Genomic DNA, 115,343 nt, shown 5'->3' on the forward strand with positions numbered 1-115,343 from the left:
GCAGGGCTGCTGTCGACCTTTATCGGTGCGCCGTATTTTATCTATTTGTTGAGAAAGCAAAGCCGGTAGAGGAAGGCCCCCTCACCCTAACCCTCTCCCCATAGGGGAGAGGGAACCGTTCGATGCAGCATTGACCTACAGCACCGATCTGTTTTTCTCCCTCGCCCCTTTGGGGAGAGGGCCGGGGTGAGGGGGAACTTCGCCAATATCCCTTACAGCTTCGCAAACACCAGACGCGCCGCGTCAACGGTGTTGTTGATATCTTCTTCGCTGTGGGCGATAGACATAAAGCCTGCTTCAAACGCCGACGGCGCCAGATACACGCCTTCATCCAGCATCAGATGGAAGAAACGTTTAAAGCGCTCAACGTCGCACTTCAGCACGTCCTGATAGCAGGTCACTTCTTTGGCATCGGTGAAGAAGATCCCGAACATGCCGCCCACGTTGTTCACCACCAGCGGAATACCGGTTTCCTGCGCGGCATCCAGCAGACCCTGCGCCAGCTGATTGGTCAGGTCGGTCAGGGTTTCGTGAACGCCAGGCTGTGCCACTTCGGTCAGACAGGCGAAGCCCGCTGCCATGGCAATTGGGTTACCGGAGAGGGTACCCGCCTGATAAACCGGACCGGTTGGTGCCAGCGCGTCCATCACGTCGCGACGACCGCCGAAGGCGCCTACCGGCATACCGCCGCCGATGATTTTGCCAAGGCAGGTCAGATCCGGCACCACGTCGTAGTAGGACTGCGCGCCAGCCAGCGCCACGCGGAAGCCGGTCATCACTTCATCGATAATCAGCAGTGCGCCGAACTCATCGCACAGCGCGCGCAGGCCCGGCAGGAAATCAGCCTGCGGTGGGATGCAGTTCATGTTGCCGGCAACCGGTTCAACGATGATGCAGGCGATATCCTGCGGGAACTGCTCGAACGCCGCGCGTACGGACGCGAGATCGTTATAGGTGCAGGTGAGGGTGTGCTTAGCGAAATCGGCCGGTACGCCCGGTGAGTTTGGCTGACCGAGGGTCAGCGCGCCGGAGCCTGCTTTAACCAGCAGGCAGTCGGCGTGGCCGTGGTAGCAGCCTTCGAATTTGATGATTTTGTCACGGCCGGTAAAGCCGCGCGCCAGGCGAATGGCGCTCATGGTCGCTTCGGTACCGGAGTTCACCATACGCACCATGTCCATGGTTGGCACCAGTTCGGTAACCAGCTTCGCCATAGTGACTTCCATCTCGGTTGGCGCACCGAAGCTCAGACCACGCTCGGCCGCTTCAATCACCGCATTACGAATGGCAGGGTGGTTATGGCCCAGCACCATCGGCCCCCAGGAACCGACATAGTCGATATAGGCTTTGCCATCCACGTCGTACAGATACGCGCCGTCCGCACGCTCGATAAACAGCGGCGTACCGCCCACGCCGGTGAAGGCACGTACCGGCGAGTTCACCCCGCCTGGGATAAGTTCACGCGCAGCGCTATACAGGTTTTCAGATTTGCTCATTGCCAGGATCCTGGTTCGTGGAAAATGTTTTGCCCGCTATTCTAAATTATTCCATAGAGGTTATGAAATTTTTGACCATTGTGGCGTGAATGTTGGGTAACAGAAATGATAGTGGCTGCCTTGTTATCAGCAGCGGTGAGGTCGGCTGAAAATGACCCGCCTTATGAGCGGGTTGAGTTTTGTCTCAGGGGGAAAATACGCGTGTTGATGATGGCGATATTGACTTCGCAGGGGGTGCCGTCATCGAGATAAACGGTTTCATCAAGTTCGAGAACGGAGTCATTCTCTTTGAGATTCAATAGATTAAGGATATCTTCGTCAACCAGGTTGATTGCGGTTAAATTCTGATCGCGGCGCTGGACCTTTTTACCGGTGATGCTTTCGATATAGCTATATTTTGATATTTCGAGCTGGCTTAATTCCATGCTGGTAAACATATTGACCGGCAGATGGATATGCTCAAGGGCGACGGGAATATCGTCAAAACACATCAGGCGTAAAATTTTATAGATCTGATCGCTATTTTTTATCCGCAACGACTGTGCGATTTCTGGCGAAGGCACTTTCATTATGCTGAATTTAATGACTTTTCTGACGCCTTTATGGCCACTCTTCTGCGCCTGGAAATCAAAAGGTGACAGGGCGTGGAATCTGCCGGAATGGTTGCTTTTACCGATGGCGCCAACGAACAAACCCGAGCCTTTCACGCGGTAAATTCGCTGCTGCTCGATCAACAGGCGCGTGGCCTCGCGCACCGTGGCTCGCGTGATGCCGATATTTTTGGCAATAGCAATCTCTGTGTCCAGTTTATCCCCTGGCAAAAGACCATCGGTCTTTATCTTCCTGAGAATGTAATCGACCACCTCTTTTTGCTTCTCTGTAATGCCATCAACCATCGACTTTCTTCCTAACCAATGTGGGCGATAACGCCGCTGGATCCTGTTTACATGTATGCCTGACTTTGTTTTCTGTCGACCAGACCGTTAACGTCATATTGTGAGCAAGTTAACGAATTTGAGTGAACAAACGCCGCATCGCGATAAAATGCATTTTTGCATATTGTATCTGGACACGTCTATGTGCATCATCAAGATGACTAGACAAGTGAAACATGTATAGACGTATATTGAAAGGCGTAAGGATGCAGTAATAGCGTAAGAATATAAAGTAATTCATTGTATTTTAATGTTTATTTTATTGCTGGTTGCCGAAAGAGAATTCAAGTCGCGTTGAACCGTATGGCGGCGTGATACAACGATAAAAACTAAGGTTTCTTTCGACATGTCTATTCATGCTGGCGTGGGGAAAACCCCGCAAACGTTATTGTTGAACGTAAAATCCAGGTAAAAAGAGAGACGTATGAGCAACAGAAAATTAGCGAATGCCATTCGAATTCTGAGCGTCGACGCGATTCAGAAAGCCAACTCTGGCCATCCGGGCGCACCGATGGGTATGGCTGATATTGCCGAGGTTGTCTGGCGTCATCACCTTCGCCATAACCCAAAAAATCCGCAGTGGTTTAACCGCGATCGCTATGTGCAGTCGAATGGTCATGGCTCGATGCTGCTTTATTCTCTGTTGCACCTCACAGGTTATGACCTGAGCATGAATGACATCCGTGAATTCCGTCAGCTTCACTCGCGTACGCCTGGTCACCCGGAGTATGGCTATACGCCGGGCGTTGAGACCACCACCGGCCCGCTGGGGCAAGGGGTAGCGAACGCCGTCGGTATGGCCATTGCCGAGAAAGCGCTGGCCGCTGAATTCAATAAGCCTGGGTTTGATATCGTCGATCATCACACCTGGCTGTTCCTGGGCGATGGTTGCCTGATGGAAGGCATCTCCCATGAAGCATGCAGCCTGGCCGGAACTTTAGGGTTGGGGAACCTGATTGCCGTCTGGGACGATAATGGCATCTCTATCGACGGGCACGTTGAAGGCTGGTTTGCTGAAGATACCGCCGCCCGCTTCCGCGCCTATGGCTGGCACGTGATTGAAGGTATTGATGGTCACGACCCGCAGGCGATTGACGCGGCCGTTCGCGAAGCCAAACTGGTCAGCGATAAACCGAGCCTGCTGTGTTGTAAAACCATTATCGGTTTCGGCTCGCCGAATAAAGCGGACAGCCATGAATGCCATGGCTCTGCGCTGGGGGCCGATGAAGTTGCCTTGGTACGTGAACGCCTTGAATGGCCGTATCCGCCGTTTGAAATTCCTGCTGATATCTATGCCGCCTGGGATGCGACCGAAAAAGGGGCGCAGGACGAGCAGGCATGGGAGGCACTGTTTGCCGACTATGCGCTGCAATGGCCTGAACTGGCCGCCGAGTTTGTACGCCGTATGAAGGGCGAACTGCCTGTGCAGTGGGCGGAGAATATCCAGCACTATATCGACGATTTGCAGGCCAACCCGGCATCGCTGGCCACGCGTCAGGTGAGCCAGAACTGCTTAAATTTTTTCGCCGATATGATGCCTGAGTTGATGGGTGGGTCTGCGGATCTTTCGCCGTCTAACCTGACCAGGCATCAGAAGTCCGTCGATTTTACCGCCGAGCACGGGGCGGGGAACTACCTTTCTTATGGCGTTCGTGAATTTGGCATGTCTGCCATCATGAATGGTCTGGCGCTGCACGGCGGGTTTATCCCTTACGGCGGCACCTTCCTGATGTTTATGGAATATGCCCGCAATGCGCTGCGCATGGCGGCGCTGATGAAAATTCGCGCCATCTTTGTCTATACCCACGACACCATTGGTTTGGGCGAAGATGGCCCGACGCACCAGCCGGTTGAGCAACTGGCCTCGCTGCGCCTGACGCCGAATATGGAAACCTGGCGCGGATGCGATCAGGTGGAAGTGGCGGTCTCCTGGCAGCAGGCGATTGAACGTCAGGACGGGCCTTCGGCCTTAGTGCTGACTCGTCAGCCGCTTGAACAGCAGGCTCGCAGCGCGGAACAGCTCAACAATATTGCGCGTGGCGGTTATGTGCTGGTCGACTGCGACGGTGAACCTGAGCTGATCCTGATATCCGCAGGTTCTGAGGTGGCGCTGGCGGTTGCCGCCGCCCGTACGCTGCAACAGGAAGGCCACCAGATTCGCGTCGTTTCCATGCCGTGCACCGAGCGCTTTGATAAGCAGGATGAGGCTTACAAAGAGTCCGTATTGCCGAAGAGTGTGCGTAACCGTCTGGCGATAGAAGCCAGTATTGAAGGGTTCTGGCAGCGCTATACCGGGCTGGATGGGAAGGTTATCGGCATGGACTCCTTTGGGGAATCTGCGCCAGCGAGCGTTCTGTTTAAATACTTTGGCTTTACGAAAGAGAATGTGACGGAAACGGCCCGTCGCATGCTGTAGTCACCCATTTTTATCATTAAGAACGATAGGTAATATCCATGCCAACATTATCCAACTGGCTGAATAAAAACAAAGTTCAGTATGTTCAATCGGTAAGTGACTGGAAAGAGGCGATTCAGATTGCAGGCCGCCCGCTGCTGGATGAAGGAGCGATTTCACCGGCCTATATCGATTCGATTATCAAACAGAAAGAAGAGATCGGTCCCTATTTCGTGATTGCTCCGCGCATCGCGATGCCGCATACGCGACCCGAGCAGGGCGCAATGGCGCTGGGGCTCTCTATCGTCAAACTGGGCCAGGCGGTTGAGTTCAATTCAGAAGAGAACGATCCGGTGGATGCGATTTTTATGTTCTCCGCCCCGGACAGCAATAGTCACATTGAAATGATTTCGCAGCTCGCCGAAGTGCTGTCAGATGATGAGGTGATGCAGCAGATTTTTGATACGCAAAGTACTGAAGAATTGCAGGCGATTTTGCTCGGTGAAACGTCGGCGTCTTGTTAATGACACCCCAATCGTAAAAATATGAGGTCTACTATGAAAATTATGGCGGTATGTGGTTCAGGTCTGGGTAGCAGCTTTATGATGGAAATGAACATCAAAAAGGTGCTCAAAAAAATTAATATCACCGCGGACGTTGAACACTCTGACTTGGGTTCCGTCACGCCCGACGTGGCCGATGTTTTCGTGATGGCGAAAGATATCGCCTTCAGCGCTAACTTACCGGCAGATAAAGTTATTGTGATTAATAACATTATCGACCTGAACGAAGTTGAACAAAAAATAAAAGACTACTTTGACCAGCAATAATTAAGTCGGGCAAGAAAAATACCCTGCGACAGAGGTTAATATGTTTGTTCAAAACGTTTTACAGCTTATTGTTGATATCCTGAAGGTGCCATCAATCCTTGTCGGACTGGTGGCGCTATTCGGCCTGGTGGCACAAAAAAAATCCTTCCCTGACGTCATTAAAGGGACCGTTAAAACGATTCTGGGCTTCCTGGTGTTATCCGGAGGGGCTTTAGTTCTGGTCGGCTCGCTATCGCCGTTAGGTGATATCTTCAAGCAGGCCTTTGATGTGCAGGGTATTATTCCGAACAATGAGGCGATGGTCTCTATTGCGCTGGAAAAATATGGCGCACCAACCACGCTTATCATGGCGTTCGGTATGGTGGCGAATATCGTGGTGGCGAGATTCACCCGTTTAAAATATATCTACCTGTCCGGGCATGTGACCTTCTACATGGCCTGTATGGTGGCCATTATTCTGTCGGTAGCCGGCTTCGAAGGCGTTCAGCTTATTTATACCGGCTCATTGGCGCTCGGCATGTTAATGGGCTTCTTCCCGGCCATTGCACAACCTTATATGCGTAAAATTATCGGTAATGACCAGGTAGCTCTGGCGCATACCGGTACGGTTGGCTACGTGCTTTCTGGGTGGATCGGTTCTGTCGTCGGTAAAGGTTCTAAATCTACCGAAGAGATGAACATGCCGAAGAACCTGAGCTTCCTGCGCGATAGCACGATCTCTATCTCTCTGACGATGATGATCATTTATCTGGTCCTGTCGATTTCCGCAGGTAAAGAGTACGTCGAGAGCAACTTTAGCCACGGTCAGAACTACCTGGTCTACTCCTTTATCCAGGCCATCACCTTTGCGGCTGGGGTATTTATTATCCTGCAGGGTGTGCGTTTAATTCTGGCGGAGATCGTTCCGGCATTTACCGGCTTCTCCGAGCGCCTGGTGCCTAACGCACGTCCGGCGCTGGACTGCCCAATCGTCTTCCCGTATGCGCCGAACGCGGTGTTAGTCGGCTTTATCTCAAGCTTTGTCGGTGGTCTGGTGGGTCTGTTCATCCTTGGGCAGCTCAAGTGGGTACTGATTCTGCCGGGCGTCGTACCTCACTTCTTCTGTGGGGCAACGGCAGGGGTATTCGGTAATGCGACCGGAGGTAAACGCGGTGCGATTCTCGGTGCCTTCGCCCACGGTATTCTGATTACCTTCTTACCGGTGGCGCTGATTCCGGTACTGGGTGCGCTGGGCTTAACCAACACCACCTTCTCCGATACCGACTTCGGCGTGGTGGGGATTATTCTTGGCAACATGGCGCGCTTTATGACGCCAGGCACCATCACCATGACGATTACCGGTATTTTCGCTCTGCTGGTGGCTTACAACCTGTTGGCGAAAAAGAAGCCTGAGCCAGTAGAAGAGTAAGGTATTACACAACATAAAACATGCCTCCGCCTGGAGGCATGTTGACGATAGCCCTTTCTTATCAGGCGCAGAGATCCCAACACCAGGGACGTCAACCGGTCAGGTCCGTTCAAACGATCTTCTGCGCCACTTTCTCTCTATTCATACTAACCTGTGATGAACTACGTCTTTACCCTGCTGTAACAAAGCATTCGCCGCGCAATTTTTTCGCGACGTCGCGCACATGACTGGGTAAAATGCCTTCCCTTCGTATTTGTATTACCAATTAGTGATGACGGTATGAGAGCAGAAATACCCCCTTTAGAGGCACAGCGGATGGTGCGTTTACGCCGCCGCGACGTAGTGCGTAAATTATTGAACCGCGATAAAACCCCGCTGATGGTGCTGCTGATGTCCGCCATCGTTGGCTCGCTCGTGGGGCTGGTCGGCGTGGCGTTTGAGCATGCGGTGAACTGGGTGCTGAACCTGCGTATTGGCACGCTGGCGCAGGTTGCCGACCGCTGGTATCTGGTCTGGCCGCTGGCGTTTGTGCTGTCGGCGCTGCTGGCGATGTTTGGCTACTGGCTGATGAGACGCTTTGCGCCGGAAGCGGGCGGTTCGGGGATCCCGGAGATTGAAGGCGCGCTGGAAGACCTGCGCCCGGTTCGCTGGTGGCGCGTGCTGCCGGTGAAATTCTTCGGTGGGATGGGCACGCTGGGTTCGGGCATGGTGCTTGGTCGTGAAGGGCCGACGGTGCAAATCGGCGGCAATATCGGCCGTATGGTCGGCGATATTTTCCGTCAGCGTGACGAAGAGTCGCGCCACACGCTGCTGGCAACCGGCGCGGCGGCGGGTCTGTCTGCAGCGTTCAATGCGCCGCTGGCGGGCATTCTGTTTATCATCGAAGAGATGCGCCCGCAGTTCCGCTACAGCCTGATCTCGATTAAAGCGGTATTCACCGGCGTTATCATGTCGAGCATCATGTTCCGCATCTTCAACGGCGAAACGCCGGTGATTGAAGTGGGCAAACTGACCAACGCGCCGGTCAACACGCTGTGGCTGTATCTGGTGCTGGGTGTGATTTTCGGCTGTGTTGGTCCGCTGTTTAATACTCTGGTGCTGAAAACCCAGGATATGTTTTTCCGTATCCACGGCGGTAACACGACAAAATGGGTGCTGATTGGTGGCCTGATTGGCGGCGGCTGCGGCGTGCTGGGGCTGTTTCAATCGGCAGCGGCGGGCGGCGGGTTTAACCTGATCCCGATTGCGGCGGCGGGGAACTTTACCGTCGGTTCGCTGCTGTTCCTGTTTGTTGCCCGCGTTATCACCACGCTGCTGTGCTTCTCCTCCGGCGCGCCGGGCGGGATTTTTGCGCCAATGCTGGCGCTGGGCACGCTACTGGGAACGGCCTTCGGTATGGCGGCGATGCATCTGTTCCCGGCCTACAATCTGGAGGCGGGGACCTTCGCGATTGCCGGAATGGGCGCGCTGCTGGCGGCCTCCGTGCGTGCACCGCTCACCGGCATTGTGCTGGTGCTGGAGATGACCGACAATTATCAGCTCATTTTGCCAATGATTATTACCGGTCTCGGTGCCACGCTATTGGCGCAGTTCCTCGGCGGGCAGCCGCTCTACGCCACGATTCTGGCGCGAACCCTGGCGAAACAGGAGGCCGAGCAAGAGGCTAAGGCCAGGCAGTCGGCCCCGGAGAATACTTGAACGATTTACCAGGGTATTAGATAATGACCAAAAGAGTCGGGTTATTATTTGCCCAGACCCGCTGTATTAATGGGAGCAAAAAATGAGTGATGACGTAGTGCTGCCGCTGGAGTTTACCGACGCCGCAGCCAAAAAAGTAAAAGTCCTGATTGCGGATGAAGAGAATCCAAACCTGAAGCTGCGCGTGTATATCACCGGCGGCGGCTGCAGCGGCTTCCAGTATGGCTTTACCTTTGATGACCAGATCAACGAAGGCGACATGACCATCGAAAAACAGGGCGTAGGCCTGGTGGTTGACCCGATGAGCCTGCAGTATCTGGTCGGCGGTTCGGTGGACTATACCGAAGGTCTGGAAGGTTCACGCTTTATCGTGACCAACCCGAACGCAACCAGCACCTGCGGCTGCGGTTCTTCCTTCAGCATCTAAGCTTGCTGACCAGATAAATAAAAAAACCACCGAAAGGTGGTTTTTTTGTGTGCATCTTTTGTAGCCCGGACGAGGTGCGTTAGCGCCGACTCCGGGGCATCCCCGGCGGCGCTGCGCTTGGCCGGGCTACGCAGGTTTAACGACCGTTATCATCCAGCGCAAAGGTCGGCAGCTTCAGATGCCAGCGAATCGCCGCCAGGCGAATGGCCAGCGTCACCACCATACCCATCATACTGGCGTTCTCCAGCGGTATCTGGAAGGTGTAATAGGCCGTAGCGTGCACAATCCCGCCGATAATACAGGCCGTGGCGTAGATTTCTGTTCGCAGGATCATCGGCACTTCGCGCGCCAGTACATCACGGATAATCCCGCCTCCGACGCCGGTGACGACACCCATACAGACGGCAACCAGCGGCCCGGAGTGGGCGATAAACGCCTTGTTCACGCCAATCCCCACGAACACCGCCAGCCCCACGGCATCGAGCACTGGCAGCACCCATTTTGGCAGGCGACGCGGTTGACGAACCAGCACGATAGTCAGCATTGAGGTGACCATCGCCACCACCAGATCCGTGGGGTCTTTCACCCAGAAGACCGGGCCGTTGGCGAGCGCCATATCACGAATGGTTCCGCCGCCCACGGCGGTCACCACGCCAAGAACCAGAACGCCAAAGGGGTCCATACGCAGTTTCCCCGCCAGCAAGACGCCGGAGACAGCGAAGACGATGGTGCCAACAATATCCAGCCAGTAGACAAGCATGACCTATTACCTGATTAATTAACCTGCGATAGTGCAGTACAGAGTTGTTTTGCGGCGAGGATAATACGTGGGCTTGCGCGTTCAAACCAGTCACTATTAAGGGGAATAATGGGGATTGTGAGCTGACTAGCCCAGTAGTGCTGAATTTTCGGAATCTGACCCGCATCGCCCGCGGCAACAATCACCTGCGGCTGGCGCATCAGCACCTGTTCACGGCTGACCTGAGGCCAGGCCACGCGGCTGTCGGCAAAGATATTTTGGCCACCGCACACTTCCAGTATCTGGTTCTGGATGGCGCTTTTGTTGCTGGTGAAAATGGGGTTAAAGCCGAACTGCATAAACACCCTTTTTTTCGGTGCTTTTGCATACTGCTCCTTTAGCTGCGCATAGTCATGCAGCAGTGTGGCAGCGGCCTGTTCGGCTTTTTCGGGCTGCGGGCTCCATTTCGCCAACTGGCGAAGCGTTGCGGCGATCTCTTCAATGCTGTGCGAATCGACCCACAGCACGGTAATGCCCAGTGAACGCAGCTGGTTCACCTGACGCTCGGCGTTACCTTCTTTCCACGCCAGCACGACGTCCGGGTGCAGGGCGACAATACGCTCGAGGTTAATGCCCTGCCAGGAGGCAACCTGTTCGATCTCTTTTGCCGCAGCGGGATAATCAGACCATGCGCTGACGCCAACGGGGGTGATGCCGGCTGCAAAGGCTAGTTCGGTATTGGCGGGGGAGAGGGTAATGACCCGCGGCGCGGCGACAAGCCACGCCGGGGCGCTAAGCAGCAGGGCGAGCAGCCCTGTCAGGAGTCGCTTAGTCACGTGCCAGTTTCTGCACCAGCGTTTCGACCATCAGGGTCGACTGCTTCGCAGCAACGGCCAGGAACTCTTCGAAGCTCAGGTGAGACTGCTGGTCGGCCACGTCGGAAATCGCGCGGACGACCACGAACGGCACGGCAAAGCTGTGGCAAACGTGGGCAATCGCTGTCGCTTCCATCTCTACCGCAATCGCCTGCGGGAAGTTGGTGCGGATTTTTGCCAGCGCTTCGGAACCGTTAATAAAGGCATCGCCGCTGACAATCAGGCCGCGTACGGCATTCAGGTCGAGGGATTTGATGCACGCTTCAGCGGCGGCAACCAGTTTGTCGTCGGCTTTGAACGCCGCCGGGCAACCTGCCATCTGGCCAATTTCATAGCCAAAAGCGGTGACGTCGGCATCGTGGTAGCGCGCTTCGTCAGAAACCACGATATCGCCCACTTTCAGCGTTGGTGCCAGGCCACCCGCGGAACCGGTGTTGATAATCACGTCCGGCTGGCAGCGCTCCAGCAGCAGCGTGGCGCCCATTGCGGCGGCCACTTTGCCAATACCGGATTTCAGTAACGCCACATCCACGCCGTTAAGCTGGCCGGTGTAGATTTCGCTACCGCCGATGGTGATAGTCTGACGATTTTCGATTTTGTCACGCAGCAGCGTAACTTCTTCTTCCATTGCGCCAATAATGCCGATTTTCATAGATTTACTCGCGATGTGCCAGGTTTAAAGGCATAGTTTATCATGTGGTTCAGGGGAAGCGCATTTCTTGTAATAGGAAGCTCGCGACGGAGAGGCTATGGCTAAGATTGATTTTCGCAACAAAATTAACTGGCGTCGGCGCTATCGCTCGCCGCAGGGTGTCAGCTCCGAGCATGAGATTCTGCGTATTTTTGAAAGCGATCGCGGGCGCATTATCAACTCACCGGCCATCCGCCGCCTGCAGCAAAAAACGCAGGTATTCCCGCTAGAGCGCAACGCCGCGGTGCGAACCCGCCTGACGCACTCGATGGAAGTACAGCAGGTGGGGCGCTATATCGCCAAAGAGGTGTTAAGTCGCTTAAAGGAAAAACATCTGCTGGTGGCCTATGGCCTGGACGAACTGACCGGGCCGTTTGAAAGCATCGTTGAGATGGCCTGCCTGATGCACGATATCGGCAACCCGCCGTTTGGTCATTTTGGTGAAGCGGCAATCAACGACTGGTTCAGCCAGCGGCTGGCGCCAAAAGACGCGCTTCGTCAACCGCTGAGCCACGACCGCTGCGAGGTTATCGACCTTCGACTCCGTGAGGGCGAAGAGACGCTCAATACGCTGCGCAGCAAAGTGCGTCAGGATCTTTGTCATTTTGAAGGCAACGCGCAGGGGATCCGCCTGGTGCATACCCTGATGCGTATGAACCTGACCTGGGCGCAGGTTGGCTGTATTTTAAAATATACACGCCCGGCGTGGTGGTCGACAGAGACCCCGGCGACGCACAGCTATTTAATGAAAAAACCGGGCTACTACCTGGCGGAAGAGCACTATATTGAGCGCTTACGTAAAGAACTGGATTTAGCGCCTTACAATCGATTCCCATTAACATGGATTATGGAAGCCGCTGATGATATCTCTTATTGCGTGGCTGACCTCGAAGATGCGGTAGAAAAAAGGATCTTCAGCGTTGAGCAACTGTACCAGCATTTATATGATGCCTGGCCTGAACACACCAAAGGCTCGCTGTTCGCTCAGGTGGTGGAAAATGCCTGGGATAAATCCCGGGCGAATTCATTAAGCCGCAGTACGGAAGATCAGTTCTTTATGTATTTGCGGGTGAATACGTTAAATAAGCTGGTGCCCTACGCGGCGCAGCGATTTATTGAAAACCTGCCGCAGATCTACCAGGGTGATTTTAATCATGCACTACTGGAAGATGACAGTAGCTATAGCCAGTTGTTGAAGCTATATAAAAATGTGGCTAGAAAACATGTCTTTAGTCATCCTGAAGTCGAGCAGTTAGAATTACAAGGCTATCGGGTGATTGGCGGGTTATTAGATATTTACGCGCCTTTGCTTAAATTATCCTTAAGCGACTTCAGCGAATTGGTTGAGCAAGAACGCGTGCGTTACTTGCCTATCGAATCACGGTTGTTTTGTAAACTCTCAACGCGTCATCGTTTAGCTTACGTTGAGGCAGTAAATAAACTCTCCCGTGATTCCGTTGAGTTCCCGGTGATGGAATATTATTATCGTTGCCGCCTGCTGCAGGATTATATCAGCGGGATGACTGACCTCTATGCCTGGGATGAATATCGGCGGTTGATGGCGGTAGAATAATCAGAAGTTTTGTAAAGACGCTCAATAAATTTTTACTTTTAGCAGATGCAGTTGTACGGAACTTAGTGCCATAAAGTGAATCTGATAGTCACGAACACAGCAATTTTGCGTAATCTGATATTGAGATTGAAACACATGAAAAAAACCACGTTAGCAATGAGTGCACTGGCTCTTAGTTTAAGTCTGGCTCTGTCTCCGTTGTCCGCTAGCGCGGCCGAGACGGCATCTTCTTCCGCATCCGCCGCACAGCCAATGCCAAGTCTGGCACCGATGCTGGAAAAGGTGATGCCGTCTGTCGTCAGCATTAATGTTGAGGGCAGCACAACGGTAAACACGCCGCGTATGGGACGTAACTTCCAGCAGTTCTTTGGCGACAACTCGCCGTTCTGCCAGGACGGTTCTCCGTTCCAGAGCTCTCCGTTCTGCCAGGGCGGTGCAGGCCCGGATGGCGGTAATGGTGGCAATCAGCCACAGCAGCAGCAGAAATTTATGGCCCTCGGCTCCGGGGTGGTGATTGACGCGGCGAAAGGTTACGTCGTGACCAACAACCACGTGGTGGATAACGCCAATACCATTAAGGTTCAGCTGAGCGACGGCCGTAAGTTTGACGCGAAAGTGGTCGGTAAAGACCCGCGTTCTGACATTGCGCTGATTCAGATTCAGGATCCGAAAAACCTGACGGCGATTAAGCTGGCGGACTCTGACGCTCTGCGCGTCGGCGACTACACCGTGGCTATCGGTAACCCGTTCGGCCTGGGTGAAACCGTGACCTCCGGTATCGTCTCCGCGCTGGGTCGTAGCGGCCTGAACGTTGAAAACTACGAAAACTTTATCCAGACCGATGCGGCAATTAACCGCGGTAACTCCGGCGGCGCGCTGGTGAACCTGAACGGCGAGCTTATCGGTATCAACACCGCGATCCTCGCACCGGACGGCGGTAACATCGGTATCGGCTTCGCCATCCCGAGCAACATGGTGAAAAACCTGACCGACCAGATGGTGAAATTCGGCCAGGTGAAACGCGGTGAGCTGGGTATCATGGGTACCGAGCTGAACTCCGAACTGGCGAAAGCGATGAAAGTCGACGCCCAGCGCGGTGCCTTCGTAAGCCAGGTGATGCCGAACTCTTCGGCGGCGAAAGCCGGGATCAAAGCCGGTGACGTGATCACCTCACTGAACGGCAAGGCGATCAGCAGCTTCGCTGCACTGCGTGCGCAGGTTGGCACCATGCCGGTAGGCAGCAAAATCAGCCTCGGCCTGCTGCGTGACGGTAAGCCGGTAACGGTGGATCTGGAACTGCAGCAGAGCAGCCAGACTCAGGTTGACTCCAGCTCAATCTTCAGCGGTATTGAAGGGGCTGAAATGAGCAACAAAGGTCAGGACAAAGGTGTCGTGGTGAATACCGTGAAAGCGGGTTCTCCGGCGGCGCAGATTGGCCTGAAGAAAGGGGATATTATCGTCGGCGCCAACCAGCAGGCGGTTAAAAACATCGCTGAGCTGCGTAAAATCCTCGATAGCAAACCTTCGGTACTGGCGCTGAATATCCAGCGTGGCGATAGCTCCATCTATCTGCTGATGCAGTAATCGAGACCTCAACCCTTTCCCCGCCCGGGGAAAGGGTTTTTCCCTTCGTAATGTGAAGCACCCCACAACTCCATAGATCTCAACCGTGCTTTGTGCATTTGCACAGTGCGGCGCTTTTGCATCTTTCCTATCATGTAACCTGCTCACAGGAGGGGTTCATGGCTAGCTGGCATCTTGATACTAAAATGGCGCAGGATATCGTGGCGCGCACGATGCGCATTATCGATACCAATATCAACGTAATGGATGCCCGCGGGCGCATTATCGGCAGCGGCGATCGTGAACGTATTGGGGAATTGCACGAAGGCGCGCTGCTGGTACTCTCACAAGGGCGCGTGGTGGATATCGACGATGCCGTAGCCCGCCATCTGCACGGGGTGCGTCAGGGGATCAACCTGCCATTGCGCCTGGAAGGTGAGATCGTTGGTGTTATCGGCCTGACCGGTGAGCCGGAAACGCTGCGCAAATATGGCGAACTGGTGTGCATGACCGCAGAGATGATGCTTGAGCAATCGCGCCTGATGCATCTGTTGGCGCAGGATAGCCGACTGCGTGAAGAGCTGGTGATGAACCTGATTCAGGCCGAGGAGAACACGCCGGCGCTGACTGAATGGGCGCAGCGGCTGGGCATTGACCTTAATCAGCCACGCGTCGCGGCGGTGGTGGAGGTCGACAGCGGACAACTGGGCGTTGATAGTGCGATGGCGGAGCTTCAGCAGCTGCAAAATGCGCTGACGACGCCGGAGCGTAACAACCTGATTGCGATAGTCTCGCTGACCGAGATGGTAGTGCTGAAACCGGCGCTTAATCAGTTTGGCCGTTGGGACGCGGAAGATCACCAGAAGCGCGTGGAACAGCTGATCTCCCGCATGAAAGAGAACGGGCATCTGCGTTTTCGCGTGGCGCTGGGCAACTATTTTACCGGGCCGGGCAGCATCGCCCGTTCCTACCGTACGGCGCGCACCACCATGATGGTGGGTAAGCAGCGTATGCCGGAGAGCCGCAGCTATTTTTACCAGGATTTGATGCTGCCGGTGCTGCTCGACAGCCTGCGTGGTGGCTGGCAGGCCAATGAGCTGTCGCGCCCGCTGATGCGTCTGAAGGCGATGGATAACAACGGCCTGCTGCGTCGTACGTTGACGGCCTGGTTTCGCCATAACGTGCAGCCACTGGCAACCTCAAAGGCGCTGTTTATTCACCGCAATACGCTGGAGTATCGGCTCAATCGAATCTCAGAATTGACCGGGCTGGATTTGGGCAATTTTGACGATCGTTTACTGCTGTATATTGCGTTGCAGTTGGATGAACAACGGTAGGTAAAAGCAAAACGGCAACGTTAAGTTGCCGTTTTTAGGGTTTGCTCCCTCTCCTGTGGGAGAGGGCCGGGGTGAGGGTATCAGGCCGCACCGGGAAGACAAACCGCACAAAATCTACTTATTGCGCGTTAACTTCTCCAGATCGGCTTCAATCTCGCTGATCTTGTTGGTCACGACGCTTTCGAGATGGCGCAGATCGTCGAGGATCTTACGCTTAAGATCGACTTCGGTGCGATCGCGCTGGCAAATCTGGTCCAGCTCATCAATCACGTAGCGCAGGTTTGGGCTGATCTCCTGCACCTCTTTGAAGCCCTGACCATCGCCGGCAATGGTTTTACGCTGGCGTGGGTATTTGAACTTCACGCTCTTGGCGAAAAACTCACCCTTATCCTTCTGGAAATAGATTTTCAGGATATCGTTGTTGGCTTCCTGCCGGAGGCTGTAACGATCGATTTCATCGGGATTGGTAATCCCCAGGCTTTTCAAATTATCGTACATAGCGGTACCCCTGATCTAAATTAACTATTGAATAATTAACGAAAAAATCTATTTCCGCCAGCTTACGAATAAAAAAAAGCGGGGTTGCCCCCGCTTTTTCGCATCTTATTAATCGATAGTACGCAGTAGCTCGTTGATGCCCACTTTACCACGGGTTTTGGCGTCTACTTTCTTCACAATCACCGCACAGTACAGGCTGTACTTGCCATCTTTGGATGGCAGGTTGCCGGAAACGACAACGGAGCCTGCCGGTACGCGGCCATAGAATACTTCACCGGTTTCGCGGTCGTAGATTTTGGTGCTCTGGCCCAGGTATACGCCCATGGAGATAACAGAGCCTTCTTCCACGATAACGCCTTCAACCACTTCGGAGCGTGCGCCGATGAAGCAGTTGTCTTCGATGATGGTTGGGTTCGCCTGCAGTGGCTCCAGTACGCCACCGATGCCGACGCCGCCGGACAGGTGAACGTTTTTACCGATCTGCGCGCAAGAACCCACGGTTGCCCAGGTATCTACCATGGAGCCTTCGTCAACGTAAGCACCGATGTTCACGTAGGATGGCATCAGCACGGTGTTGCGAGCGATGAATGCGCCCTGACGAACGGCTGCCGGTGGCACCACGCGGAAACCTTCTTTCTGGAAACGCGCTTCGTCGTAGTCAGCGAATTTCATCGGTACTTTATCGAAGTAGCGGCTTTCCGCACCGTCGATAACCTGGTTATCGTTAATACGGAAAGAGAGCAGAACCGCTTTCTTCAGCCATTGGTGAGTCACCCACTGACCGTCAATCTTTTCAGCGACACGCAGCGCGCCGGAATCCAGCAGGGAAATCACCTGGTTAACCGCTTCGCGGGTTACGGTATCCACATTTGCCGGCGTGATGTCGGCGCGACGCTCAAAAGCGGACTCAATAACGTTCTGTAATTGCTGCATTGTTTACTCTTTCCATTTACTTAAAAAAAATACGTCACCCTTTATCGTTTGGATTGAGGGCTGCTGTCAACCGTTGTTGCACTTCTTGCTGGAGCACATTATTAAGTGCACGCCGGTCGGCGGTGGCGATTATAAATAAATCTTCTACTCGTTCACCAATTGTCGTAATTCTCGCCCCGTGGAGCGAGATCCCGAGGTCGGCAAACACCTGGCCGACGCGAGCAAGCAGGCCGGGTTGGTCGAGCGCGATAAGCTCGAGGAACGATTTCCGGTCGGTATGGGTCGGCAGGAAATTGACCTCGGTATCGACCGAGAAGTGGCGCAATTTTGCTGCCTGACGACGTGGCTGCGGTGGCTGCCAGCTGCGCTGGGTGATCGCCTGCTCCAGTCCAAAGCGGATGGCTTCGTGGCGATCGCCGGAGAGCGGGCTGCCGTCTGGTTCAAGGACGATAAAGGAGTCCATCGCCATGCCGTCGCGAGTGGTGAAAATCTGTGCGTCATGGACGCTGAGGTTACGGCGGTCAAGCTCGGCGCACACGGCGGCAAACAGATAGGGGCGGTCCGGGCTCCAGATAAAGATCTCCGTACCGCCGCGGGTGGCCTGCGGGCTGAGCAGGATCATCGGTTGCGTCAGGTCGTGCTTGAGCAAATGGCGGGCATGCCACGCAAGCTGGTTCGGCGTATGGCGCACAAAGTAGTTGGCGCGGCAGCGGTTCCAGATTTGGTGCAGCGCCTCTTCGTTGATGTTGTCCATGCGCAGCAGCGCCAGCGCCTGCATCTGATGGTGACGAACGCGCTCGCGCATATCCGGCGTGTTCTGCATCCCACGACGTAGCTGTTTTTCGGTGGCGAAGTAAAGCTCGCGCAGCAGGCTCTGCTTCCAGCTGTTCCACAGGGTTTCGTTGGTGGCGCAGATATCGGCAACCGTCAGGCACACCAGGAAGCGCAGGCGATGCTCGGTCTGCACCTCTTCGGCAAACTGTTTAATGACTTCTGGGTCCTGAATATCGCGGCGCTGTGCGGTGACCGACATCAGCAGATGCTGGCGCACCAGCCAGGCGACCAGTTGGGTTTCCCGCGAGTTCAGGCCGTGCAGCTCGGCGAACTTCAGGACATCCTGTGCGCCGAGAATGGAGTGGTCGCCGCCGCGCCCTTTGGCGATATCGTGGAACAGGGCGGCAATCAGGATAAGTTCCGGATGATTCAGCCGCGGCCAGAGGTCGACGCACAGCGGATGGCGCGGGCGCGTCTCTTCGTGGGCAAAGCTCTCAAGCTTCAGCATCACGCGAATCGTATGTTCATCCACGGTGTAGGCATGGAACAGGTCAAACTGCATCTGACCGACGATATAGGACCACTGTGGCATGTAGGCCCACAGCACACTGTGACGGTGCATCGGCAGCAGGCCACGGCTGACGGCGCCCTGGTGGCGAAGCATGCTCAGGAACAGCTCACGCGCTTCCGGGATATAGCACAGTGGCTGGCTGAGGTGGCGACGCGCATGACGTAGATGGCGTAGCGTGGTCGAGTAAATACCGGTAATGCTGCTGTTACGCACCATGATGTGGAACATGCGCAGAATGGCCTGCGGCTCGCGGATGAACAGGGTATCGTCGCGCAGATCGATAAGCGTGCCGCGCAGCTGGAAGTCATCGTCAATCGCCCGCGGCTTTTCATCTTCGGTGAGCGCGAGGATCGCCTCATCGAACAGCTGTAGCAACATGTGATTCAGCTCGCCGACGCGGCGAGTGACGCGATAGAAGTCCTTCATCATGTGTTCGATTGGCTGGTTGCCTTCGCCTTCGTACTTCAGACGATGGGCCACGCTAAGCTGGCGGTCGAACAGCAGACGGTTATCATAGCGGTTGAGTTCAAGATGCAGGGCGAAACGGATGCGCCATAGCAGGTGCAAGCACTCGTTCAGCTCATTACGCTCCGCTTCGGTCAGGAAGCCAAAGCTCACCATTTCGTCGAGCGAGGTGGCGCCAAAGTGACGGCGGGCGACCCACTGAATGGTGTGGATGTCGCGTAGGCCGCCGGGGCTGCTTTTAATGTCCGGTTCGAGGTTGTAACTGGTGCCGTGATAGCGCTGGTGGCGCGTTTCCTGCTCGGCGACTTTGGCCGGGAAGAAGTTCTCTGACGGCCAGAAGCCCTCGCTGAAGATATGTTTCTGCAGCTCAAGGAACAGCGCCACGTCGCCAATCAGCAGGCGTGATTCAATCAGGTTGGTGGCGACAGTTAAGTCTGATAAGCCTTCCAGCAGGCACTCTTCCAGCGTACGTACGCTGTGGCCCACTTCCAGCTTGATGTCCCACAGCAGCGTCAGCAGTTCGCCAATTTTTTGCGCCTGCTCATCGGGCAGCTTTTTACGGCTCAGAATCAGCAGGTCAACGTCGGAAAGCGGGTGCAGCTCGCCGCGACCGTAGCCGCCAACGGCAACCAGCGCAGCGTCATCCACTTCGCCAAAGCCGTACAGCAGCCACAGCCGCTGCAGCAGTTGGTCGATAAACTCGGTGCGCGCTTCAATCAACACCTCGGCAGAGATGCCTTCATCAAAAGCGACCCCCAGCCAGCGCTGGAATTCATCGAGACGCATTTTGATATCGGCGCAGTTCAGGCTGCTTTCGGGCCAACTGACGGGGTTCTCCGGCTGACCGGGCAGAGCAGGGAGAATGGTACAAGCCAGTTCAGGTATGGAATTACTCATCGCGCGCCGCCCATAAGAAAAAACTATCACCCATAAAAAAAGCCGGCATTCGCCGGCTCTTCGTTATTCGTTGTGCGAGATTATCGCCGGGATGGTGTCATCCTTGCGTAACGTCAGTATTTCGCAGCCGTTGTCTGTCACCACAATAGTATGCTCGTACTGCGCAGACAAGCTTCGGTCTTTGGTTTTTACCGTCCAGCCGTCTTTCATGGTGCGGATCTCTTTCTTACCCGCGTTCACCATCGGTTCGATGGTGAAGGTCATGCCCTGCTTCAGCACCACGTCGGTTTCGCGAGAATCATAGTGCAGTACCTGCGGCTCTTCATGGAAGCCGCGGCCAATGCCGTGACCGCAGTATTCACGCACAACGGAGAAACCTTCCGCTTCCACAAACTTCTGGATAGCCGCGCCGATTTCGCGCAGGTTCACGCCCGGTTTCACCATTTTCAGCGCGACGTACAGGCTTTCCTGAGTTACGCGGCACAGACGCTCGCCCAGAATGGTGGGTTTACCGACGATAAACATTTTTGAGGTGTCACCGTGGAATTCGTCTTTGATGACCGTGACGTCGATGTTGACGATATCGCCGTCTTTCAGGTGTTTTTCGTCATCCGGAATACCGTGGCATACCACTTCATTAATGGAGATGCAGACGGATTTCGGGAAACCGTGGTAGTTCAGGCAGGCAGAGATCGCTTTCTGCTCGTTGACGATATAGTCATTGCAGATGCGGTCCAGTTCGCCGGTAGTCACGCCAGGCTTCACGTACGGTTCGATCATTTCCAGCACTTCGGCGGCCAGACGGCCGGCAACGCGCATTTTTTCAATATCTTCAGGGGTCTTAATAGAAATCGCCATGGAATATGTCCATCAGTGTCGATTTTTTCGACAATAATTGAGTGTTAGTAATGTCAATGTTAACAGCCAGAAGTGCCCTGTGCCAAATTGAGAATCATTCTGAACTTCGCCTTTCGTGCCCTGCGTGATGATAACAACTGTTGGTGTCGGCATCGATTTTATGGTATAAAGCGCGCCGAACTTCCGTTCATTGTTTTGTCCGGAAGCGACAAATCTCACTTTGTGTAAATAACACACACGTATCGACACATATTCCGGGGTGCCCTTTGGGGTCGGTAATATGGGATACGTGGAGGCATAACCCCAACTTTATCTATAGAGGTTTTAACCATGGCAACTGTTTCCATGCGCGACATGCTCAAGGCTGGTGTTCACTTCGGTCACCAGACCCGTTACTGGAACCCGAAAATGAAGCCTTTCATCTTCGGCGCTCGTAACAAAGTTCACATCATCAACCTTGAGAAAACTGTACCAATGTTCAACGAAGCTCTGGCTGAACTGAACAAGATCTCCGCTCGTAAAGGTAAAATCCTTTTCGTTGGTACTAAGCGCGCTGCAAGCGAAGCTGTGAAAGAAGCTGCTAACAGCTGCGACCAGTTCTTCGTGAACCATCGCTGGCTGGGCGGTATGCTGACTAACTGGAAAACCGTTCGTCAGTCCATCAAACGTCTGAAAGATCTGGAAACTCAGTCTCAGGACGGTACTTTCGACAAGCTGACCAAGAAAGAAGCGCTGATGCGTACTCGTGAGCTGGCGAAACTGGAAAACAGCCTGGGCGGTATCAAAGACATGGGCGGCCTGCCGGACGCACTGTTCGTAATCGATGCTGACCATGAACACATTGCTATCAAAGAAGCGAACAACCTGGGTATCCCAGTATTCTCTATCGTTGATACCAACTCTGATCCAGATGGCGTTGACTTCGTTATCCCTGGTAACGACGATGCAATCCGTGCTGTGACCCTGTACCTGAGCGCAGTTGCTGCTACCGTTCGTGAAGGCCGTTCTTCTGATCTGGCTTCCCAGGCGGAAGAAAGCTTCGTAGAAGCTGAGTAATAAGGCACGCTCGAAAGAGCCCTTATAAACCAGGTAGTAACACGTTTGGTTAGGGGGCCTGTTTATGGCCCCCTTTTTCACTTTTAAATCTGTGCGGTTTATCGCCGGGCAGATCAAATCTTCCGAGGATTTTAGAATGGCTGAAATTACCGCTTCCCTGGTAAAAGAGCTGCGTGAGCGTACTGGCGCAGGCATGATGGATTGCAAAAAAGCCCTGACTGAAGCTAATGGCGACATCGAGCTGGCAATCGAAAACATGCGTAAATCCGGTGCTATCAAAGCAGCGAAAAAAGCAGGCAACGTTGCTGCTGACGGCGTGATCAAAACCAAAATCAATGGCAACATCGCCTTCATTCTGGAAGTTAACTGCCAGACTGACTTCGTTGCTAAAGACTCCGGTTTCCAGGCATTTGCTGACAAAGTTCTGGACGCAGCTGTTGCTGGTAACATCACCGACGTTGACGTTCTGAAAGCACAGTTCGAAGAAGAACGCGTTGCGCTGGTTGCTAAAATCGGTGAAAACATCAACATTCGTCGCGTTGCTTCCCTGGAAGGCGAAGTTCTGGGCAACTACCAGCACGGCGCACGTATCGGTGTTCTGGTTGCTGCTAAAGGCGCTGACGAAGAGCTGGTTAAACAGCTGGCAATGCACGTTGCTGCAAGCAAGCCAGAATTCGTTAAACCAGAAGACGTATCCGCTGAAGTGGTAGAGAAAGAATACCAGGTACAGCTGGACATCGCGATGCAGTCTGGTAAGCCAAAAGAAATCGCAGAGAAAATGGTTGAAGGCCGCATGAAGAAATTCACCGGCGAAGTTTCTCTGACTGGCCAGCCATTCGTTATGGATCCAAGCAAGTCTGTTGGTCAGCTGCTGAAAGAGCACAACGCTGACGTAACTGGCTTCATCCGCTTCGAAGTGGGCGAAGGCATCGAGAAAGTTGAGACTGACTTCGCAGCAGAAGTTGCTGCAATGTCTAAGCAGTCTTAATTGCTGTAAAGGAGCCGCCTGAGGGCGGCTCTCTTTTGTGCGCTAAAGGTTAACGCACAAAATCGTCATGTGAGAATCAGCCAGCTCCTATAGGGACGCTCTGGCAAGGAACGCATGATGTCACCAGAATTTTTACCATCCCAATCGTGACACTCCAGGAAAGAAAATGGCTACCAACGCAAAACCTGTCTACAAACGTATTCTGCTCAAGCTTAGCGGTGAAGCATTGCAGGGGACTGAAGGCTTCGGTATTGACGCAAGTATTCTTGACCGCATGGCGCAAGAGATTAAAGAACTTGTTGAGCTGGGCATCCAGGTGGGTGTCGTCATTGGTGGTGGCAACCTGTTCCGTGGTGCGGGTCTTGCGAAAGCGGGTATGAACCGCGTTGTGGGCGACCACATGGGCATGCTGGCAACGGTAATGAACGGCCTGGCAATGCGTGACGCACTGCATCGCGCCTATGTGAACGCCCGCCTGATGTCAGCGATTCCGCTGAATGGCGTTTGCGACAACTACAGCTGGGCAGAGGCTATCAGCCTGCTGCGTAACAACCGCGTCGTGATTCTGTCCGCCGGTACCGGCAACCCGTTCTTTACCACTGACTCTGCAGCCTGCCTGCGCGGCATCGAAATTGAAGCCGACGTGGTACTGAAAGCAACCAAAGTTGACGGCGTGTTCACCGCTGACCCAGCAAAAGATCCGTCTGCCACCATGTATGAGCAGCTGACCTACACCGAAGTGCTGGATAAAGAACTGAAAGTCATGGATCTGGCGGCCTTTACGCTGGCTCGTGACCACAAATTGCCAATTCGCGTCTTCAACATGAATAAACCAGGCGCACTGCGTCGCGTGGTGATGGGCGAAAAAGAAGGCACTTTAATTACGGAATAATTTCCGTTGCGGCCATTTCCGGGTAAGATTCGCGTTTATCCGGCAGAATTGATTCATACTCTATGGATTTCGAGCTGCGGGAAGGCGGCAAGTGAGGGAATCCCGATGAGCTTACTCTAGTAAGTGATTCGGGTGAGCGAATGCAGCCAACGCCCCCGCAGCTTGAAAGACGACGAGTATATTCTGTGGCATGATTTAAACGAGACTATACTTAGCGCATTCATAGCAATGTGTCATTGTCTGGTCGACTGAGACTAGTTTTCAAGGATTCGTAACGTGATTAGCGATATCAGAAAAGATGCTGAAGTACGCATGGACAAATGCGTAGAAGCATTCAAAAACCAAATCAGCAAAATTCGCACGGGTCGTGCTTCTCCTAGCCTGCTGGACGGCATTGTCGTTGAGTATTACGGCACCGCTACCCCGCTGCGTCAGCTGGCAAGCGTCACCGTAGAAGATACCCGTACCCTGAAAATCAACGTATTCGACCGCTCTATGGGTCCTGCTGTTGAGAAAGCGATTATGGCGTCTGACCTCGGTCTGAACCCAAGCTCCGCGGGCACCGACATTCGCGTTCCGCTGCCTCCGCTGACCGAAGAGCGTCGTAAAGACCTGACTAAAATCGTCCGTGGCGAAGCTGAACAGGCGCGCGTTTCCGTGCGTAACGTTCGTCGTGATGCGAACGATAAAGTGAAGGCGCTGCTGAAAGACAAAGAGATCAGCGAAGATGACGATCGCCGTTCTCAGGAAGACGTACAAAAACTGACTGACGTTGCTATCAAGAAAATTGAAGCGGCGCTGGCTGAGAAAGAAGCGGAACTGATGCAGTTCTAAGCTGTGTAAGTTGTGCGATGAACGCCGTACAGGAAGCATTAGTGCTTTGCTGGCGGCGTTTTGCTTTTTACTCGTCGTCTTTCAAGCCGCAGGTGCGTTGGCTGCGCTCACTTACCGCATTCCCGCAGCTTGAAATCCATAGAGTAAATCTATCTATCCGGAATATCTCATGAAGCAATTAACTGTCCTGGGCTCAACGGGCTCTATTGGTTGCAACACGCTGGACGTGGTGCGTCACAACCGTGAACGTTTTGCGGTAACGGCGCTGGTGGCAGGTAAAAACGTCGAGCGGATGGTTGAACAGTGCCTGGAGTTTGCCCCTCGCTATGCGGTAATGGATGACGCGAAGAGCGCCGATGCGGTGAAGCTGGCGCTGCGTGAGCACGGCAGCCGTACGGAAGTGCTTTGTGGGCAGCAGGCGGCGTGTGATGTTGCGGCGCTTGATGAGGTCGATCAGGTGATGGCTGCCATCGTTGGTGCGGCGGGACTGCTGCCGACGCTCTCGGCTATTCGTGCAGGCAAAACCATCCTGCTGGCGAACAAAGAGTCACTGGTGACCTGCGGACGTCTGTTCCTGGAGGCGGTAAAAGCGCATCGCGCGCAGCTCCTGCCGGTTGATAGCGAGCATAACGCCATCTTTCAGAGTTTACCGCAAAGTTTTCAGTCCGACTTAGGGTACGCTGACCTTGAGCAGCATGGGGTGTCATCCATTCTGCTGACCGGGTCAGGTGGCCCGTTCCGTGAAACGCCAATCAGCGATCTCGGCGCAATGACGCCGGATCAGGCTTGCCGTCATCCGAACTGGTCGATGGGACGTAAAATCTCCGTCGACTCGGCCACTATGATGAATAAAGGTCTGGAATACATCGAAGCCCGCTGGCTGTTTAATGCTTCAGCTGAGCAGATGGAAGTACTGATTCATCCTCAGTCGGTGATTCACTCAATGGTGCGGTACCAGGACGGCAGCGTACTGGCGCAGCTGGGTGAGCCTGATATGCGGACGCCGATTGCCAATACTATGGCGTGGCCTCATCGCGTCGTTTCCGGCGCGAAGCCGTTAGATTTCTGCAAGATGGGCGCATTAAGCTTCTCCGAGCCGGATTATGCTCGCTACCCTTGTCTGAAGCTGGCGATGGAGGCTTTCGAGCAGGGGCAGGCGGCAACAACGGCGCTGAACGCGGCGAACGAAGTCTCAGTGGCGGCGTTCCTTGACGGCCAAATCCGCTTTACCGATATTGCCAACGTCAATCTGGCGGTGCTCAATCATCTTAACCACCGGGAACCGCAAAGTGTGGAAGAGGTGCTGGCGATTGATGCCAGGGCACGCGAAGAGGCGGCTACCCAGACGAAACTTTTCGTCAGGTAATGAGAGCCGAATCAGCATACAACCCGTCACGGCATTTGTTAGCATCTGGCTTCAGTGATATAGTCTGCGCCACCCAATTGCCGTGCGTTTTCGCCGGGGGGTTGGGAGAGCCGTGATTTAGCACGGCTTTTTTGCGAGACAAAGATACGTAAAATCATTCGGGCTTGCCTGGTGGATGGAGTGTATAGCTGTATTCCGGGGTACCACTCATCCCTTTTCATGGATTAAAAACGCGTTATGTTGTCTGCTAATCAACCAACCAGTGAGAATCAACCATCGCACGGTTGCCGTCATGTGGCGATCATTATGGACGGCAATGGTCGCTGGGCGAAAAAGCAAGGTAAGATTCGCGCCTTCGGCCATAAAGCCGGGGCGAAATCCGTGCGCCGTGCCGTATCCTACGCGGCTAGCAACGGTATAGAAGCATTAACGCTATACGCATTCAGCAGTGAAAACTGGAATCGCCCTGAGCAAGAGGTGAGTGCGTTGATGGAGCTGTTCGTCTGGGCGCTGGACAGCGAAGTGAAAAGTCTGCACCGTCATAACGTTCGGTTGCGGATCATTGGCGATACCCGTCGGTTTAATTCGCGCCTGCAGGAGCGAATCCGCAAAGCCGAAGCGCTGACGGAAAATAATACGGGGTTAACATTGAACATCGCGGCTAACTATGGCGGCCGATGGGATATTGTTCAGGGAGTTCAGCGCTTAGCCGAACAGGTTCAGGAAGGGGAGCTCCGCCCCGATCAAATTAGTGAAGAACTGCTGTCTCAGCAGATCTGCATGCATGAACTGGCTCCCGTTGATTTAGTGATTAGGACCGGGGGAGAGCATCGAATCAGTAATTTTCTTATCTGGCAAATCGCCTATGCTGAACTTTACTTTACTGATGTTCTTTGGCCCGATTTCGATGAACAAGACTTTGAAGGTGCGCTGCATGCTTTCGCCAATCGCGAACGACGTTTCGGTGGCACCGAGCCTGGTGGCGACAAGGCCTGATGGGGGTAGCTTTTGCTGAAGTATCGCCTGATTTCTGCATTAATCTTAATACCGGTTGTTATTGCAGCCCTATTTCTGCTGCCGCCCGGCGGCTTCGCTATTGTCACGCTGGTGGTTTGTATGCTGGCGGCATGGGAATGGGGGCAATTAAGCGGTTTCACCTCGCGGACACAACGCGTGTGGCTGGCGGTACTCTGTGGCCTGTTGCTAGCGGTGATGCTCTTCTTAATTCCGGAATATCACCATAATATCCATCAGCCGGTGGTAGAAACCTCGCTGTGGGCCTCCCTGATTTGGTGGGTGGTGGCCTTACTGCTGGTGCTTTCTTATCCTGGTTCCGCCGCTATCTGGCGCCAATCCAAAGCGCTGCGCCTGATTTTCGGCATCGTCACTATCGTTCCTTTCTTCTGGGGCATGCTGGCACTGCGTTCCTGGCATTATGATGAAAACCACTACAGCGGCGCGCTGTGGTTGCTTTACGTCATGATTCTGGTTTGGGGCGCGGACTCTGGCGCCTATATGTTTGGCAAGCTGTTTGGCAAGCATAAGCTGGCACCGAAAGTTTCTCCGGGGAAAACCTGGCAAGGATTCTTCGGCGGCCTGGTCACGGCGGCAATCATTTCCTGGGCCTATGGCCTGTGGGCAAATCTGGACGTCGCCCCATCCACACTGTTAACCTGTTCCATCGTGGCAGCGCTGGCCTCCGTTTTGGGCGATCTCACTGAGAGCATGTTCAAACGTGAAGCTGGTATCAAAGATAGCGGTCATCTGATCCCCGGTCACGGTGGCATCCTTGATCGCATTGACAGCCTGACGGCGGCGGTTCCGGTCTTCGCCTGCTTGCTGCTGCTAGTTTTCAGGACGATTTAACGGATGGACTTATGCTGAGCATTCTCTGGAACCTTGCCGCGTTTATTATCGCGCTAGGGATATTGATCACCGTACATGAATTTGGTCATTTCTGGGTCGCTCGGCGCTGTGGTATCCGTGTAGAGCGCTTTTCCATAGGCTTTGGTAAAGCGCTCTGGCGCCGCGTGGACAAACGCGGCACCGAATTTGTTATCGCCCTTATCCCGCTGGGCGGCTACGTCAAAATGCTTGATGAGCGCGTTGACGCGGTGGCACCCGAGATGCGCCATATGGCGTTTAATCACAAAACGGTCGGCCAGCGTGCCGCCGTTATTGCTGCCGGGCCTATCGCCAACTTCCTCTTTGCTATCTTCGCCTATTGGCTGGTGTTTATCATCGGCGTCCCGGCTGTTCGTCCGGTAGTTGGCGAAATAACCGCCAACTCCATCGCCGCAGAAGCACAAATTGCACCAGGCACGGAACTAAAAGCCGTCGACGGTATCGAAACGCCTGACTGGGATGCTGTGCGCATGGCGTTAGTGGCGAAAATTGGTGATGACAGCACCACCCTCACCGTAGCCCCTTTCGGCAGCGACCAGCGGCAGGATAAAATCCTTAATCTGCGTCATTGGGCGTTCGAGCCGGATAAGCAAGACCCGGTCACGACGCTCGGTATTCATCCTCGTGGTGCGCAAATTGAACCGGTGCTGTCGGAAGTGCAATCTGACTCTGCGGCGCGTAAAGCCGGTTTACAAGCAGGGGATCGGATCGTTACAGTCAACGGTCAACCGCTGACGCAGTGGATGACGTTTGTCACGCTGGTGCGCGACAATCCAGGCAAGGCATTACCGCTAGAGATCGAAAGGCAGGGGAGTCTCTTGTCTTTAACTCTGATACCGGATACAAAACACGGTAGCGGAAAAACAGAAGGGTTTGCAGGGGTAGTACCAAAGGTTATCCCGCTGCCTGAGGAATATAAAACAGTGCGCCAGTATGGGCCGTTCAGCGCTATCGTCGAAGCCACGGAAAAAACCGGGCAGTTGATGAAGCTGACCGTCAGTATGCTGGGAAAATTGATCACCGGTGACGTCAAACTGAACAACCTCAGTGGGCCGATTTCGATCGCCCAGGGGGCTGGGATGTCTGCGGAGTATGGGCTGATTTACTACCTGATGTTTCTTGCACTCATCAGCGTGAATTTAGGCATAATCAACCTGTTCCCGCTCCCTGTATTAGATGGGGGACACTTGCTGTTTTTAGCGATTGAGAAGCTGAAAGGCGGCCCGGTATCCGAGCGAGTTCAAGACTTTAGTTACCGCATCGGCTCGATCCTGCTGATGATGTTAATGGGGCTTGCACTTTTCAATGATTTCTCTCGGTTGTAAGAGAGTTAGTTAGGAAGAACGCATAATAACGATGGCGATGAAAAAGTTGCTTATAGCGTCGCTGCTGTTTAGCAGCGCAACCGTATACGGTGCTGACGGGTTCGTAGTGAAGGACATTCATTTCGAAGGCTTGCAGCGTGTCGCTGTTGGTGCGGCCCTTCTCAGTATGCCAGTACGTCCTGGCGATACCGTCTCTGATGATGATATCAGTAACACTATTCGCGCCCTGTTTGCCACGGGCAACTTTGAGGACGTTCGCGTTCTGAGAGACGGCGATGTGTTACTGGTGCAGGTCAAAGAACGCCCAACGATCGCCAGCATCACCTTCTCCGGCAACAAGTCGGTGAAAGATGACATGCTGAAGCAGAACCTTGAGGCTTCAGGTGTCCGTGTTGGTGAATCTCTCGACCGTACAACCCTGTCCGATATCGAAAAAGGACTGGAAGATTTCTACTACAGCGTCGGTAAGTACAGCGCGAGCGTGAAGGCGGTTGTTACGCCACTGCCGCGTAACCGTGTCGACCTGAAGCTGGTCTTCCAGGAAGGGGTTTCCGCCCAGATTCAACAGATCAACATCGTCGGTAACCATGCGTTCAGTACCGAAGATCTGATCTCAACCTTCCAGCTGCGCGACGAAGTGCCGTGGTGGAACGTGGTCGGCGATCGTAAATACCAGAAACAGAAGCTGGCGGGTGACCTTGAAACCCTGCGTAGCTACTACCTGGATCGCGGTTACGCCCGTTTCAACATCGATTCCACGCAGGTGAGCCTGACGCCGGACAAAAAAGGCATCTACATCACCGTTAACATCACCGAAGGCGACCAGTACAAACTGTCTGGCGTGCAGGTGACGGGTAACCTGGCGGGGCATTCGGCTGAAATTGAAGGCCTGACCAAGATTGAACCAGGCGAGCTCTATAACGGCGCGAAAGTGACCAAAATGGAAGATAACATTAAGAAACTTCTTGGTCGCTACGGCTACGCGTATCCACGCGTACAGTCTCAGCCTGAAATCAACGACACGGATAAAACCGTTAAGCTGCATATCAACGTTGATGCGGGTAACCGTTTCTACGTGCGTAACATTCGCTTTGAAGGCAACGACACCTCGAAAGATTCCGTTCTGCGTCGCGAAATGCGCCAGATGGAAGGGGCGTGGCTGGGCGGTGATTTAGTAGACCAGGGTAAAGATCGTCTGAACCGTCTGGGCTACTTTGAAACCGTCGACACCGAAACCCAACGCGTGCCGGGCAGCCCGGATCAGGTGGATGTGGTTTACAAGGTGAAAGAGCGTAACACCGGTAGCTTCAACTTCGGTGTGGGCTACGGTACGGAAAGCGGCGTGAGCTTCCAGGCAGGCGTTCAGCAGGATAACTGGTTAGGTACCGGTTACTCTGTTGGTATCAACGGTACCAAGAACGACTACCAGACCTATACCGAGCTTTCTGTGACCAACCCGTACTTTACGGTGGATGGTGTTAGCCTTGGTGGCCGTCTCTTCTACAATGACTTTAAAGCGGATGATGCTGACCTGTCGTCCTATACCAACAAAAGTTATGGTGTAGACGGTACGCTGGGCTTCCCGATTAACGAATACAACTCACTGCGTGCGGGCCTGGGCTACGTCCACAACGACCTGTCCAATATGGAACCGCAGGTGGCGATGTGGCGTTATCTGAATTCAATCGGTCAGAACCCGGGTACGACTAGCGACAATAACGGGTTTACGGCAGATGACTTCACCTTTAACTACGGTTGGACCTATAACCGACTCGACCGCGGCTACTTCCCGACGGACGGCTCGCGCGTCAACCTGAACGGTAAAGTCACTATTCCGGGCTCCGATAACGAGTTCTATAAAGTTACGCTGGATACGGCATCCTATTTCCCGCTGGATGACGATCACAAGTGGGTGGTTCTGGGTCGTACCAAGTGGGGCTACGGTGACGGTTTAGGCGGTAAAGAGCTGCCGTTCTATGAGAACTTCTATGCCGGTGGTTCCAGTACCGTGCGTGGTTTCCAGTCCAACACCATTGGTCCGAAAGCGGTCTATAACGGTGGCCCAGGATTGGATAACTGCGATCAGAAGAGTGGCACCTACTGCCAGTCCGACGATGCGGTCGGTGGTAACGCCATGGGTGTGGCCAGCCTTGAGCTGATCGTCCCAACGCCGTTTATCAGCGATAAATACGCGAACTCGGTGCGTACTTCATTCTTCTGGGATGCGGGTACCGTTTGGGATACAAACTGGAATCCTTCAGGACTTCCAAGCAGTATTCCTGACTACAGCGATCCGAGTAATATCCGTATGTCCGCGGGTATCGCATTACAATGGATGTCCCCATTAGGGCCGTTGGTCTTCTCCTACGCCCAGCCGTATAAGAAATACGAAGGAGACAAATCCGAGCAGTTCCAGTTTAACATTGGTAAAACCTGGTAATTGCTCTTTGCAAAGGAATGCAAGTTCAGTGTAGTTTTGCTGGCATTAGGCGATAGCGTCAAGGTGGCTTCGGCCACCAAAAGAACAGTACCCTCGGGTACATATGGGATGGTAAGGAGTATTATTGTGAAAAAGTGGTTAGTCGCTGCAGGTCTGGGTTTAGCAATGGCTGCATCTGCTCAAGCAGCAGACAAAATTGCAATTGTTAATATGGGTAGCCTGTTCCAGCAAGTTGCACAGAAAACTGGCGTTTCCAGCACCCTGGAAAACGAATTCAAAGGCCGTGCTGGCGAACTTCAGCGCATGGAAGGTGACCTGCAGTCTAAAATGCAGCGTCTGCAGTCTATGAAAGCAGGTGCCGATCGCACCAAGCTGGAAAAAGACATCACTTCCCAGCGTCAGACTTTCTCCCAGAAAGCACAGTCCTTTGAACAGGACCGTCAGCGTCGCACCAACGAAGAACGTGGCAAACTGGTTACTCGTATCCAGACTGCTGTGAAATCCGTTGCTGCCAGCCAGAGCATTGACCTGGTTGTTGATGCTAACGCCGTTGCATTCAACAGCAGCGATGTGAAAGACATCACCGCTGATGTACTGAAACAGGTTAAATAAGTAATGCCTTCAATTCGACTGGCTGACTTAGCTCAGCAGTTGGATGCGGAATTACACGGTGATGGCGATATCGTCATCACCGCTGTCGCGTCCATGCAATCCGCTAAAGCGGGTCAAATCACGTTTCTGGTTAACCCTAAGTACCGTGATCACCTGTCTGCGTGCGAAGCGTCGGCGATTGTCCTGACGCAAGATTTACTGCCTTTTGCCAAAGGCGCTGCGCTGGTAGTGAAGAATCCCTACCTGACTTACGCACGCATGGCTCAAATTTTAGATACCACGCCACAACCGGCGCAGGATATCGCCCCGAGCGCGGTGATTAGCCCGTCTGCGGTACTCGGTAACAACGTCTCCATCGGCGCGAATGCGGTGATTGAGTCTGACGTTGTGCTGGGCGATAACGTTGTGATTGGGGCGGGGTGTTTCGTTGGTAAAAAAACGAAAATTGGCGCGGGTTCACGTCTGTGGGCTAACGTCACCATTTACCATGAAGTCGAGATCGGTGAGAATTGCCTGATCCAATCCAGCACCGTGATCGGCGCGGATGGTTTCGGCTATGCCAACGATCGTGGCAACTGGGTGAAGATCCCTCAGCTTGGTCGCGTCATTATTGGCGATCGCGTAGAGATCGGCGCCTGTACGACGATTGACCGCGGTGCGCTTGATGACACGCAGATCGGCAACGGTGTTATCATTGATAACCAGTGCCAGATTGCGCACAACGTGGTGATTGGCGACAATACCGCGGTTGCAGGCGGTGTTATCATGGCCGGTAGCCTGAAAATTGGTCGTTATTGCATGATTGGCGGTGCCAGCGTCATCAACGGCCATATGGAAATTTGCGACAAAGTGACAGTAACCGGTATGGGCATGGTCATGCGTCCTATTACCGAACCAGGCGTTTACTCGTCGGGTATTCCGCTCCAGCCTAATAAGGCATGGCGCAAAACTGCCGCACTGGTGATGAATATTGATGAAATGAGCAAGCGTCTCAAAGCAGTAGAACGCAAGCTTGATAATCAAGACTAATTTTCATCTGTATCGCATGATACTTTCCGGCCTGTCGGCATTCTTGTAATCCGGCAGGCCGTGTTATTATTGCCCCTTAGTATATTTTGACAGGAAGAGTATTTTGACAACTGACACTCATACTCTGCACATTGAAGAGATTTTAGAACTTCTGCCACACCGTTACCCGTTCTTACTGGTAGACCGCGTGCTGGATTTTGAAGAAGGTCGTTTTCTGCGCGCAGTGAAAAATGTTTCCGTAAATGAGCCGTTTTTCCAGGGCCACTTCCCTGGCAAACCGATTTTACCGGGCGTGCTGATTCTGGAAGCAATGGCGCAGGCAACAGGTATTCTGGCGTTTAAAAGCGTTGGTAAACTGGAGCCGGGCGAGCTGTACTACTTTGCTGGCATCGACGAAGCGCGCTTCAAGCGTCCTGTTGTGCCTGGCGATCAGATGATTATGGAAGTCACCTTCGAGAAAACTCGCCGTGGCCTGACTCGCTTTAAAGGCGTTGCGCTGGTAGACGGTAAAGTGGTTTGCGAAGCGACGATGATGTGTGCGCGTAGCCGGGAGGCCTGATCCGTGATTGATAAAACCGCCTTTATCCATCCTACCGCCATTGTGGAAGACGGTGCCGTTATCGGCGCTAACGCCCACATTGGCCCGTTTTGTATTGTGGGGCCAAACGTCGTTATCGGCGAAGGCACCGTACTGAAGTCTCACGTTGTTGTTAACGGCCATACCACTATTGGGCGTGATAACGAGATCTATCAGTTCGCCTCTATCGGGGAAGTTAACCAGGATCTGAAATATGCTGGTGAACCAACTCGCGTGGAAATTGGCGATCGCAACCGCATTCGCGAAAGCGTCACCATTCACCGTGGCACGGTACAGGGCGGTGGATTGACGAAGGTGGGCAGCGATAACCTGCTGATGATCAACGCCCACGTGGCGCACGATTGCACCGTAGGTAACCGCTGCATCCTGGCCAATAACGCGACCCTCGCAGGCCACGTATCGCTTGATGATTTCGTTATCATCGGCGGCATGACCGCCGTGCACCAGTTCTGCATTATCGGTGCGCACGTGATGGTTGGCGGCTGTTCTGGCGTTGCTCAGGACGTTCCTCCGTACGTTATTGCTCAGGGCAACCACGCGACGCCGTTTGGCGTCAACATCGAAGGCCTGAAGCGCCGCGGCTTTAGCCGAGAAGCGATCACCGCGATCCGCAACGCCTATAAAGCGTTGTACCGCAGTGGCAAAACGTTGGACGAAGCTAAACCGGAAATCGCCGAACTGGCGAAGCAGTATCCGGAAGTTCAGCCATTTAGCGATTTCTTCGCCCGCTCTACGCGTGGCCTGATTCGTTAATGACTGAGCAGCGTCCGCTAACGATTGCCCTGGTCGCCGGAGAAACCTCCGGCGATATTCTTGGTGCAGGTCTGATTCGCGCCCTCAAGGCGCGAGTTCCCAACGCCCGTTTTGTTGGCGTTGCGGGCCCACGTATGCAGGCTGAAGGTTGCGAAGCCTGGTACGAAATGGAAGAGCTGGCGGTGATGGGCATCGTTGAAGTGCTGGGGCGACTGCGTCGTCTGCTGCACATCCGCGCCGATCTGACCAAACGCTTTACCGATCTCAAGCCCGACGTCTTTGTCGGCATTGATGCCCCCGATTTCAATATCACTCTTGAGGGCAACCTTAAGAAGCAGGGAATCAAAACCATTCACTACGTCAGCCCGTCTGTCTGGGCCTGGCGACAGAAACGCGTCTTCAAAATTGGCAGAGCCACCGACCTGGTGCTCGCATTTCTGCCTTTTGAAAAAGCGTTTTATGACAAATTTAACGTCCCGTGCCGCTTTATCGGTCATACCATGGCGGATGCCATGCCGCTCGATCCGGATAAAAATGCCGCGCGGGATACGCTGGGCATTGCCCACGACGTGCACTGCCTGGCGCTGTTACCCGGTAGCCGCGGTGCTGAAGTGGAAATGCTCAGCGCTGACTTTTTAAAAACCGCGCAGCTTTTGCGTCAGCAGTATCCTGACCTTGAGGTTGTGGTCCCGCTGGTGAATGCAAAGCGTCGCGAACAGTTTGAACGTATCAAGGCCGAAGTGGCACCGGATCTCTCCATCCATATGCTGGACGGCATGGCGCGTGAAGCGATGATCGCCAGCGATGCCGCGCTGCTGGCCTCCGGGACGGCGGCGCTGGAGTGCATGCTGGCGAAATGCCCGATGGTCGTCGGCTATCGTATGAAGCCGTTCACCTTCTGGCTGGCTCAGCGTCTGGTGAAAACAGACTATGTTTCCCTGCCAAACCTGCTCGCCGGCCGTGAACTGGTGAAAGAACTGTTGCAGGACGAATGTCAGCCGCAGGCGTTAGCCGACGCGCTGCAACCACTGCTGGCAAACGGTAAGACCAGCCACGCGATGCACGATACGTTCCGCGACCTGCACCTGCAAATTCGCTGCAATGCGGATGAACAGGCGGCAGATGCGGTGCTGGAGCTTGCACAATGATTGAATTTGAATATCCCCACACCCATTTAGTGGCGGGTGTGGATGAAGTGGGCCGTGGCCCGCTGATTGGCGCGGTGGTGACGGCAGCGGTCATCCTCGACCCTGCGCGTCCGATTGTTGGCCTGAACGACTCCAAAAAGCTGAGCGAAAAACGTCGCCTGGCGCTGTTTGATGAAATCAAAGAGAAAGCGCTGTGCTGGAGTCTTGGTCGCGCGGAGCCGCATGAAATCGACGAACTGAATATCCTGCATGCCACCATGCTGGCGATGCAGCGCGCCGTTGCTGGGCTCGCTATCCCGCCGGAATATGTGCTGATCGACGGCAACCGCTGCCCGGCGCTGCCAATGCCGTCTATGGCGGTAGTGAAAGGCGATAGCCGAGTGGCGGAAATCAGCGCCGCGTCTATTCTCGCTAAAGTCACGCGAGACGCCGAAATGACCGCGCTGGATAAAGTGTTCCCGCAGTACGGTTTTGCCCAGCATAAGGGCTATCCAACCGCCTTCCATCTGGAAGCGCTGGCGCAATATGGCGCTACCGAGCATCATCGACGCAGCTTCGCTCCCGTCAAACGTGCACTGGGACTTGCGTCCTGATTCGTGTGTCGTGAATAAGTAAACCGGAATCTAAAGATGGCTGAACCACGTTTCGTGCACCTGCGGGTGCATAGCGACTACTCCATGATCGATGGGCTGGCAAAAACCGGGCCGCTGGTGAAAAAGGCGGCCGCGCTTGGCATGCCTGCGCTGGCGATCACCGATTTTACTAACCTGTGCGGCCTGGTGAAGTTCTACGGAGCGGGCCACGGTGCCGGGATCAAGCCGATCGTTGGCGCGGATTTTAACGTGCAGAGCGAGCTGTTCGGCGACGAACTTACCCATTTAACGGTGCTGGCGGCCAATAATACTGGCTACCAGAACCTGACGCTGCTGATCTCCAAAGCCTACCAGCGCGGCTACGGTGCGGCGGGTCCGATCATCGATCGTGACTGGCTGGTTGAGCTGAAAGAGGGGCTGATTTTGCTCTCTGGCGGCCGTATGGGCGACGTCGGACGCGGCCTGCTGCGCGGTAATATGGCGTTGGTGGATCAGTGCGTTGATTTTTATGAAGAACATTTCCCAAACTGCTATTTCCTCGAGCTGATTCGTACCGGCCGCCAGGATGAAGAATCTTACCTGCATGCGGCGGTAGAGCTGGCGGAAACGCGCGGCCTGCCGGTGGTGGCGACCAACGATGTGCGCTTCCTCGAGCCGGGCGACTTCGATGCGCACGAAATCCGCGTCGCCATCCACGATGGTTTTACCCTCGACGATCCGAAACGTCCGCGTAACTACTCTGCGCAACAGTATATGCGCAGCGAAGACGAGATGTGCGAGCTGTTCTCAGACATCCCAGAAGCGCTGGAAAACACCGTTGAAATCGCCAAACGTTGTAACGTCACGGTGCGTCTGGGCGAGTACTTCCTGCCGCAGTTCCCGACCGGCGATATGACCACTGAGGACTTCCTCGTCGTCAAATCACGCGAGGGCCTGGAAGAGCGTCTGGCATTTCTGTTCCCCGATCCGAAAGTGCGCGAAGAGAAGCGCCCGCCGTACGATGAACGTCTGGAGATAGAACTTAAAGTTATCAACCAGATGGGCTTCCCCGGCTACTTCCTGATCGTGATGGAATTTATCCAGTGGTCGAAAGATAACGGCGTGCCGGTTGGGCCGGGGCGTGGTTCCGGTGCCGGTTCTTTAGTGGCCTATGCGCTGAAAATTACCGACCTCGATCCGCTGGAGTTTGACCTGCTGTTCGAACGCTTCCTTAACCCGGAGCGTGTCTCGATGCCCGACTTCGACGTCGACTTCTGTATGGAGAAACGTGACCAGGTTATCGAACACGTGGCGGAAATGTACGGCCGTGATGCGGTATCGCAGATCATCACCTTCGGTACTATGGCGGCGAAAGCGGTTATCCGCGACGTAGGCCGCGTTCTGGGCCACCCGTACGGCTTTGTTGACCGTATCTCGAAGCTGGTGCCGCCCGATCCGGGAATGACGCTGGCGAAAGCTTTTGAAGCTGAACCGCAGCTGCCGGAAATTTACGAGGCGGATGAAGAGGTTCGCGCGCTGATTGATATGGCGCGTAAGCTGGAAGGTGTCACCCGAAACGCCGGTAAACACGCCGGTGGCGTGGTGATCGCACCGACCAAAATTACCGACTTTGCGCCGCTGTACTGCGATGAGCAGGGTCTGCACCCGGTTACCCAGTTTGATAAGAACGACGTCGAATACGCCGGGCTGGTGAAGTTCGACTTCCTCGGCCTGCGTACGCTCACCATCATCAACTGGGCGCTGGAGATGATCAACGCCCGGCGTGAGCGTAACGGCGAGCCGCCGCTGGATATCGCGGCTATTCCGCTCGACGATAAGAAAAGCTTTGATATGCTGCAGCGCTCGGAGACCACCGCGGTCTTCCAGCTTGAATCCCGCGGCATGAAAGACCTGATTAAACGTCTGCAGCCTGACTGCTTCGAAGATATGATCGCACTGGTGGCCCTGTTCCGCCCGGGTCCGCTGCAGTCGGGGATGGTAGATAACTTTATCGACCGTAAACACGGGCGTGAAGAGATCTCTTACCCGGACGTGCAGTGGCAGCATGAATGCCTGAAGCCGGTGCTGGAACCCACGTATGGCATCATCCTGTATCAGGAACAGGTCATGCAGATTGCCCAGGAGCTTTCCGGCTATACCCTCGGCGGCGCGGATATGCTGCGTCGTGCAATGGGTAAGAAAAAGCCGGAAGAGATGGCCAAGCAGCGCGGCACCTTTGAAGAAGGGGCGAAAAGTCGCGGCGTTGACGGCGAACTGGCGATGAAAATCTTCGACCTGGTAGAGAAATTCGCCGGTTACGGGTTTAACAAATCGCACTCCGCTGCGTATGCTTTAGTCTCCTATCAGACGCTGTGGCTGAAAGCGCACTATCCCGCTGAGTTTATGGCAGCGGTAATGACCGCCGATATGGATAACACCGAGAAGGTGGTTGGTCTGGTGGATGAATGCTGGCGAATGGGGCTAAAAATCCTGCCGCCGGATATCAATTCCGGTTTATATCATTTCCACGTTAATCATGACGGGGAAATCGTGTATGGTATCGGCGCGATTAAGGGCGTGGGTGAAGGCCCAATTGAAGCGATCATCGAAGCGCGTAATAACGGCGGCTACTTCCGCGAGCTGTTTGACCTTTGTGCGCGCACCGATACCAAAAAGCTCAACCGCCGGGTGCTGGAAAAATTGATTATGTCCGGGGCGTTCGACCGCCTTGGCCCACACCGCGCCGCGCTGATGAATTCGCTGGGCGATGCGTTAAAAGCAGCTGACCAGCACGCGAAAGCGGAAGCCATTGGTCAGGCGGATATGTTCGGCGTGTTGGCCGAAGAGCCAGAGCAAATTGAGCAGTCCTATGCGAACTGCCAACCTTGGCCTGAACACACGGTACTGGAAGGTGAGCGGGAAACGTTAGGCTTATACTTAACGGGTCATCCGATTAACCAGTATCTCAAAGAAATTGAGCGCTATGTCGGCGGCTATCGCCTGAAAGACATGCATCCGACAGAACGTGGTAAAGTGACCACGGCTGCGGGGCTCGTGATTGCTTCAAGGGTTATGGTCACCAAGAGAGGCAATCGTATCGGTATCTGCACCCTGGATGACCGATCCGGACGGCTAGAAGTGATGTTATTCACCGAAGCCCTGGAAAAATACCAGCATCTGCTGGAAAACGACCGCATACTTATCGTCAGCGGACAGGTCAGCTTTGATGACTTCAGCGGCGGCCTTAAAATGATGGCCCGCGAAGTGATGGACATTGACGAAGCCCGGGAAAAATACGCTCGCGGGCTTGCTATCTCGCTGACGGACAGGCAAATTGATGACCAGCTTTTAAACCGACTCCGTCAGTCTCTGGAACCCCATCGTTCGGGAACCATTCCAGTACATCTCTACTATCAGAGGGCGGATGCACGTGCGCGGTTGCGTTTCGGTGCAACCTGGCGTGTCTCTCCGAGCGATCGTTTACTCAACGATCTGCGTGGCCTCATCGGTTCGGAGCAGGTGGAACTGGAGTTTGACTAATACAGGAATACTATGAGTCTGAATTTCCTTGATTTTGAACAGCCGATTGCAGAGCTGGAAGCGAAAATCGATTCTCTGACTGCGGTTAGCCGTCAGGATGAGAAACTGGATATTAATATCGACGAAGAAGTGCATCGTCTGCGTGAAAAAAGCGTAGAGCTGACGCGCAAAATCTTTGCCGATCTCGGCGCATGGCAGGTAGCCCAACTGGCGCGCCATCCGCAGCGCCCGTACACCCTGGATTATGTCCGCCTGGCGTTTGATGAATTTGACGAACTGGCGGGCGATCGCGCCTATGCTGACGATAAAGCTATCGTTGGCGGTATCGCACGTCTGGACGGTCGTCCGGTGATGATTATTGGTCATCAGAAAGGTCGCGAAACCAAAGAGAAGATTCGCCGTAACTTCGGTATGCCGGCACCTGAAGGCTACCGTAAAGCCCTGCGTCTGATGGAGATGGCAGAGCGCTTCAACATGCCTATCATTACCTTCATCGACACCCCGGGTGCTTACCCTGGCGTGGGCGCAGAAGAGCGCGGTCAGTCCGAAGCTATCGCACGCAACCTGCGTGAAATGTCTCGTCTGAGCGTACCGGTTATCTGTACCGTTATCGGCGAAGGCGGCTCCGGCGGCGCGCTGGCTATCGGTGTGGGCGATAAAGTGAATATGCTGCAGTACAGCACCTATTCCGTTATCTCTCCGGAAGGCTGTGCGTCCATTCTGTGGAAGAGCGCCGACAAAGCACCGCTGGCAGCAGAAGCTATGGGCATCGTTGCGCCGCGTCTGAAAGAGCTGAAGCTTATCGACTCTATCGTTCCAGAACCGCTGGGCGGCGCACACCGTAACCCAGAGGTAATGGCGGCATCCCTGAAGGCACAGCTGCTGGCTGACCTTGCGGATCTCGACGTGCTGAGCAAAGAAGATCTGCTGAACCGTCGCTATCAGCGCCTGATGAGCTACGGCTACGCCTAACGATTTCGTTAAGACCTTGCTGAAAAGGGCCACAGTTTGTGGCCCTTTTTTATTGTCTGCGTTCTACCTGCGCTATGATGGGTAAAGGATTTCCAGGAGGAACGCATGAATATTATCGCCATTATGGGCCCGCACGGCGTTTACTACAAAGACGAACCGATTAAGGAGCTGGAAGGTGCGCTGCTGGCGCAAGGCTTCAAAATTATCTGGCCACAGAACAGTGCCGACCTGCTGAAGTTTATTGAGCACAACCCGCGTATCTGTGGGGTGATTTTTGACTGGGACGAATACAGCGTTGATCTCTGCGGCGAGATCAATCAGCTTAATGAATATCTACCGCTCTACGCTTTTATCAATAACCACTCGACGATGGACGTTAGCGCACACGACATGCGCATGGCGCTGTGGTTCTTTGAGTATGCGCTGGGTCAGGCCGACGATATCGCCACGCGCATTCGGCAGTACACCGACGAATACCTCGATAACATCACGCCGCCGTTCACCAAAGCGCTGTTTACCTATGTTACAGAAGGTAAGTACACTTTCTGTACGCCGGGGCATATGGGCGGGACGGCCTACCAGAAAAGCCCGGTGGGCTGCCTGTTCTATGATTTCTTCGGTGCCAATACCCTGAAGGCTGACGTGTCGATTTCTGTCACCGAACTGGGCTCACTGCTGGATCATACCGGGCCGCACCTTGAAGCCGAAGAGTATATCGCCCGCACCTTTGGCGCCGAGCAGAGCTATATGGTGACCAACGGTACCTCAACCTCGAACAAAATTGTCGGCATGTACGCCGCGCCGAGCGGTAGTACGCTGCTGATTGACCGTAACTGCCACAAGTCGCTGGCGCATCTGCTGATGATGAACGACGTTGTGCCGCTATGGCTGAAGCCGACGCGCAATGCGCTGGGGATCCTTGGCGGCATTCCGAAGCGCGAGTTTACCCGCGACAGCCTGCAGCAGAAGGTGAACAGCACCGATGGCGCCGAGTGGCCGGTGCACGCGGTGATCACCAACTCCACCTACGACGGCCTGCTGTATAACACCAACTGGATTAAACAGACGCTGGATGTACCGTCGATTCACTTCGACTCGGCCTGGGTGCCCTATACCCATTTCCACCCGATCTATCAGGGCAAAAGCGGCATGAGCGGCGAGCGGGTGCCGGGCAAGGTTTTCTTCGAAACCCAGTCCACGCACAAGATGCTGGCGGCGCTGTCACAGGCCTCTTTAATCCACATTAAGGGTGACTACGACGAAGACACCTTCAACGAAGCCTTTATGATGCACACTTCCACTTCGCCAAGCTATCCGATCGTTGCCTCGATAGAGACGGCGGCGGCCATGCTGCGCGGTAACCCCGGTAAACGACTGATCAACCGATCGGTGGAACGCGCGCTGCATTTTCGTAAAGAGGTTCAGCGCCTGCGCGAAGAGTCGGACAGCTGGTTCTTTGATATCTGGCAGCCGGAAGCCATCGACGAAGCAGAATGCTGGCCGGTGTCACCTGGTGAAGAATGGCACGGCTTTAGCGATGCTGACGCCGATCATATGTTCCTCGACCCGGTGAAGGTGACGATCCTGACGCCAGGGATGGATGAACAAGGCAATATGAGCGACGAAGGGATCCCCGCCGCGCTGGTGGCGAAATACCTCGATGAGCACGGCGTAGTGGTGGAAAAAACCGGGCCGTACAACCTGCTGTTCTTATTTAGCATTGGGATCGATAAAACTCGCGCGATGGGGCTGCTGCGTGGGCTCACCGAGTTTAAGCGCGCCTACGATCTTAACCTGCGGGTCAAAAATATGCTGCCGGATCTCTACGCCGAAGACCCGGACTTCTATCGCAATATGCGTATTCAGGATCTGGCGCAGGGGATCCACCGCCTGATTCGCCAGCACGATCTCCCGCGTTTGATGCTGCGTGCCTTTGACGTGCTGCCGGAGATGAAGCTCACCCCGCATCGGGCGTGGCAGAAACAGATCAAAGGCGAGGTGGAAACGGTAGCGCTGGAAGATCTGGTGGGGCGCGTCTCGGCCAATATGATCCTGCCGTATCCGCCGGGCGTACCGCTATTGATGCCGGGTGAGATGATCACCGAAGAGAGCCGTTCGGTACTCGATTTCCTGCTGATGCTCTGCTCCGTTGGGCGACATTATCCTGGCTTTGAGACCGATATTCACGGTGCAAAACGCGATGAAAATGGCGTCTACCGTGTGAGAGTCCTAAAAAACCATTGAGGGGTTGCGTGATAACGTCCAGCGCGAGTAACGTGCTGATAAACGGTTAACGGAGACAAACGATGTTGGGATTAAAGCAGATTCATCACATTGCCATTATTGCGGCCGATTACGCTAAGAGTAAGTCCTTCTACTGCGACATTCTGGGCTTTACGCTGCAAAGCGAAGCGTATCGGGAAGCGCGTGATTCATGGAAAGGCGACCTGGCGCTAAACGGGCAGTATGTGATTGAGCTGTTCTCCTTCCCGTTTCCGCCAGCGCGTCCAAGCCGTCCGGAAGCCTGCGGTCTGCGTCATCTGGCGTTTAGCGTCGATGACATTGATGCGGCGGTGGCGCACCTTGAGGCGCACGGCGTGGCTTGTGAAGAGATCCGTATCGACCCGTTTACCGATAAGCGTTTTACCTTTTTCAATGATCCAGACGGTCTGCCGCTGGAGTTCTACCAGCAGTAAGGCTTGCCACTGAGCGCCCGGCCCGGTAACGTGCCGGGCTATATCTCCCATTACGATATCGCTATGACATCATCTTCGATCGCGCAACGACTCTCACCGCACCGCCAGTTTCTGGTGGCGTTCAGCGGTGGCCTCGACTCAACGGTGCTGTTGCACCAATTGGTCTGCTGGCGACGGCAGGAGCCAACGGTATCGCTGCGCGCGATCCATATTCACCACGGTATTAGCCAGAACGCCGATAGCTGGGTAAAACACTGTCAGCAGGTCTGCGCGCAATGGCAGGTGCCGCTGGTGGTGGAGCGGGTGACACTGGCGCAGAGTGGCATTGGGCTGGAAGCGGAAGCCAGAACCGCGCGCTATCAGGCGTTTCGCGAGGTGCTTATGCCGGGCGAAGTGTTGGTCACTGCACAGCATCTGGACGATCAAAGTGAAACCCTGCTGTTAGCGCTTAAACGCGGCAGCGGGCCCGCCGGACTTTCGGCGATGCCAACGCATATGGCGTTTGGCGATACGCAGCTCATTCGCCCGTTGCTACAGGAAACGCGTGCGGCGTTGCTGCAGTGGGCACAGACGCATGCGCTGACGTGGATTGAGGATGAGAGCAATCAGGACGACGCCTACGACCGCAATTTCCTGCGTCTACGCGTCCTGCCGTTACTCAATGGCCGCTGGCCCCACTTTGGCGAAGCGGCGGCCAGAAGCGCGGCGCTCTGCGGTGAACAGGAACAGTTGCTGGATGAACTTCTGGCGGATGAGCTTGCTCGGCTGCGTACGGATGCCGGGACGTTGACCATCGAACCGATGATGGCAATGAGCGCGCCAAAACGGGCGGCGATTTTGCGCCGCTGGCTGGCGTGGCACGGTGCGCCGATGCCTTCGCGTGAGATGCTCGCGCGGGTATGGCAGGAGGTAGCGCTGGCGCGGGAAGACGCGACGCCTTGCCTGCGTCTGGGCAACTTCGAGATTCGCCGCTATCAGCAGCAGCTGTGGTGGGTGAAGGCGCTTGAGGGGCAAACGGAATCGGTTCTGGAATGGGCTGACCGAACAATGCCGCTGGCGCTGCCGGGGGAACTCGGTGAGCTGCACTGCATCGCCGGAGGCGATATTCGCCCACCGCAGGCAGATGAACCGGTTTCCGTGCGGTTTAAAGCGCCTGGGATGCTGCATATTGTCGGGCGCCACGGCGGCCGTAAGCTAAAGAAAATCTGGCAGGAACTGGGCGTGCCGCCCTGGCTGCGCGATACCACGCCGTTGTTGTTTTATGGTGAAACGCTTATTGCGGCTGCCGGTGTCTTTGTGACGGTCGACGGGGCGTGTGAAGCAGGTAAGGGCATAGCGCTGAGGTGGGATAAAACGGGCAGCGACGCCGCCCGTGATTGAATCATGATTCGCTAACGACCACCGTCCCGATTTCGGGGTGGCTGAAGCTGGTAATACGGTCGAGGCGCAGTTCGCGCAGTTCACCCGCGCTATCGACGACCAGATATTCCACGTTCTTACGCGATAACAGATCATGAGCCTTGGCTTGCAGCACTTCGCCGTCTTTCAGCTCCAGTGACAGGACGAGGTGGTGCTGGCAGGCGAGCTCAAGATTGTCATAGTCATCACAATTGATGGGTTGATAAGTATCATTCATCGACATAATCGCTCACCAGTAAGTTTGCCGCCGCATATGCGGCTTTTTCCCTGATTGATTCGGAAATGGCATTATCCGCCGCAACATCGTTCAACACTTTCAGTACACAACCTAGCGCATCCGGGATATACCCCAAATCACCGCTCGCAATCTCTGCGTAGCGTTGACGAATCAACTCACAATAGTTGCCCACGTGCCCTCCTGTCTGCGCTTCAATAAGCCTATGAAGATAATCTCTGTTTAGCAAGGTGACTATATCATACTCATTTAAGCATTATCAGCGGGATGAGTGACGGCGGATGCAATTCAGGACAGCCTTTTGGCCCTGATTTCGCTACAATGAGCCCCATTTTTCGCAGGAGTGAAGTCATGGCGCTGAAAGCAACAATTTATAAAGCGGTGGTGAATGTCGCGGATCTCGACCGCAACCAGTTTCTGGACGCGTCGTTAACGCTGGCTCGCCATCCTTCCGAAACCCAGGAGCGTATGATGCTGCGCCTGCTGGCGTGGATTAAGTACGCGAATGAACGTCTGCAGTTTACCCGTGGGCTCTCTTCTGAAGACGAGCCGGAAGTGTGGTTACGTAACGATCACCTTGGCATCGATCTGTGGATTGAACTGGGTCTGCCGGACGATCGTCGGATTAAAAAAGCCTGCAGTTTGTCTCAGGAGGTGGCGTTGTTCACCTACAATAGTCGTGCTGCGGAAATCTGGTGGCAGCAGAACCAGAACAAGATGGCGGGCTTTAAAAACCTGACGGTCTGGTACCTCGACGACGAACAGTTGGCGAAGCTGAGCGCCTTTGCCGAACGTACTATGACGCTACAGGCGACGATTCAGGAAGGCGCGATCTGGCTTTCTGACGCTCAGAATAATCTGGAAATTCATCTGACGCCGTGGCAACTGCCGGCATGATTGTCATCTCCCGGCAGGTGAGTATTCCGGACACGGAGTTGACGATTACCGCCATCCGGGCGCAGGGGGCGGGCGGTCAGCACGTGAATAAGACCTCAACGGCAATTCACCTGCGTTTTGACATCCGGGCCTCCAGCCTGCCAGAGTATTATAAAGAGCGCCTGCTCGAAGCCAGCCACCACTTAATTTCTGCCGATGGTGTGATTATTATTAAGGCGCAGGAGTACCGCAGTCAGGAAATGAACCGTGAAGCGGCGATAGCTCGCCTGGTTTCGGTTATCCAGACGCTGACCGCAGAACAAAAAAGCCGACGACCAACGCGCCCAACCCGGGCATCGAAGGAGCGGCGGCTAACGTCGAAAGCGCAAAAATCTTCAGTGAAAAACTTGCGCGGTAAAGTTCGCTATTAAGCCGGACGTGGATGTAATAAGAATAAGGAATTGAGGGTGAAAAAAGCGATATTGGCCATTGCGGCCACGGGGATGCTGTTTGGGCTTTTCGGATGCAACCATTCGGAAGTGAATACGCTAAAACCGACTCAAGCGGCTGAATTAACGCCGATGCAGCAAAGCTGGCGTGGCGTTATCCCTTGCGCCGACTGCGAAGGTATTGAAACCTCGCTGTTCCTTGAGAAAGACGGTACTTGGGTGATGAACGAACGCTACCAGGGCGTGAGTCGTGAGCCATCTTCGTTTGGTTCTTACGGTACCTGGGCGCGCACCGCCGATAAGCTGGTGCTGACCGACAGCGAAGGCGAGAAGTCTTACTATCGCGCGAAGGGCGAAAAGCTGGAGATGCTTGACCGCGAAGGTAATCCGATCGAGTCAAAGCTTAACTACACGCTGGAACCGGTGAAAGCGAGCCTACCAACCACGCCGATGGCGATGCGCGGAATGTACTTCTATATGGCCGATGCGGCCACCTTCACCGATTGTGCTACCGGTCAGCGCGTGGCGGTAGCCAATAACGCGCAGCTGGAACGTGATTACGCCGCCGCACAGGGCAGCGACAGCAAGCCGATTCTGCTGGTGGTGGATGGGCACTTTACCGTTGAACCGAATCCGGATACCGGTGCGATGGTGAAAACGCTGGCGACCGATAAAAACGCGAAGTTTGTCGCGGGTAAAGGTTGTGCAAATTAACGCTATCTAAAAAAGTTCCGGCTCGCTGTGCACGAGGGGCATAGTAAAAGAAAACCGCACCTGTAAAGGTGCGGTATATATGGCAGGCTATGACATTTTTTGGTTTTGCGTCTCTTGCTCAGCAGCCTCAATCTCACGATACCAGCGCGGATGATGTTTTTTCGCCCAGCGTCGGCTGACCTTGCCGGCAATCATGCCTTCGATGGATCCTTTTACCCAGAAGGCCATATACATATGTATCAGAATGGCGTGGATCAGCACGATAGCGGCAGTCGCATGGATAAGCAGGCTCCAGCGTACTACGGTAATCGGAAAATAGTGCGCGAAATAAGGCCGCCACATAATCACGCCGGTGACTAATAACACGAAGATCAGGCTCATGATGCTCCAGAACATCATTTTCTGTCCGGCGTTATATTTGCCGACATCCGCGACTTTATGCTCATTTCCCTTCAGTACCTCAACGATACCCTTAATCCAGGGAAGATCCTGTTTATCGGGAATATTGTGGTGTACAAAACGAACAAACATAAATATCAATACGACGAAGATCATCACCCCAAAGAACGGATGGAGAATCCGTCCCATCTGAGGTGTACCAAAGGTTTCGGTAAGCCATTGCAGCGTCGGGAAGAAAAGCGCAATACCGGAAAGTGACACCAGGAAGAAACTGATCACGACCGTCCAGTGACAGGCCCGATCGATGAATCGGGTGCGCAAAATCATTTTGCTTTTACTCATGACCATTCTCCTCTTCATCATCATCTGTCTCTTTGTTTGGTCCAATGCCCACGTAGTGGTAAATAAGCCCGGCAAAGGTGACGATAAATCCGGCGGCGGAGAGTGGTTTGAGGATCCCTTTCCACAGGTTCACCGGCGTGGCGATTTTTGGATCGTCCGGCAGGTTGTGGTACAGCGACGGCTGGTCTGCATGATGCAGTACGTACATGACGTGGGTGCCGCCAACCCCCTTCGGGTTGTATACGCCCGCGTGGGCGTAACCACGTTTTTTAAGCTGCATTACGCGGGCCTCCGCCGCATTCAGCATCTCTTTTTTCGTGCCAAACTGAATAGCTCCGGTCGGACAGGTTTTTACACAGGCCGGTTCCTGACCCACGCTGACCCTATCAACGCAAAGCGTGCACTTGTAGACACGGTTATCCTCAGGATTCAACCGTGGGATATTGAATGGACATCCCGCAATACAGTAGCCGCAACCAATACAGTGTTCAGACTGGAAATCGACAATACCGTTGGCGTATTGAATAACCGCTCCGGCAGATGGGCAAGCTTTCAGGCAGCCGGGATCGGCGCAGTGCATACAGCCATCTTTGCGGATAAGCCACTCCAGTTTGTCATTCTGGGTGGTTTCACTAAAGCGCATTACCGTCCAGGCCTTGGCGCTGAGATCGGTCGGATTGTCGTAGACACCGTTGCAGTAGCCCACTTCATCGCGAATGTCGTTCCACTCTGAGCAGGCAACCTGACAGCCTTTACAGCCAATACAGGTCGAGACATCAATCAGTTTTGCTACTTCAGCACGGTAATCCCTGGCCTGAGGCGGCGGCGTAATGCTGTTGGTTGCCGAGCGTTTGATAATATCTTGTGATTGCATAGACATGATTCCCTTCCTTACACGCGCTCGATATTGACCAGAAACGCTTTATATTCCGGCGTTTGCGAGTTGGCATCGCCTACCGATGGGGTCAACGTGTTGGCGAGGAAACCCTTACGGGTAGCACCTTCGAATCCCCAGTGGCAAGGAATGCCGATGGTATCTACCGCTCTGCCGTCTATCGTCAGCGTTTGCAGGCGTTTGGTGACTACCGCTTTTGCTTTGATATAACCGCGCTTCGACATCACTTTGACCGTGTCACCTGCCTCAATACCTTTTTGACTCGCCAGCGCTTCACCGATCTCGATGAATTGGTCAGGCTGGGCGATGGCATTCAGCAACGCGTGCTTCGTCCAGTGGCGGAATAATTCGGTAATGGAATACGTGGTGGCGACATAGGGGAAGGCATCTGCTTTGCCCATATTGGCGATATCATCATGATAGATACGCGCCACCGGGCTGGAGATCACATCAGGATGAAGGGGGTTGGTACCAATGGGTGATTCAATCGGTTCGTAGTGTTCCGGGAACGGCCCGTCATTCATTTTGTCAATCGAGAACAGACGTGCGACGCCTTCCTGATTCATGATAAATGGCCCGACGTTGCTGCCCGGTGCGGCCTGGCTGTAATCGGCCACGTCCATGCCCGCCCATTTTTTACCATCCCAATGCATCAGTGCACGTTTGGCGTCCCATGGTTTACCTGACGGGTCTGCGGAGGCGCGATTGTAGAGAATGCGGCGATTCGCTGGCCATGACCACGCCCAGCCCGGTGTACAACCCAGTCCATACGGGTCGCTGTTATCGCGGTTGGCCATTTGGTTGCCTTGTTCCGTCCAACTTCCGCAGTACACCCAACAGAAACTACTGGTTGAGCCGTCATCGCGAAGCTGCGCAAAGCTGCTGAGCTGTTGACCTTTTTTGGCGATAAGTTGCCCTTTGTCGTCATAAAGATCAGCCAGCGCCATGCCGTTACTTTTACGGGCAATTTCTTCCGGGTGTGGATCGTACGGATCTTTATAGTCCCAGCGCATATTCAGCAGCGGTTCGGGATTAGCACCACCTTCCTGCTGATAAAGCTCACGCAAGCGCATATACAATCGACCGAGAATTTTCGCGTCGTGCAGCGCTTCGCCCGGCGGCTCTGCCGCTGCCCAGTGCCACTGTAACCAGCGACCTGAGTTGGCGATAGAACCATCTTCTTCAGCAAAACATGAGGACGGTAGGCGGAAGATTTCAGTCTGGATCGCTTCCGGCTTCACATCATTCATCTCGCCGTGGTGCTGCCAGAAGTTGGAGGACTCGGTCGCCAGCGGATCGATAACCACCATATACTTGAGTTTGGCGAGGGCGCGGGATGATTTATTTTTATCCGGGAACGCCGCCAGAGGGTTGAACCCCTGTACGATGTAACCGTTAATCTTACCTTCCAGCATCAACTCGGCCTGGGTCATCACGTCGTATAGACGATCCCATTTTGGCAGCCAGTCGTAGCCCCAGTTATTCTCCGCCGTGGCATGGTCACCCCAGAAACTTTTCATCATGCTGACGAAGAACTTTGGCGTATTTTGCCAGTAGTTGACTTCATTCACTCCCAGCGCTGGTGGGGTAATTTGAGATATATAGGTCTGGTAGTCCGGCTGTTTCTCCGATGGCAATGGCATATAACCTGGCAGATTCGTCGACAGCAGGCCAAGGTCCGTATACCCCTGAATATTCGAGTGGCCGCGTAGAGCATTAACGCCACCGCCCGCCATGCCGATATTGCCTAAAAGTAGCTGTAGCATGGCGGCGGCGCGGATGATCTGTGCTCCGGCGGAGTGGTGCGTCCAGCCCAATGCGTACAGGATTGTTGCAGTACGGTCAGGTACGCTGGTGCTGGCGAGAATGTCACAGATACGCGTGAAATCCGCCACGGATGTCCCACACAGACGGTTGACCATCTCCGGGGTATAGCGTTCGACGTGGTTTTTGAGCAAATTCCACACGCAGCGTGGGTGGCTTAGCGTTTCATCCCGAAGGGCGTGGCCTTGTTCGTCAAGCTGATAAAACCAGCTTGTCTTATCATACTGACGTTTTTTGTCGTCATAGCCACTGAACAAGCCGTCGTTGAACTGATAATCATCACGGATAATCAGGCTGGCGTTAGTGTAGTGGCGTACGTATTCGTGCTGCACGCGGTTGTTTTCCAGCAGGTAGCGGATCACTCCGAGCAGGAATGCTGTGTCGGAACCGGCGCGAATAGGCGCATACAGATCGGCGACGGCGGCGCTGCGGTTGAAGCGTGGGTCGACCACGACCACGGTAGCATCGTTTTTGGTTTGCGCTTCAATGACCCATTTAAAACCGACTGGATGGGCTTCTGCGGCGTTACCGCCCATAATGAGCACCACGTTGGCGTTTTTAATATCCACCCAGTTGTTGGTCATTGCACCGCGCCCAAAGGTCGGAGCCAGCGCTGAGACGGTTGGCCCGTGGCACAGGCGTGCCTGGCAGTCGATAGCTACCATCCCGAGGCTACGGGTGAATTTACCGTCCAGAATCCCGGTTTCATTACTCGCTGCCGAGGAGCACAGCATACCGGTCGTCGTCCAGCGGTTGACGGTCAAGCCTTGGGCGTTTTTCTCAATAAAGTTAGCGTCACGATCGTCTTTCATTAATCGCGCAATGCGATTAATGGCCTCATCCCAGCTGATACGCTGCCATTTATCTGACCCTGGCGCGCGGTATTCGGGATATTGCAGGCGTGTTTCGCTATGAATGTAATCCAGCACGCCTGCGCCTTTCGGGCATAACGATCCGCGGCTTACCGGATGATCGGGATCGCCTTCAATGTGATAGATGCTTTCTTTAACGTTTTTGGCTGAATCGCCAAGGCTGTACATCAGCATGCCGCAGCCAACTGAGCAGTAAGTACAGTTATTACGCGTCTCTTTGGCTTTTAAGAGTTTGTATTGACGGGTTTCCGCGTGAACGGAAAAAGATGATAAAAATCCGAGAGATGCAACAGTGGTTCCTGCCATACCGCCCGCGCAGATTCGAAAGAACTGCCTCCGGCTGAGCTCCATGTATCCTCCAGCTTAAACTTAAGACATGAAAAGGGATGAAGATTATAAGGTTAATTCCTGCGGGAGACCATTACTCATGTAGGGTTATTGATGGGGAGCAATATTCAGAATGCTATTCATGTTGGAAAAATTGATCGTGGAAGCTTTCTGGACAAACCAGGACGGCATGCGTAGTCGTTCCGGCGGATGGGGATAATAAAAAGCCTCGCGGGATGCGAGGCTTTTTTTGCGGTCAGAAAGCGTTACTAACCTTTAATAGCGCTGACCAGATAATCCACGATGTCGCCGGTTTTAATCAGCTGCTTCTCGCCGTTACGACGGTATTTGTATTCGATATCGTCGTTGTCGAGGTTACGGTCGCCCAGCACGATGGTATGAGGAATACCGATCAGCTCCATATCGGCGAACATCACGCCTGGACGCTCTTTACGGTCGTCCATCAGCACTTCGATACCCTGCGCGCGCAGCTCAGCGTACAGCTTCTCAGCCAGCTCCTGAACGCGGTAGGACTTGTGCATGTTCATTGGCAGAATGGCAACCTGGAACGGCGCAATGGCGTCTGGCCATACGATACCGCGGTCGTCAAAGTTCTGCTCAATAGCAGCGGCAACCACACGAGTCACACCGATACCGTAGCAGCCCATGGTCAGGGTCTGGTTACGGCCGTCTTCGCCCTGTACGGAGGCTTTCATCGCTTCGGAGTACTTGGTACCCAACTGGAAGATGTGGCCCACTTCGATACCGCGTTTAATCAGCAGCGTACCTTTACCGTCTGGGCTTGGGTCACCGGCAACGACGTTACGAATGTCAGCGACTTCTGGCGTCGCAACGTCGCGATCCCAGTTGATACCGAAGTAGTGTTTACCGTCGATGTTAGCGCCAGCCGCGAAATCGCTCATCACGGCAACGGTACGGTCGATAATGACCGGAATCGGCATGTTGATTGGGCCGAGAGAGCCTGGACCGGCTTTCACCAGTGCACGAATCTCTTCTTCTGTGGCGAAGGTCAGCGGGCTGGCTACCTGTGGCAGTTTTTCCGCTTTCACTTCGTTCAGTTCGTGATCGCCGCGAACCAGCAGGGCAACCAGCGGAGACTTGCTGCCTTCAACTGCTTTCACCAGCAGCGTTTTCACGGTCTTCTCGATTGGCAGATTGAACTGCTCAACCAGCTCAGCGATGGTTTTCGCGTTTGGCGTATCGACCAGGGTCATTTCCTGGGTAGCCGCTGCGCGAGGTTCTTTCGGTGCCACGGCTTCAGCAAACTCGATGTTTGCCGCGAAGTCGGAAGAGTCAGAGAAGATCACATCGTCTTCGCCGCTCTGCGCCAGTACCTGGAATTCGTGGGAAGCGCTGCCGCCAATAGAACCGGTATCAGCCTGTACTGCACGGAAATCCAGACCCATACGGCTGAAGATCTTGCTGTAGGCCGCATACATCGCGTCGTAGGTTTCCTGCAGGGATTCCTGAGAGGTATGGAAAGAGTAAGCATCTTTCATCAGGAACTCGCGGGAACGCATCACGCCAAAGCGTGGACGCACTTCGTCACGGAATTTGGTCTGGATCTGATAGAAGTTCAGCGGCAGCTGTTTGTAAGAGCTCAGCTCGTTACGAATCAGGTCGGTGATAACTTCTTCGTGGGTTGGACCCAGTACGAATGAACGATCGCCACGGTCTGCAATACGCAGAAGTTCCGGGCCGTACTGTTCCCAACGGCCGCTCTCTTCCCACAGTTCAGAAGGCTGAACTACCGGCATTAACACCTCGATCGCACCGGCGTTGTTCATCTCTTCACGCACGATGTTTTCGACTTTTTTCAGGACGCGCACGCCGGTCGGCAGCCAGGTGTATAACCCGGAGGCCAGCTTGCGGATCATCCCGGCGCGCAGCATCAGCTGGTGGCTGATAACCTCGGCGTCGGCAGGTGTCTCCTTCAGAGTGGAGAGCAGGTATTGGCTAGTACGCATGTTGTTACGGTTCCAGTTGAACGATCGAACAGGCTCAAGTCGAGCCTGGCACAAAAACAAAAGTGATTTAGTTTACCAGCGAGAAAGGGATGTCAAAAGAGAGCGCGGCGAAATTACCGGGCTTCCAGGGCAAAGACCTCAAATCCTGACGGTGTTACGCGCCAGCGGACGTTAAAGTCCAGCAGCCAGACGGCGTAGGTTTTTCCCTCTTCCTCGTTCTTACGATAGGCCGGACGCGGGTCCTGGGCCAGCACTTCGGCAATAAAACGACGTAAATGCGGATAGCGTTTTTCCAGACCGATAAGCTGCTGGGCAATCTCATCGCTGAAAGTGACCTCAACATCGGCCTGCGGCGCATCCTGAGCGTAGCTGGCGCGCGCGTCAGGAAGCGACTCGGCGAACGGCAGGTAGGGTTTAATATCGACTACCGGTGTACCGTCCACTAAATCGAGCCCGCCGAGTTCAAGAATCACGTGTTCTTTCTGGCAGCGAACGCTGCGCAGCTCAACCAGCGACATTCCGATAGGGTTCGGACGGAAGGTTGAGCGGGTGGCGAATACACCCATCCGTGCATTTCCGCCGAGGCGAGGCGGTCGTACCGTGGGGCGCCAGCCGCCTTCCATCGTCTGATGGAAAACGAACAGCACCCACAGATGGCTGAACGCTTCCAGGCCGCGTACGGCATCGGCCTGGTTGTAGGGGGGCAGCAGGTGCAGCTCACCGCTGCAGCTTTTGACCAGCCCCGGCTGGCGAGGTACGGCAAACTTCTCTTTATAAGGAGAACGGATAACGCCTATTTGTTCAAAAACGAATGGGCTCATTGTGCGCTGACGTTAAGGGCTGAACCGACGCATACTGCCTGACGGTAGCAGCCAGGCGCACCGCTGGTGACTTCGCAGCTGTGCAGCAGCACCGCATTGGCTTTCATTTTAGAGGCGTTAATCTGCATGCGTTTGCGTGCAGTTGGAATATTCGGTGGTGAATCCTGATTAGTGGCCTGGCATGAATCACCGGAGACTTCGCCCAGATCGCGGAATGGTTTACCGACCAGATCTTCAGCGTTGGTGATAATTCTCACCGGCGTAGCGCGGGGCGCTTTAGGTTTCGCGGTCTCCGTTTTTGCGGGGGTCGCAGTGCTTTGAATAGGTTCAACAGGAGATCTGTTTAGCATGGAACAGCCACCTAACAGGAGCGCTAATAAACAGACCGGTAAAGCACGCATAGTAATTCCTCTATAAAGGGTAGACCAGAGGGGCTATTGAATCAGGTGCTTGCATAAATGACAAGACGGGCATGCGCCCGTCTTGAAAGATACTGCTTAGCGGTAATGCGATTACCAGCCTTTAACAGCGCCGCCGTTAAAGATTTTGTTCGCTGCTTCGTACACTTCGTCAGACTGGTAAGCCTGAACGAATTTCTTCACGTTTTCAGCGTCTTTGTTATCTTCGCGGGTCACGATCAGGTTCACGTACGGAGAGTCTTTACCTTCAACGAAGATACCGTCTTTCGCCGGGGTCAGGTTGATCTGGCTGGCGTAAGTGGTGTTGATAACGGCCAGAGCAATTTGCGCATCGTCCAGGGAACGTGGCAGCTGTGGTGCTTCCAGCTCAACAATCTTCAGGTTTTTCGGGTTCTCGGTGATGTCCAGTGCGGTTGGCAGCAGACCCACGTCATCTTTCAGTTTGATCAGGCCCACTTGCTGCAGCAGCAGCAGGGAGCGGCCGAGGTTAGTCGGGTCGTTTGGCACTGCAATCTGGGAGCCCGACTGCAGTTCGTCCAGCGATTTGATTTTCTTGGAGTAGCCTGCAATTGGGTAAACGAAGGTATTACCAACGGAAACCAATTTGTAGCCACGATCTTTGATCTGCTGATCCAGGTATGGTTTGTGCTGGAAGGCGTTGGCGTCGATGTCGCCTTTGCTCAGTGCTTCGTTTGGCAGAACGTAATCGTTGAAGGTAACCAGTTCAACGTCCAGGCCATATTTTTCTTTCGCGACTTTCTGCGCAACTTCAGCAACCTGCTGTTCTGCACCGACGATCACGCCGACTTTAATGTGGTTTGGATCTTTCTCGTCCTGGCCGCAACCAACAAGTGCCAGAGAACCAATCAGGGCTCCAACTGCCGCAAAGGTTTTAAAATTGAACGCCATGCTTATATCCTTAAACTTTTGAGTTGTGTTGTGTGTAACGCTATTTATGAGTGACTGCCCGAACGATACGATCGCCAGATACTTGAATTAAATAAACCAGAACGACCAGCAATACCAGTACTGTATTCATCACTACAGCATTATATCCAATGTAGCCATACTGATAGCCAATCTGGCCCAGACCGCCGGCACCGACAGCACCGCCCATCGCGGAGTAGCCAACCAGCGTAATCAGCGTGATGGTTGCCGCGTTGACCAGGCCTGGCAGCGCTTCTGGCAGCAGGACTTTACGCACGATCTGCATCGGCGTGGCGCCCATTGCGCGGGAAGCTTCAATCAGCCCGGTCGGGATTTCCAGCAGGGCGTTTTCTACCATACGTGCAATAAACGGTGCTGCACCGACCGTCAGCGGAACGATCGCGGCCTGCAGGCCGATAGAGGTACCGACAATAATGCGGGTAAATGGAATCATCCATACCAGCAGGATAATGAACGGGATGGAACGGAAGATATTCACCAGCGCAGAGAGAATGCGGTAGAGCTTGCCGTTCTCAATGATTTGCCCCGGACGCGTGGTATATAAAAGCACACCGACCGGCAGACCAATCACGAAGCCGAAAAAGCCCGACACGAATGTCATCGCCAGCGTTTCCCAGACGCCGCGCGCCAGTAACCACATCATGGCCTCAGACATAACCCAGTACCTCTACTTTTACATGGTGTTGCTGCAGCCAGGCGATGGCTGCTTGCGTATCTTCAGGCGTGCCGTGCATTTCCGTCAGCATAATGCCGAACTTCACGCCGCCCGCGTAATCCATCTGCGCGCTAATAATGTTGTTGTTCACGTTAAAGCGACGTGCGGTTTCCGACAGCAGCGGAGCATCAACCGAATGGCCGGTAAACTCCATGCGCAGCATCGGTACGCTATCGGCAGTCTGTGCTTCTTTCAGACGCGCCTGGTAATCTTCTGGAATATCCAGATGCAGCGTGGACTGAATAAACTGCTGTGCCAGCGGGGTCTTCGGATGAGAGAAGACTTCGCTCACCGTATCCTGCTCAATAAGCTCGCCGTTGCTGATAACCGCTACACAGTCGCAGATGCGCTTTACCACATCCATTTCGTGGGTGATGAGCAGAATCGTCAGGCCCAGGCGACGGTTAATGTCTTTCAGCAGCTCCAGGATGGAGCGAGTGGTTGCCGGATCCAGCGCGCTGGTGGCTTCATCACACAGCAGAACCTTCGGGTTGCTGGCCAGCGCACGGGCAATCGCCACGCGCTGTTTTTGCCCACCGGACAGGTTAGCCGGGTAGCTATCATGCTTGTCGCCCAGACCGACGAGGTCCAGCAGCTCAGTGACGCGACGTTTTACTTCATCTTTAGGCGTGTTATCGAGTTCCAGCGGCAGCGCAACGTTGCCAAACACCGTGCGTGAAGAGAGCAGGTTAAAGTGCTGGAAGATCATGCCAATCTGGCGACGCGCTTTGGTCAGCGCCGCTTCGGACAGTGCGGTAAGTTCCTGGCCGCCAACCTGAACGCTGCCTTCCGTCGGGCGTTCAAGCAGGTTGACGCAGCGAATCAGCGTACTTTTACCTGCACCGGATGCGCCAATGACGCCATAAATTTGTCCCGCAGGCACGTGCAGGCTAACGTTGTTCAGCGCCTGAATGGTGCGGTGGCCCTGCTGGAACACCTTGGTGATATTCGAAAGTTTAATCATTAGATTATTTATTATCGGTTAGGAGTTATCCGTGGCATTTTCTTCTGCCAGAGACGGGCGATGACCGTCAACAAAACGGATGTTAAGGCATCTAGACGGCTAAATCAATCTGATTTATGCGATCGACGCTTTCTTGCCTGTCGAAACATGCGATACTAAGAATACATGCCTTATTCAGGAGCAACACGGTGGCAAAGTCTGTACCCGCTATTTTTCTCGATCGTGACGGCACGATTAATGTCGATCATGGCTACGTTCATGAAATCGATGAATTTGAGTTTATTGATGGCGTTATCGACGCCATGCGCGAATTAAAAGAGATGGGCTATGCGCTGGTGCTGGTCACTAACCAGTCCGGTATCGCTCGCGGGAAGTTTACCGAAGCGCAGTTTGAAACGCTGACGGAATGGATGGACTGGTCTCTTGCAGACCGTGGTGTCGATCTGGACGGCATCTACTATTGCCCGCATCACCCGCAGGGAACAGTAGAAGAGTACCGCCAGGTGTGTGATTGCCGTAAACCGCATCCAGGGATGTTTAAATCCGCGCAGGAGTTTCTGCACATTGATATGGCTTCTTCTTATATGGTCGGTGACAAAGTAGAAGACATGCAGGCAGCTACTGCGGCGAACGTGGGTACTAAAGTGCTGGTGCGTACGGGGAAACCTGTCACCGAAGAAGCGGAAAAAGCCGCGGATTGGGTGATTAATAGCCTTGCAGACCTGCCTGCAGCTATCAAGAAGCAGAAATAAGCGGCAAAAAGGCGAAAAGGTGAGCGGTTGAAAGAAAAATGCATTTTTCCTCTTGTCAGCCCGAATTAACTCCCTATAATGCGGCCCCACTGAGACGGAACAACGGCAAACAAGCCGCCGGGTCAGCGAGATTCTCCTGAGAATCTCAACAGAGAAAAGCGAAATTAAACGCTTGACTCTGAAAGAGGAAAGCGTAATATACGCCACCTCGCAACAGTGAGCGAAAGCCGTGTTGCACTGCTCTTTAACAATTTATCAGACAATCTGTGTGGGCACTCGAAGATACGGATTCTTAACGTCGCAAGACGATAAATGAATACCAAGTCTCTGAGTGAACACGTAATTCATTACGAAGTTTAATTCACGAGCATCAAACTTAAATTGAAGAGTTTGATCATGGCTCAGATTGAACGCTGGCGGCAGGCCTAACACATGCAAGTCGAACGGTAGCACAGAGAGCTTGCTCTTGGGTGACGAGTGGCGGACGGGTGAGTAATGTCTGGGAAACTGCCCGATGGAGGGGGATAACTACTGGAAACGGTAGCTAATACCGCATAACGTCGCAAGACCAAAGTGGGGGACCTTCGGGCCTCACACCATCGGATGTGCCCAGATGGGATTAGCTAGTTGGTGAGGTAATGGCTCACCAAGGCGACGATCCCTAGCTGGTCTGAGAGGATGACCAGCCACACTGGAACTGAGACACGGTCCAGACTCCTACGGGAGGCAGCAGTGGGGAATATTGCACAATGGGCGCAAGCCTGATGCAGCCATGCCGCGTGTATGAAGAAGGCCTTCGGGTTGTAAAGTACTTTCAGCGAGGAGGAAGGCATTAAGGTTAATAACCTTAGTGATTGACGTTACTCGCAGAAGAAGCACCGGCTAACTCCGTGCCAGCAGCCGCGGTAATACGGAGGGTGCAAGCGTTAATCGGAATTACTGGGCGTAAAGCGCACGCAGGCGGTCTGTCAAGTCGGATGTGAAATCCCCGGGCTCAACCTGGGAACTGCATTCGAAACTGGCAGGCTAGAGTCTTGTAGAGGGGGGTAGAATTCCAGGTGTAGCGGTGAAATGCGTAGAGATCTGGAGGAATACCGGTGGCGAAGGCGGCCCCCTGGACAAAGACTGACGCTCAGGTGCGAAAGCGTGGGGAGCAAACAGGATTAGATACCCTGGTAGTCCACGCCGTAAACGATGTCTATTTGAAGGTTGTTCCCTTGAGGAGTGGCTTTCGGAGCTAACGCGTTAAATAGACCGCCTGGGGAGTACGGCCGCAAGGTTAAAACTCAAATGAATTGACGGGGGCCCGCACAAGCGGTGGAGCATGTGGTTTAATTCGATGCAACGCGAAGAACCTTACCTACTCTTGACATCCAGAGAACTTAGCAGAGATGCTTTGGTGCCTTCGGGAACTCTGAGACAGGTGCTGCATGGCTGTCGTCAGCTCGTGTTGTGAAATGTTGGGTTAAGTCCCGCAACGAGCGCAACCCTTATCCTTTGTTGCCAGCGGTTCGGCCGGGAACTCAAAGGAGACTGCCAGTGATAAACTGGAGGAAGGTGGGGATGACGTCAAGTCATCATGGCCCTTACGAGTAGGGCTACACACGTGCTACAATGGCATATACAAAGAGAAGCGACCTCGCGAGAGCAAGCGGACCTCATAAAGTATGTCGTAGTCCGGATTGGAGTCTGCAACTCGACTCCATGAAGTCGGAATCGCTAGTAATCGTAGATCAGAATGCTACGGTGAATACGTTCCCGGGCCTTGTACACACCGCCCGTCACACCATGGGAGTGGGTTGCAAAAGAAGTAGGTAGCTTAACCTTCGGGAGGGCGCTTACCACTTTGTGATTCATGACTGGGGTGAAGTCGTAACAAGGTAACCGTAGGGGAACCTGCGGTTGGATCACCTCCTTACCTTAAAGAAGCGTTCTTTGAAGTGCTCACACAGATTGTCTGATGAAAATTAGCAGTAAAAATCTCTGCAGGCTTGTAGCTCAGGTGGTTAGAGCGCACCCCTGATAAGGGTGAGGTCGGTGGTTCAAGTCCACTCAGGCCTACCAAATTCGCAAGAATTGTCGGTACAGAGATTAGCATTTTGCGATGGGGTTATAGCTCAGCTGGGAGAGCGCCTGCCTTGCACGCAGGAGGTCTGCGGTTCGATCCCGCATAGCTCCACCATCCTTTACTGCAACAAACCCAAGAAAACTTCAGAGTGTACCTGAAAAGGTTCACTGCGAAGTTTTGCTCTTTAAAAATCTGGATCAAGCTGAAAATTGAAACAGCACACTGAACTCTGTTCTCCGTAATAAGAACAGACTGAGGTGTGTTTGAGTCTCTCAAATTTTTGCAGCACGATGATGAATCGAAAGAAACATCTTCGGGTTGTGAGGTTAAGCGACTAAGCGTACACGGTGGATGCCCTGGCAGTCAGAGGCGATGAAGGACGTGCTAATCTGCGATAAGCGTCGGTAAGGTGATATGAACCGTTATAACCGACGATTTCCGAATGGGGAAACCCAGTGTGTTTCGACACACTATCATTACGTGAATACATAGCGTAATGAAGCGAACCGGGGGAACTGAAACATCTAAGTACCCCGAGGAAAAGAAATCAACCGAGATTCCCCCAGTAGCGGCGAGCGAACGGGGAGCAGCCCAGAGCCTGAATCAGCATGTGTGATAGTGGAACGGTATGGAAAGGCCGGCGATACAGGGTGATAGCCCCGTACACAAAATTGCATGTGTTGTGAGCTCGATGAGTAGGGCGGGACACGTGGTATCCTGTCTGAATATGGGGGGACCATCCTCCAAGGCTAAATACTCCTGACTGACCGATAGTGAACCAGTACCGTGAGGGAAAGGCGAAAAGAACCCCGGCGAGGGGAGTGAAAAAGAACCTGAAACCGTGTACGTACAAGCAGTGGGAGCATCCTTCGGGGTGTGACTGCGTACCTTTTGTATAATGGGTCAGCGACTTATATTCTGTAGCAAGGTTAACCGAATAGGGGAGCCGCAGGGAAACCGAGTCTTAACTGGGCGTTAAGTTGCAGGGTATAGACCCGAAACCCGGTGATCTAGCCATGGGCAGGTTGAAGGTTGGGTAACACTAACTGGAGGACCGAACCGACTAATGTTGAAAAATTAGCGGATGACTTGTGGCTGGGGGTGAAAGGCCAATCAAACCGGGAGATAGCTGGTTCTCCCCGAAAGCTATTTAGGTAGCGCCTCGTGAACTCATCTTCGGGGGTAGAGCACTGTTTCGGCTAGGGGGTCATCCCGACTTACCAACCCGATGCAAACTACGAATACCGAAGAATGTTATCACGGGAGACACACGGCGGGTGCTAACGTCCGTCGTGAAGAGGGAAACAACCCAGACCGCCAGCTAAGGTCCCAAAGTCACAGTTAAGTGGGAAACGATGTGGGAAGGCTCAGACAGCCAGGATGTTGGCTTAGAAGCAGCCATCATTTAAAGAAAGCGTAATAGCTCACTGGTCGAGTCGGCCTGCGCGGAAGATGTAACGGGGCTAAACTGTGCACCGAAGCTGCGGCAGCGACACTATGTGTTGTTGGGTAGGGGAGCGTTCTGTAAGCCTGCGAAGGTGTCTCGTGAGGGATGCTGGAGGTATCAGAAGTGCGAATGCTGACATAAGTAACGATAATGCGGGTGAAAAACCCGCACGCCGGAAGACCAAGGGTTCCTGTCCAACGTTAATCGGGGCAGGGTGAGTCGACCCCTAAGGCGAGGCCGAAAGGCGTAGTCGATGGGAAACAGGTTAATATTCCTGTACTTGGTGTTACTGCGAAGGGGGGACGGAGAAGGCTATGTTAGCCGGGCGACGGTTGTCCCGGTTTAAGCATGTAGGCGGGAAGTTTAGGTAAATCCGGACTTCTTTTAACGCTGAGGTGTGATGACGAGGCACTACGGTGCTGAAGTAACAAATGCCCTGCTTCCAGGAAAAGCCTCTAAGCATCAGGTAACATCAAATCGTACCCCAAACCGACACAGGTGGTCAGGTAGAGAATACCAAGGCGCTTGAGAGAACTCGGGTGAAGGAACTAGGCAAAATGGTGCCGTAACTTCGGGAGAAGGCACGCTGATATGTAGGTGAAGTGGTTTACCCATGGAGCTGAAATCAGTCGAAGATACCAGCTGGCTGCAACTGTTTATTAAAAACACAGCACTGTGCAAACACGAAAGTGGACGTATACGGTGTGACGCCTGCCCGGTGCCGGAAGGTTAATTGATGGGGTTAGCGGCAACGCGAAGCTCTTGATCGAAGCCCCGGTAAACGGCGGCCGTAACTATAACGGTCCTAAGGTAGCGAAATTCCTTGTCGGGTAAGTTCCGACCTGCACGAATGGCGTAATGATGGCCAGGCTGTCTCCACCCGAGACTCAGTGAAATTGAACTCGCTGTGAAGATGCAGTGTACCCGCGGCAAGACGGAAAGACCCCGTGAACCTTTACTATAGCTTGACACTGAACACTGGTCCTTGATGTGTAGGATAGGTGGGAGGCTTTGAAGTGTGGACGCCAGTTCGCATGGAGCCAACCTTGAAATACCACCCTTTAATGGCTGGTGTTCTAACGTAGACCCGTAATCCGGGTTGCGGACAGTGTCTGGTGGGTAGTTTGACTGGGGCGGTCTCCTCCTAAAGAGTAACGGAGGAGCACGAAGGTTAGCTAATCCTGGTCGGACATCAGGAGGTTAGTGCAAAGGCATAAGCTAGCTTGACTGCGAGAGTGACGGCTCGAGCAGGTGCGAAAGCAGGTCTTAGTGATCCGGTGGTTCTGTATGGAAGGGCCATCGCTCAACGGATAAAAGGTACTCCGGGGATAACAGGCTGATACCGCCCAAGAGTTCATATCGACGGCGGTGTTTGGCACCTCGATGTCGGCTCATCACATCCTGGGGCTGAAGTAGGTCCCAAGGGTATGGCTGTTCGCCATTTAAAGTGGTACGCGAGCTGGGTTTAGAACGTCGTGAGACAGTTCGGTCCCTATCTGCCGTGGGCGCTGGAGAATTGAGGGGGGCTGCTCCTAGTACGAGAGGACCGGAGTGGACGCATCACTGGTGTTCGGGTTGTCATGCCAATGGCATTGCCCGGTAGCTAAATGCGGAAAAGATAAGTGCTGAAAGCATCTAAGCACGAAACTTGCCCCAAGATGAGTTCTCCCTGACTCCTTGAGAGTCCTGAAGGAACGTTGAAGACGACGACGTTGATAGGCTGGGTGTGTAAGCGTAGCGATACGTTGAGCTAACCAGTACTAATGAACCGTGAGGCTTAACCTTACAACGCCGAAGATGTTTTGGCGAAGAGACATCGATTATCAGCTTGATTACAGATTACATCAGAACGCGAAAAGCGGTCTGATAAACAGAATTTGCCTGGCGGCTGTAGCGCGGTGGTCCCACCTGACCCCATGCCGAACTCAGAAGTGAAACGCCGTAGCGCCGATGGTAGTGTGGGGTCTCCCCATGCGAGAGTAGGGAACTGCCAGGCATCAAATTGCAGTAAACCGGGATGAATAATCCGGGTAGTGACAAAGAAATTCGGTGGAGCGGTAGTTCAGTCGGTTAGAATACCTGCCTGTCACGCAGGGGGTCGCGGGTTCGAGTCCCGTCCGTTCCGCCACTTATTAAGAGCCCTGAGCATATTTGCTCAGGGCTTTTTCTTTGCTTGTTGTTTAATTATTGCTGTTTTAGCAAAAATCCTCTGCGTTTCACGATCTTTTTCTCGATCCTCTCACTCGTCATAATGGTTTTCGTTAACCAATATTGATAAATAAAGAGGAAAATCATGACAATCCCTGCACTTGGCCTCGGCACTTTCCGCCTGAAAGATGATGTTGTTATCGCGTCCGTTAAAACCGCTCTTGAGCTGGGCTATCGCACTATCGACACCGCACAGATCTATGACAACGAAGCTGCTGTCGGTCAGGCCATTGCTGAAAGCGGTGTGGCACGTGATGAACTGTTCATCACGACCAAGATCTGGATCGAAAACCTGAGCAAAGACAAGCTGGTTGAAAGCCTCAAAGAGAGCCTGCAGAAGCTGCGCACCGATTACGTCGACCTGACGCTGATCCACTGGCCATCACCAAATGATGCCGTGGCGGTAGAAGAATTCATGGCGGCGCTGCTGGAAGCAAAACAGCAGGGCCTGACGCGTCAGATTGGTATTTCCAACTTCACTATTCCGCTGATGGAACGCGCTATTGCTGCCGTTGGCGTCGAAAATATTGCAACCAACCAGATTGAATTGTCACCGTATCTGCAGAACCGTAAGGTGGTGGATTGGGCAACAGAGCATGGTATTCACATCACTTCTTACATGACGCTGGCATACGGTAAAGCACTGAAAGATGAAGTGATTGCTGAGATTGCGAAGAAACACAATGCGACGCCAGCGCAGGTTATTCTGGCCTGGGCAATGGGTGAAGGCTATGCGGTGATCCCATCTTCAACCAAGCGTGAAAACCTGGCGAGCAACCTGCTGGCGCTGGATCTGAAATTAGATGCTGACGACAAAAAAGCGATCGCTGCGCTGGATTGCAACGACCGCCTGGTAAGCCCGGAAGGTCTGGCCCCAGAGTGGGACTAACTACGCGATAAACCCAGTGTCACGGGCTACAACCCTCAAGTAGCCCAAATGGGTAACGTAACTCGGCCGGGCTGCAACCCTCTGGTAGCCCGGACGCGGCGTTTACGCCGACGCCGGGATCTCCCCATTGCCGCATTACTGATTGCCTTTCACATACTCGCTAAGAAAATCAATAAACGCCCTGATACGCGTACTCACCGCACGGTCGCTGTAGTACACCGCGCTAAACGGCATCTCTACCGGCAACCGTTTATCGGCCAGCAGCTCAACAAATTCCCCGCTAGCAATCTCTTTATCCACCATATAGTCCGACAGACAGGCAATACCGTTACCGTGTAAACACAGCTGTTTAAGCGTCTCACCGCTGTTTGACGAAATACCACCGCTAATCTCCATAAACTGGCCGTCACAGCAGTAAACGGGCCAGGTATTCAGCGAGGACGGTTCCGTAAAGCCCAAACAAAGGTGTTCTTTGAGGTCGACAACGTTCTCTGGTTTACCGTAGCGGGCAATATACTCCGGCGAGGCAATAATCTTCCGGTAGCTGCTAAACAGCGGACGGGCGCGCAGACTGGAATCCGTCAGGGTTCCAGCGCGGATCGCGACATCGACCTTACGCTCAATCAAATTGATAAAGGTTTCGGAGGAGACCAGCGAAAGCGTCATTTCCGGGTAACGTTCACGGAAGGGCTTCACCAGCGGCATCAGGAAGTGCAGCATCACCGGTGTGGCGGCATCCACGCGCAATAGGCCTCGCGGCGTGTTACGCGTATCCAGCAACTCGTTCTCGGCCGCTGCCATCTCCTGCAACACAACCTGCATGCGGCGGAAATAACGCTCTCCCTCTTCGGTCAGGCTCAACTGACGCGTAGTGCGGTTAAGCAGGCTCACGCCGAGCTTTGATTCCAGTTTCTTCACTGCCCGGCTTACCGCCGAGTTGGCTTGCCCGAGTTGTTCAGCGGCACGGCTGAAGCTGCCGCTTTCCACTACCGCCACGAAAATGGCAATTTCTTCTGATGTCGCTCTCATTATTGCACCTGAAGCAAAATTCTATTGAGATTTTGAATATTTTTGTTATTTAAACACCCCGGCATACTACGTGTCATCTTAATACTGATGATGTGGAGTAAATTATGCCGCTGGCGCTTCTAGCCTTAACGATCAGTGCCTTCGCAATTGGCACAACTGAATTTGTCATTGTTGGCCTGGTGCCGACGATTGCTGAACAACTCGCCATCTCTCTGCCTTCCGCAGGGATGCTGGTTTCTATTTATGCCCTGGGCGTTGCTATTGGCGCACCGGTGCTGACGGCGTTGACGGGTAAACTGCCGCGTAAACAGCTGCTTCTGGCGCTGATGGTACTGTTTACCATCGGTAACCTGCTAGCCTGGCAGGCACCAGGGTACGCCACGCTGGTTGTTGCACGTTTGCTGACCGGTCTGGCTCACGGCGTCTTCTTCTCCATTGGGTCGACGATTGCGACCAGTCTGGTGCCTAAAGAAAAGGCGGCATCAGCAATTGCCATTATGTTCGGCGGCCTGACCGTTGCACTGGTGACCGGTGTACCTATGGGGACATTTATCGGCCAGCACTTTGGCTGGCGGGAAACCTTCCTTGCCGTTTCTCTGCTCGGAGTGATTGCCCTGATTGCCAGTGCGGTACTGATCCCACGTAATATCCCAGGGCGTGCGCCTGCAAGCCTGGCAGATCAGGTGAAAGTACTGACTCACCCGCGTTTACTGATGATTTACGCCATTACGGCATTAGGTTATGGCGGCGTCTTTACGGCCTTTACCTTCCTGGCACCGATGATGCAGGATCTGGCCGGCTTTACACCGAACGCGGTGAGTTGGATCCTGCTGGGCTACGGCGTGGCGGTAGCGATTGGGAACATCTGGGGAGGTAAATTGGCGGATAAACACGGCGCAGTACCGGCACTGAAGTTTATCTTCGCGGCGCTGGCAGCACTGTTGCTGGTGTTCCAGTTCACGGCATCCATTCAGTACGCGGCGCTTGCCACTATCCTTGTGATGGGAGTCTTTGCCTTTGGCAACGTACCGGGTTTACAGGTTTATGTCGTGCAGAAAGCGGAGCAATACACTCCGGCCGCAGTAGACGTAGCCTCTGGTCTGAATATCGCCGCCTTTAACGTCGGGATTGCCATCGGTTCCGTGGTGGGTGGCCAGACGGTAGAGCATTATGGTCTGGCGCAAACGCCGTGGATTGGTGCGCTGATTGTTGTGGGGGCATTGCTGCTGACCGGCCTGAGTGGTCGCCTGGATAGGCCCGCACGTGTCGCGCTGGGGTAAGGCTTAAGAGTAAGCGAGCGCTTACAGAAGTTCACGCAGCTTTATCACAAATAGCGTTGAAACCGTGGGCAAAAGCCCCTATAACAGAAGAACCTTCCTGGAATCAGGCGGGTTCTTTCGTTATTGAGGTTATAAAAGAAAGTGCGAAAAAATACCTACGCCATGCGCTATATTGCCGGACAGCCAGCGGAGCGAATTCTGCCTCCTCCCGGCGCTTATACCAGCATTAGCCAGGCACTCTCGGTGGGTAAGCCGTTAAGCACGGAAGAAAACATTCGCATCCTGGTGTGGAACATCTTTAAGCAGCAGCGGGCTGAGTGGCTATCGGTGCTAAATAAGTTCGGTAAAGATGCCCATCTGGTCCTATTACAGGAAGCGCAGACGACGCCAGAGCTGGTAAAGTTTGCAACTACTAACTATCTTGCCGCCGATCAGGTTCCCGCATTTGCGCTGCCGCATCATCCCTCAGGCGTGATGACGCTGTCTGCTGCTCATCCCATTTACTGCTGCCCATTGCGCGAACGCGAGCCCATTCTGCGACTGGCCAAGTCGGCGTTAGTGACCGTTTACCCACTTCCTGACGCGCGCCTGCTGATGGTCGTCAACATTCATGCGGTTAACTTTAGCCTCGGCGTGGACGTCTATAGCAAGCAGTTGATGCCTATCGGCGAACAGATTGCCCAGCACAGTGGCCCGGTGATTATGGCAGGAGATTTCAACGCCTGGAGTCGCCCGCGTATGAATGCGCTATACCGGTTTGCTCGCGATATGTCGCTGCGCCCCGTTCGTTTTGATGATGACCAGCGCCGTCGCGCGTTTGGTCGTCCGTTAGATTTTGTATTCTACCGTGGGCTAAGCGTGACGGATGCCTCGGTTCTGGTCACTAAAGCTTCCGATCATAATCCGCTCATTGTGGAATTTAGCCCGGCAAAATAGGGCAGGGGAAATAAAAAAAGGCACCGGGGGAAACGGTGCCTTTTTTAATGGTTGCCTGTCAGGAATCAGGACGGTCGTTGTTTTTCACAAACAACGTTAGCTGATCGCCCGGCTGCAGATTGTCAGTATCGCGGTTCCAGCGCATCACATCTTTGATGTTCACGCCGTGGCGCTTGGCAATGCTCGAGAGCGAATCACCTTTGCGTACGCGGTACGTAATACTGCTGTTATCGGCAAGACGCGCAGCGCTGCTGCCCGCACCCACCGTTAAGCTCTGACCGACTTTCAGATTGCTGCCACGCAGGTTATTCCACTGCTGTAGATCTTTCGCGTTCACGCCTAAACGTGAAGCAATACCTGACAGCGTGTCGCCTGAGCGTACCTTATAGCTACGGCTGGTCATCGGCGTGTTGTCAGCAACCAGCGTGGGCTGGAGGTCGGCAATCTCACCGGAGGCCAGGGATTCACGCAGCTGATCCGCATGCTTCTGTGGCACCATCACGTACTTCGGGCCGCTTGCACCGAGCGTAGAGCCTTTGACGCCCGCATTAAAGGTCTTCAGCTTGCTGACGGGCATACCTGCCATATCGGCCAGCTGTGAGATCTCTACCGGACTATCAACGCGTACGCGTGCCAGTGCACGACTTTCATCTGCGGTAGGCAGACGAACACCATAGCGTTTGCTGTTTTTGAGGATGTCGCTCAAAGCCAGCATCTTCGGTACGTATAATTTCGTTTCCTGAGGCAACGGCAGTGACCAGAAGTCGGTGGGTTTACCACGGGCCTTGTTCACCTTCATTGCTTTCATTACACGGCCTTCGCCGCTGTTATACGCCGCCACGGTTAATAACCAGTCGCCGTCGAACATTTTGTTCAGGCGCTGCATCATATCCAGTGCTGCCGTTGTGGAAGCAACGACGTCACGACGTGCGTCATAACTGCGGGTCTGTTTCAGACCGTAATTTCGCCCTGTGCTCGGAATGATCTGCCAAATGCCTGCGGCATTGGCACCAGACGTTGCGTGCGGGTCAAAAGCGCTCTCCACTATGGGTAGTAATACCAGTTCCATTGGCATGTTACGTTTCTTAACTTGCCCGGCTATCCAGTACATATACGGCTCTGCCCGTAAAGTTACATCGTGGAGATAGCTCTTATTTCGTAAGTACTTCTGTTTCTGTTCGCGAACCCGGGCGTTATCCGGGATTCCCATCTTTAGCTCGTCGCCAATGTAAGCCCACAAATCCTGGTTCTGCATGTCGAATGTCCCATCGTCCATCCAACGTGCCTGATTTGCGAACTTACCTGCTTCCCCTTGACTAGCCGCAGAAAGGCTCTGTGCGTGCTGTTGGACGTTACCCTGCTGTGAAGCCTGGCAACCCACGAGCAGGACAGAGGCGAGTAATATCGCTTTTGCCTTCATGTGTGTGTCAATAGTTGCTTAAAAGACGACCGATGATAACGACGAACTTTCGAAAACGCAACCCGGAAGTATCAGAAGTTATCTTTCTTTGCCCGTAACCAGGCAAAACGCTGCTCAGATTGTAGCAACTTTGTTTCTTTCTCTATTTCGTTAATTAAATCAATATCATCCGTTCTTAAAAAGAGATTAATCTGGCGCTCTTTTTTCAGAGTTGTGGGGAGTGTAATTTGTTTTTTCGCACGTAACTCCTTCACTTCTCGATAGTATTCGTTAATGAACAAATCATGCGGTAAAATGCTTAGCGCGAAGGTCATATTGGAGAGCGTGTACTCATGGGCGCAACAAATCAGCGTCTCTTCGGGCAGCATGTTAATTCTCTGCAACGACCGATACATCTGGGTTGGCGTGCCTTCAAAAAGACGCCCGCAGCCCCCGGAAAACAGGGTATCACCGGAAAAAAGCCACGGGGCGCTATAGAAACAGACATGTCCTAAAGTGTGGCCCGGCGTGGCGAAAACGTGAAAATCCTGGTTGAGGATGTGAATACAGTCGCCGTCGGCCACTATTTTTGTTGCCCCTTTGTTGTGAGTCTCCTCGGGACCATAAACAGCAATATTCGGATAAAGCTTAACGAGATCGCCGACGCCGCCGACATGATCGTTATGGTGATGCGTTAACAGGATCGCCTCGGGATGCCAGTTATTCGCTTTGATCGCTTCAAGTACCGGCGCGGCATCGCCCGGATCGACGATCAAACAACGGCCCGTTTCATCATTAAGAACCCAGATGTAGTTGTCCTGAAAGGCCGGAATACTGTTAAGATTCATTTGTTACCTCTTAAACGCGTAGGGAAGGTTGTGATGAAACCGGCAAGGATACCTCAAACAGTCTCAGCGCCTGTCTCGTGGGCGCAAATGCCCTGGGGTGAATATTATCGCGAGGCTATCGATCGTCAACTGAAACCCTGGTTGGGCAAGCTGTACGGTTTTCACCTGCTTAAGGTGGGAAACCTCAGCGCAGAGATCAACACCGAAGCCTGCGCTATCTCTCATCAGGTCAATGTTTCTCTGGAAGGCAACCCGATGCAGGTGAAGGCAGATCCGCTGCATTTGCCGTTTGCGGAGAAATCCGTGGACGCCTGCCTGCTGTCGCACACGCTGCCCTGGTGCAGCGATCCCCATCGCCTGTTGCGTGAAGCTGACCGCGTGCTCATCGATGATGGCTGGTTGATTATTACCAGTTTTAACCCAGTGAGCCTGATGGGGCTGCGTAAACTGGTTCCGGTGCTGCGAAAATCGACGCCCTACAACAGCCGGATGTTTACCCTGATGCGTCAACTGGATTGGCTTGCGCTACTGAATTTTGAAGTGATGCATCAAAGCCGGTTCCAGGTACTTCCCTGGGCAAAGCAGGGCGGGGCGTTGCTTAGCACGCATTTACCGGCGTTGGGGTGCCTGCAGGTGATCGTGGCGCGCAAGCGGACGATTCCGCTTACGCTTAATCCGATGCGGCAGAATAAAGCTAAAAACCGCATTCAGCAGGCCGTGGGCGCGACGCGGCAGTATCGTAAACCGGACGCTTAAGCCTCCGGCTGATAACCTACATCGTCCTGCGTTGGTGAGTTGGCGGCCGTGCGCGCCAGCTCGTCGCAGCGTTCGTTTTCCGGGTGGCCGGCGTGGCCCTTCACCCACTCCCAGCGAATTTCATGTTTGCCGAGGGCCGTGTCCAGCCGCTTCCAGAGATCGACGTTTTTCACCGGCTTTTTATCCGCCGTTTTCCAGCCGCGTTTTTTCCAGTTGTGGATCCACTGGGTGATGCCCTGGCGAACATACTGGCTGTCGGTGCTCAGCACCACGGTGCATGGCTCTTTCAGCGCTTCAAGCGCCACGATGGCCGCCATCATTTCCATGCGGTTATTGGTGGTCAGACGGTAGCCTTCGCTGAAGGTTTTCTCCCGCTGCTGGTAGCGTAGAATGGCGCCATAACCACCCGGACCTGGGTTACCGAGGCAAGAGCCATCGGTGAAAATTTCTACCTGTTTAAGCATCTCTGGTAGACTTCCTGTATCTGCAATCAAAGTTAAACGGCAAGTCTGACATAAATGACTGATATGAGCACTGCAATTACACGACAGATCGTTCTGGATACCGAAACTACCGGTATGAACCAGATCGGTGCCCACTATGAAGGCCACAAGATCATCGAGATCGGTGCCGTCGAGGTGATAAACCGTCGTTTAACCGGCAACAACTTCCACGTTTACCTCAAACCCGATCGGCTGGTGGATCCTGAAGCCTTCGGCGTTCACGGTATCGCCGATGAGTTTTTGCTGGATAAACCAACCTTTGCCGATGTGGCCGATGAGTTTATGGACTACATCCGCGGCGCGGAGCTGGTCATCCATAACGCCTCGTTCGATATCGGCTTTATGGACTATGAGTTTAGTAAGCTCAACCGCGATATTCCAAAAACCAATACCTTCTGCAAAGTGACCGATAGCCTGGCGCTGGCGAGGAAGATGTTCCCCGGCAAGCGTAACAGTCTTGATGCGCTCTGCTCACGTTATGAAATAGACAACACCAAGCGTACGCTGCACGGCGCACTGCTCGATGCCCAGATTCTGGCAGACGTCTATTTGACCATGACCGGTGGGCAGACCTCGATTAAATTTGCGATGGAAGGCGAAGCGCAGCAGCAGGCGGGAGATGCCGGTATTCAGCGTATTGTACGTGCGGCAAGTAAGTTACGCGTGGTTTATGCCACTGATGAAGAGCTGGCGAATCATGAATCGCGCCTCGACCTGGTGCAGAAAAAAGGTGGAAGCTGCCTCTGGCGGTCGTGAAACGGCTGTTTTTGCTGGGAAAATAAGCGTGTGGGCGATTTTTGCAGCAAACGATTCAAAACCAGAGAAAAAGCGTTGACGGTTTGCTGGGGAATCCGTAATATTCGCCTCGTTCCCAAGGGAACACAGCGGAGCGGTAGTTCAGTCGGTTAGAATACCTGCCTGTCACGCAGGGGGTCGCGGGTTCGAGTCCCGTCCGTTCCGCCACTTTCAGGAAGCCCGAATCAGCAATGATTCGGGCTTTCGTCGTTTCCAGCCCCTCACTTTTATTTCTCCCCCAGCATTTCCACCATACACTCCATAAACACCTGCATAGCAGGGCTAACGGCTTTTCCGGCATGATGCGCGCAAAGGGCGCTAATCGTCATCGGTGTTGGGCTAAACGGAAGTTCTTGAAGTTCACCGCTTGCCAGTTCGCGCTCGACGGTGAAACGCGGTAGAAACGACACGCCAAGATTCCCCGCCACGCACTGTTTAATGCTCTCAATACTCCACAGCTCAATGGTATTTCCCATGGTGATCGCCCGCTGGCGCAGCGTACTTTCAAAGATCTGCCGAAAAATACATTGAGGCTCGTTAATCACAAAGCTCACCGGAATGTGCTGATCCTGACGAGTGAAGTCGTAGCCATGAAATTCGGGGGATGCCACCAGTACCAGCGGTTGCTCGCCAAAATGGCGCATCGTTAAGGCCCGATCGTTCCCAACCCGATAAAAGACCCCGAGGTCAACCTTATCGTCCAGCAGCGCATCACGAATGACGTAGCAGTTCAGCGATTGCAGCGACAGTTTCACCTGCGGCGCCCGCTGCTTAAAGCGCTGCAGCACCTGCGGCATTTTATAGGCCAGCAGGGTTTCGCCCGTCGCCACGCGCAGTTCACCCGTCGGCTCGGTGTCCTGATGGGCCGCCTGGCGAATAGAGGAGATAACGTTGGTCAGCTCATAAACGTGCGGCAGGATGTTTTTCCCGGCAGTGGTCAGGCACATCCGACGACCAATTTTCTCAAATAGCTGCATCGACAGCTCTTGTTCAAGCTGCTGAATATGAAAGGTAACGGTCGACTGGGTGCAGCAGAGCTTTTGCGACGCACGGAGAAATGAACCCTCTTCCACCACGGTTTTCAGTGTAATAAAGCGGCGTAAATCCATTGTGACCTCATGTATCGATAAATTCTAATTCTTAATTAGAAAACATTCATTTTTTTAAATAATTGGCTTCGGGTACTGTCAGGCAAAACTAAGGAGATAACAAGTGACTTCAACCCTGATAAGTGCCTTTTTTACCTATACCCTGATCACCGCTCTGACCCCCGGACCGAACAATATTCTGGCGCTTAATGCCGTCACTACTCACGGATTCCGCCAGAGTTCGCGCGTGCTGGCAGGAATGGGGGTGGGCTTTTTAGCCATTATGCTGCTGTGCGCGGGGCTGACCTTTTCGCTGGTCAGGCTCGACCCGGCGATGACGCACTGGCTGAGCATTATCGGTGCCGCGTATATCGTCTGGCTTGCCTGGCGCATCGCCATCAGCACCCCTGGCGGTAGTGATGCCAGCCAGCCACCGGTCAGCTTCTGGGCCGGCTGCGGGCTGCAGTTTGTGAATGTAAAAATTATGCTTTACGGCATTACGGCGCTATCGACCTTTGTTCTGCCCTATACGCGAGAGTGGCACTGGGTTGTAGGAGTGAGTATTTTACTGGCGGCGATCGGGGTATTTGGTAATGTCTGCTGGGCGTTGGTGGGGCATCTTTTTCAGCGGGTTTTTCAACGTTATGGCCGCCAGCTTAACTGGGTGCTGGCGGCATTATTGATTTACTGCGCGGTGCGGATGTTTATCTAAGGCTATCACCCTAGTGCAAAAGGATCGGCATCCTGCCATGCCGGAAACTTATCGCGATATTCCTGCAGCGCAGTGAGTGAAAGTTCACCGTCGATGCGTGTGGCCTGATGCGGTTCGGCAGTGGCCAGAATCTCACCCTGCGGGGTGATAATCCGGCTGTCACCACGGTAGTGATGGCCGTTGCCATCGGTGCCGACGCGGTTGCATCCCACCACATAAGCCTGATTCTCTATCGCCCGCGCCGTCAACAGCGCCTGCCAGTGCAAAGAGCGCGGCGCAGGCCAGTTGGCAACATACAGCGCCAGATCGTAGTCGTTACGGTTACGTGACCACACCGGGAAACGCAGGTCGTAGCATACCAGCGGCAGAATACGCCAGCCACGCCACGTCAACACCACGCGCTTATCGCCAGCAATATAGTGCTGATTTTCATTCGCCATGCGGAACAGATGCCGTTTATCGTAGCGATGCACACGGCCTTCCGGCTCGACGAGCAGAAAACGGTTTACCGCCCCAACGCCCGTCTGCAGCGCCGCGCTGCCGGCAATCAGTGCATTAGTGCGCACTGCCTGCTCTTGCATCCAGGCCACGACCTCATCTTCCGACAGCGATTGTTCAGCGGCTTCCATCGCAAAACCGGTGGTAAACATTTCCGGCAGGAGTATCACGTCACGCCCGGTAATACCTTCCATCTGCCGGGTAAAGTGGCGCAGGTTTGCGGGGCCGTCCATCCACACGAGGGATTGTTGTAAAAGGGTAATCTTCAAGCCAGACATGGTGATACTCCTCTGTTGCAGGACGTAAACCTCACTGTAACACCTTATCAGGCTGCAGCTTTGCTGAGGACAGTTTGCATAAAAAAAAGCGGAGCCAGGCTCCGCTTTGAGGATAACGAATCGAAAACGTTACGCGGCTTCAACCTTGCGCACGTTGTCCGGCAGCTTTACCGGCTTAGTCGCCAGCTCGTCCGGAGCAAAGTCGTCAACGTTGATGCTACGCAGTCGGCTAACTTCTGCTTTGGTCAGAATGGCCGCTTCTTCCTGGTCAATCAAACCTTTAGCCAGTGCGTTACGTGCCAGTTCATCCAGGCGGGTAAACGGCAGGTTTTTGCCAATTTCTTTGCAAATACGCTGGTGGATAGGGTCGGCTGCCATGGCATCAACCAGCGCTTCTTCCAGCAGGCCAACCGGGTTGTGTTCGCTCGGGGTCAGATACTGACCGCGGCCGATACGGGAACGGGTGGCGCTCGGCGTCTGCAGAATTTTCGCGACGCTGTGGTCCAGCTTATCGGACGGCGCGTTGTAATGACGGCCGGTCGGGAAGATAACCACGCGCATTGCCCCTGCGACAAAGCGGTTTGGGAAGTTCTTCAGCAGGTCATCAATCGCCTGTTCTGCCTGATGCAGCGCATCCTGAACGCCCCAGTGCACCAGAGGTAAATCTGCTTGATTACGCCCTTCATCGTCATAGCGCTTCAGGACGGAAGAGGCGAGGTACAGCTGGCTCAGCACATCACCCAGACGGGCGGAGATGCGTTCACGACGTTTCAGGCTGCCGCCCAGTACCGCCATCGACACATCCGACAGCAGGGCCAGGTTGGCGCTCAAACGGTTCAGATGCTGATAGTAGCGTTTGGTAGCATCGCGGGTTGGGGTCGGGCTGGTTAAGCCACGGGTGATACCCAACCAGAAGCTGCGCACTTTGTTGCTACCAACATGGCCGATGTGTTTAAACAACAGCTTATCGAACGCGTTGGCATCTTTGTTCTGCGCCGCCGCCATCTCTTCCAGTACGTACGGATGGCAACGAATAGCGCCCTGACCGAAGATCATCATGCTACGGGTCAGAATGTTCGCGCCTTCAACGGTGATAGCGATTGGTGCCCCCTGGTAAGCTCGCGCCAGGAAGTTACCTTCGCCAAGCATAATGCCTTTCCCGCCGGCAATATCCATGGCGTCAACGATGGACTGCTGGCCGCGGTGGGTACAGTGGTACTTCACGATAGCCGACAGTACCGCCGGTTTTTCACCGAGCATAATGCCGTAGGTAATGAGTGTAGCCGCTGCGTCCATCACGTAGGCGTTGCCTGCGATGCGCGCCAGTGGCTCTTCAATCCCTTCCATTTTACCAATCGACACTTTGAACTGGCGGCGAATGTGCGCATAGGCACCGGTTGCCAGCGCCACGGATTTCACGCCGCCGGTCGAGTTGGACGGCAGGGTAATACCGCGGCCAACGGACAGACATTCAACCAGCATACGCCAGCCCTGACCGGCCATTTTCGGCCCGCCAATGATGTAGTCGATTGGCACGAAGATATCCTGACCGCGCGTCGGGCCGTTCTGGAACGGAACGTTCAGCGGGAAGTGACGACGACCGATCTCAACGCCCGGGGTGTTGGTTGGGATCAGCGCACAGGTGATGCCTAAATCTTCCGAACCGCCCAGCAGTTTGTCAGGGTCAGACAGCTTGAAGGCCAGGCCCAGCACGGTCGCAATCGGTGCGAGGGTGATGTAACGCTTGTTCCAGGTTAAACGCATACCCAGAACCTGTTCGCCCTGCCATTCGCCCATGCAGACGACGCCGGTATCCGGAATCGCACCGGCATCGGAGCCAGCTTCTGGGCTGGTCAGCGCGAAGCATGGGATCTCCTGACCACGCGCCAGGCGCGGCAGGTAATGATCTTTCTGCTCTTCAGTACCGTAGTGCTGCAGCAGTTCGCCCGGCCCTAAGGAGTTCGGTACGCCGACGGTAATCGCCAGAATGCCGGAAACGCCGGAGAGCTTTTGCAGTACGCGAGCCTGGGCATAAGCAGAGAACTCCAGACCGCCGTACTCTTTCTTAATGATCATCGCGAAGAAGCGGTGCTCTTTCAGGTAGGCCCACAGCTCTGGCGGCAGGTCAGCCATCTCGTGGGTGATAGCAAAGTCGTTAGCCATGCGGCACGCTTCTTCAACCGGGCCATCAATAAACGCCTGCTCTTCGGCGGTCAGCTGTGGACGCGGGTAGTTGTGCAGCTTTTTCCAGTCCGGGTTGCCGCGGAACAGATCGCCTTCCCACCAGGTGGTACCGGCATCAATCGCTTCTTTCTCAGTGCGCGACATCGGCGGCATCACTTTGCTGAACATGCGGAACACCGGCGTTGAGATCAGCGCTTTACGCATTGGCGTAAAGTTGAACGGCACCAGAATGATGGCCAGCGGCACCAGCAGCCACAGGTTCCACAGGCCAATCGCGCCGAGAGCGGCGGTCCAGGCCAGCAGAATCACGCTGCCGAGCGTCAAACTAATACGGTGATAGAAGAGTGCACCGAGTACGGCAATGGTTAAAACAATACTCAAAATCATCATAGAGAAATGCCCCTGTCTTGTAGGAGGTCTGACCACTTGTGATGTTATGGTTGTAGTTGAAGCGTTTTTATTTAGCAATGTGTTTACAAAATAATTACAACCTCGCTCACATTGTTGCTGCTTTTTAGCGCACTAAAAATCCAAACATCGGGTGAATAGATTCGTGCTTGCTTCTCTGCACTGGCGCTATCCGGTACACTAGCGATGACAATTTTATTAATGCTGAAGGATTATCCTCATGTACCAGGATCTTATTCGTAACGAACTGAATGAAGCGGCCGATACGCTGGCAAACTTCCTTAAAGATGAAGCCAACATCCACGCCATTCAGCGCGCAGCAGTCCTGCTGGCAGACAGCTTCAAAGCCGGTGGCAAAGTGCTCTCCTGCGGTAACGGCGGTTCTCATTGCGATGCGATGCACTTCGCGGAAGAGTTAACCGGCCGCTACCGTGAAAACCGTCCGGGCTACCCGGCGATTGCGATTTCCGACGTCAGCCACCTTTCCTGCGTGAGTAATGATTTCGGCTATGAATATGTGTTCTCTCGCTATGTTGAATCCGTCGGTCGTGCGGGCGATGTGCTGCTGGGGATCTCCACTTCTGGCAACTCTGCAAACGTGATTAAAGCTATTGAAGCGGCGCGTGCGCAGGGGATGAAAGTGATCACGCTGACCGGCAAAGACGGCGGCAAAATGGCTGGCTCTGCGGACATCGAAATCCGCGTACCGCACTTTGGCTACGCCGACCGTGTTCAGGAAATTCACATTAAAGTGATTCACATCCTGATCATGCTGATCGAAAAAGAGATGGTTAAAGCTTAAGATTTTCGGGGCTCCGGCCCCGATAGCTGTGGGGGTGTGATATGTGCGAACTGCTCGGGATGAGCGCCAATGTGCCAACCGATATTTGCTTTAGTTTTACCGGGCTAGTCCAGCGCGGTGGGGGCACCGGGCCGCATAAAGACGGCTGGGGAATTACCTTCTACGAAGGCAAAGGCTGTCGCACGTTCAAAGATCCGCAGCCCAGCTACCAATCTCCCATCGCCAAACTGGTGCAGGACTATCCTATTAAGTCCTGCTCCGTCATTGCGCATATTCGCCAGGCGAATCGCGGAATGGTGGCGCTGGAAAATACCCACCCGTTCACCCGCGAACTCTGGGGACGCAACTGGACCTATGCCCACAACGGGCAGCTCACCGGCTATAAATCGCTGGAGACGGGGCAGTTCCGTCCGGTCGGTGAAACCGACAGCGAAAAAGCCTTCTGCTGGTTGCTGCATAAGCTCACCGAGCGCTATCCGCGCACGCCGGGCAACATGCAGGCGGTCTTTAAATACATTGCTTCGCTGGCGGATGAACTGCGCGAAAAAGGTGTGTTTAACATGCTGCTGTCGGATGGTCGCTACGTGATGGCGTTCTGCTCAACCAACCTGTACTGGATTACCCGCCGTGCGCCGTTTGGCGTGGCGAAGCTTCTGGATAGGGACGTGGAAATCGATTTTCAGCAGGAGACCACCGCCAACGATGTGGTTACCGTGATAGCAACCCAACCGCTGACGGGGAATGAAACCTGGCACAAGGTTATGCCAGGTGAATGGCGCTTATTTTGTCTCGGGGAGCGTATAGTTTGACGCCAGCTGCGGCTGGACCACTTCGTGGCTCAGCGGCTTGCTCACTACATAACGCCCATCAACCACGGACACCATCGGCGGCTTATGCGTCTGCTGGAAGTAGTCGTAGCCCGGCTTAAGCTGCTGCCAGAAGTCGTTGAAGTACGAGTATTTGTGGCGCTGCATGTTGGCATCTGTCATGCGGAACGGATAGATGCTGACTTCAACGCTCGACTGACCGAAGACTAACGCGGCGGTCACGAACTGGAAGATCTCATCAATACCAGAATCGGTCATGGCGTAGCAGCCAATTGAGACGCAGGCACCGTGAATCATCAGATATTTCCCTTCATAACCGTGAGCGCGGTCATAGGCGTTCGGGAAACCAATATTAATCGCTTTGTAGAAACGGCTATCCGGCTTCAGCTGGCTACGCTGCACCGAGTAAAAGCCTTCCGGACTTTTGAAATCGCCCTGACGCTGCTTCGGCCCCAGGCCGCCTGAGTAGTTGCAGATCTTATAGCTATCGAGGAGTTGGTAGGTTTCACCCATCTTGACGAAGAGATCGAGCGTGCGCTCCTCTTTGAAAATCTGGATATAGACCGGGGAGCCCATCATTTGCTGCTTATATTCTTTGCTGACAGGCGTCGTTGGCGTATTGCTGCTTAATAACCCAGCAAACGAAACGCACGGCATCAAAAGCATCGCAATAAAAAATGCGATTTTGCGCATACTACTTGTTCCTTGATAAAAGATAACAACATGCCAGGAAGGCAATCAGGAGAAAAAAGCAGACAAATCTGTTTTTTGTGCGCTCACCTTAGCACCACCGCATTTTTTCGCAAGAGGGGCGGCGGGCGTTTACCATTTCGTAATGCAATCCCGCCTGAACCCGGTGCGTTGTGCTGTTTCTCTGCCTGACGACATCAGCTACAAAGAGTGTAGGATAAGCCGATGATTCACTAGCTATCTTTGTCTGAATCGCGCTCACTTTGCGTATCGGCTCGCAATTTAGCGGCCTCAAAAGCGGAACTGCTGCATCAGTGAAAGAGAAAATGGTAAACTTTCGTAACTGAATCATTCGAGATGGAATTGAGTGACTTGGTTTTCATCTGAATGATGAATGTATTTAACTCTCAGAACAGCGTAAGAAAGGATGCTTCAATCTCTCATATGCCCAATCACGGATGGTCATTGGGTTTCAGGTTTTACTCCTTTCTTTTGTTTCGTTAACCAAAACGCTGGCTTCAGCTTCGATCTGACGCCGTCGTTAACGGATACCTGCGAACAGTATGATTAAAATAACCAAAGGCCTCGATCTGCCTATAGCTGGCCTGCCCGACGGGCAACGCATTGATGATGTGACGGTCACGCGTGTCGCGGTGAAAGGTGAAGAATATATCGGGTTGCGCCCATCGATGGCGGTCAAAGAGGGTGACAGAGTCGCCAAAGGGCAGCTGCTTTTCGAAGATAAAAAGATCCCCGGCGTGCGTTTTACCGCCCCGGCCAGCGGCATCGTCAGCGCCATCCATCGCGGTGAGCGTCGGGTACTGCAATCGGTAGTGATTGATATCGACGGCGATGATGCCGTGACGTTTAACGCCTACGCGCCCGATGAGCTGGCGACGCTGCCGCGTGAAGCGGTTGCCGCGCAGCTGATTGAATCCGGCCTGTGGACCGCGATGCGCACCCGTCCTTTTAGCAAGACGCCAGCGCCGGGCACCGAGCCCGCGGCTATTTTTGTTACCGCCATGGACACCAATCCGCTGGCAGCCGACCCGCAGCCGATTATTCTCGCCCAGCGCGATGCCTTTAACGCCGGGCTGACCGTCCTGACGCGCCTGACCGACGGCAAAGTTCACGTCTGCCAGGGCAGCGGCGGCAAGCTGGGCGGGCATCCACAGGGGCAAGTGACCTTTAACCAGTTCTCCGGCCCGCATCCAGCGGGGCTAGTGGGTACTCACATTCACTTCCTTGAGCCAGTGGGCCTGAACAAGCAGGTGTGGCACCTGAATTACCAGGATGTTATCGCTTACGGCAAGCTGTTCCTCGACGGCGTACTTTGGACTGAACGCATTATTGCGCTCGGCGGCCCGCAGGTGAAACAGCCGCGTCTGCTGCGCACCTGTATCGGTGCGGATCTTGACGCCATGCTGGCGGGCGAACTCCACGACGGTGAAAACCGCGTTCTCTCCGGCTCCGTCCTGAACGGCACGCAGGCCGTTGGGCCGCACGCCTTCCTGGGGCGTTTCCACCTGCAGGTCAGCGTGCTGAAAGAAGGACGCGACAAAGAACTGCTGGGCTGGGTTGCGCCGGGGCGGGATAAGTTCTCTATCACCCGCACCACGCTGGGCCACTTCCTCAAGAAAAAGCTGTTCAACCTCTCCACCGATACGCACGGCGGCGAACGCGCAATGGTCCCGATCGGCAGCTACGAGCGAGTCATGCCGCTGGACATCCTGCCAACCGTCCTGCTGCGTGACCTGCTGGCAGGAGATACCGACAGCGCGCAGGCGCTCGGCTGCCTGGAGCTTGATGAAGAAGACCTGGCGCTGTGCACTTACGTTTGCCCAGGAAAATACGAATACGGGCCGGTCTTACGCCGCGTATTAACGCAAATTGAGCAGGAAGGCTAAGTGATGGGCTTAAAACAGCTATTGGAAAAAGTTGAGCCGCACTTCACGCAGGGCGGCAAGCTGGAAAAGTACTACCCGCTGTATGAAGCAACGGCAACGCTGCTCTACACGCCCGGTCATGTGACGAAGGGCGCGGCGCACGTTCGTGATGCTATCGACCTGAAACGTATGATGATCCTCGTCTGGTTCGCGGTATTCCCGGCGATGTTCTGGGGGATGTACAACGTCGGTCTGCAGACCATTCCGGCGCTGCACAAGCTCTACGGTGCGGAACAACTCCAGCAGGTGATCGCCAGCAACTGGCACTACAGCGTAGCGCAGGCACTGGGCGTGAGCTTCGCCCCGGACGCAGGCTGGCTCAGCATGATGATGCTCGGCGCGGTGTTCTTCGTACCTATCTACGCCGTCGTCTTTCTGGTGGGCGGCTTCTGGGAGGTGCTGTTTGCCATCGTGCGTAAGCACGAGGTCAATGAAGGCTTCTTCGTCACCTCGATTCTGTTCGCGTTGATTGTTCCGCCAACCATGCCGCTGTGGCAGGCGGCGCTGGGGATCTCGTTTGGTGTCGTCATCGCCAAAGAGATATTCGGCGGTACCGGGCGCAACTTCCTTAACCCGGCGCTGGCCGGCCGCGCCTTCCTGTTCTTTGCCTATCCGGCGCAAATCTCCGGTGATCTAGTCTGGACGGCGGCCGACGGTTTCTCCGGCGCCACGCCGCTCTCCCAGTGGGCGAGCCACGGCGGTGAGTCGCTGGTTAACGTCGTTACCGGTCAGCCGGTGAGCTGGATGGATGCCTTCATCGGCAATATCCCGGGTTCTATTGGCGAAGTCTCAACGCTGATGATTCTGCTCGGCGGAGCGCTGATTATCTTTGGTCGTGTCGCCTCCTGGCGTATCGTCGCCGGGGTGATGCTCGGCATGATGGCCTGCGCCACGCTGTTTAACCTGATTGGCTCCGACACCAACCCAATGTTCGCCATGCCGTGGTACTGGCATCTGGTGCTGGGCGGTTTTGCCTTCGGCATGATGTTTATGGCAACCGACCCGGTTTCCGCCTCGTTTACCGATAAAGGCAAATGGTGCTACGGCGCGCTGATTGGCGTGATGTGTGTGTTAATCCGCGTGGTTAACCCAGCCTATCCGGAAGGGATGATGCTGGCGATCCTGTTCGCCAACCTCTTTGCGCCGCTGTTTGATTACCTGGTGGTGCAGGCCAATATTAAGCGGAGGAAGTCGCGTGGCTGAAAACAAAAGTAACGATAGCATCGGCAAAACGCTGCTGGTGGTGCTGGTGCTTTGCCTGGTCTGCTCCATCGTGGTGGCGGGCTCCGCCGTTGGGCTTAAGCCTCTTCAGCAGGAGCAGCGCGCGCTGGATAAGCAGCGCAATATCCTGGCGGTTGCCGGGCTGATGCACGACAAAATGTCTGCCGATGAGGTCGCCGAGATTTACGCGGCCCGCGTTGTACCACGTCTGGTGGATTTAAAAAGCGGCGAAATTCTCGACAAAGACCCGGCGAAGTTTAACCAAAGTCAGGCGCTGAAAGACCCCGCGCAAAGCGTCGCGCTGGCCTCTGGCGAAGACCCAGCGGGAATTCGCCGTCGCAGCAACGTCGTGGAAATCTACCTGATTAAAGATGAGCAGCAGAAGTTGCAGGAGATAGTCCTGCCGGTGTACGGCAACGGCCTGTGGTCGATGATGTACGCCTTTGTCGCGCTGGATACTGACGGGCGTACCATCCGCGGCATTACCTACTACGACCAGGGGGAAACCCCAGGCCTCGGCGGTGAAATTGAAAATCCGAACTGGCGTGCGCAGTTTGTGGGTAAACGGGTGGTGGACGATAGCGGCAAACCGGCGCTGCGCGTGGTGAAAGGCGCAGCACCGCAGGGTGACCTCTATGCCGTTGACGGCCTGTCCGGCGCAACGCTTACTGCTAACGGGGTGCAGCACAGCTTTGATTTCTGGATGGGTGAAATGGGCTTTGGCCCGTTCCTGAAACAGGTGCGTGAAGGAGGGCTGAACCATGGCTGAGCAGGGTGATATGAAAGAGATGAAGCGGGTACTCGTTGGCCCGCTTATCGCCAATAACCCAATTGCGCTGCAGGTGCTTGGCGTCTGTTCGGCGCTGGCGGTTACCACCAAGCTGGAGACGGCCTTCGTGATGACCATCGCGGTAACGTTGGTCACGGCGTTCTCAAGCATGTTTATCTCGATGATCCGCCATCACATTCCGAATAGCGTGCGCATTATCGTGCAGATGGCGATTATCGCCTCGCTGGTTATCGTCGTCGATCAGCTACTGCGCGCGTTTGCGTTCGAGACCTCCAAACAGCTCTCGGTGTTCGTCGGCCTTATCATCACTAACTGCATCGTGATGGGGCGTGCTGAAGCTTACGCCATGAAGTCTCCGCCATTGGCGAGCTTTATGGACGGTATCGGCAACGGTCTGGGCTACGGCGCTATTCTGCTGATCGTCGGCTTCCTGCGTGAGCTTATCGGCAGCGGCAAGCTGTTTGGTATCACGGTGCTGGAAACGGTGCAGAACGGCGGCTGGTACCAGCCTAACGGTCTGTTCCTGCTCGCGCCGAGCGCGTTTTTCATTATCGGTTTGCTGATCTGGGCGCTGCGTAGTTGGAAGCCAGAACAGCAGGAAAAGGAGTAACCGATTATGGCTCATTACATTAGCCTGTTTGTCCGCGCGGTGTTTGTTGAAAACATGGCGCTGGCCTTCTTCCTGGGGATGTGTACCTTCCTCGCGGTGTCGAAGAAAGTCTCCACCGCCTTCGGCCTGGGTGTGGCGGTGACGGTTGTGCTCGGCCTTGCCGTGCCAATTAACAACCTGGTCTATAACCTGGTGCTGCGCGACGGCGCGCTGGTGGACGGCGTGGATCTCAGCTTCCTGAACTTCATCACCTTTATCGGGGTGATTGCGGCGCTGGTGCAGATCCTCGAGATGATCCTCGATAAATACTTCCCGTCGTTGTATACCGCGCTCGGTATCTTCCTGCCGCTTATCGCGGTGAACTGTGCGATTTTCGGTGGCGTATCGTTCATGGTTCAGCGCGACTATAACTTCGGCGAGTCCATCGTTTACGGCTTTGGTTCTGGTATTGGCTGGATGTTAGCGATTGTCGCCATGGCCGGTATTCGCGAGAAAATGAAGTATTCAAACGTGCCCGCGGGACTGCGCGGCTTAGGGATCACCTTTATCACCACCGGATTGATGGCATTAGGTTTTATGTCGTTCTCCGGTGTGCAGCTATAAGGGCCGTTAATCATGGAAATATTACTTGGCGTAGTGATGTTTACGCTGATTGTGCTGGTGTTGTCGGTGCTGATTCTGTTCGCCAAATCGAAACTGGTGAATGCCGGTGACGTGGTTATTGAAATCAATAATGAAGCGGACAAACAGATCAAAACGCCAGCCGGTGACAAGCTGCTGAATACGCTCTCCAGCAACGGCATCTTTATCTCATCTGCCTGCGGTGGCGGTGGTTCCTGTGGCCAGTGCCGGGTGAAGGTGAAAGAGGGCGGCGGCGATATTCTGCCAACCGAGCTTTCGCATATTACCAAGCGCGAAGCCAAAGAGGGCTGCCGTCTGGCCTGTCAGGTTGCCGTGCGTCAGGATATGAAAATCGAACTGCCGGACGAAGTGTTCGGCGTGAAGAAGTGGGAATGTGAGGTTATCTCTAACGATAACAAAGCTACGTTTATTAAAGAGCTGAAGCTCGCTATACCCGCTGGTGAAAGCGTGCCGTTCCGCGCCGGGGGCTATATCCAGATTGAGTGCCCGCCGCATAAAGTGGCCTACGCCGACTTTGACGTGCCGGATGAATACCGCGGCGACTGGGATAAGTTTAACCTTTTCCGCTACGTCTCTGACGTCAAAGAGCCGACTTTGCGCGCTTACTCAATGGCAAACTACCCGGACGAGAAGGGCATGATTATGCTCAACGTGCGTATCGCCACGCCGCCGCCGTCCGCGCCTGACGTGCCGCCGGGAATTATGTCCTCCTATATCTGGTCGCTCAAAGCGGGCGATAAGGTGACGATCTCCGGGCCGTTTGGCGAGTTCTTTGCCAAAGAGACCGAAGCGGAAATGGTGTTTATCGGCGGTGGCGCCGGGATGGCGCCGATGCGTTCGCACATTTTTGACCAGCTTAAGCGCCTGCATAGCCAGCGTAAAATCAGCTTCTGGTACGGCGCTCGTTCGCTACGTGAAATGTTCTACCAGGAAGAATTTGAAAAGCTGGCGCAGGAGAACCCGAACTTCACCTTCCATATCGCGCTTTCCGATGCGCTGCCGGAAGATAACTGGACGGGCTATACTGGCTTTATTCATAACGTCCTGTATGAAAATTACCTGCGTGACCACCCAGCACCGGAAGACTGCGAATTCTACATGTGTGGGCCGCCGATGATGAACGCCGCAGTTATCAAAATGCTTAAAGATCTGGGCGTTGAGGATGAAAACATCATGCTCGATGACTTTGGAGGCTGATGATGTTAACGGTCTTTCTGGCGACCTTCGGTATTTTTGTACTGGTGATTTTTGGCATGTCGCTGGGCTATATCGTGAAGCGAAAAAGCCTGCAGGGCAGCTGTGGCGGGATTTCTTCGTTAGGGATGGAGAAAGTGTGTAACTGCCCTGAACCCTGCGATGCGCGTAAAAAGCGTATCGCCCAGGAGGCGCAGCGCCAGCAGAACCGTATCCTGTAGTTTCTCTTTTCGCCCGGCTCTGCCGGGCGATTTGTATTCTTCTCATTTGCCAATGTTATGCTGTATACTTATCCAGTGGTAAGTGAGGGCTAACGATGCGCAAAATAATCCATATTGATATGGACTGCTTCTTCGCGGCGGTGGAAATGCGCGACAATCCGGCGCTGCGCGATATCCCTATCGCCATTGGCGGCAGTCGGGTACAGCGTGGCGTGATAAGCACGGCGAACTATCCGGCGCGCAAATTTGGCGTGCGTAGCGCTATGCCGACCGGGATGGCACTGAAGCTCTGCCCGCATCTTACGCTGCTGCCGGGGCGCTTTGAGGCCTATCGTGAAGCGTCCAACCATATCCGGGAGATCTTCTCCCGCTATACCTCGCTTATCGAGCCGCTCTCGCTGGATGAAGCCTATCTGGATGTAAGCGCGAGCCCCCACTGTCACGGGTCGGCTACGCTGATGGCCCAGGAGATCCGCCAGACTATCTTTAACGAACTCTCGCTGACCGCATCGGCGGGGGTGGCGCCGGTGAAGTTTCTCGCCAAAATCGCCTCTGACCTCAACAAACCCAACGGCCAGTTTGTGCTGACGCCGGACGAGGTTCCCGGTTTTCTCAAAACCCTGCCGCTTGGAAAAATCCCCGGCGTGGGTAAGGTGTCGGCCGCGAAGCTTGAAAGCATGGGGTTGCGTACCTGCGAAGACGTACAAAACAGTGACCTTGCTATGCTGCTCAAACGATTTGGTAAATTCGGGCGGATCCTCTGGGAGCGTAGCCATGGGATCGACGAGCGTGAGATCCACAACGATCGCCAGAGAAAGTCGATCGGCGTAGAGCGCACGCTGGAAGAGGACATTCATGAATGGGCCGACTGTGAAGCGATCGTCGAACGTCTTTATCCCGAACTGGAACGGCGACTGGCGAAAGTTCGGCCGGACCTGCGTATTGCCCGGCAGGGAATAAAACTCAAATTTAATGATTTCCAGCAAACCACCCAGGAGCACGTCTGGCCGAAGCTGACCAAAGACGATCTGCTCGCCACGGCCTATCAGTCCTGGCAGGAACGCCGCGCCGGGCGCGGGGTGCGCCTGGTTGGCCTGCACGTTACGCTGCTCGACCCGCAGCTGGAAAGGCAGCTTCTTTTAGGGATTTAACCATGCTTATTCGTGAGTACCGTGACGGTGATTTTTCCACGCTGTGCCAGATTTTTCAGCGTGCGGTAAGAGAAACTGCCAGCCAGCACTACTCGCCCGCCCAGGTAAACGCCTGGGCGCAGGTAGATGAAGCCCGCTGGCGGCAAAAAATGGCCGACTCTCTGGTTCAGGTGGCGACGGTTGATGACGTGCCGGTGGGTTTTGTTACCGCCGTTGAGTTTTATATTGACCTGCTGTTTGTTGACCCATTGTATTCACGACGGGGGATCGCCAGCGCATTGCTGAAAGCGCTGTTCGCCAGGCTCCCGACGGGAACGTTAACGGTAGAAGCAAGTATCACGGCCAGAGCGTGTTTTGAACGGCTGGGATTTGTGGTGGTGGCAGAACAAGAGGTGGAAGCGCGCGGGGAGCGGTTTGTGAACTATCGGATGGAAAAAATCAGGTAGGGTGGTGATATTCCCGGCGTCGTTGCACTCGGCCGGGCTACATTATTCGTAGCCCGGCCAGGCGAAGCGCCGCCGGGAACGGCTCAGAACTTACTTCGCCGGAATCGCTTTCAGCAGTTCCGTCAGCAGCTGCCAGTACTGGCCAACGCTTTCGATATGAACCTGCTCATCCGGAGAGTGTGGCCCGGTGATGGTTGGCCCAATGGAGACCATATCCATGTCTGGATAAGGTTTCTTGAACAGACCACATTCCAGACCGGCGTGGATGATCTGAATGTTCGGAACCTTGTTGAACAGACGCTGATAGGTTTCACGCACCAGGTGCATCACCGGAGAGTTAGCGTCTGGCTGCCAGCCTGGGTAGCCGCCTTTTGGCTGGGTTTTAGCACCGGCCAGCGCGCCCAGAGATTCCAGCATGCTCACCACGTAATCTTTACCGCTGTCGAGCAGGGAACGAATCAGGCAGTGAATGGTGGCGGTATCTTCAGTCATGGATACCACGCCAACGTTCAGAGAGGTTTCAACCACGCCTTTCGCCACGTCGGAGTTACGAATCACGCCGTTCGGAGTCGCGTTCAGCAGCTGAATGAACGCATCGCGAGAAGCGTCGGTCAGCGCTTTACCGTCAACGGTCTGGGTTTCCAGAACCAGCGTCAGGTTTTTCTCTTTCGCCGACAGTTCGTTTTGCAGAATGTGCAGGTAGGTATCAACCAGGCCTTTCAGCGCATCAGCTTTATCCGCTGGGATTGCCAGCGCAGCAGAGGCTTCACGTGGAATGGCGTTACGCAGGGTGCCGCCGGTGAAGTCGACCAGACGCAGATCCAGCTCGCTCGCATGAGCGACCAGGAAACGGGCCAGCAGTTTGTTGGCGTTGCCGAGACCGAGGTGAATATCACCGCCGGAGTGGCCGCCTTTCAGGCCTTTCAGCGTCAGCTTGAAGCCCTGGAAGCCCGCAGGAATCGCTTCGCGAGTCAGCGGCAGGTTGCTGGTGAAGTCGATACCACCGGCACAACCCATGTAGATTTCACCCTCTTCTTCAGAGTCGGTGTTGATCAGAATGTCGCCCTGCAGCCAGTTTGGTTGCAGACCGAACGCGCCGTCCATGCCGGTCTCTTCGGTCATGGTCAGCAGTACTTCCAGCGGACCGTGCTCAACGGACGCATCGGACAGCACCGCCAGCGCGGAAGCCATACCGATACCGTTATCGGCACCCAGCGTGGTGCCACGTGCTTTTACCCACTCACCGTCGATGTACGGCTGAATAGGGTCTTTGGCGAAGTCATGAACGGTATCATTGTTTTTCTGCGGCACCATATCGAGGTGAGCCTGCAGTACAACCGGTTTACGGTTTTCCATACCCGGGGTCGCGGCTTTGCGAATCAGAATGTTGCCAACCTGGTCGCGCTCTGCGTGAAGACCTTTTTCTTTCGCCCAGCCAACGATATGCGCGGCGAGTTGCTCTTCATGATGAGAGGGGTGCGGAATAGAACAGATTTTGGCAAAAATATCCCACAGCGGCTGCGGGGATAATTGAGACAGTTCAGACACGGTGAGTCTCCTTACGGCGTTCTGCAAAAGTCGCTTGCAGGTAAAGGGTTAGCACATACACATACCACAAGACTGGCTTGCGCGATGGGGTTGAGAATACCACTTTCTGCCTCTTCCGGTAGAACAAACCACGTAAAAAGCGTGCCGGATTCCGCTTAACACTGGTTTTTAGTGCGTCAGATCTCTATAATCTCGCGCAACCCATTTCCCCCTTGAACATTTTTTAAGCCGTATAACATAGGCTGGGACAACTTCACATGAGCGAAAAATACGTCGTCACCTGGGACATGTTGCAGATTCACGCACGCAAACTGGCCGCACGCCTGATGCCTTCTGAACAGTGGAAAGGCATTATCGCCGTTAGCCGCGGCGGTCTGGTACCGGGCGCACTGCTGGCACGTGAACTGGGCATTCGTCACGTCGACACCGTATGCATCTCCAGCTATGACCACGACAACCAGCGCGAACTGACCGTTCTGAAACGCGCTGAAGGCGATGGCGAAGGCTTTATCGTTATTGACGACCTGGTAGACACCGGCGGTACCGCGGTAGCGATTCGCGAAATGTACCCAAAAGCTCATTTCGTCACCATCTTCGCTAAACCAGCTGGTCGTCCGCTGGTTGACGATTATGTTATTGATATCCCGCAGGATACCTGGATTGAACAGCCTTGGGATATGGGCGTGGTGTTCGTACCGCCTATCTCTGGCCGTTAATTCTGTCAATTAATGCGCTTCCAACGCCCGGTTATGCCGGGCGTTGTTTTATTTAACGTCCTACGCGTTACAATACATCCAGGAAAGTATCTATGGAGGTTTTGTGATGCCAGAAGCTAATCTCAGCGAAACGCTATTCAAGCCGCGCTTTAAACACCCTGAAACGTCAACGCTGGTACGCCGGTTCAACAATGGTAGTACCTCCCATATGCAATCGGCGCTCAGCGGCAATAACGTACCGCACTGGTACCGCATGATTAACCGCCTGATGTGGATCTGGCGCGGTGTTACCCCGCAGGAAATTCTCGATGTGCAGGCGCGCATTGTGATGAGCAAGGCCGAACGTACCGACGATGAACTGTATGACACCGTGGTGGGCTATCGCGGCGGTAACTGGATTTATGAATGGTCTTCTCAGGCCATGCTCTGGCAGCAGAAAGCGACCCAGGAGCAAGACGAAGCCCTCAGCGGCCGCCACTGGCTGCACGCCTCAAACCTTTATAGCATTGCCGCGTACCCGCACCTGAAAGGTGACGATCTCGCCGAACAGGCGCAGGCGCTGGCAAACCGTGCCTATGAAGAAGCGGCTCAGCGCCTGCCGGGTGAAATTCGTGAACTCGAGTTTGCCATTCCCGGCGGTTCGCCGGTCACCGGCTTCCTGCATATGCCGAAAGGCAATGGCCCGTTCCCAACGGTGCTGATGTGCGGCGGGCTGGATGGCCTGCAAACCGATTACTACAGCCTTTATGAGCACTACTTCGCGCCGCTCGGCATTGCGATGCTGACGCTGGACATGCCGTCGATTGGCTTCTCCTCTAAATGGAAGCTGACTCAGGACTCTAGTATGCTGCACCAGCACGCGCTGCGTGCGCTGCCGGATATTCCGTGGGTTGACCATACCCGTGTGGCGGCGTTTGGCTTCCGCTTCGGCGCGAACATTGCCGTGCGTCTGGCCTATCTGGAAGCGCCGCGACTGAAAGCCGTTGCCTGTCTTGGCCCGGTGGTACACGGCCTGCTCAACGACCCGCTGCATCAGGGGCGTGTGCCGGAGATGTATCTCGACGTGCTGGCTTCGCGCCTGGGTATGCACGATGCCTCCGATGAAGCACTGCGCGTCGAACTGAATCGCTACTCGTTGAAGACTCAAGGTCTGCTGGGCCGACGCTGCCCAACGCCGATGCTGTCGGGCTACTGGGATAACGATCCGTTCAGCCCGGAAGAAGAGTCGCGGTTAATTGTTTCGTCATCTGCGCAGGGCAAACTGATGCCGATCCCGTTTAACCCGGTGTACCGTAATTTCGATCGTGCTCTGAAAGAAATTGCCGGGTGGATCAATAATAGATTTTGTTAATATATTGCTAAATTCTATTGATTTGGTAAAACAGTTGCATCACTAAAGGAGATCGCAATGACGTTACCGAGTGGACACCCAAAGAGTAGATTGATCAAGAAATTCACTGCGCTTGGCCCCTATATCCGCGAAGAACAGTGCGAAGATAACCGCTTTTTTTTCGACTGTCTGGCGGTATGTGTAAACGTAAAACCTGCGCCGGAGAAGCGTGAGTTCTGGGGCTGGTGGATGGAGATGGAAGCGGAAGAACGCCGCTTTACCTACAGCTACCAGTTCGGCTTGTTCGATAAAGAGGGGCACTGGCAGGCTGTCGCGATCAAAGACCCTGAGGTCGTTGAACGTCTGCAGCAAACGCTGCGCGGCTTCCATGAGCGGGCAAAAGATCTGCTGGCGACGCTGGATCTGGCGCTGGAACCTGCAGATGGGTTTGCCAATGAAGCGGTGAAGCGTACCGCGTAGTGCATGCCTGATGGCGCTACGCTTATCAGGCCTACGGTTCGTTCTGTAGGCCGGATAAAGCAAAGCCGCTATCCTGCAACGTCAAATATAAAAGGCCAGCAAACTTTGCTGGCCTTTTATATTACGAAGCAAATAACGCCAGCTGTCTGGCGTTATTATTTTCAACCTTAGAACTGGTAGGTCATACCAACGGCTACGACGTTATCCGTCATAATCGCCAGGCGTTTAGTGACCGCAGTTTCATCAACCAGGTTGATTTTATAATCAACAAAGGTGGACATGTTTTTGTTGAAATAGTAGGTCGCGCCTACGTCAACATATTTCATCAGGTCCTGATCGCCGATACCATTGCCCAGGTCTTTACCTTTCATCTGCACGTAGCCCAAGGATGGACGCAGACCGAAATCGAACTGGTATTGTGCTACCGCTTCGAAGTTCTGTGCTTTATTGGCGAAGCCCTGATCGATATCTGCCTTTCCTTTAATTGGGGTCATATTGCGGGTTTCGGTATAAACCATCGCCAGGTAAATGTTGTTGGCATCGTATTTCAGGCCAGTGCCCCATGACTCTGCGTTTTTACCGCCGTTAGCCAGAGATTTTAGCTGCTGAACGTTGGTACGGTCAGAGTTGGTGTACGCTGCGCTGATAGCGAAATCGCTGCCGCCGAAGTCATAGGCAACAGAGGTACCGAAGCCGTCGCCGTTAGCGGTATCGTAGGCGCGGTCATTTTTACCCTGATATTGCAGGGTTAAATCGAGGCCATCGACCATGCCAAAGAAGTCGGTGTTGCGATAGGTGGCCAGGCCGCTGGAGCGCTTGGTCATAAAGTTATCGGTTTTGCCGGTAGAGTCACCGCCGAATTCCGGGAACATATCGGTCCAGGCTTCAACGTCGTACAGCGCACCCAGGTTACGACCGTAGTCAAAAGAACCGAAGTCTTTTAATTTCAGACCAGCAAATGCCAGACGAGTTTTCTGTGAAGAGGTGGTGCTGCTTTCTTCTTTATTGCCAGCAAACTCAGATTCCCAGCGACCATAACCGGTCAGCTGGTCGTTAATTTTGGTTTCGCCTTTAATGCCGAAACGAACGTATGTTTTATCGCCATCGGAGCTGGAATCATCGCTCATGTAGTGCATTGCTCTTACTTTGCCGTAAACATCCAGTTTATTACTATCCTTGTTATAAACTTCTGCTGCCATAGCTGAAGAAGAAGCAATAATACCCATCATCGTTAATGCCAGAGTTGTTTTTTGCATTTCTCAATCCCGATTTTTTAGCTTTAAAATTTGCTGTGAAAGACCACTGTGAAAAAACAGGAACGTTTTTATCCTTCCCGTGTTAAAAATTTATGACAATGTCAGATTAAATATAAAAAAGTATGTTTAAGTTTTTCTGTCATAAAAATGTCAATATTCTCCACTAGGCTGCCTGATCCCGCGCAACAAAACCCCTCGCTTTCTGCGCTGCCTGTTGGCAAGCGGCCTGACACCTGCTACAACGTTGGTCTGGTATTGATATTTCTTATTTTTAACGGCAGAGAATCATGAGTGATAGTCAGACGCTGGTGGTCAAACTGGGCACCAGTGTTTTAACGGGCGGATCGCGCCGCCTGAATCGCGCGCATATTGTCGAACTGGTTCGCCAGTGCGCTCAGCTCCACGCAGCTGGGCATCGAATTGTTATCGTAACGTCAGGAGCAATTGCCGCCGGGCGTGAGCATCTGGGTTACCCTGAACTGCCCGCGACTATTGCTTCCAAGCAACTGTTGGCTGCCGTTGGCCAGAGCCGCTTAATTCAGCTCTGGGAACAGCTGTTCTCCATCTATGGTATCCACGTCGGTCAGATGCTGCTGACCCGCGCCGATATGGAAGACCGTGAGCGCTTCCTCAACGCCCGTGACACCATGCGTGCGCTGCTTGATAACAACATTGTTCCGGTAATTAACGAAAACGATGCGGTGGCGACCGCAGAGATTAAGGTTGGCGATAACGACAACCTTTCCGCGCTGGCGGCGATTCTGGCCGGTGCCGATAAGCTGCTGCTGCTCACCGATCAGCAAGGGCTGTTTACCGCCGACCCGCGCAGCAACCCGGACGCCGAGCTGATTAAAGACGTCTACGGCATTGACGATGAGCTGCGTGCCGTCGCTGGTGACAGCGTATCTGGCCTGGGCACAGGCGGCATGGGCACCAAGCTGCAGGCCGCTGACGTCGCCTGCCGCGCCGGTATCGACACCATTATTGCCGCCGGTAGTCTGCCGGGCGTGATTGGCGACGTGATGGCGAATGTCTCCGTCGGCACCCGTTTTCACGCGCAGGATACCCCGCTGGAAAACCGCAAACGCTGGATCTTTGGCGCACCGCCGGCCGGTGAATTGATAGTGGATGAAGGCGCCACCTCGGCGATTCTGGAACGTGGGAGTTCATTACTTCCAAAAGGCATTAAAAACGTGACAGGCAACTTCTCTCGTGGTGAAGTGATCCGCATCCGTAGCCTTGCTGGCCGCGACATCGCCCACGGCGTAAGCCGTTACAACAGCGATGCGCTGCGCCTTATCGCCGGGCACCATTCGCAGGAAATTGATGCCATTCTCGGCTACGAGTACGGCCCGGTTGCCGTGCATCGCGACGACATGATCACCCGCTAAGGAGTTCAACATGCTGGAACAAATGGGCATTGCCGCCAAGCAGGCCTCCTACAAACTGGCGCTGCTATCCGGCCGGGAGAAAAACCGGGTTCTGGAAACAATTGCCGATTATCTGGAATCTCATAGCGATGAGATCCTGCGCGCTAACGCCGAAGATTTAACCCAGGCCCGTGAAGGCGGCCTGAGTGAAGCCATGCTCGACCGTCTGGCGCTGACCCCTGCGCGTCTGACTTCGATTGCGAACGATGTCCGCCAGGTGTGTACGCTGGCCGACCCGGTGGGGCAGGTGATTGACGGTGGGCTGCTCGATAGCGGCCTGCGCATCGAACGTCGCCGCGTCCCGCTGGGCGTAATCGGTGTGATTTACGAAGCTCGCCCGAACGTCACCGTTGACGTTGCCGCGCTGTGCCTGAAAACCGGTAACGCCGCTATTCTGCGCGGTGGGAAAGAGACCTACCGCACCAACGCCGCCACCGTCGGCGTGATTCAACGCGCGCTGAAAGAGTGCGGCCTGCCAGCAGCGTCCGTTCAGGCCATTGAGAATCCGGATCGTGCGTTGGTCAGCGAAATGCTGCGTATGGATAAGTACATCGATATGCTGATCCCGCGCGGCGGCGCTGGCTTGCATAAGCTGTGCCGTGAACAGTCGACTATTCCCGTTATCACCGGCGGTATCGGCGTATGCCATATCTACGTGGATGACACCGCTGAGATTGAACCGGCGCTGAAGATTATCGTCAACGCCAAAACCCAGCGTCCAAGCACCTGTAACACCGTGGAAACGCTGCTGGTGAATCAGTCCATCGCTGACCGCTTCCTGCCGGCGCTGAGCAAGCAGATGGCCGAAAGCGGCGTGACGCTGCACGGCGACGACACCGTGATGCGCGAGCTGAAAGGCCCGGCGAAGCTGGTACCGCTGCAGGCAGAAGAGCTGGATAACGAGTTCCTGTCGCTGGATCTTAATGTAGTGGTGGTTCCGGATATGGACAGTGCGATTGCACACATCCGCCAACACGGCACCCAGCACTCCGATGCTATCCTGACCCGCACCCTGAGCAACGCCAACCGTTTCATCAACGAAGTGGACTCCTCAGCGGTGTACGTCAACGCCTCCACCCGCTTCACCGACGGCGGCCAGTTCGGCCTGGGTGCAGAAGTGGCGGTGAGCACGCAGAAACTACACGCGCGCGGCCCAATGGGTCTTGAAGCGCTGACCACCTACAAGTGGATCGGCTTCGGCGACGATACCATTCGTGCGTAATTGATAGCGGGCGATGCAAAAATAGGCGGTTGATTAACCTGACTATTGACGCATCGCCCGGTTAGTTTTAACCTTTTGTCCCGTGATTCACGTTCGTGAACACGTCTTGCAGGGCCGATATAGCTCAGTTGGTAGAGCAGCGCATTCGTAATGCGAAGGTCGTAGGTTCGACTCCTATTATCGGCACCATTTCAACGCACTATCGATAAGCCAGTCTACATCATCAAGATGGGCTCCTGCGGGCCGAATGCGGTCGTACTACCTCTTTCACTCCGGCGAATCCCACTTCTCCAGTAGTTCCATCGGTATTTCGTTAATGACTTCCGAAAATCGCTTTCCTACTAGTCTCTCAGCCTGGCGTAGCAGCGGGATGGTCGGACTGCTGGGTTCCTTGCTCTCAAACCAGCGGCGAATACAGCGCAGGCGTTCCAGCGCATCGTTGCGATCGGCAATTGCCCCCAGTTCAGCATTGCGTGGAACGGATATGCCGGGGGAAATGTTGGCAGGCTGCTCGTTTTCAGTGGCAACCGGAACAGCATTATCCCTAATCACTCCTGCGTCGTCGGAGATCGGCGCTGATGCTGATAGCGGAGACGGAGGGAGTTCCAGTTCCGGCGTGGTTGTCTGTACCACGCCTGGCAGTAACGCCAATAATTTCCGTAGGCGTGAAAAATCCGGCGCCAGGTCGTTTAATGTCTCACGCGCCCACTCCTGCAAGCGTTCGATGCATTCCAGCGCTTCGCGAAACGCCGCCAGCGGTAATACCCCACGGGCTTCGAGATCAGCGAGTTGCTGTCGTACGGATTCGGGAGTTAGCGCATCAGGCGGACGGGGGGCGGACAATGCGCGCTCCACATCCCGTACCTGAAGGCGCAGGGCGGCATGGTTGGACAGTGTGATACTGCGAATATCCGCCATTACGCCTTCGTGATCTAACAGCGCCGCCAGGGCATTACTGCGCGCCAGTGCAGCATCCTCAATAGACTCTGCAGACGCGCCTTCATCGGTGAGCAATTGTGGATGGAGCGCGTCTGGCCAGATAACGCCCAGTTCTGCCAGTAGACTGAGCATTTCCGCTAACCCTTGTGCCCCAGCCTGCTGGATGCGACTGCGTAGCAGCAGGATCAACACACGAATATCCTTGCTGCGCGTGAGCAGTCGGCGCGCATCTCGCTCAATTTCCGACCAGTTAACCGTTTCCGGTGTACTGACAAAATCACCGTATTGTGCCTCCGCCTTGGGAACTGCGCGGCTGAACAGCAGCAGATACTCCGGGTCGTACTCCGGATCGGGACCGCAAGGTTGTTCAGCGTTTACCGCCTCAGTCAGGAGAATATCCATATAATAACTCTCAGTAGGTTAAGTCGTGTTCAGGTTCAAAAATCATGCCGGTAACTGGGTGGTCATGCATGGCTCTACCTGCCCAGGTCGTCCAGCCAAGCTGTTGTTCGCCGCCAATGATCGCGGGCGGAGCTACGTGAGGTTTCAGTTGGAGCTCAATTTCCCAGCAATATTCAAAACCGATGAATGCGCGTACCAGTTCTGTCAGCGTGGGCAGGTTGTTGCCACCGGGCAGAAAACGCAGGTAATCTTCCAGCGTGAGCGGGCCGATAACCAGCCGGAATTTGTACTGCATGTCTGGTACGGCCTGACCTATAAGTGCCCCGTTGCCCACTACCGATGACTGCGCAGGTGCGCCGAGGCGGGTGATTTCATCGTCTGCCACGGTTATCCAGTGCAGGGCAAACTCTTTCACCGCAAAAGACACGCTGAAAAAGTGCGCCAGCGTGGCGGCCAGTCCGTCTGGGTTACGGGACTCGCGCACCAGATGGGCGGAAGCGGCCAGGCGAACATGGTCTGAAAGCGGGCTTTCCGCGCTTTCACGTAGATCCTGTCCACTGAGGCTGGCGATATAAAACGAAAAACGGTCATGCTCCGGTTTGTCCAGCGCCCCACCGGCCGACTGGCCGCTATGCCATGCCTGCCAGAACTGTGTCAGCCAGCGATGGTGAAAAATATTGGAGAAATGAACCAGCGTCGGATCGTGACGGCTCTCTGAGCGATTTAGCGCCAGCTCTGTATAGTGTAGCGGCAGCGGGCCGTTCGGTCCCCATAATCCGAGGCTATACAGGCTCAGGTGCAGGCGACCATCCTGCCAGGCAATCTGCGCGATTTCTCGTGGTGCAAATGTCATGGCGGGCGTTTGCCCCAGGCGGAATTTTTCCATACGTGGCTGCCAGGTACTGCCAGCCGGAGCATCGCAGAGCTGTACGTTCACACGTCGCATCAGGTTCAGGAATCCGTAACGCCATGGGGTTTTCTGCGCCTGCTCAAGGGCGCCTGCGCGCGCCATGGTCATACGCTTCCCCGTTGCCCGGTTCTGACCGGCCAGGTCATGACATGCCCACGCTGCATTGAGTGCAGCGTCATCTGTGAAAACGTATTAATGGAAACATGGCGGGCGATATAGTGTTCCAGAATCAGGCCGAACAAATAAGGGCTGATACCGGAAAATCCTTCTTCATCCACGGTCAGTTCGCAACTGACGCCCCGGCCATACACCAGGAGGCCAGAGCCGGGAAGGCGGCGGGTCACCGGGGTAGTCTTGCAGCCAATCAGGCTGCGTACCTGCCGCGACTGCGAGCTGTCGTCAAGCGGAATAAACAGGTTCAGCAGATCGCGTAGCGCCTGCCCGCCGGTACGGTGATCCAGATCGGCCAGAGGCAGATAGTTAAACGATAACTGTCGAATCAGTCGCCAGGCCATCTCGCGTTCAGCCAGCGGCGGTTGCGGCGGCCGTGGAGGTTTGATCAAGCCAACGCCTGCCACCGGAATGGCGGCATCCACGGTAAGGTCATTCTGGCCATTACGCGGGAGCAGACAGGGCAGGTCGCGGTTAGTTACCATTGCCGTGACGGTAATATGGCGTAGATTTTCTGGATAGGGCGCTTCATGCTGATCGACCAGAGATAGGAAAATCTCCGATCCGATGTAGGATGTTCTGGTGCCATAGCGGCGAGCGTTTTCTGATGAGAGGCGCGGTTCCCGTCGTAGTGAAAAATAACGGCCATAGCGTCCGTGGCTACCTTCGTCATTATTGCGAGTGTGATACAGAGGACGGAAAACTATTTTTCGCGTGGTTTCCGCTTCCAGACCTTCAACCTCCTGGACGGAAAATACCTCGTAATCCAGTGGGCGGGTGCGGTCCACGACCAGGTGTTGTTCCGTTACGCTGTGAGTGACTTCGAGACGGGTGGTGGTCCGAGGAAATAGGTTGATCACCGGCGTACAGAACAGGCTGAACTGTGTCGAATCTGTTTGGTGAATAAGCCAGTCCGGCGGTAGGCGGTTAAGCAGCACAACGATTTCCGCCACATTTCCCTGCACTTTTTGCAGTCCGGTAGATAATCCGGTCGGAGTGAAGAAATAAAACCGCTCTGGGCAGGCAAAAAATTCATGCAGCAGATTATGGCCGTGAAATACATTCCAGGCGAGCGGAAGCAGTCCCTGATCCGGCGCCAGTCCTTCGTGCTCAACCGGGTGCTTCAGGTTCACGTTCAGTTCGCCGTCAAAGTGTCCAGGTTCTCCGGCCAGCGTGGCGACAGCGCTGGTATGCAGTAGTTCAAACAGGTGTGACGCAATCCGCTCTTCGCCGCAGAGATAAAAGGGCAGCCTTTCCGGTCCAGCAAGTTCACTGAAGGTCATTTCCCCGAAGGTTCTCAGGGTGATACGTAGCGCCCCGGCGACATGGATATTGGGCGGCAGATAGCGATGTAGAGCAGGCATATCCGGCGGCGCGGCGGTCAGGCGAACCTCTTCGATGGATAGCGGCCACAGCGTGACGTCCTGGCTGCTGCGAAATTGGCAGGCGGTATTTTCGCCTTCCGGTATGGGGGAAATGAATGCGGTATCGCGTGGAACGATGAATCCTTTCGCCAGGTCCCCTTCCTGTGTATCGGGATGCAGTTTTGCTACCGCCATTGATGGCGTGGGGGTGACATAGTTGGGGCTGACTATTTCCAGCAACCGTTGAGTGAAGCGGGGAAACTCGGCATCAATTTTTAGCTGAGTACGAGCGGTCAGAAAGCTGAATGCTTCGATCATGCGTTCCACATACGGGTCGGCAATATCCGTGCTTTGCATTCCTAACCGAGCGGCAATTTTGGGATGAAGGGCGGCGAACTCAGCGCCGGTTTCCCGCAGGTAGCTTAGTTCGCGGTTGTAATACTCGAGTAGCCGTGGTTCCATGAATAATGCCCTGTATTAAAAGAACGTAATGTGGCTCAGTTCCATGTCCAGCGCGCTGCGTACCAGAAACTCGGTGGGATACGGTTGCGTCAGAATTTGTGCGCGAATTTCAAACAGTAGCGTGTTATGACTGCTCTGTCGGGCTTCATCCAGCAATGGCGTGACCCTAAGCGTAGCAGCGTCCAGTCGGGGTTCGAAACGGATAATGGCGCGTCGGATCGCCTGGCTGATATCGTCCCACTTGTGTTCATACATAAAACTGCCTGCCAGCGGCGGTAGGCCATAGTTGAGGACTGACGCTGCCGCATGCGGGTAGCGCCGGGCGTCAATGTCGCCTTCGTGGCTAATGGTATTGAGCAGGAAAGAGAGATCCCGGCGAATGATCTCCTTCAACTGTACTGGCGTAACGCTGATATCCCGGTCAAGTTTTTGGTACGGGGCATTGTCGCACAGTCGATCAAACAGCGTTGGCTGCAGGTGGTTAGCATGTGTAAAGCGGGGGGAGTTCATACGCCACCGCCTTCTTTCACCCGAAAGGTGCAATGACTCATATCTAGCAAACAGACGTCGCCGTGACTGGTGAGCCAGACTTTTTGCCCCAGCGCTTGCACGGTGGTTTCGCCGGGGCCGTCCTGCCAGGTCGTTTCCCTGCACAGGCGCAGGACATCGGACGAACTCTCCGATCCACTGTAGCGGGTAAACAGCCAGGCACCGAGCGTATCGCCGTTCACTAGCCTGATATTGACCGGTTTCCACAGCAAATCGGTCAGGCGTGCTGGTTGTGGGGATGCCAGCGAGTAGATTTGCGAAAACGGTAGCCAGATATACACGCCGCCAGCGATCAGTTCGAGTACCGGGCCAAGGCGGGAATCACTATCACTCGCCCAGTCAAATGCGCCGCCGTTCCACTGCCCGCCGGTATCCGTTATGTCCGCCAGCGCAGCATGACGATACCCATCAACTTCGCTCGTATCGCCATGACAAGCTAGCGCCGCCAGTAACGGTTCCATCCAGACCGGCGGCGGCAGAAGAAAACCAGGCCTCTGCTCGCCCTGGAAGACGGAACGGCGGAACATTTCGCAGCGAACCAGTTCCCTATACAGTCGGGCCTCCTGGGTATAATTTGCATCCATTCTGGCACATAGCTGAAGTTGGTGCAGTGCCCGCGACCAGTCTCCGACTACGCACAACAACTGAAACAGGCTGTGGCGGCAGAGCGCCTTTGCCGGATCCTTCCGTACTTGCTGCTCCGCTATTTGAATCCCTTCGGTAATAGAGTGTTTCTGTATCAGAGCGGATAGAGTGGCTGGGAGCGCGTCAGTTTTTTTCATGGGCGGTAACTCCATTTTTCTCTGTGGGGGTAATCCGGTAGTGGCTGTCGATGCCGATGATACGATGCTCGCGACGGGTTAGGTCGGGTAGCGTCTCGTTAGAGACGACTTTCCCGGTCTGTTCTGGTGAGAGCAGATGGAGGATATCAGGCAGTGATTCCGCCGCCAGCCAGGACATATCGCCCTCACCGGTAGTGTCCAGCGTATCCAGAATGGCATCAATACCTGGGGCGCCAGCCACCATATCCAGCAATGTATCCGCGTAGGTTTTCCGTTCGTATAGAGATGCCAAATCCCGTCCGGTAACCTCCTCATTCAACGTAAATGGTTCTGTTCGGGGTTGGTATTCCTGCTCGGGGGACTGCAGCGCCTGCTGATATTCCTGGTAAAGCTGATGTAAAGGATTTTCGGTTTTTTCATCTGAGCCGGAAAACCCCACTTCTCGGCTGGGAATGATATCGAATGGATTCTGTGAATGGATTTGTTGCTTTTTAAACCAGTCGAGATCCAGGTACTCAGCACCCGATGCCGATGATTGAGTTGGCTGAGGTAACGGCACGTTAGGGGAGAATTCTTCGCCATTGCGGATAAGACGCCAGGATGATAGGCCCCATTCGAGTGTATCTCCATCGTTCAGTCGCATGCGGTGACTGGGGGCCACCACTTGTTCATTCACAGCGCAGCATAGGTCATCAGAATGATTTATAACCCACCATGCTTCTTCATGACGAACAAGGCAGAGTGCTGTACTGTCTTTTCCATTTGGACTAAAGACGGGAATATACGGCGCGGCAGAAGTAAATATGACCTGGTTCCCTGCGGGGTACTGTGTATTGTCAGCAATACCGAGTGCCTGAACTTTTTGTAATATCCATGCTTTTTCTTTTTTCATTGCGATATTTGTATATATTAAATTTCTGTTCTATGGAATTTAATGATTTCTGATTTATTAATTAATTTAACTAAATGCATGGATGGTTTTTTATACGCGATATGTTTATTTGTATCTGCTTTATGAATATGTTTTTTCATGATTTTCTGACGCAGTTGTCTTTTTTGAAATATTATACTTCAAAGTTTTTTGTTTTCTGATTTTTCACACATGGTGCTAGGTTTTTTATATTAACGACTTAGTTGCTATTCAATCCGTGATCTGTATCATCGTTTTGTTTTGGTATATCGTTGAGTCTGATGGTGAAGTTTTTTTTATATTTTTATGTGTGTTTACGTGCTTTCTTTATGGATTTTTATGTCATAGGGCATAACAGATGGACACTTTCGTTTCCCGCAGTGCGTTATATGGAAAATTGGCCGGTTCGTTATTTCGAACGCTGGAATCTGCAACGGCATTTTGTAAACTACGATCGAATCCCTGGGTTGAGTTAACTCATTGGGTGTATCAGCTAACACAGCAACCCGATAACGATATCCTTCATGTTCTACGGTATTACCAAATATCGCTTACTGATGTTGAGAAAAAATTACTGCGGCAACTGGATATGTTGCCTTCTGGCGCCACTGCTATCAGTGATTTTTCCCACCATATTGATCTTAGTATTGAAAAAGCCTGGATGCTGGCGAGCATTCGCTATGGCGATAACAAAATTCGCAGCGGTTGGTTGTTGCTGGCCTGGTTGGCTACGCCGGAGTTGCGTCGGGTGCTGGTGAATATCTGTGAGCCGCTGGCAGGACTTCCGGTTGATGAACTGACGGAAATATTACCCTCGTTGATCGAGAAATCGCTGGAAGCGCAGGAACTGTCTTATGACGACTCTGGTCTGGCGTCCGCGATCCCCGGTGAAAGCAGTCAGGCACTGCCTGTAGATACGTTGGGAGGAAAGTCTGCGCTGGCGAAGTACTGCCAGGATATGACGGCGTTGGCACGTGACGGCAAAATTGACCCGGTGACGGGACGAGAGCACGAAATTCGTACTATGACAGATATCCTGCTGCGCCGCCGTCAGAACAATCCGCTGCTGACTGGTGACGCGGGCGTCGGGAAAACGGCCGTTGTTGAAGGTTTTGCTCTGGCGATTTCGCAGGGCGAAGTGCCACCCGCACTGCGGGACGTACGGTTGCTGGCGTTGGATGTCGGAGCATTGCTGGCCGGAGCCTCGTTAAAAGGCGAATTTGAATCGCGTCTGAAAGGATTGCTGGAAGAGGCCGGGCGCTCGCCGCAGCCGGTTATTTTGTTTGTCGATGAGGTCCACACCCTTGTGGGGGCTGGCGGCGCGTCCGGTACCGGTGATGCCGCAAATCTGCTGAAGCCAGCGCTGGCGCGCGGCACCCTGCGCACCATTGGCGCCACGACCTGGAGTGAGTACAAACGCCATATTGAGAAAGATCCTGCGCTGACCCGGCGTTTTCAGGTTTTACAGATTTCTGAGCCAGAAGAATTGCCCGCAATAGAAATGGTGCGCGGCCTGGTGGATACCCTAGAAAAACACCATAACGTATTGATTCTGGATGAAGCGGTGCGCGCGGCGGTACACCTTTCTCACCGCTACATTCCTGCCCGACAATTGCCAGACAAGGCCATTAGTCTGCTGGATACCGCTGCGGCTCGTGTGGCGCTATCGCTGTATACGCCGCCAGCTGGCGTGCAGTTTCTGCGTCAGCAACTCAAAGCGGCAGAAATGGAACAGACGTTGTTGCAAAAGCAAGAAAAAATGGGAATTCGGGTGGATGAACGGCACGACGTGCTGGCGGCGCGGATCGTCTCGCTCAATGATGAACTGGCTGTGTCCGAATCTCGCTGGCAGCGGGAACTGGAGCAGGTGCATGCATTGCAGGAATTGCGTATTGCTGGGGCTGATTCCGACGACAAAACCCCACTACATGAGGCTGGAACGGCGCTAAAGGCGTGGCAGGGCGCAAAACCTGTTGTGTTCCCGGAAGTTAGCGCGGCGGTGGTCGCGGCGATTGTTGCCGACTGGACCGGTATTCCCGCCGGGCGCATGGTTAAAAATGAGGCCAGCCAGGTGCTGGAACTACCTACACGGTTGGGGTTGCGCGTCACAGGCCAGGATGACGCACTGGCTCAGATTGGCGAACGTATCCTGACTGCCAGAGCGGGTCTTGGCGATCCGCGTAAGCCGGTGGGGGTATTTATGCTGGCCGGTCCTTCCGGCGTGGGTAAGACGGAAACCGCGCTGGCGCTGGCGGAAGCCATCTACGGCGGTGAACAGAACCTGATAACTATCAATATGAGCGAGTTTCAGGAAGCCCACACCGTCTCCACGTTGAAAGGCGCGCCGCCCGGCTATGTCGGCTATGGCGACGGTGGCGTGTTGACGGAGGCCGTACGGCGACATCCCTGGAGTGTGGTGCTGCTTGACGAGATAGAAAAAGCACACCATGACGTCCATGAACTCTTCTATCAGGTGTTTGATAAAGGGCAGATGGAAGACGGGGAAGGCGTCCATATCGATTTCAAAAATACCACGCTGCTGCTGACCACCAACGTGGGGTCTGAGTTGATTAGTCAGATTTGTGAAGATCCAGCGCTGATGCCCGAACCGGCGAGACTGAAAGAGGTGTTGATGCCGGAATTACGCAAACACTTCCCGGCGGCATTTCTTGGACGGGTGACGGTGATCCCTTACCTGCCACTGGATGAAACGGCGCGCGGAGCTATTGCCCGCCTGAATCTTGACCGACTGGTCGCGCGGATGCACGAGCAGCACGGCGTCACGCTGACGTATGGCAATGATGTTATCGCACATATCGTGGCGCGCTGCCCAATGCATGAAACGGGCGCGCGACTGCTTATTGGCTATATCGAACAGCACATTTTGCCCCTGTTATCGCGCTACTGGCTGCAGTCCATGACGGAGAAAACCACCGTCAGGCAGATTGATATTAGCATTGATGATCATGAGCAGATCGTTTTTGAAACTCAATCGTAGAGGGGCATATGACAAAAGCGTTAAGTGACGTGCAGTGGACTAGCCGTTTTCCGGGGAATGGGACAGTTCTTTACCAGAAAAGGACAAAAAAGATATCGAAAAGGGAGTTGATACCTGGTGCCCTTCGGCGAAGTGCGCGCTTCCTGAGTTGCGGGAAAAGTACAAAGGCAACAAAGAAATTATAAATGTTCTCTCTGAGTATGATTTTTAAACTGTGCCGTTGTACCGCTGTTCTGGCGGTCGCCGGTAGATTGATAAGGAAATGAAAGGGTATGGCTATCAACAATAGTGCGCAAAAATTTATTGCGCGCAACCGCGCGCCGCGCGTGCAGATTGAATATGACGTAGAGATTTACGGCTCCGAGAAAAAAATTGAGCTGCCGTTTGTTATGGCGGTACTGGCCGATCTGGCCGGGAAACCTCGTGAAGAATTGCCGCCGGTGACGGATCGTAAATTCCTCGACATTGATATTGATAACTTTAATGAACGAATGAAAGCCATTGCGCCGCGCGTGGCTTTCGCCGTACCGAATACGCTGACGGGAGAAGGTCAGCTGATGGTCGATATCACGCTGGAAAATATGGACGATTTTTCGCCTGCGCAGATTGCTCGTAAGGTGGACGCTCTGAACCAGTTACTGGAGGCCCGCACCCAACTTGCTAACTTGCAAACCTACATGGATGGTAAGGCCGGAGCGGAAAATCTGGTCAATAAACTGTTGCAGGACCCGACTTTGCTGAAAACGCTGGCGAATGCGCCAAAACCAGTCGCTGCACAGGACGATGTGCCAGTGGACGCTGAATCAGCGGAATAATGTCTAATTTTTAAGGAATTTTCATGGCAAACAGTAATATGCAAGCAGCCGACGCGGTTGCTCAGGGTGCCGTCTCCGCATCCGGTGAATTTGATGCGCTGCTGAATCAGGCATTCCGGCCTAAAACTACCCAGGCGGCAAAAGCGGTGGAAGCTGCTGTGCAGACGCTGGCGCAGCAGGCGCTGGCGAACACCGTCACCGTCAGTGATGATGCCTATAAAAGCATCAGCGCCATTATTGCGCAGATCGACTTTAAATTGACGGAACAGATTAAACTGATCCTACAACATCCCGAGTGGCAGAAGCTGGAATCTTCCTGGCGCGGCATGGAGCATCTGGTTTACAACACAGAAACCGATGAAAAGCTGAAAATCCGCTTTATGAATCTGTCGAAAGACGAGCTGCGGCGCAATATGAAGCGTTATAAAGGCATCGCGTGGGACCAAAGCCCGATGTTCAAGAAACTGTATGAAGCTGAGTACGGCCAGTTAGGTGGAGAACCTTACGGCTGTATTATTGCGGATTACTACTTCGACCATACGCCGCCTGATGTTGATCTGCTTGGGTCTATCGCCAAAGTTGCTGCGTCGGCCCATGCGCCGTTTATTGCAGGTGCTTCCCCGTCCGTACTGCAAATGGACTCCTGGCAGGAGTTGGCAAACCCTCGTGACCTCACCAAAATCGTCACTCAGAACCTCGAATATGCACCGTGGAACTCGCTGCGTGCCAGTGAAGACTCTCGTTACGTTGGTCTGACGATGCCACGTTTTCTCGCTCGTTTGCCGTATGGCGCAAAAACAAATCCGGTGGACGAGTTTGATTTTGAAGAAGATGCTGATGGTTCTGACCACACCAAATACGTCTGGAGCAACGCCGCCTACGCGATGGGCGTAAACATCAACCGTTCCTTCAAGCACTACGGTTGGTGTACGTTGATCCGCGGCGTGGAATCTGGCGGTGCGGTGGAAAACCTGCCCTGTCACACCTTCCCGACCGATGATGGCGGTGTGGACATGAAATGCCCAACCGAAATTGCGATTTCCGACCGTCGTGAAGCTGAACTGGCGAAAAACGGTTTTATCCCGCTGATTCACCGAAAAAATTCAGACTATGCCGCCTTTATTGGCGCCCAATCGCTGCAAAAACCGCAGGAATATTACGATCCGGATGCAACGGCGAATGCCAACCTGTCTGCTCGTCTGCCATATCTGTTTGCCTGCTCGCGTTTTGCTCATTTCCTCAAATGTATCGTTCGCGACAAAATTGGTTCGTTTAAAGAGCGTGAAGATATGCAGCGCTGGTTGAACGAATGGATCATGAATTATGTCGACGCCGATCCGGTGAACTCCTCTCAGGAAACCAAAGCTCGACGCCCACTGGCCGCCGCTGAAGTGGTGGTCGAAGAGGTAGAAGGGAATCCAGGGTATTACGACGCCAAATTCTTCCTGCGACCACACTTTCAGCTTGAAGGGTTAACAGGATCGCTGCGCCTGGTGACAAAACTGCCGTCGGTGAAGCAGGGTAATGCCTGATGTATTTATTTTGTGAATATTAACAAACAATATCGGGATAAATTAAGATTATAGATGCCACATATATATGCTCATGCAGGGTCTTTACAAGACACAGAAAAAGTGGGGGCCAATCACCAGTGTGTTGAACTTATTCAACACTATGTAAGAGCGGGGCAAACGAGTACATGGCGGTCTGGGGAGGTTGTATTTGGGAATAAAAGTATTAAACCCGGCACAGTTATCGCTACTTTTGTAAATGGGCGCTATCCAAATCACAATAGCGGTAACCATGCGGCCTTTTATCTGGGGCAAGATACTGGTGGGATATGGGTAATGGATCAATGGAAAGATGATATCGCGAAGCCTCGAGTATCTAAACGTTATATAAGAAAGTTACGTAACGGGGGGATACGTAGTGACGGGACTTATATAAGGATGAGTAACAATGCAGAAGCGTATTTTATCGTTGAATAACATCTGTATTATTGGTGGGTGGTTATGGTTGCTTCCGATAATGACGGCTCATGCTGAGGAAATAGTCTGCCCTGCCGTTATTCATTTTTCTCAGGCTCCGAAAATTTCCTCTATCGAAGGATGGAATGTCTCATCTCGTGCAGAGCGTATGTTGAATGATGGTGGTTTTCTTTCATCTGGAGACCCAAAAGAACAGGCCGATCTGAAAGGTGAAGATGCTGTAGTTGATGGGAAAAAGGGGACCCGGTGGGTGTTAGGCGCTGAGGATAATCATCGGGGAGTCTGGTTCTCGTGTAGTTATGGGACGTGGACTGTTTTGCTTGCCCGTAAGCTTCAGGGAGCGGTCACAACATGTTGGAGTCCAGATAATTTACCAGCGAGATTGATTTGTAATTAAATATATAAAAATCCATATGGAATATTTTGTGTCCAAGATATAAAGGCGGTTATTAATTCAGATATTTATTATTGAAGTGAATGTGTCTATGAAATAGGTATCAAAAATACAGGTTTATCCTTCATAAATTATGCGGGAGAGAATTCTGTACCGCAACGGCTATCCCTTTGCAAATTAGTGGGATGTTCTTGGTTTGTTTTAAGTGAAAATTAATAAGGATTTAAAATGGCTTACGATATTTTTCTGAAAATTGATGGTATTGACGGCGAGTCAATGGATGACAAACATAAAAATGAAATTGAGGTGTTGAGTTGGCGCTGGAATGTTCATCAGGAGTCCACCATGCATGCCGGGAGCGGTCTCGGTTCCGGTAAGGTATCCGTTACTAATCTGGACTTTGATCACTACATCGATCGTGCCAGCCCGAACCTGTTCAAGTATTGCGCCTCCGGCAAGCACATTCCGCAGGCCATTCTGGTTATGCGCAAAGCAGGTGGCAACCCATTGGAGTACCTCAAGTACACCTTTACTGACCTGATTGTCGCGGTAGTGTCCCCGAGCGGTAGTCATGATGGCGAAATTGCATCCCGTGAAACGGTAGAACTTTCTTTCAGCACCGTGAAGCAAGAATACGTGGTGCAGAACCAGCAGGGCGGCAGTGGCGGCACTATCACCGCTGGCTATGACTTCAAAGCTAACAAAGAAATTTAACGGTTGTTTTCCGGCCAGACTTTATGCCTGGCCGGTTTTATTTTTTGATTTTTAAGGAATTTACAGTGAATAAATGGCGTAACCCCATCGGGTGGTTATGTGCGGTAGCTATGTCTTTTGCTCTGCTCCTGCTTTCCGGGTGCGGCAGCAGCGATGACGCGTTACCTGAGATCGAATCGCAGCGACTTGACCTGAGCGTGAAAGCTTCTGACAAAGTGAATCCTGATAATCAGAAGAAGGCCGCCCCCATTGAGATACGTGTTTATGAACTGAAAAATGACGCTACTTTTACGACGGCCGATTACTGGTCTCTTCATGACAGCGACAAATCTGTTCTTACCGATGATTTAGTACGTCGTGACAGCTTTATTCTGCGTCCCGGCGAAGAAAAAAAACTGCGTCGCCCGCTGAATGCCCAGACCACGGCAATTGGCGTGCTAGCCGGATACCGTAACCTGGCCAAATCTGTCTGGCGGGTAACCTACAAAATCCCGGAGGCCCCAGAAAAATCCTGGTACAGTCGCATCATGCCAGGGAAGAAAAAAATACAACTGGATGCAGAGCTGGAACAAAGCGCCATTGTGATTACGGAACGGGATAAATGAATTATGAGTTGGAATGACCGGGTAGTCTGGAGTGAAGGACAGTTTTTACTGCCGCAGATGTTTCAGCAGCAGGAGCGTTATCTGGAACACGTCATACATTACCGCAGCCTGCCACTGACTGCCTTTTTCTGGGGATTCAGCAACTACAATATTGATGGTGAGGCGTTGAACATCGGTAAACTGATACTGAAAGAGGCATCGGGGATTTTTCCCGACGGCACACCATTTAACGCACCAGATCACACTCCGCTACCGCCGCCGCTGACCATTCTGCCGGAGCATCTGAATCAGCAGATTTGTCTGGCTGTACCGATACGCGCGCCGAACAGCGAAGAGACCTCGTTTGATAATAACCCCGAATCACTGGCGCGTTTTTCGGTTCATGAACACGAAATCCGTGACGCCAATTCGCTGGGACGCGGCGCGCAGTTATTACAACTCAGCCACCTGCGCCTTCGACTGCTGCCGGAAAAGGCGGTGACGGGTGCCTGGATTGGCCTGCCGCTGACCCGCATTACGGGGTTGAACCCTGATGGGCGGATAGATATCGATCTCGATTTGATCCCCCCCGTCATCAATTACCAGGCCAGTTCGTTGATGTGTACGTGGTTGTCGTGGATCAACGACCTCATTCGGATGCGGGCTGATTCGCTGGCGGAGCGGTTGACCGGCAGTGATAACCATGGGCATGAAGCGGCGGAAGTGTCGGATTACCTGCTGCTGCAAATTCTCAATCGTTTTGAGCCGCTGCTGATCCACCTGGAGAAAACGTCACTGGCTCCGGAGGTGCTGTATCGCTATCTGTGCGAATTGGCTGGGGAATTATCCACCTATGTGCGTCCACAAACGCGACGGCCTATTGAATATACAGAGTATAAACACCTGACACCGTATGCCGGGCTGAAAGCGCTGGTCGATGAGGTGCAGTTCCTGCTGAATGCGGTACTTATCCGGGGCGCTCAGCGCATCGAACTGAAAGGGGGGACTTATGGCATCCTGAATGCGGTGGTGGTTCCCTCCGATCTTGCCGATTTCAGCGCGCTGGTGCTGGCCGTTAAGGCCTCAATGCCGGCAGATGTTTTGCAGCAGCATTTTGCCGCCCAGACCAAAATCGGACCATCTGACCGCCTGCCGGAACTGATCCGCTCGCATTTACCGGGGCTAGCCTTACAGGTTCTGCCTGTGCCGCCGCGTCAGATCCCGTTCCAGTCCGGATACATCTATTACGATATCTGTCGCGATGGGACACTGTGGGAACATATTGCTCGTTATGGCGGAATGGCGATGCATACCGCTGGGGAATTTCCGGGACTGGAGATCGAAATGTGGGGAGTGCGCGATAAATGACAGACAATACCCTGACGCGGCCTGCGACGGATATGATCTCTTTATTATCCACCCCCCCGGAGCATAGTGATGGTGAATATGATAAGTCGGAGCAGGATGGTCGCCGCACAGAGATTAATGTCATCGTAGAAGACGGCCCGGACAGTAAGCTCCGCCAGGCTGAAATCAACGCGGCAACTAACCCGCTGCTTGCTGCCGCCCGGCCTTTATTGTGCGCGCTGGCGGAAATACCCAATAAACTTGATGCGCCGCTGGTGGAGCCTTACCGCTCCTTACTGGTGCGCGAGGTGCATCTATACCAGACGCTGTGCGATCAGGCGAATCTGCGGCGCGAGCATGTGCTGGCGGTACGCTACTGCTTGTGTACCGCACTGGATGAAGCTGCCAACAATACGCCATGGGGGCGGCACGGCGTCTGGGCCAGGCAAAGTTTGTTGGTGACGTTCCACGGTGAAAGCGAGGGCGGCATCAAGCTATTTCAGATAATCGGGCGTCTGGCGGCCAGCTTTCAGGAGCATGGCAACGTACTGGAGGTCATCTACCACCTGCTTGGGCTGGGATTTGAAGGCCGCTACAGCGTACAACCTGACGGGCGCAAACAGCTGGATAATATTCGCCAACAACTGCTGACTCAACTTTCGCAGCGCCGCGATCCGGTAATGCCTGCGCTTTCGCCTGATTTTCAGGGGGCGATAGGCGGGCGACTGCGGCGAATGCGTCGGGTGCCGGTTTGGCTTGGTGCCGGGGTCGTTCTACTGGCGATGCTGACGCTGTTTGGTCTTTACAGCCATCGGATGGACGTGCAGACCGTTGCCGTACAACAGCATATTGACGCTATTGGCAAACACCTGCCGCCGCCGCCAGTGCCGGTTCATAAACTACGGCTGAAAATCTTGCTGGCGGATGAAATCGCTCGTGGTCTGCTGACCGTGGACGAGAGTGACCAGCACAGTCGGTTGGTCTTCCGCGGCGACGCCATGTTTGTGCCGGGACAGAGAACGGTGAATGACGCCATTCATCCGGTGATTAACAAGGCGGCGCGTGAAATAGCCCGCGTGGGCGGCGCAGTCACCGTGACGGGGCATACCGACAGCCAGCCTATCCATTCGGCTGAATTTCCGTCCAACCAGGTGCTGTCGGAAAAACGGGCGGCGGAAGTCGCGGCGTTATTGACCTCCGGCGGCGTACCAACCGAACGGGTGCGTATCGTCGGGAAGGGAGATACGGTGCCGGTAGCGGATAACGGCACTAAAGCCGGGAGGGCAAAAAACCGCCGAGTAGAAATTCTGGTGGTGGAGAATTAATGATGAAAAAATCGGTCAGTGGTGTGGGGGATGATTACCGGATCGCAGCGACATATCACATAAAACGATTTATCCGCGTTGTTTTGATCATTTCATGCTGCTTATTACCCGGCAGCGCTTTTGCCGGATCCCCGACTAATGCAGCATTAATTTTCCCCGATAATGTCAACCTCAGTACACAGGATTTTCTGAGATTTTATGCCAGTGATAATCAACAGGAAAAAGATAATACGTTGATGTATGTGCTGGGCGTGGCGGATGCCACAGAAGGTAACACCTGGTGTGGATATGGGCAGGTTGCCAGTACAGCAATAAACCATACTGTGCTGGCTTGGCTTGATCGGTACGCAATGAAAAAGCCAGATGTAAGAGCTTCAGTGCTGATAGAGGAAGCATTAGTTAAAAATTTCCCCTGTCAGGGGACAGAACTATCCGTAAAAATGCCTCCCCGGTCATCTCCCGCGTTATCCCTGACACCGGATGCTTTTAATCTTTCAGGTAATGACTTTTTTGAATTTTGGGTGTCGGGTCATCAACTGGATAATCTCAGGGCGGGTATCTATCTGCTCGGCGTGGAGGATACCACGGAGAAAAAACTATGGTGTGGATACGACGTTTTTAAAACGCTGACATTAAATGAGTTTGTTTATGTTTTTTTTAAAAATAAAACACATGAAGAGCGTAACTTTCGCGCGGCCGGACTTATTGTGAATAAATTAATGGAGTATCCATGTGATACAGGAGTTAACAAATGAAACCTTCATTCTCGGAGCTAAAACGTAATCATAGCTCGTCAACTATTGGAAGCCCCGATTTTGTTGAGTCAGAAGATTTCTATGCCAGCATTGGCTATGACAAGGGAAAACTCGGTACGCAATTTGAAAATACTTGTGCGGCCCGTATGAGTGTGGCGTTGATTAAATCAGGCGTTAAATTTAAAGGACGTCTTCTCCCAATAAAAGAGGGAAAGTGGAAAGGCTGGAGTATTGAAACAGGCGCTAAAAATCTGGCAGATATACTTTCCCAACCGGCGGTTTTTGGTCAACCGAAGATCTGGCGTGATCCAGCTAAATTTCAGGCAGAACTTGGTAAAAAACGAGGTGTGGTCTTCTTCTGGAAAATAGACGGATACAGTGGTGGTAGCGGTAGTCATATTGATCTGATTGAGCCGACCAGTGCCGGAGCAATATGCCATTCACACTGTTATTTCACCTGTAAACAAATCTGGTTCTGGGAATTACGCTAAGATTATGCAGTTCTGTCTATATGACTTGAGAAAAATGGAACGTAATAATACTGCAACCCTGAAGGGGTGAGAGGCGAAAACCTGCGTTCAGGGGCAGTGAAATATTTTTTGCTTTCAGGTTTATTACTGTTTTTTTAGGGTTCTCCATATCATTTTTAATTAATTGCTGTGGTGGAGGATTATTTCCTGGTCGTAGTGCTCTGCTGTTATTGATTATTGGGTAGCGAGTCGAAATATAATGCAAAAATTTCTCAGTCTGCTTTTTTCCCGGCACGCGCTGGCTATTGTGGGCGTTCTCATTCTGGCGCTGCTGGTCTGGTTTGTCGGGCCGCTGGTGTCATTTGATACTCTGCGTCCGTTGGCCTCCGTGGGGAGCCGAGTCGTGACCATTGCCTTGCTGCTGATGCTGCTGGTGTTGTGGCTGGTGAACTGGTCGATGAGCATCATCGGCATCAGCATCCTGTGTCTGCTGATTGGTTTTGTCACACCGCTGCTGGCGTTGGGTGATGTGCATCCGTTTGCGCCGCTCTGGGTGCGTCTGACCCTGATTGGCTTCATCCTGTTGGTGTACGCGCTATACGGTCTGTACCGACTGTGGCGCGCACTACGAATGGATGAGCAACTGCTGCGCCGCTTCCTGCATCCCCGGGGCGAAGAGGTGCCGATGGCCGGCGAGATTAAAGCCGACCTGCGCACCGTCAGCCACATTGTCACCCGGGCGATTAGGCAATTGAAACAACTGCGCGTGGACATGCCCGGCTGGCGTAAAATCTTCGAAGGTAAGCGCTTCCTGTATGAGCTACCGTGGTTCATGGTGGTCGGCAGCCCAGGCGACGGTAAAACCACGGCGCTACTGAACACTGGATTGCAGTTCCCGCTGGCGGAGCAGATGGAGCAGACCTCGCGTATCCTGACGGTACCGGGAGGCGGTACGCTGCACTGCGACTGGT

General features: G+C 53.9%; 103 protein-coding genes, 5 tRNA genes, 3 rRNA genes and 1 pseudogene (2 of these 112 cut by a window edge). 76 read left to right on the forward strand and 36 right to left on the reverse strand.

The window, feature by feature from the left end; genetic code table 11:
- Positions 1-69: the 3' portion of a Fe(3+)-hydroxamate ABC transporter permease FhuB gene (gene fhuB / locus AB2B48_RS22040; RefSeq protein ID WP_368300228.1), read on the forward strand. 1,914 nt of this gene lie to the left of the window's left edge; the window shows 69 of its 1,983 coding nt (coding positions 1,915-1,983); its start codon lies off the left edge, out of view; its stop codon occupies positions 67-69.
- A gap of 143 nt (positions 70-212) precedes the next feature.
- On the opposite strand, the gene hemL is transcribed toward fhuB, so the two are convergent.
- Together hemL and AB2B48_RS22050 are read right to left on the reverse strand one after the other, a co-directional pair.
- Positions 213-1,493, reverse strand: coding sequence for a glutamate-1-semialdehyde 2,1-aminomutase (gene hemL, locus AB2B48_RS22045; protein WP_368300229.1), 1,281 nt, complete (start codon positions 1,491-1,493; stop codon positions 213-215).
- A gap of 161 nt (positions 1,494-1,654) precedes the next feature.
- The gene (locus tag AB2B48_RS22050; protein WP_106925532.1) at positions 1,655-2,389 is read right to left on the reverse strand and encodes a GntR family transcriptional regulator; all 735 of its coding nucleotides are present in this window, start codon (positions 2,387-2,389) and stop codon (positions 1,655-1,657) included.
- A 463-nt stretch (positions 2,390-2,852) separates the two neighbouring features.
- Between AB2B48_RS22050 and tkt the strand changes: the two genes are divergently transcribed.
- From tkt to erpA, 6 genes are all read left to right on the forward strand, one after another.
- Positions 2,853-4,844, forward strand: coding sequence for a transketolase (gene tkt / locus AB2B48_RS22055; protein ID WP_368300231.1), 1,992 nt, complete (start codon positions 2,853-2,855; stop codon positions 4,842-4,844).
- A gap of 38 nt (positions 4,845-4,882) precedes the next feature.
- Complete coding sequence (locus AB2B48_RS22060; RefSeq protein WP_185669233.1) at positions 4,883-5,347, forward strand: PTS sugar transporter subunit IIA; 465 nt, start codon at positions 4,883-4,885, stop codon at positions 5,345-5,347.
- 33 nt (positions 5,348-5,380) lie between these two features.
- On the forward strand, positions 5,381-5,653 hold the full coding sequence (locus AB2B48_RS22065) for a PTS sugar transporter subunit IIB (RefSeq protein ID WP_185669232.1): 273 nt from the start codon (positions 5,381-5,383) through the stop codon (positions 5,651-5,653).
- 40 nt (positions 5,654-5,693) lie between these two features.
- Positions 5,694-7,061 (forward strand): PTS ascorbate transporter subunit IIC, encoded by a 1,368-nt coding sequence (locus AB2B48_RS22070; protein WP_333495939.1) that lies wholly within the window; start codon positions 5,694-5,696, stop codon positions 7,059-7,061.
- 279 nt (positions 7,062-7,340) lie between these two features.
- Positions 7,341-8,759: a H(+)/Cl(-) exchange transporter ClcA gene (gene clcA, locus AB2B48_RS22075; protein ID WP_185669230.1), complete on the forward strand. Its 1,419-nt coding sequence runs from the start codon at positions 7,341-7,343 to the stop codon at positions 8,757-8,759.
- An 82-nt stretch (positions 8,760-8,841) separates the two neighbouring features.
- Positions 8,842-9,186: an iron-sulfur cluster insertion protein ErpA gene (gene erpA, locus AB2B48_RS22080; protein WP_035891950.1), complete on the forward strand. Its 345-nt coding sequence runs from the start codon at positions 8,842-8,844 to the stop codon at positions 9,184-9,186.
- Positions 9,187-9,322: 136 nt separating this feature from the next.
- Here the strand turns inward: erpA and AB2B48_RS22085 are convergent, their stop codons facing one another.
- From AB2B48_RS22085 to mtnN, 3 genes are read right to left on the reverse strand one after another with little or no spacing between them, the layout of a single operon-like run.
- Complete coding sequence (locus AB2B48_RS22085; protein ID WP_185669229.1) at positions 9,323-9,946, reverse strand: TRIC cation channel family protein; 624 nt, start codon at positions 9,944-9,946, stop codon at positions 9,323-9,325.
- Positions 9,947-9,960: 14 nt separating this feature from the next.
- Positions 9,961-10,761 (reverse strand): vitamin B12 ABC transporter substrate-binding protein BtuF, encoded by an 801-nt coding sequence (btuF, locus tag AB2B48_RS22090; RefSeq protein WP_220440832.1) that lies wholly within the window; start codon positions 10,759-10,761, stop codon positions 9,961-9,963.
- The gene (mtnN, locus tag AB2B48_RS22095; protein WP_220440831.1) at positions 10,754-11,452 is read right to left on the reverse strand and encodes a 5'-methylthioadenosine/S-adenosylhomocysteine nucleosidase; all 699 of its coding nucleotides are present in this window, start codon (positions 11,450-11,452) and stop codon (positions 10,754-10,756) included. Before mtnN ends, btuF begins: the two co-directional genes overlap by 8 nt.
- 97 nt (positions 11,453-11,549) lie before the next feature.
- Between mtnN and dgt the strand changes: the two genes are divergently transcribed.
- From dgt to cdaR, 3 genes are all read left to right on the forward strand, one after another.
- Positions 11,550-13,064: a dGTPase gene (gene dgt / locus AB2B48_RS22100; RefSeq protein ID WP_368300232.1), complete on the forward strand. Its 1,515-nt coding sequence runs from the start codon at positions 11,550-11,552 to the stop codon at positions 13,062-13,064.
- 135 nt (positions 13,065-13,199) lie between these two features.
- Entirely contained in the window at positions 13,200-14,648 is a 1,449-nt protein-coding gene (degP, locus tag AB2B48_RS22105; RefSeq protein WP_185669225.1) for a serine endoprotease DegP, read from the forward strand.
- Positions 14,649-14,806: 158 nt separating this feature from the next.
- Entirely contained in the window at positions 14,807-15,964 is a 1,158-nt protein-coding gene (gene cdaR, locus AB2B48_RS22110) for a DNA-binding transcriptional regulator CdaR (protein ID WP_185669224.1), read from the forward strand.
- 114 nt (positions 15,965-16,078) lie between these two features.
- Here cdaR and AB2B48_RS22115 read toward each other — a convergent pair whose 3' ends face one another.
- The 4 genes from AB2B48_RS22115 to map form a co-directional block, all read right to left on the reverse strand.
- Complete coding sequence (locus AB2B48_RS22115) at positions 16,079-16,462, reverse strand: DUF3461 family protein (protein ID WP_035891957.1); 384 nt, start codon at positions 16,460-16,462, stop codon at positions 16,079-16,081.
- A 108-nt stretch (positions 16,463-16,570) separates the two neighbouring features.
- Positions 16,571-17,395, reverse strand: a complete 825-nt coding sequence (gene dapD / locus AB2B48_RS22120) for a 2,3,4,5-tetrahydropyridine-2,6-dicarboxylate N-succinyltransferase (RefSeq protein ID WP_004872026.1) — start codon at positions 17,393-17,395, stop codon at positions 16,571-16,573.
- 34 nt (positions 17,396-17,429) lie between these two features.
- Positions 17,430-20,102: a bifunctional uridylyltransferase/uridylyl-removing protein GlnD gene (glnD, locus tag AB2B48_RS22125; RefSeq protein ID WP_368300235.1), complete on the reverse strand. Its 2,673-nt coding sequence runs from the start codon at positions 20,100-20,102 to the stop codon at positions 17,430-17,432.
- Positions 20,103-20,165: 63 nt separating this feature from the next.
- Positions 20,166-20,960 (reverse strand): type I methionyl aminopeptidase, encoded by a 795-nt coding sequence (gene map, locus AB2B48_RS22130; protein ID WP_333495932.1) that lies wholly within the window; start codon positions 20,958-20,960, stop codon positions 20,166-20,168.
- 330 nt (positions 20,961-21,290) lie between these two features.
- Between map and rpsB the strand changes: the two genes are divergently transcribed.
- The 20 genes from rpsB to tilS all read left to right on the forward strand — a co-directional run bounded on the left by rpsB (position 21,291) and on the right by tilS (position 45,066).
- Positions 21,291-22,016, forward strand: coding sequence for a 30S ribosomal protein S2 (gene rpsB / locus AB2B48_RS22135; RefSeq protein WP_185669223.1), 726 nt, complete (start codon positions 21,291-21,293; stop codon positions 22,014-22,016).
- 136 nt (positions 22,017-22,152) lie between these two features.
- Positions 22,153-23,004, forward strand: coding sequence for a translation elongation factor Ts (tsf, locus tag AB2B48_RS22140; protein WP_185669222.1), 852 nt, complete (start codon positions 22,153-22,155; stop codon positions 23,002-23,004).
- A 166-nt stretch (positions 23,005-23,170) separates the two neighbouring features.
- Positions 23,171-23,896: a UMP kinase gene (pyrH, locus tag AB2B48_RS22145; RefSeq protein WP_185669221.1), complete on the forward strand. Its 726-nt coding sequence runs from the start codon at positions 23,171-23,173 to the stop codon at positions 23,894-23,896.
- A 276-nt stretch (positions 23,897-24,172) separates the two neighbouring features.
- On the forward strand, positions 24,173-24,730 hold the full coding sequence (gene frr / locus AB2B48_RS22150) for a ribosome recycling factor (protein ID WP_035891962.1): 558 nt from the start codon (positions 24,173-24,175) through the stop codon (positions 24,728-24,730).
- 169 nt (positions 24,731-24,899) lie between these two features.
- Positions 24,900-26,096, forward strand: a complete 1,197-nt coding sequence (gene ispC / locus AB2B48_RS22155) for a 1-deoxy-D-xylulose-5-phosphate reductoisomerase (RefSeq protein WP_368300238.1) — start codon at positions 24,900-24,902, stop codon at positions 26,094-26,096.
- Positions 26,097-26,333: 237 nt separating this feature from the next.
- On the forward strand, positions 26,334-27,092 hold the full coding sequence (gene ispU / locus AB2B48_RS22160; protein ID WP_368300239.1) for a (2E,6E)-farnesyl-diphosphate-specific ditrans,polycis-undecaprenyl-diphosphate synthase: 759 nt from the start codon (positions 26,334-26,336) through the stop codon (positions 27,090-27,092).
- Between the two features lie 12 nt (positions 27,093-27,104).
- Positions 27,105-27,962 carry a phosphatidate cytidylyltransferase gene (gene cdsA / locus AB2B48_RS22165; protein ID WP_185669218.1) on the forward strand — a complete coding sequence of 286 codons (858 nt, stop codon included), beginning with the start codon at positions 27,105-27,107 and terminating at the stop codon, positions 27,960-27,962.
- 11 nt (positions 27,963-27,973) lie between these two features.
- Positions 27,974-29,326, forward strand: coding sequence for a sigma E protease regulator RseP (gene rseP / locus AB2B48_RS22170; protein ID WP_368300241.1), 1,353 nt, complete (start codon positions 27,974-27,976; stop codon positions 29,324-29,326).
- A 31-nt stretch (positions 29,327-29,357) separates the two neighbouring features.
- Positions 29,358-31,766: an outer membrane protein assembly factor BamA gene (gene bamA, locus AB2B48_RS22175; RefSeq protein WP_368300242.1), complete on the forward strand. Its 2,409-nt coding sequence runs from the start codon at positions 29,358-29,360 to the stop codon at positions 31,764-31,766.
- 126 nt (positions 31,767-31,892) lie between these two features.
- Positions 31,893-32,378, forward strand: a complete 486-nt coding sequence (gene skp / locus AB2B48_RS22180) for a molecular chaperone Skp (RefSeq protein ID WP_035891968.1) — start codon at positions 31,893-31,895, stop codon at positions 32,376-32,378.
- A gap of 3 nt (positions 32,379-32,381) precedes the next feature.
- Positions 32,382-33,407 carry a UDP-3-O-(3-hydroxymyristoyl)glucosamine N-acyltransferase gene (lpxD, locus tag AB2B48_RS22185; RefSeq protein ID WP_333011663.1) on the forward strand — a complete coding sequence of 342 codons (1,026 nt, stop codon included), beginning with the start codon at positions 32,382-32,384 and terminating at the stop codon, positions 33,405-33,407.
- Between the two features lie 103 nt (positions 33,408-33,510).
- The gene (gene fabZ, locus AB2B48_RS22190) at positions 33,511-33,966 is read left to right on the forward strand and encodes a 3-hydroxyacyl-ACP dehydratase FabZ (protein WP_004145858.1); all 456 of its coding nucleotides are present in this window, start codon (positions 33,511-33,513) and stop codon (positions 33,964-33,966) included.
- 3 nt (positions 33,967-33,969) lie between these two features.
- Positions 33,970-34,758, forward strand: a complete 789-nt coding sequence (lpxA, locus tag AB2B48_RS22195) for an acyl-ACP--UDP-N-acetylglucosamine O-acyltransferase (RefSeq protein WP_333011664.1) — start codon at positions 33,970-33,972, stop codon at positions 34,756-34,758.
- Complete coding sequence (gene lpxB, locus AB2B48_RS22200; protein WP_333499068.1) at positions 34,758-35,906, forward strand: lipid-A-disaccharide synthase; 1,149 nt, start codon at positions 34,758-34,760, stop codon at positions 35,904-35,906. The genes lpxA and lpxB overlap by 1 nt, the downstream gene beginning before the upstream one ends.
- On the forward strand, positions 35,903-36,499 hold the full coding sequence (rnhB, locus tag AB2B48_RS22205; protein WP_368300243.1) for a ribonuclease HII: 597 nt from the start codon (positions 35,903-35,905) through the stop codon (positions 36,497-36,499). The genes lpxB and rnhB overlap by 4 nt, the downstream gene beginning before the upstream one ends.
- Before the next feature lie 36 nt (positions 36,500-36,535).
- Positions 36,536-40,018, forward strand: coding sequence for a DNA polymerase III subunit alpha (gene dnaE / locus AB2B48_RS22210; protein WP_368300244.1), 3,483 nt, complete (start codon positions 36,536-36,538; stop codon positions 40,016-40,018).
- Between the two features lie 12 nt (positions 40,019-40,030).
- Entirely contained in the window at positions 40,031-40,990 is a 960-nt protein-coding gene (gene accA / locus AB2B48_RS22215) for an acetyl-CoA carboxylase carboxyl transferase subunit alpha (protein ID WP_220440826.1), read from the forward strand.
- A gap of 105 nt (positions 40,991-41,095) precedes the next feature.
- Positions 41,096-43,234: a lysine decarboxylase LdcC gene (gene ldcC, locus AB2B48_RS22220; RefSeq protein WP_333011667.1), complete on the forward strand. Its 2,139-nt coding sequence runs from the start codon at positions 41,096-41,098 to the stop codon at positions 43,232-43,234.
- A 62-nt stretch (positions 43,235-43,296) separates the two neighbouring features.
- Positions 43,297-43,686, forward strand: coding sequence for a VOC family protein (locus AB2B48_RS22225; protein ID WP_368300245.1), 390 nt, complete (start codon positions 43,297-43,299; stop codon positions 43,684-43,686).
- A gap of 63 nt (positions 43,687-43,749) precedes the next feature.
- Positions 43,750-45,066 (forward strand): tRNA lysidine(34) synthetase TilS, encoded by a 1,317-nt coding sequence (gene tilS / locus AB2B48_RS22230; protein WP_368300246.1) that lies wholly within the window; start codon positions 43,750-43,752, stop codon positions 45,064-45,066.
- A 1-nt stretch (position 45,067) separates the two neighbouring features.
- Here tilS and rof read toward each other — a convergent pair whose 3' ends face one another.
- Both rof and AB2B48_RS22240 read right to left on the reverse strand, forming a co-directional pair.
- The gene (gene rof / locus AB2B48_RS22235; RefSeq protein WP_035891978.1) at positions 45,068-45,328 is read right to left on the reverse strand and encodes a Rho-binding antiterminator; all 261 of its coding nucleotides are present in this window, start codon (positions 45,326-45,328) and stop codon (positions 45,068-45,070) included.
- Positions 45,315-45,515 carry a YaeP family protein gene (locus AB2B48_RS22240; protein ID WP_035891979.1) on the reverse strand — a complete coding sequence of 67 codons (201 nt, stop codon included), beginning with the start codon at positions 45,513-45,515 and terminating at the stop codon, positions 45,315-45,317. Before AB2B48_RS22240 ends, rof begins: the two co-directional genes overlap by 14 nt.
- 176 nt (positions 45,516-45,691) lie before the next feature.
- Here AB2B48_RS22240 and AB2B48_RS22245 point away from each other — a divergent pair, with 176 nt between their 5' ends.
- The 3 genes from AB2B48_RS22245 to nlpE are packed head-to-tail and all read left to right on the forward strand — an operon-like array spanning position 45,692 to position 47,379.
- Positions 45,692-46,237: a YaeQ family protein gene (locus AB2B48_RS22245; RefSeq protein WP_333011671.1), complete on the forward strand. Its 546-nt coding sequence runs from the start codon at positions 45,692-45,694 to the stop codon at positions 46,235-46,237.
- Positions 46,234-46,647, forward strand: coding sequence for an alternative ribosome rescue aminoacyl-tRNA hydrolase ArfB (gene arfB, locus AB2B48_RS22250; RefSeq protein WP_185669207.1), 414 nt, complete (start codon positions 46,234-46,236; stop codon positions 46,645-46,647). The genes AB2B48_RS22245 and arfB overlap by 4 nt, the downstream gene beginning before the upstream one ends.
- A 36-nt stretch (positions 46,648-46,683) precedes the next feature.
- A complete protein-coding gene (gene nlpE, locus AB2B48_RS22255; RefSeq protein WP_368300247.1) occupies positions 46,684-47,379 on the forward strand; it encodes an envelope stress response activation lipoprotein NlpE in 696 nt (231 codons plus the stop codon).
- Between the two features lie 87 nt (positions 47,380-47,466).
- On the opposite strand, the gene fdnI is transcribed toward nlpE, so the two are convergent.
- From fdnI to metN, 9 genes are all read right to left on the reverse strand, one after another.
- Positions 47,467-48,120 (reverse strand): formate dehydrogenase-N subunit gamma, encoded by a 654-nt coding sequence (gene fdnI / locus AB2B48_RS22260; RefSeq protein ID WP_368300248.1) that lies wholly within the window; start codon positions 48,118-48,120, stop codon positions 47,467-47,469.
- Complete coding sequence (gene fdxH / locus AB2B48_RS22265; RefSeq protein ID WP_368300249.1) at positions 48,113-49,000, reverse strand: formate dehydrogenase subunit beta; 888 nt, start codon at positions 48,998-49,000, stop codon at positions 48,113-48,115. The genes fdnI and fdxH overlap by 8 nt, the downstream gene beginning before the upstream one ends.
- Positions 49,001-49,011: 11 nt before the next feature.
- Positions 49,012-52,062 carry a formate dehydrogenase-N subunit alpha gene (gene fdnG / locus AB2B48_RS22270; RefSeq protein WP_368300250.1) on the reverse strand — a complete coding sequence of 1,017 codons (3,051 nt, stop codon included), beginning with the start codon at positions 52,060-52,062 and terminating at the stop codon, positions 49,012-49,014.
- A gap of 245 nt (positions 52,063-52,307) precedes the next feature.
- Complete coding sequence (proS, locus tag AB2B48_RS22275) at positions 52,308-54,026, reverse strand: proline--tRNA ligase (protein WP_368300251.1); 1,719 nt, start codon at positions 54,024-54,026, stop codon at positions 52,308-52,310.
- 113 nt (positions 54,027-54,139) lie between these two features.
- Positions 54,140-54,847 (reverse strand): tRNA (N6-threonylcarbamoyladenosine(37)-N6)-methyltransferase TrmO, encoded by a 708-nt coding sequence (gene tsaA / locus AB2B48_RS22280; RefSeq protein ID WP_368300253.1) that lies wholly within the window; start codon positions 54,845-54,847, stop codon positions 54,140-54,142.
- The gene (gene rcsF, locus AB2B48_RS22285; protein ID WP_185669203.1) at positions 54,844-55,248 is read right to left on the reverse strand and encodes an Rcs stress response system protein RcsF; all 405 of its coding nucleotides are present in this window, start codon (positions 55,246-55,248) and stop codon (positions 54,844-54,846) included. The genes tsaA and rcsF overlap by 4 nt, the downstream gene beginning before the upstream one ends.
- 111 nt (positions 55,249-55,359) lie before the next feature.
- Entirely contained in the window at positions 55,360-56,175 is an 816-nt protein-coding gene (gene metQ / locus AB2B48_RS22290) for a methionine ABC transporter substrate-binding lipoprotein MetQ (RefSeq protein ID WP_368300254.1), read from the reverse strand.
- A 40-nt stretch (positions 56,176-56,215) separates the two neighbouring features.
- On the reverse strand, positions 56,216-56,869 hold the full coding sequence (locus tag AB2B48_RS22295; RefSeq protein ID WP_185669202.1) for a methionine ABC transporter permease MetI: 654 nt from the start codon (positions 56,867-56,869) through the stop codon (positions 56,216-56,218).
- Positions 56,862-57,893 (reverse strand): methionine ABC transporter ATP-binding protein MetN, encoded by a 1,032-nt coding sequence (gene metN / locus AB2B48_RS22300; protein WP_220440821.1) that lies wholly within the window; start codon positions 57,891-57,893, stop codon positions 56,862-56,864. The genes AB2B48_RS22295 and metN overlap by 8 nt, the downstream gene beginning before the upstream one ends.
- 188 nt (positions 57,894-58,081) lie before the next feature.
- Between metN and gmhB the strand changes: the two genes are divergently transcribed.
- The 8 genes from gmhB (at position 58,082) to dkgB (ending at position 65,257) form a co-directional block, all read left to right on the forward strand.
- Positions 58,082-58,645, forward strand: coding sequence for a D-glycero-beta-D-manno-heptose 1,7-bisphosphate 7-phosphatase (gene gmhB / locus AB2B48_RS22305; RefSeq protein WP_333499059.1), 564 nt, complete (start codon positions 58,082-58,084; stop codon positions 58,643-58,645).
- A 378-nt stretch (positions 58,646-59,023) separates the two neighbouring features.
- Positions 59,024-60,563: ribosomal RNA gene (locus tag AB2B48_RS22310) — 16S ribosomal RNA — on the forward strand.
- A 69-nt stretch (positions 60,564-60,632) separates the two neighbouring features.
- A tRNA-Ile gene (locus AB2B48_RS22315) sits at positions 60,633-60,709 on the forward strand.
- Positions 60,710-60,751: 42 nt separating this feature from the next.
- Positions 60,752-60,827, forward strand: a tRNA-Ala gene (locus tag AB2B48_RS22320).
- A gap of 210 nt (positions 60,828-61,037) precedes the next feature.
- A 23S ribosomal RNA gene (locus AB2B48_RS22325) occupies positions 61,038-63,945 on the forward strand.
- Between the two features lie 95 nt (positions 63,946-64,040).
- A 5S ribosomal RNA gene (gene rrf / locus AB2B48_RS22330) occupies positions 64,041-64,156 on the forward strand.
- Together the 16S, 23S and 5S rRNA genes with 3 tRNA genes alongside form the textbook arrangement of a ribosomal RNA operon.
- A 55-nt stretch (positions 64,157-64,211) precedes the next feature.
- Positions 64,212-64,288: transfer RNA gene (locus AB2B48_RS22335), tRNA-Asp, on the forward strand.
- Between the two features lie 165 nt (positions 64,289-64,453).
- Positions 64,454-65,257 carry a 2,5-didehydrogluconate reductase DkgB gene (dkgB, locus tag AB2B48_RS22340; protein ID WP_220438185.1) on the forward strand — a complete coding sequence of 268 codons (804 nt, stop codon included), beginning with the start codon at positions 64,454-64,456 and terminating at the stop codon, positions 65,255-65,257.
- Between the two features lie 135 nt (positions 65,258-65,392).
- Here the strand turns inward: dkgB and yafC are convergent, their stop codons facing one another.
- Positions 65,393-66,286, reverse strand: a complete 894-nt coding sequence (gene yafC, locus AB2B48_RS22345) for a DNA-binding transcriptional regulator YafC (RefSeq protein WP_368300255.1) — start codon at positions 66,284-66,286, stop codon at positions 65,393-65,395.
- A gap of 104 nt (positions 66,287-66,390) precedes the next feature.
- On the opposite strand from yafC, the gene AB2B48_RS22350 reads away from it, so the two are divergent.
- Together AB2B48_RS22350 and AB2B48_RS22355 are read left to right on the forward strand one after the other, a co-directional pair.
- Entirely contained in the window at positions 66,391-67,566 is a 1,176-nt protein-coding gene (locus AB2B48_RS22350) for an MFS transporter (RefSeq protein WP_185669688.1), read from the forward strand.
- Between the two features lie 141 nt (positions 67,567-67,707).
- Positions 67,708-68,502, forward strand: coding sequence for an endonuclease/exonuclease/phosphatase family protein (locus AB2B48_RS22355; RefSeq protein ID WP_185669687.1), 795 nt, complete (start codon positions 67,708-67,710; stop codon positions 68,500-68,502).
- Between the two features lie 58 nt (positions 68,503-68,560).
- On the opposite strand, the gene mltD is transcribed toward AB2B48_RS22355, so the two are convergent.
- Both mltD and gloB read right to left on the reverse strand, forming a co-directional pair.
- Positions 68,561-69,922 (reverse strand): murein transglycosylase D, encoded by a 1,362-nt coding sequence (gene mltD, locus AB2B48_RS22360; protein ID WP_185669686.1) that lies wholly within the window; start codon positions 69,920-69,922, stop codon positions 68,561-68,563.
- Between the two features lie 71 nt (positions 69,923-69,993).
- The gene (gene gloB, locus AB2B48_RS22365) at positions 69,994-70,749 is read right to left on the reverse strand and encodes a hydroxyacylglutathione hydrolase (RefSeq protein ID WP_368300257.1); all 756 of its coding nucleotides are present in this window, start codon (positions 70,747-70,749) and stop codon (positions 69,994-69,996) included.
- Between the two features lie 33 nt (positions 70,750-70,782).
- Here gloB and AB2B48_RS22370 point away from each other — a divergent pair, with 33 nt between their 5' ends.
- Complete coding sequence (locus AB2B48_RS22370) at positions 70,783-71,505, forward strand: class I SAM-dependent methyltransferase (RefSeq protein ID WP_185669684.1); 723 nt, start codon at positions 70,783-70,785, stop codon at positions 71,503-71,505.
- Here AB2B48_RS22370 and rnhA read toward each other — a convergent pair.
- A pseudogene (gene rnhA / locus AB2B48_RS22375) lies at positions 71,502-72,085 on the reverse strand (ribonuclease HI). The gene AB2B48_RS22370 and the pseudogene rnhA sit on opposite strands and share 4 nt — an antisense overlap.
- Here rnhA and dnaQ point away from each other — a divergent pair.
- Positions 72,033-72,764, forward strand: a complete 732-nt coding sequence (dnaQ, locus tag AB2B48_RS22380; protein WP_368300259.1) for a DNA polymerase III subunit epsilon — start codon at positions 72,033-72,035, stop codon at positions 72,762-72,764. The pseudogene rnhA and the gene dnaQ overlap by 53 nt on opposite strands.
- 130 nt (positions 72,765-72,894) lie before the next feature.
- Positions 72,895-72,971 (forward strand) — tRNA-Asp (locus tag AB2B48_RS22385).
- A gap of 59 nt (positions 72,972-73,030) precedes the next feature.
- Here AB2B48_RS22385 and AB2B48_RS22390 read toward each other — a convergent pair.
- Positions 73,031-73,912 (reverse strand): LysR family transcriptional regulator, encoded by an 882-nt coding sequence (locus tag AB2B48_RS22390; RefSeq protein WP_368300261.1) that lies wholly within the window; start codon positions 73,910-73,912, stop codon positions 73,031-73,033.
- 103 nt (positions 73,913-74,015) lie between these two features.
- Here AB2B48_RS22390 and eamB point away from each other — a divergent pair, with 103 nt between their 5' ends.
- The gene (gene eamB / locus AB2B48_RS22395) at positions 74,016-74,603 is read left to right on the forward strand and encodes a cysteine/O-acetylserine transporter (RefSeq protein WP_368300263.1); all 588 of its coding nucleotides are present in this window, start codon (positions 74,016-74,018) and stop codon (positions 74,601-74,603) included.
- A 5-nt stretch (positions 74,604-74,608) separates the two neighbouring features.
- Here the strand turns inward: eamB and AB2B48_RS22400 are convergent, their stop codons facing one another.
- Positions 74,609-75,379 carry an amidohydrolase gene (locus AB2B48_RS22400; protein ID WP_368300264.1) on the reverse strand — a complete coding sequence of 257 codons (771 nt, stop codon included), beginning with the start codon at positions 75,377-75,379 and terminating at the stop codon, positions 74,609-74,611.
- 129 nt (positions 75,380-75,508) lie between these two features.
- Positions 75,509-77,953 carry an acyl-CoA dehydrogenase FadE gene (gene fadE, locus AB2B48_RS22405; RefSeq protein WP_368300266.1) on the reverse strand — a complete coding sequence of 815 codons (2,445 nt, stop codon included), beginning with the start codon at positions 77,951-77,953 and terminating at the stop codon, positions 75,509-75,511.
- 238 nt (positions 77,954-78,191) lie between these two features.
- Between fadE and lpcA the strand changes: the two genes are divergently transcribed.
- Both lpcA and AB2B48_RS22415 read left to right on the forward strand, forming a co-directional pair.
- Positions 78,192-78,773 (forward strand): D-sedoheptulose 7-phosphate isomerase, encoded by a 582-nt coding sequence (lpcA, locus tag AB2B48_RS22410; protein ID WP_035894459.1) that lies wholly within the window; start codon positions 78,192-78,194, stop codon positions 78,771-78,773.
- 41 nt (positions 78,774-78,814) lie between these two features.
- Complete coding sequence (locus tag AB2B48_RS22415) at positions 78,815-79,582, forward strand: class II glutamine amidotransferase (protein ID WP_185669675.1); 768 nt, start codon at positions 78,815-78,817, stop codon at positions 79,580-79,582.
- On the opposite strand, the gene dpaA is transcribed toward AB2B48_RS22415, so the two are convergent.
- Positions 79,553-80,293, reverse strand: coding sequence for a peptidoglycan meso-diaminopimelic acid protein amidase (dpaA, locus tag AB2B48_RS22420; protein WP_185669674.1), 741 nt, complete (start codon positions 80,291-80,293; stop codon positions 79,553-79,555). The two genes, AB2B48_RS22415 and dpaA, sit on opposite strands and share 30 nt — an antisense overlap.
- Before the next feature lie 560 nt (positions 80,294-80,853).
- On the opposite strand from dpaA, the gene AB2B48_RS22425 reads away from it, so the two are divergent.
- The 9 genes from AB2B48_RS22425 to AB2B48_RS22465 all read left to right on the forward strand — a co-directional run bounded on the left by AB2B48_RS22425 (position 80,854) and on the right by AB2B48_RS22465 (position 88,511).
- Positions 80,854-82,197, forward strand: coding sequence for a Na(+)-translocating NADH-quinone reductase subunit A (locus tag AB2B48_RS22425; RefSeq protein WP_368300268.1), 1,344 nt, complete (start codon positions 80,854-80,856; stop codon positions 82,195-82,197).
- A gap of 3 nt (positions 82,198-82,200) precedes the next feature.
- Positions 82,201-83,439 carry an NADH:ubiquinone reductase (Na(+)-transporting) subunit B gene (locus tag AB2B48_RS22430; RefSeq protein ID WP_185669693.1) on the forward strand — a complete coding sequence of 413 codons (1,239 nt, stop codon included), beginning with the start codon at positions 82,201-82,203 and terminating at the stop codon, positions 83,437-83,439.
- Positions 83,432-84,226, forward strand: a complete 795-nt coding sequence (locus tag AB2B48_RS22435) for a Na(+)-translocating NADH-quinone reductase subunit C (protein WP_185669672.1) — start codon at positions 83,432-83,434, stop codon at positions 84,224-84,226. The genes AB2B48_RS22430 and AB2B48_RS22435 overlap by 8 nt, the downstream gene beginning before the upstream one ends.
- Positions 84,219-84,857, forward strand: a complete 639-nt coding sequence (locus tag AB2B48_RS22440; protein ID WP_185669671.1) for an NADH:ubiquinone reductase (Na(+)-transporting) subunit D — start codon at positions 84,219-84,221, stop codon at positions 84,855-84,857. Before AB2B48_RS22435 ends, AB2B48_RS22440 begins: the two co-directional genes overlap by 8 nt.
- A gap of 6 nt (positions 84,858-84,863) precedes the next feature.
- Positions 84,864-85,460, forward strand: a complete 597-nt coding sequence (gene nqrE, locus AB2B48_RS22445) for an NADH:ubiquinone reductase (Na(+)-transporting) subunit E (RefSeq protein WP_185669670.1) — start codon at positions 84,864-84,866, stop codon at positions 85,458-85,460.
- A gap of 12 nt (positions 85,461-85,472) precedes the next feature.
- Positions 85,473-86,696 (forward strand): NADH:ubiquinone reductase (Na(+)-transporting) subunit F, encoded by a 1,224-nt coding sequence (gene nqrF, locus AB2B48_RS22450; protein ID WP_185669669.1) that lies wholly within the window; start codon positions 85,473-85,475, stop codon positions 86,694-86,696.
- Positions 86,697-86,698: 2 nt separating this feature from the next.
- Positions 86,699-86,914, forward strand: coding sequence for a (Na+)-NQR maturation NqrM (nqrM, locus tag AB2B48_RS22455; RefSeq protein ID WP_185669692.1), 216 nt, complete (start codon positions 86,699-86,701; stop codon positions 86,912-86,914).
- 95 nt (positions 86,915-87,009) lie between these two features.
- A complete protein-coding gene (gene dinB, locus AB2B48_RS22460; protein ID WP_185669668.1) occupies positions 87,010-88,065 on the forward strand; it encodes a DNA polymerase IV in 1,056 nt (351 codons plus the stop codon).
- 2 nt (positions 88,066-88,067) lie between these two features.
- The gene (locus AB2B48_RS22465; RefSeq protein ID WP_368300270.1) at positions 88,068-88,511 is read left to right on the forward strand and encodes a GNAT family N-acetyltransferase; all 444 of its coding nucleotides are present in this window, start codon (positions 88,068-88,070) and stop codon (positions 88,509-88,511) included.
- 90 nt (positions 88,512-88,601) lie between these two features.
- Here AB2B48_RS22465 and pepD read toward each other — a convergent pair whose 3' ends face one another.
- Complete coding sequence (gene pepD, locus AB2B48_RS22470) at positions 88,602-90,059, reverse strand: cytosol nonspecific dipeptidase (protein WP_368300271.1); 1,458 nt, start codon at positions 90,057-90,059, stop codon at positions 88,602-88,604.
- Between the two features lie 257 nt (positions 90,060-90,316).
- Between pepD and gpt the strand changes: the two genes are divergently transcribed.
- The 3 genes from gpt (at position 90,317) to crl (ending at position 92,585) form a co-directional block, all read left to right on the forward strand.
- Complete coding sequence (gpt, locus tag AB2B48_RS22475) at positions 90,317-90,775, forward strand: xanthine phosphoribosyltransferase (RefSeq protein ID WP_010427903.1); 459 nt, start codon at positions 90,317-90,319, stop codon at positions 90,773-90,775.
- A 106-nt stretch (positions 90,776-90,881) separates the two neighbouring features.
- Positions 90,882-92,126 carry an esterase FrsA gene (gene frsA, locus AB2B48_RS22480; RefSeq protein ID WP_185669665.1) on the forward strand — a complete coding sequence of 415 codons (1,245 nt, stop codon included), beginning with the start codon at positions 90,882-90,884 and terminating at the stop codon, positions 92,124-92,126.
- 57 nt (positions 92,127-92,183) lie between these two features.
- Entirely contained in the window at positions 92,184-92,585 is a 402-nt protein-coding gene (crl, locus tag AB2B48_RS22485) for a sigma factor-binding protein Crl (protein ID WP_185669664.1), read from the forward strand.
- Between the two features lie 167 nt (positions 92,586-92,752).
- Here crl and phoE read toward each other — a convergent pair whose 3' ends face one another.
- Positions 92,753-93,841, reverse strand: a complete 1,089-nt coding sequence (gene phoE / locus AB2B48_RS22490; protein WP_368300272.1) for a phosphoporin PhoE — start codon at positions 93,839-93,841, stop codon at positions 92,753-92,755.
- A 287-nt stretch (positions 93,842-94,128) separates the two neighbouring features.
- On the opposite strand from phoE, the gene proB reads away from it, so the two are divergent.
- The 3 genes from proB to AB2B48_RS22505 all read left to right on the forward strand — a co-directional run bounded on the left by proB (position 94,129) and on the right by AB2B48_RS22505 (position 96,682).
- Positions 94,129-95,232, forward strand: coding sequence for a glutamate 5-kinase (gene proB, locus AB2B48_RS22495; protein ID WP_185669662.1), 1,104 nt, complete (start codon positions 94,129-94,131; stop codon positions 95,230-95,232).
- Positions 95,233-95,242: 10 nt separating this feature from the next.
- Positions 95,243-96,493, forward strand: coding sequence for a glutamate-5-semialdehyde dehydrogenase (proA, locus tag AB2B48_RS22500; RefSeq protein ID WP_368300273.1), 1,251 nt, complete (start codon positions 95,243-95,245; stop codon positions 96,491-96,493).
- A 113-nt stretch (positions 96,494-96,606) separates the two neighbouring features.
- Positions 96,607-96,682, forward strand: a tRNA-Thr gene (locus AB2B48_RS22505).
- Between the two features lie 78 nt (positions 96,683-96,760).
- On the opposite strand, the gene AB2B48_RS22510 is transcribed toward AB2B48_RS22505, so the two are convergent.
- The 6 genes from AB2B48_RS22510 to tagK are packed head-to-tail and all read right to left on the reverse strand — an operon-like array spanning position 96,761 to position 102,964.
- Positions 96,761-97,834, reverse strand: a complete 1,074-nt coding sequence (locus AB2B48_RS22510) for an ImpA family type VI secretion system protein (protein WP_368300274.1) — start codon at positions 97,832-97,834, stop codon at positions 96,761-96,763.
- 10 nt (positions 97,835-97,844) lie between these two features.
- Positions 97,845-98,846 carry a type VI secretion system baseplate subunit TssG gene (gene tssG, locus AB2B48_RS22515; protein WP_368301995.1) on the reverse strand — a complete coding sequence of 334 codons (1,002 nt, stop codon included), beginning with the start codon at positions 98,844-98,846 and terminating at the stop codon, positions 97,845-97,847.
- Between the two features lie 2 nt (positions 98,847-98,848).
- On the reverse strand, positions 98,849-100,741 hold the full coding sequence (gene tssF / locus AB2B48_RS22520) for a type VI secretion system baseplate subunit TssF (RefSeq protein WP_368300275.1): 1,893 nt from the start codon (positions 100,739-100,741) through the stop codon (positions 98,849-98,851).
- A 15-nt stretch (positions 100,742-100,756) separates the two neighbouring features.
- A complete protein-coding gene (tssE, locus tag AB2B48_RS22525) occupies positions 100,757-101,251 on the reverse strand; it encodes a type VI secretion system baseplate subunit TssE (RefSeq protein WP_368300277.1) in 495 nt (164 codons plus the stop codon).
- Positions 101,248-102,072 carry a type VI secretion system accessory protein TagJ gene (locus AB2B48_RS22530; RefSeq protein WP_368300278.1) on the reverse strand — a complete coding sequence of 275 codons (825 nt, stop codon included), beginning with the start codon at positions 102,070-102,072 and terminating at the stop codon, positions 101,248-101,250. Before AB2B48_RS22530 ends, tssE begins: the two co-directional genes overlap by 4 nt.
- Positions 102,059-102,964: a type VI secretion system-associated protein TagK gene (tagK, locus tag AB2B48_RS22535; RefSeq protein WP_368300279.1), complete on the reverse strand. Its 906-nt coding sequence runs from the start codon at positions 102,962-102,964 to the stop codon at positions 102,059-102,061. Before tagK ends, AB2B48_RS22530 begins: the two co-directional genes overlap by 14 nt.
- 376 nt (positions 102,965-103,340) lie before the next feature.
- Here tagK and tssH point away from each other — a divergent pair, with 376 nt between their 5' ends.
- The 12 genes from tssH to tssM form a co-directional block, all read left to right on the forward strand.
- Positions 103,341-105,980 carry a type VI secretion system ATPase TssH gene (gene tssH / locus AB2B48_RS22540; RefSeq protein ID WP_368300280.1) on the forward strand — a complete coding sequence of 880 codons (2,640 nt, stop codon included), beginning with the start codon at positions 103,341-103,343 and terminating at the stop codon, positions 105,978-105,980.
- Positions 105,981-106,252: 272 nt separating this feature from the next.
- Entirely contained in the window at positions 106,253-106,795 is a 543-nt protein-coding gene (gene tssB, locus AB2B48_RS22545; protein ID WP_368300281.1) for a type VI secretion system contractile sheath small subunit, read from the forward strand.
- A 23-nt stretch (positions 106,796-106,818) separates the two neighbouring features.
- Positions 106,819-108,327, forward strand: a complete 1,509-nt coding sequence (gene tssC, locus AB2B48_RS22550) for a type VI secretion system contractile sheath large subunit (protein WP_368300282.1) — start codon at positions 106,819-106,821, stop codon at positions 108,325-108,327.
- Between the two features lie 54 nt (positions 108,328-108,381).
- A complete protein-coding gene (locus AB2B48_RS22555) occupies positions 108,382-108,783 on the forward strand; it encodes a BPSL0067 family protein (RefSeq protein ID WP_368300283.1) in 402 nt (133 codons plus the stop codon).
- Positions 108,755-109,180, forward strand: coding sequence for an STY0301 family protein (locus AB2B48_RS22560; RefSeq protein ID WP_368300285.1), 426 nt, complete (start codon positions 108,755-108,757; stop codon positions 109,178-109,180). Before AB2B48_RS22555 ends, AB2B48_RS22560 begins: the two co-directional genes overlap by 29 nt.
- Before the next feature lie 225 nt (positions 109,181-109,405).
- Positions 109,406-109,891, forward strand: coding sequence for an Hcp family type VI secretion system effector (locus AB2B48_RS22565; RefSeq protein WP_368300287.1), 486 nt, complete (start codon positions 109,406-109,408; stop codon positions 109,889-109,891).
- Between the two features lie 65 nt (positions 109,892-109,956).
- Positions 109,957-110,496 carry a type VI secretion system lipoprotein TssJ gene (gene tssJ / locus AB2B48_RS22570; RefSeq protein WP_368300289.1) on the forward strand — a complete coding sequence of 180 codons (540 nt, stop codon included), beginning with the start codon at positions 109,957-109,959 and terminating at the stop codon, positions 110,494-110,496.
- Between the two features lie 3 nt (positions 110,497-110,499).
- The gene (gene tssK / locus AB2B48_RS22575) at positions 110,500-111,843 is read left to right on the forward strand and encodes a type VI secretion system baseplate subunit TssK (RefSeq protein ID WP_368300291.1); all 1,344 of its coding nucleotides are present in this window, start codon (positions 110,500-110,502) and stop codon (positions 111,841-111,843) included.
- Positions 111,840-113,147: a type VI secretion system protein TssL, long form gene (gene tssL, locus AB2B48_RS22580; protein ID WP_368300292.1), complete on the forward strand. Its 1,308-nt coding sequence runs from the start codon at positions 111,840-111,842 to the stop codon at positions 113,145-113,147. Before tssK ends, tssL begins: the two co-directional genes overlap by 4 nt.
- Positions 113,147-113,902, forward strand: a complete 756-nt coding sequence (locus AB2B48_RS22585) for a Rap1a/Tai family immunity protein (protein ID WP_368300293.1) — start codon at positions 113,147-113,149, stop codon at positions 113,900-113,902. Before tssL ends, AB2B48_RS22585 begins: the two co-directional genes overlap by 1 nt.
- The gene (locus AB2B48_RS22590) at positions 113,899-114,393 is read left to right on the forward strand and encodes a T6SS effector amidase Tae4 family protein (RefSeq protein WP_368300294.1); all 495 of its coding nucleotides are present in this window, start codon (positions 113,899-113,901) and stop codon (positions 114,391-114,393) included. Before AB2B48_RS22585 ends, AB2B48_RS22590 begins: the two co-directional genes overlap by 4 nt.
- A 238-nt stretch (positions 114,394-114,631) precedes the next feature.
- Positions 114,632-115,343, forward strand: the start of a protein-coding gene (gene tssM / locus AB2B48_RS22595; RefSeq protein WP_368300295.1) for a type VI secretion system membrane subunit TssM. The gene runs 3,158 nt beyond the window's last position; the window shows 712 of its 3,870 coding nt (coding positions 1-712); its start codon is at positions 114,632-114,634; its stop codon lies beyond the right edge, outside the window.

Source organism: Kluyvera sichuanensis, assembly GCF_040930405.1.
Classification (GTDB): Bacteria; Pseudomonadota; Gammaproteobacteria; order Enterobacterales; family Enterobacteriaceae; genus Kluyvera; species Kluyvera sichuanensis.

What these genes read in the sequence shown, in the direction of transcription:
- rseP (WP_368300241.1), top strand. Translation starts at nt 27,974, where the DNA reads ATGCTGAGCATTCTCTGGAACCTTGCCGCGTTTATTATCGCGCTAGGG.
- tssH (WP_368300280.1), top strand. Translation starts at nt 103,341, where the DNA reads ATGGACACTTTCGTTTCCCGCAGTGCGTTATATGGAAAATTGGCCGGT.
- dpaA (WP_185669674.1), bottom strand. Translation starts at nt 80,293, where the DNA reads ATGCGCAAAATCGCATTTTTTATTGCGATGCTTTTGATGCCGTGCGTT.
- erpA (WP_035891950.1), top strand. Translation starts at nt 8,842, where the DNA reads ATGAGTGATGACGTAGTGCTGCCGCTGGAGTTTACCGACGCCGCAGCC.
- tagK (WP_368300279.1), bottom strand. Translation starts at nt 102,964, where the DNA reads ATGAAAAAAGAAAAAGCATGGATATTACAAAAAGTTCAGGCACTCGGT.
- hemL (WP_368300229.1), bottom strand. Translation starts at nt 1,493, where the DNA reads ATGAGCAAATCTGAAAACCTGTATAGCGCTGCGCGTGAACTTATCCCA.
- yafC (WP_368300255.1), bottom strand. Translation starts at nt 66,286, where the DNA reads ATGAGAGCGACATCAGAAGAAATTGCCATTTTCGTGGCGGTAGTGGAA.
- bamA (WP_368300242.1), top strand. Translation starts at nt 29,358, where the DNA reads ATGGCGATGAAAAAGTTGCTTATAGCGTCGCTGCTGTTTAGCAGCGCA.
- AB2B48_RS22400 (WP_368300264.1), bottom strand. Translation starts at nt 75,379, where the DNA reads ATGTCTGGCTTGAAGATTACCCTTTTACAACAATCCCTCGTGTGGATG.
- AB2B48_RS22065 (WP_185669232.1), top strand. Translation starts at nt 5,381, where the DNA reads ATGAAAATTATGGCGGTATGTGGTTCAGGTCTGGGTAGCAGCTTTATG.
- lpxB (WP_333499068.1), top strand. Translation starts at nt 34,758, where the DNA reads ATGACTGAGCAGCGTCCGCTAACGATTGCCCTGGTCGCCGGAGAAACC.
- tkt (WP_368300231.1), top strand. Translation starts at nt 2,853, where the DNA reads ATGAGCAACAGAAAATTAGCGAATGCCATTCGAATTCTGAGCGTCGAC.
- mltD (WP_185669686.1), bottom strand. Translation starts at nt 69,922, where the DNA reads ATGAAGGCAAAAGCGATATTACTCGCCTCTGTCCTGCTCGTGGGTTGC.
- AB2B48_RS22225 (WP_368300245.1), top strand. Translation starts at nt 43,297, where the DNA reads ATGTTGGGATTAAAGCAGATTCATCACATTGCCATTATTGCGGCCGAT.
- nqrE (WP_185669670.1), top strand. Translation starts at nt 84,864, where the DNA reads ATGGCTCATTACATTAGCCTGTTTGTCCGCGCGGTGTTTGTTGAAAAC.
- lpcA (WP_035894459.1), top strand. Translation starts at nt 78,192, where the DNA reads ATGTACCAGGATCTTATTCGTAACGAACTGAATGAAGCGGCCGATACG.
- rpsB (WP_185669223.1), top strand. Translation starts at nt 21,291, where the DNA reads ATGGCAACTGTTTCCATGCGCGACATGCTCAAGGCTGGTGTTCACTTC.
- phoE (WP_368300272.1), bottom strand. Translation starts at nt 93,841, where the DNA reads ATGCAAAAAACAACTCTGGCATTAACGATGATGGGTATTATTGCTTCT.
- fdnI (WP_368300248.1), bottom strand. Translation starts at nt 48,120, where the DNA reads ATGAGTAAAAGCAAAATGATTTTGCGCACCCGATTCATCGATCGGGCC.
- AB2B48_RS22295 (WP_185669202.1), bottom strand. Translation starts at nt 56,869, where the DNA reads ATGTCTGAGGCCATGATGTGGTTACTGGCGCGCGGCGTCTGGGAAACG.
- rcsF (WP_185669203.1), bottom strand. Translation starts at nt 55,248, where the DNA reads ATGCGTGCTTTACCGGTCTGTTTATTAGCGCTCCTGTTAGGTGGCTGT.
- AB2B48_RS22585 (WP_368300293.1), top strand. Translation starts at nt 113,147, where the DNA reads ATGATGAAAAAATCGGTCAGTGGTGTGGGGGATGATTACCGGATCGCA.
- fdxH (WP_368300249.1), bottom strand. Translation starts at nt 49,000, where the DNA reads ATGTCTATGCAATCACAAGATATTATCAAACGCTCGGCAACCAACAGC.
- tssK (WP_368300291.1), top strand. Translation starts at nt 110,500, where the DNA reads ATGAGTTGGAATGACCGGGTAGTCTGGAGTGAAGGACAGTTTTTACTG.
- frsA (WP_185669665.1), top strand. Translation starts at nt 90,882, where the DNA reads ATGCCAGAAGCTAATCTCAGCGAAACGCTATTCAAGCCGCGCTTTAAA.
- ispC (WP_368300238.1), top strand. Translation starts at nt 24,900, where the DNA reads ATGAAGCAATTAACTGTCCTGGGCTCAACGGGCTCTATTGGTTGCAAC.
- AB2B48_RS22590 (WP_368300294.1), top strand. Translation starts at nt 113,899, where the DNA reads ATGAAACCTTCATTCTCGGAGCTAAAACGTAATCATAGCTCGTCAACT.
- AB2B48_RS22440 (WP_185669671.1), top strand. Translation starts at nt 84,219, where the DNA reads ATGGCTGAGCAGGGTGATATGAAAGAGATGAAGCGGGTACTCGTTGGC.
- tsf (WP_185669222.1), top strand. Translation starts at nt 22,153, where the DNA reads ATGGCTGAAATTACCGCTTCCCTGGTAAAAGAGCTGCGTGAGCGTACT.
- arfB (WP_185669207.1), top strand. Translation starts at nt 46,234, where the DNA reads ATGATTGTCATCTCCCGGCAGGTGAGTATTCCGGACACGGAGTTGACG.
- clcA (WP_185669230.1), top strand. Translation starts at nt 7,341, where the DNA reads ATGAGAGCAGAAATACCCCCTTTAGAGGCACAGCGGATGGTGCGTTTA.
- dgt (WP_368300232.1), top strand. Translation starts at nt 11,550, where the DNA reads ATGGCTAAGATTGATTTTCGCAACAAAATTAACTGGCGTCGGCGCTAT.
- dkgB (WP_220438185.1), top strand. Translation starts at nt 64,454, where the DNA reads ATGACAATCCCTGCACTTGGCCTCGGCACTTTCCGCCTGAAAGATGAT.
- AB2B48_RS22070 (WP_333495939.1), top strand. Translation starts at nt 5,694, where the DNA reads ATGTTTGTTCAAAACGTTTTACAGCTTATTGTTGATATCCTGAAGGTG.
- nqrF (WP_185669669.1), top strand. Translation starts at nt 85,473, where the DNA reads ATGGAAATATTACTTGGCGTAGTGATGTTTACGCTGATTGTGCTGGTG.
- AB2B48_RS22510 (WP_368300274.1), bottom strand. Translation starts at nt 97,834, where the DNA reads ATGGATATTCTCCTGACTGAGGCGGTAAACGCTGAACAACCTTGCGGT.
- tilS (WP_368300246.1), top strand. Translation starts at nt 43,750, where the DNA reads ATGACATCATCTTCGATCGCGCAACGACTCTCACCGCACCGCCAGTTT.
- tssE (WP_368300277.1), bottom strand. Translation starts at nt 101,251, where the DNA reads ATGAACTCCCCCCGCTTTACACATGCTAACCACCTGCAGCCAACGCTG.
- AB2B48_RS22560 (WP_368300285.1), top strand. Translation starts at nt 108,755, where the DNA reads ATGCAGAAGCGTATTTTATCGTTGAATAACATCTGTATTATTGGTGGG.
- AB2B48_RS22555 (WP_368300283.1), top strand. Translation starts at nt 108,382, where the DNA reads ATGCCACATATATATGCTCATGCAGGGTCTTTACAAGACACAGAAAAA.
- tssC (WP_368300282.1), top strand. Translation starts at nt 106,819, where the DNA reads ATGGCAAACAGTAATATGCAAGCAGCCGACGCGGTTGCTCAGGGTGCC.
- glnD (WP_368300235.1), bottom strand. Translation starts at nt 20,102, where the DNA reads ATGAGTAATTCCATACCTGAACTGGCTTGTACCATTCTCCCTGCTCTG.
- dapD (WP_004872026.1), bottom strand. Translation starts at nt 17,395, where the DNA reads ATGCAGCAATTACAGAACGTTATTGAGTCCGCTTTTGAGCGTCGCGCC.
- nqrM (WP_185669692.1), top strand. Translation starts at nt 86,699, where the DNA reads ATGTTAACGGTCTTTCTGGCGACCTTCGGTATTTTTGTACTGGTGATT.
- map (WP_333495932.1), bottom strand. Translation starts at nt 20,960, where the DNA reads ATGGCGATTTCTATTAAGACCCCTGAAGATATTGAAAAAATGCGCGTT.
- AB2B48_RS22370 (WP_185669684.1), top strand. Translation starts at nt 70,783, where the DNA reads ATGAAACCGGCAAGGATACCTCAAACAGTCTCAGCGCCTGTCTCGTGG.
- AB2B48_RS22465 (WP_368300270.1), top strand. Translation starts at nt 88,068, where the DNA reads ATGCTTATTCGTGAGTACCGTGACGGTGATTTTTCCACGCTGTGCCAG.
- mtnN (WP_220440831.1), bottom strand. Translation starts at nt 11,452, where the DNA reads ATGAAAATCGGCATTATTGGCGCAATGGAAGAAGAAGTTACGCTGCTG.
- tssF (WP_368300275.1), bottom strand. Translation starts at nt 100,741, where the DNA reads ATGGAACCACGGCTACTCGAGTATTACAACCGCGAACTAAGCTACCTG.
- AB2B48_RS22085 (WP_185669229.1), bottom strand. Translation starts at nt 9,946, where the DNA reads ATGCTTGTCTACTGGCTGGATATTGTTGGCACCATCGTCTTCGCTGTC.
- AB2B48_RS22425 (WP_368300268.1), top strand. Translation starts at nt 80,854, where the DNA reads ATGATTAAAATAACCAAAGGCCTCGATCTGCCTATAGCTGGCCTGCCC.
- AB2B48_RS22390 (WP_368300261.1), bottom strand. Translation starts at nt 73,912, where the DNA reads ATGGATTTACGCCGCTTTATTACACTGAAAACCGTGGTGGAAGAGGGT.
- cdaR (WP_185669224.1), top strand. Translation starts at nt 14,807, where the DNA reads ATGGCTAGCTGGCATCTTGATACTAAAATGGCGCAGGATATCGTGGCG.
- gloB (WP_368300257.1), bottom strand. Translation starts at nt 70,749, where the DNA reads ATGAATCTTAACAGTATTCCGGCCTTTCAGGACAACTACATCTGGGTT.
- metN (WP_220440821.1), bottom strand. Translation starts at nt 57,893, where the DNA reads ATGATTAAACTTTCGAATATCACCAAGGTGTTCCAGCAGGGCCACCGC.
- pyrH (WP_185669221.1), top strand. Translation starts at nt 23,171, where the DNA reads ATGGCTACCAACGCAAAACCTGTCTACAAACGTATTCTGCTCAAGCTT.
- dinB (WP_185669668.1), top strand. Translation starts at nt 87,010, where the DNA reads ATGCGCAAAATAATCCATATTGATATGGACTGCTTCTTCGCGGCGGTG.
- dnaQ (WP_368300259.1), top strand. Translation starts at nt 72,033, where the DNA reads ATGAGCACTGCAATTACACGACAGATCGTTCTGGATACCGAAACTACC.
- rnhB (WP_368300243.1), top strand. Translation starts at nt 35,903, where the DNA reads ATGATTGAATTTGAATATCCCCACACCCATTTAGTGGCGGGTGTGGAT.
- AB2B48_RS22060 (WP_185669233.1), top strand. Translation starts at nt 4,883, where the DNA reads ATGCCAACATTATCCAACTGGCTGAATAAAAACAAAGTTCAGTATGTT.
- AB2B48_RS22565 (WP_368300287.1), top strand. Translation starts at nt 109,406, where the DNA reads ATGGCTTACGATATTTTTCTGAAAATTGATGGTATTGACGGCGAGTCA.
- AB2B48_RS22050 (WP_106925532.1), bottom strand. Translation starts at nt 2,389, where the DNA reads ATGGTTGATGGCATTACAGAGAAGCAAAAAGAGGTGGTCGATTACATT.
- fadE (WP_368300266.1), bottom strand. Translation starts at nt 77,953, where the DNA reads ATGATGATTTTGAGTATTGTTTTAACCATTGCCGTACTCGGTGCACTC.
- AB2B48_RS22415 (WP_185669675.1), top strand. Translation starts at nt 78,815, where the DNA reads ATGTGCGAACTGCTCGGGATGAGCGCCAATGTGCCAACCGATATTTGC.
- tssG (WP_368301995.1), bottom strand. Translation starts at nt 98,846, where the DNA reads ATGGCGCGCGCAGGCGCCCTTGAGCAGGCGCAGAAAACCCCATGGCGT.
- AB2B48_RS22530 (WP_368300278.1), bottom strand. Translation starts at nt 102,072, where the DNA reads ATGAAAAAAACTGACGCGCTCCCAGCCACTCTATCCGCTCTGATACAG.
- AB2B48_RS22115 (WP_035891957.1), bottom strand. Translation starts at nt 16,462, where the DNA reads ATGTACGATAATTTGAAAAGCCTGGGGATTACCAATCCCGATGAAATC.
- tsaA (WP_368300253.1), bottom strand. Translation starts at nt 54,847, where the DNA reads ATGAGCCCATTCGTTTTTGAACAAATAGGCGTTATCCGTTCTCCTTAT.
- ldcC (WP_333011667.1), top strand. Translation starts at nt 41,096, where the DNA reads ATGAATATTATCGCCATTATGGGCCCGCACGGCGTTTACTACAAAGAC.
- gpt (WP_010427903.1), top strand. Translation starts at nt 90,317, where the DNA reads ATGAGCGAAAAATACGTCGTCACCTGGGACATGTTGCAGATTCACGCA.
- proA (WP_368300273.1), top strand. Translation starts at nt 95,243, where the DNA reads ATGCTGGAACAAATGGGCATTGCCGCCAAGCAGGCCTCCTACAAACTG.
- fdnG (WP_368300250.1), bottom strand. Translation starts at nt 52,062, where the DNA reads ATGGAGCTCAGCCGGAGGCAGTTCTTTCGAATCTGCGCGGGCGGTATG.
- degP (WP_185669225.1), top strand. Translation starts at nt 13,200, where the DNA reads ATGAAAAAAACCACGTTAGCAATGAGTGCACTGGCTCTTAGTTTAAGT.
- proS (WP_368300251.1), bottom strand. Translation starts at nt 54,026, where the DNA reads ATGCGTACTAGCCAATACCTGCTCTCCACTCTGAAGGAGACACCTGCC.
- metQ (WP_368300254.1), bottom strand. Translation starts at nt 56,175, where the DNA reads ATGGCGTTCAATTTTAAAACCTTTGCGGCAGTTGGAGCCCTGATTGGT.
- lpxD (WP_333011663.1), top strand. Translation starts at nt 32,382, where the DNA reads ATGCCTTCAATTCGACTGGCTGACTTAGCTCAGCAGTTGGATGCGGAA.
- crl (WP_185669664.1), top strand. Translation starts at nt 92,184, where the DNA reads ATGACGTTACCGAGTGGACACCCAAAGAGTAGATTGATCAAGAAATTC.
- ispU (WP_368300239.1), top strand. Translation starts at nt 26,334, where the DNA reads ATGTTGTCTGCTAATCAACCAACCAGTGAGAATCAACCATCGCACGGT.
- accA (WP_220440826.1), top strand. Translation starts at nt 40,031, where the DNA reads ATGAGTCTGAATTTCCTTGATTTTGAACAGCCGATTGCAGAGCTGGAA.
- AB2B48_RS22350 (WP_185669688.1), top strand. Translation starts at nt 66,391, where the DNA reads ATGCCGCTGGCGCTTCTAGCCTTAACGATCAGTGCCTTCGCAATTGGC.
- AB2B48_RS22430 (WP_185669693.1), top strand. Translation starts at nt 82,201, where the DNA reads ATGGGCTTAAAACAGCTATTGGAAAAAGTTGAGCCGCACTTCACGCAG.
- tssL (WP_368300292.1), top strand. Translation starts at nt 111,840, where the DNA reads ATGACAGACAATACCCTGACGCGGCCTGCGACGGATATGATCTCTTTA.
- tssB (WP_368300281.1), top strand. Translation starts at nt 106,253, where the DNA reads ATGGCTATCAACAATAGTGCGCAAAAATTTATTGCGCGCAACCGCGCG.
- rof (WP_035891978.1), bottom strand. Translation starts at nt 45,328, where the DNA reads ATGTCGATGAATGATACTTATCAACCCATCAATTGTGATGACTATGAC.
- proB (WP_185669662.1), top strand. Translation starts at nt 94,129, where the DNA reads ATGAGTGATAGTCAGACGCTGGTGGTCAAACTGGGCACCAGTGTTTTA.
- dnaE (WP_368300244.1), top strand. Translation starts at nt 36,536, where the DNA reads ATGGCTGAACCACGTTTCGTGCACCTGCGGGTGCATAGCGACTACTCC.
- AB2B48_RS22245 (WP_333011671.1), top strand. Translation starts at nt 45,692, where the DNA reads ATGGCGCTGAAAGCAACAATTTATAAAGCGGTGGTGAATGTCGCGGAT.